Source organism: Micromonospora sp. NPDC049257 (assembly GCF_040678915.1).
GTDB classification, from domain to species: domain Bacteria; phylum Actinomycetota; class Actinomycetes; order Mycobacteriales; family Micromonosporaceae; genus Micromonospora; species Micromonospora antibiotica.
The window spans coordinates 1-114357 of the sequence record NZ_JBFAQU010000002.1 but is presented as its reverse complement, the minus strand read 5'-3'; the positions used below and the strand labels follow the sequence as shown (position 1 = coordinate 114357).

Sequence of the window (114357 nt, the reverse complement as noted above, 5' to 3'; positions counted from 1 at the left end):
CGTGCTCAACGGCACGACCTGCACCGGTGGCACCGCGCCGACCACCGCGCCCCCGACGACCGCACCGCCGACCACGCCCCCACCCACCACGCCGCCGCCGACCACCCCACCCCCGACGACACCGCCGCCGACCACGCCCCCGCCGACCGATCCGCCGGCCGGGGCCAAGCAGTTGGAGGATCTCGACCGGGGGCTGATCAGCGTCCGCTCCGGCAGCGGGAACCTGGTCTCCTGGCGGCTGCTGGGCACCGAGACCTCCGGGGTGTCGTTCAACCTCTACCGGGGCTCCACCAGGGTCAACGCCTCGCCGATCACCGGGGCCACCAACTACCTGGACAGCGGGGCGGCGGCCGGCTCGGCGTACACCGTGCGGGCGGTGGTGAACGGGGCCGAGCAGGCGGCGTCCGCGTCCGCGCTCCAGTTCGCCAACGGCTACCTGGACGTGCCGATCCAGCCGCCGGCCGGGGGCACCACCCCGAGCGGGGAGGCGTACAGCTACTCGGCCAACGACGCCAGCGTCGGTGACCTCGACGGCGACGGCGACTACGAGATCGTGCTCAAGTGGGACCCGTCCAACGCCAAGGACAACAGCCAGTCCGGCTACACCGGCAACGTCTACGTCGACGCGTACACCCTGACCGGCAGTCGGTTGTGGCGCATCGACCTGGGCCGCAACATCCGGGCGGGCGCCCACTACACCCAGTTCCAGGTGTACGACTACGACGGCGACGGCAGGGCCGAGGTGGCCATGAAGACCGCCGACGGCACCCGCTCGGGCACCGGTCAGCTGATCGGTTCGTCGTCGGCGGACTACCGCAACTCCAGCGGCTACGTGCTGTCCGGCCCGGAGTACCTGACCATGTTCAACGGGCAGACCGGTGCCATCGCCTCCACCGTCAACTACGACCCGCCGCGCGGCACCGTCTCGTCCTGGGGCGACTCGTACGGCAACCGGGTCGACCGGTTCCTCGCCGGCACCGCCTACCTGGACGGGCAGCGGCCGTCGCTGATCATGGCGCGCGGCTACTACACCCGCGCGGTGATCGCCGCCTGGGACTTCCGCAACGGCACCCTGACCAAGCGGTGGACGTTCGACTCCAACGCCTCCGGCAACTCGGCCGCCGCCGGCCAGGGCAACCACCAGCTCTCGGTGGCCGACGTGGACGCCGACGGCCGCCAGGAGATCGTGTACGGCGCGGCCACCATCGACGACAACGGCCGGCTGCTCTATTCCACCGGCAACGGCCACGGCGACGCCCTGCACGTCGGTGACCTGGACCCGGGCCGGGCCGGCCTGGAGATCTTCAAGGTCGACGAGGACGCCAGCAAGCCCAGCTCCTGGTTCGCCGACGCGCGGACCGGTCAGATCATCTGGAGGACCGCGGCCAACGGCGACAACGGTCGGGGCGTCTCGGCCGACATCTGGGCCGGCAGCCCCGGTGCCGAGTCGTGGTCGGCGGCGGTCGACGGGCTGGCCAACACCAGGGGGCAGAACATCGGCCGCAAGCCGTCGTCGATGAACTTCCTCGCCTGGTGGGACGGCGACCCGGTGCGTGAACTCCTCGACGGCACCAAGATCGACAAGTACGGCACGGGTGGCGAGACCCGGCTGCTCACCGGCAGCGACGTGGCCTCCAACAACAGCACCAAGTCCACCCCGGCGCTCTCCGGCGACATCCTGGGCGACTGGCGCGAGGAGGTGATCTGGCGCACCGGCGACAGTCGGGCGCTGCGGATCTACAGCACGCCCACGCCGACCAGCACCCGGATCTACACGCTGATGCACGACCCGCAGTACCGCGCGGCGATCGCCTGGCAGAACACCGCCTACAACCAGCCGCCGCACCCGGGCTTCTTCATCGGTGACGGCATGTCCACCCCGCCCACGCCCAACATCTACCTGCGTTGACGGTGCGGGCCCGGCGCTGGCCGGGCCCCACAAAGCAGGCACCGGGTCGCCAGCCGCGGAATCCGCTCAGCTGGCGACCCGGTGCACCACACCGCAGCACCCCCGACCCGTCCCGACCGGGAGTGCCGTACCACCACCGGTAATAAAGTTAGAGGTCGTCCGCAACGGTGGGGTGACGTCGCTATGAAGAGCGTGTTTCAGACGCTGCGGGACAGCCCGCCGACCACCTTCTCGGCCACCAGCTCGAACGAGCGCACCCGGTCGGCCACGTCGTACACCATGGTGGTGAGCATCAGCTCGTTCGCGCCGGTGCGGGCCAGCAGCTCGGTGAGCTGCCGGCGGACCGTCTCCGGTGAGCCCATCGCCTGACCGTCGCGGCGCTGCCGGACGAACTCCCGCTCGATCTCGGTGTACGGATACCGGGCGGCGTCGTCGGGGCTGGCCAGCGGCTCCGGCCGCCCTGAGCGCAGCTTGAGGAACGACAGCCCGGCGGGGCCGGACAACCACTCGGCCCGCTCGTCGGTGTCGGCGCAGACCACGTTCACCGCCACCATCGCGTACGGCTCGGTCAGCCAGCGCGACGGCCGGAAACTCTGCCGGTAGAGCTGGAGCGCGGGCAGGGTGTGCTGGGAGCTGAAGTGGTGGGCGAACGAGAACGGCAACCCGAGCAGCCCGGCGAGCTGCGCGCTGAACCCGCTGGAGCCGAGCAGCCAGACGGCGGGGGACTGGCCCAGCCCCGGGCTGGCGGTGATCGCGCCCGGGTCGTCGCCGCTGAAGTAGTTCATCAGGTCGGCCAGCTCCCGGGGGAAGCCCTCCGCCGACAGCCCCTCCATGGTCCGGCGCAGGGCCAGCGCGGTCCGCTGGTCGGTGCCGGGGGCCCGGCCGATGCCCAGGTCGATCCGGCCCGGGTGCAGCGCCTCCAGGGTGCCGAACTGTTCGGCGACCACCAGCGGCGCGTGGTTGGGCAGCATCACCCCGCCCGAGCCCAGCCGGATCGTGGTGGTGTGCGCCGCCAGGTGGGCGAGCAGCACCGCCGGTGCGGAGCTGGCGATCGCCGGCATGTTGTGGTGCTCGGCCACCCAGAACCGGCGGTAGCCCAGTTCCTCGGTCCGGCGGGCCAGCTCGGTGGTGTGCGCGAGGGCCTCGGAGGCGGTGGCCCCGGCGGCGACCGGAGCAAGATCAAGAACAGACATCGGTACGTCGATCACGACTTTCCCCAACCCGCCCCACGCCGGATATGTTCCCTGGCCGGCGCGGTCCCCCGCCCGGTCCAGGGGAGGACGGGCAGGTCGACGAGGTCGTGGGGGTCGGCATCGCGACACCGCTGTCGTCGCGGGATCATGAGCCGGGGCACCCCGGTCGACGCGGGGCCCGGGGCCTGCTCGGAGCAGGCACCCGGGTCACTGTGCGTACGTGCAGGTGGTGCCGGGAGCGGGATTCGAACCCGCAAGCCCTTTCGGGCAGAAGTGTTTGAGACTTCCGTGTATGCCGTTCCACCATCCCGGCGGGTGCTGACAACTGTACCCGACTAGGCTCTTGCGGGAGTATGGGCGGTAGCTGTGCCGAGATCGATGGTGGGGGTAGGGCTGGTGGCCGAGACGCAGACGGATGCCGAGCGCAGGCGGGTGTTGATCGCCGAGGACGAGGCGCTCATCCGACTGGACCTGGCCGAGATGCTGGTCGAGGAAGGTTACGAGGTCGTCGGTGAGGCCGGGGACGGCGAGACCGCCGTCCGGTTGGCCGAGGAACTCAAGCCCGATCTGGTCATCCTCGACATCAAGATGCCGATCATGGACGGGCTGGCGGCCGCCGAGCGGATCGCCGGCGCCCGGATCGCCCCGGTGATCATCCTGACCGCGTTCAGCCAGCGTGACCTGGTGGAACGGGCGCGCGCCGCCGGGGCGATGGCCTATCTGGTCAAGCCGTTCCAAAAGAGCGACCTGGTGCCGGCGGTGGAGATCGCCCTCTCCCGCTACTCCGAGATCGCCGCCCTGGAGTCGGAGGTGGCCGGGCTCACCGACCGGCTGGAGATCCGCAAGACGGTCGAGCGCGCCAAGGGTGCGCTGATGACGACGTACGGGATGACCGAGCCGCAGGCGTTCAAGTGGATCCAGCGCACCGCGATGGACCACCGGATGACCATGAAGGAGGTCGCCGAGCGGATCCTCGCCGAGACCGCCGGCGGCGAGATCGCCGAGCAGCCCACCGGCTAGCCGGCCGGGGCGGGGCGTCCGCCGGTTCCGGAGACCACCGTCGGTGGCTAGCATCGATGGATGGCCTCTCGGTGGAGCTTCGCGGTGCTGGTTGTGCTCGCCGCGTCGCTGGTCGCCTGTGATCCGGCGCCCACATCGACCGGTGAGCAGCCGCCGGTCCGACCGGCGTGGCAGCCGCTGACCCTGCCGCCACCACCGGGTCCGCCCGGCCGGGTGCTGCTACGCGACGCGACGGCCTGCGCGGGTCGGTGGTACGCGGTCGGCGGCGTCGCGGATGCCGACGGCGGCACCCGACCGGCCGCCTGGGCCAGCCTGGACGGTACGACCTGGGCGGTGGTGCCGATCGTCGCCGAGTCCTTCTACGGCAGGCAGAACGTGCTCTCCGCAGCCGGCTGCCGCGACGGCGCGTTGGCGGCCGTCGGTGCCAAGACCGGTGGTGCCCACGGCAATCCCCGGGTGAGCACCTGGCGGCAGGGCCCGGACGGCGCACTGGTCGAGGTGTCGGCGTCGTTCGAGACCTACGGCGGGCCCAAGGCGGTGAACGTGTCCCGCCTGGTGGGTGGCCCGCCGGGCTGGTTGATCGTCGGCAACCGCTCCAGCGGCGCGGCGGCGTGGGTGTCCCCGGACGCGGCGGACTTCGCCCTGGTGGAGGGGGCGCCGGAACTGGCCAGTGACGGAGGCGGGATCACCTGGGCCTTCGACGCCACCGCGGTGCCCGGCGGGTGGCTGGCGGTCGGCGGGGTGCTGCCGGGTGGTCGCATCGACCGTGACCCGGTCGCCTGGTCGTCGGCGGACGGCCGCAGTTGGCGGCGGACGACGCTGCCCGGGACGGACCGCTACGAGGAACTACAGCGGGTGGTCCTGACCGGCGACGCGGTGGTGGCGGTCGGGTTGCGGGGTACGGCGTTCGGCGCGTGGCGTCGCGACGACGACCGCTGGGTGGCCGTCGGCGGGTTCGCCGGTGCCGTGCCGTCGCGGGTCCCGTCGGTGGACGCCCTGGTGGCGGCGGACGGCCGGCTGGTGGCGGCGATCTCGGACGGGATATCGCGTGCGGTCTGGACGTCGGTCGACCGGGGCGGTTCCTGGCGGCGGATGGAGCTGCCCGGGCCGGTGCCGGCGGGTGTGGACGGGGACGTCGCGGTGGTGGCGGTGGGGCGGCGACTGTGGATCTTGGTCGACGACGGTGTCCGCCCGGCGGTGTGGACGGCGGAAGTGCCCGCGGACGGCGGGGTCGAGCGACGTGGTGAGGGGCCGAGGTAGAGCTCCAAGGACCAGTCAGGGGCCGACCTGTTACGGGCTCCTGGCCGATCACGCACGTCTTCGTAACGGTTTCGCAGACCACGGGCCAAGGTCTTCCCCGGTCGTATGAGTGTCGGTACGCTCCGCCATCACGAGCCGTAACGCAGGGGGCGTTCCTGCTGGGTGGGTGGTGGTGCGGGCTGTACGGTCGCCGCCCTCCCAGGATGGTCGCCTTCTGCTTTTGGAGGAGGTCAGGAAGCCGTGAGGCGTAGCTATGTACGGGCACTGGGGGCCGCCGCGCTTGCCGTGGCGATGGTCGGTGCCGCAGGTTGCCAGGACACGGGCGGCGGCGAGACCACCGCGTCCGGCGACTGTGGTGGCAAGATCGCTATCTTCGGCGCATTCACCGGTGACAACGCGGGCCTCGTCCTGCCGTCGCTGAACGGTGCGAAGCTCGCCGTTAAGCAGTTCAACGAGAAGAACTCGAACTGCAAGGTCACCTTGCAGGAGTTCGACACCCAGGGCGACCCGGCGGTGGCGACCCCGTTCGCGAACCAGATCGCCGGCGACAACTCGTTCCTCGGTGTGATCGGCGGCCACTTCTCCGGCGAGTCCGACGCCACCATGCCGATCTACCAGGCGGCCGGCCTGGCCATGGTCAGCCCTTCGGCGACCCGGGCCGACCTGACCCAGAAGGGCAACAAGTCCTTCTTCCGGGTGGTCGGCAACGACGGCACCCAGGCGGGGGCCGTGGCCACCTACCTGAAGTCGCAGAACGCGGCGAAGGTCTTCACCATCGACGACGGCAGCGCGTACGGCGCGGGCATCACCGCCGAGCTGGCCAAGAACATCGGCTCGACGCTGGCCGGCACCGACAAGATCCAGGAGAAGCAGGCGCAGTTCGACGCCACCATCTCCAAGATCAAGTCGGCGCAGGCGGACTTCGTCTTCTACGGCGGGTACACCCGCGAGGCGGCTCCGCTGGTCAAGCAGATGCGTGCGGCCGGCATCCAGGCCAAGTTCGTGGGCCCGGACGGCCTCTACGACCCGGCGTTCCCGAAGGGTGCCTCGGGCGGCGCCGAGGGCGCCATCATCACCTGCCCCTGCCTGCCGGCCGACAAGGCGGGCGGCACCTTCTCCGCCGACTACCAGAAGGAGTTCGGCCAGGCGCCCGGCTCCTACGGTGCCGAGGGCTTCGACGGTGCCCAGATCTACCTGGACGCCTTCAAGGACGGCAAGAAGACCCGGGCCGACATCCTGGCCTACGTGAAGGCGTACGACAAGCAGGGCGTCTCGAAGTACATCAAGTTCGACGACAAGGGTGACGTCGACCCGTCGAAGGTCGTCATCTGGGCCTACCAGATCAAGGGCGAGGAAATCAGCGCCCTGCAGGAGCTCAAGCTCAGCTGACGACACAGCAGGGGGTGCGGCCGGGTGCTGTTCCCGGCCGCACTCGATGCAAGGAGACCCCGTGCATTTCGATGAACTGATCGGACACCTCGGCCAGCACACCGTGGACGGCCTGTCCAAGGGTGCCATCTACGCCCTGATCGCTCTTGGCTACACCCTCGTCTATGGCGTCCTGCGCCTGATCAACTTCGCCCACTCCGAGGTTTTCATGGTCGGCACCTTCGCGGTGCTGGGCCTGTGGACCGCGTTCGGGGTAAAGAACAACCCGCCGATCGGCCAGGCGGTGCTCTTCTTGGTGCTCGGCCTCATCGCCGCAGCGATCGCGTCCGGTGGTACCGCCCTGGCGATCGAACGGATCGCCTACCGCCCCCTGCGCCGTAAGAACGCGCCACCGCTGATCTTCCTGATCACCGCGATCGGAATCTCCCTGGTGCTGGTCGAGGTCTTCGGCCTGCTCCTGCCGGACGTGGCGGGTGGCGCGTTGCCGACCCTGTTCGGTCGGGCCCGGCAGATCGTCGGTATGCCGACGATCATCCAGCAGGAGACGCTGCTCCAGATCGGCAACACCGCGATCACCAACATCCAGTTGATCGTCTTCGTGTCGGCCGTGGTGATGATGGCCCTCCTGGACTGGTTCATCAACCGCACCCGGTACGGCCGGGGCGTGCGCGCGGTGGCGCAGAACCCGGAGACCGCCGCGCTGATGGGCGTCAACCAGGAGCGTGTGATCATGTTGATCTTCATGCTCGGTGGCATCATGGCCGGTGCGGCGGCACTGCTGTGGAGCATGCGGTTCGGCTTCACCCAGAACAGCATCGGCTTCGTACTCGGTCTCAAGGCCTTCACGGCCGCGGTGCTCGGCGGCATCGGCAACCTGCGGGGCGCCCTGGTGGGTGGCCTGTTCCTCGGCATCGTCGAGGTCTACGGCGCGACGCTCTTCGCCTCCAACTGGGAGGACGTCATCGCCTTCGTGGTGCTGATCGTCGTGCTGATGTTCCGCCCGACCGGCCTGTTGGGCGAGTCGCTCGGGAGGGCCCGCGCATGATCGACAAGATTCGTTCCGCAGACCGACGACGGGTCAGCGTGCTGACTTCCGTCGGCGACCGGTTCCGGGCGCTGCCGAAGTGGCAGCAGGCTGCGGCGATCGTGGCTCTGGTGGCCTTCCTGTACTACCTGCCGTTGCTCGGCATCCCCGGCCTGACCTGGCTGCGGACCGACTCCATCGCGGGCGGCAACAACTGGGCCGGCGTGCTGTTCGTCTGCGCCATCTATGTCCTGGTCGCCATCGGCCTGAACGTGGTGGTCGGCCTGGCCGGCCTGCTCGACCTGGGCTACATCGGGTTCTTCGCCATCGGCGCCTACAGCGTCGCGCTCTTCGGCTCGGTCAACTCGCCGGTGGTCAAGTGGATCCAGCAGGAGTTCGACCTGCCGCCGACGTGGGCGGTGACCTGGGCGGTCTGCCTGCTTCTCGCCATCGTGCTCACGCTGATCTCCGGCGTGCTGCTCGGCTGGCCGACGCTGCGCCTGCGCGGTGACTACCTGGCCATCGTGACGCTGGGCTTCGGCGAGATCATCCGGATCGTGGCACGCAACGCCACCGGTCTGACCAACGGCCCGCAGGGCATCTCGGCCATCCCGGGCCCGGAGGGCCCGCCGTCGGGGGACAACAAGGTCTTCGGCCTGATCGACGCGAAGCCCTGGTACTGGCTGGCGATCACGATGGTGCTGCTGATGGTCTTCCTGGTCCGCCGGCTGGAGCACAGCCGGGTGGGCAGGGCCTGGCTGGCGGTGCGTGAGGACGAGGACGCCGCTGCGGTGATGGGGGTCTACCCGTTCAAGGCCAAGCTCTGGGCCTTCGCCATCGGCGCGGCGCTGGGCGGACTGTCCGGGTTCCTCTTCGGCAGCCGGAACGCGTTCATCGACCCGACCCAGTTCAACGCGAACCTCTCCATCCTCTTCGTCGCCATGGTCGTCGTCGGTGGATCGGGGAACATGATCGGTGTCTCGCTCGGCGCGGTGTTGCTGGCCTACCTACCGGAGCGGTTCCGGGAGGTCGCCGACTACCGGTGGCTGGCCTTCGGCCTCGCCATGGTGCTGGTGATGATCCTGCGTCCGCAGGGCCTCATCCCGAGCCGACGGCGGGCCCGTGAGTTGAAGGATCGCGCGGCGGCTGCAGAGGAGGCGCCCGCTCATGTCTGACCAGATGACCACCACGACGCCGAAGATTCCGGCCCAGCCGGGCCCGAAGCCGGTGCTGCTCGAGGTCGACGAGGTCACGCTCCGCTTCGGTGGAGTGGTGGCCCTCGACAAGATCAATTTCAAGATCTACGAGGGCGAGATCCTCGGGCTCATCGGTCCGAACGGCGCGGGCAAGACCACCAGTTTCAACGTGATGACCGGCGTCTACCGGCCCACCTCCGGGGCCGTCCGGTTCCGGGGTGAGAAGGTGACCGGCCGCAAGCCGCACCAGATCAGCCGGATGGGCATCTCCCGCACGTTCCAGAACATCCGGCTCTTCCCGGAGATGACGGCGCTGGAGAACGTCATGGTCGGGACGGACTCCCGGCACAAGACCAGCGTGCCGGGTGCGCTGTTCCGGCTGTACCGGGTCAAGCCGAAGCCGGAGGAGCTGCCGCAGGTGACCGCCACGTCCGGCATCGTACGGACCTGGCAGGAGATCCGTCGGACCTGCGCCAAGGTGTTCGGGTTGTCCCGGCACATCCTCGAGGAGCGGGCCGCCGAGGCGAAGTCGCTGGAGCTGCTGCGCTTCGTCGGCATCGCCGACCGGGCCAACGACGAGGCGCGCAACCTGCCGTACGGTTACCAGCGCCGGCTGGAGATCGCCCGGGCCCTCGCGACCGAGCCGAAGCTGATCTGTCTGGACGAGCCGGCTGCCGGCTTCAACCCGGCGGAGAAGGAGGAACTGCTCTCCCTGATCCGCAGGATCCGTGACATGGGGCTGACCGTGCTGCTGATCGAGCACGACATGCGCCTGGTCATGGGGGTCACCGACCGGATCGTGGTGCTGGAGTTCGGCCGGAAGATCGCCGAGGGTGCGCCGGCCGAAGTCAGTCGAGACCCGCGGGTGATCGCCGCGTACCTGGGGGAGCCCGCCGATGGCGCTGCTTGAGCTGGACAACGTAAGCGTGTCGTACGGCCGCATCGAGGCGCTGCACGGCATCAGCCTGACCGTCAACGAGGGCGAGGTGGTGGCACTGATCGGCGCGAACGGCGCCGGCAAGACCACCACCATGCGGGCCATCTCCGGCATCCGGACCCTGTCCCAGGGGCGGATCTCCTTCAACGGCGAGGACATCAGCAGGCTCCGGGCCGACCTGCGGGTGGTCCGGGGGCTGTGCCAGTCGCCCGAGGGCCGGCAGATCTTCCCCGGCATGACGGTGCTGGAGAACCTGGACATGGGGGCGTACACCCGGCGGGACTCCGCCGGTATCGCCGCCGACCTGGACCGGGTGATGACCCTCTTTCCCCGGCTGGCCGAGCGGCGCAAGCAGGCCGGCGGCACGCTCTCCGGCGGTGAGCAGCAGATGCTGGCCGTCGGTCGGGCGCTGATGAGCCGGCCGAAGCTGCTCCTGCTCGACGAGCCGTCGATGGGGCTGGCGCCGATGGTCATCCGACAGATCTTCGACATCATCACGGAGATCAACCAGCAGCAGGGCATCACCATCCTGTTGGTGGAGCAGAACGCCCAGCAGGCGCTCTCCCGGGCCCACCGGGGTTACGTGCTGGAGACCGGCCGGATCGTCAAGGAGGGGTCCGGTCAGGACCTGCTCACCGACCCGGCGGTCAAGGAGGCGTACCTCGGCGTGTCCTGACCGCACCAGGCACGACGAACCGGCCGGCGAGTCACTCGCCGGCCGGTTCGTCAGTGGGTACCGGGGCCGACCGCTGTCCCCAGCGTCGAGTCGGCCCGCCGGTGGGCGGATCAGTTCATGTAGCCGCGGAGGAAGTATCCCCGCTCGCCGCACCGGTCGAAGGGCACGAGGCCCACGGCGACGCCGGATCCCGTCGGCTCCGCCACGCACGACTTGGTACCGAAGGTGCAGGTGTAGGCCTCGTACTGATGGCTCGCGACCCGTGCCGCGCCCGTGCTCCGGCACTCGGCTTCCGACGAGTAGAAGCCACCATTGACCCACACCCCCGCATGTGCGGGACCTGCCATGAAGGCGACGGCCCCGGCCGTGGCCAGGACCGACATCGCAACGGTTCTCGCAACTTTCCGCATGGCTCTCCGTCGTCTCCCATCGTGATTTCGCTGTTCTTCGGCACTGTGTGTTGTCTGCCAGCTTTTCCGGAACCGATAAGCGGGCGTACGCGTCCCCGGCCTGCTCGCCACGACGGCCACCGCCGGGTCAGCTGACCGGAGGCACGCGTCGACCCGGACCGTTCGATATGCCGTTCACGTTTTCTGGAATAAGCGTTTCAGGGCATGGCGGCATCGCCCGTCCTGCGTATTTCCGCAACACGGGACGGGTGATGTCACTGAAGGTCGGGTGTGAGCCGGCCGCTATTCCTGGCGAGCCCGCGTCAGTTCATGTACCCGCGGAGCCGGTAGAAGTTCTTCTTGGCGACGTTGTCCCATTCCTTGGTGCAGGTGTACGTCTGGTACATCCCGATCAGCTTGCGACCGTCACCGACGGCCTGGCAGTCGGACAGGACCTGATAGAGCCCGCCGTCCACCCAGACCCCGGCATATGCCGGGCTTCCCACGAGCGTGACACCGGCCGCCGCGACAGCGACAGCGACGCTTAATCGTCGCGCCAGCTTTTTCATCCCCCGCTCCAATCTTTCGGTTGCTGTTCGTCAATACGATGCTGGTGTCGAAGATGCATGTCAAGCCTTGAAATCGGTGTGGAGGTGTGCGAGTCGAGGTAATCCTGTCCCCCATTCGGGCTACTGCTGGCCAGGTCGGCGTGAGGGTGACCGGTGTTCGGCGGCGAGGGACAGCGGCCGATTTCGACCGCTGACAGGGTGGTGCTCATTGCGCTGCACGGGGGTCGGCACGCTTTACGAGGGCCATCACGTTTACGGGGACCGTCGGGCTTTGCGGGGACCATCGCGTACCACGGGCAGTGGTGAACAATGGTGGATTCCTTGCCGGTCCGGTGCCGCCGGCGGTTCGCCGGGCGCACTCGCGCTCCCGGCGGAGGCGTTGTCCGATGCGCCGACCTGCGCGATCGCCACGTGCGGCGGGCCTCCTCGCGATCACCGCGTGCGGCGGGCCTCCTCGCGTGCGGCGCGGGCCGTGGTCCGGCCGCCGGACCGATCCGGAAACAGGGCGTCCTGATCCGGGAGGGGGGTGGTCGGTCGTCGCACGACCCGGTGCTGGCGCGCGAGCACTGTCGGTATCCCGTACTAGAGTCGCTGCCGTGACAGCTACGACGCCGCGCCTGCTTCTCGTCGACGGACACTCCCTGGCATACCGGGCGTTCTTCGCCCTGCCGGTGGAGAACTTCTCCACCACGACCGGGCAGCCGACCAACGCGGTCTACGGCTTCACCTCGATGCTGATCAACGTGCTCCGCGACGAGCAGCCCACCCACATCGTGGTCGCCTTCGACGTCTCCCGCCGTTCCTTCCGCACCGAGAAGTACGCGGAGTACAAGGCCGGCCGCAGCGAGACCCCGGCCGACTTCAAGGGGCAGGTCAGTCTGGTCAAGGAGGTCCTCGACGCGCTGCGCATCCCGGTCGTCGAGCGCGAGGGCTACGAGGCCGACGACGTCATCGCCACCCTGGCCTGCCAGGCCCGCGACCAGGGCATGCAGGTGCTGATCAGCACCGGCGACCGGGACGCCTTCCAGCTCGTCGGCGACACCGTGACCGTGCTCTACCCCCGCAAGGGCGTCTCCGACCTGGCCCGGATGGACCCGGCCGCGATCGAGGCGAAATACGGTGTCGGCCCGCAGCGCTACCGCGACCTGGCCGCGCTGGTCGGCGAGACCAGCGACAACCTGCCCGGCATCCCCGGCGTCGGCCCCAAGACGGCCGCCAAGTGGATCACCACCTACGGCGGGGTCGAGGGCGTGATCGCCCACGCCGACGAGATCAAGGGCAAAGCCGGCGACAGCCTGCGCGAGCGGCTCGCCGACGTGATCCGCAACTACGAGATCAACTGTCTGGTCTCCGACCTGGAGCTCCCGATCCGTCCCGAGGACGCCCGCTGGCAGGGCTGGGACCGGGAGGCCGTGCACCAGGTCTTCGACACGCTCCAGTTCCGCATCCTGCGCGACCGGCTCTACCAGTACCTGGAGGCGGTGGAGCCGGAGGCCGAGGCGGGCTTCGACCTGACCGCCGAGGTGCTCACCGCGCCCGGCGCGTTGACCGACTGGCTGGCCACGCACGCCCCGGTCGGCACCCAGGTCGGTGTGGCGGTGAAGACGCCGGCCAAGCCGAAGGAACCCCGCGAGCGTTACGAGCCGCAGCTGGAGGCGCTGGCGTTCGCGCTGGCCACCGGCCCGGCGGCGTGGCTGGACCCGACGACGCTGGCCGAGGCCGACGAGCGCGCCCTGGCCGACTGGTTGGCCGACCCGCAGCAACCGAAGGTGCTGCACGACAGCAAGCACGCCCGGCTGGCCTTCGCCGCCCGGGGCTGGGACCTGGCCGGCGTCGCCCGGGACACCGAGGTCGCCGCCTACCTGGCCCGTCCCGACCAGCGCTCCTACGACCTGACCGACCTGGCGCTGCGCTACCTGCACCGCGAGCTGCGGGTCGACGCGCCGGAGACCGGGCAGCTCACCTTCGACGGCCTCGGTGACGACGGCGAGGCCGAGCAGAACCTGATGCTGCAGGCGCGGGCCACCCTCGACCTGGCCGACGCGATCGACGCCGAGCTGTCCCGCGACGGCGAGCAGTCGGCCCGGTTGATGGCCGAGGTGGAGCTGCCCCTGTCCGAGGTGCTCGCCGCGATGCAGCGCGTCGGCATCGGTGCCGACCTGGACTACCTCCAGGAGCTGGAGGCGCACTTCGCGGGCGAGGTGAAGTCCGCCGCGCAGAGCGCGTACGCCGCCGTGGGGCGGGAGTTCAACCTGGGTTCGCCCAAGCAGCTCCAGGAGTTGCTCTTCGGGGAGCTGGGGCTGCCCAAGACCAAGAAGATCAAGACCGGCTACACCACCGACGCCGACGCGCTCCAGTGGCTGCACGCGCAGAACCCGCACCCGGTGCTGGAGCACCTGCTGCGGCACCGGGACGTGGCGAAGCTCAAGACCACCGTCGACGGCCTGCTCAAGTCGGTCGCCGACGACGGCCGCATCCACACCACGTTCAAGCAGACCGTGGCGGCCACCGGCCGGCTCTCCTCCACCGACCCGAATCTCCAGAACATCCCGATCCGCACCGAGGAGGGCCGGCGCATCCGCCGGGCCTTCGTGGTGGGCGACGGCTACCAGACGTTGCTCACCGCCGACTACAGCCAGATCGAGATGCGGATCATGGCGCACCTGTCCCTGGACGAGGCGCTGATCGAGGCGTTCAACTCCGGCCACGACTTCCACGCCGCCACCGCGTCGTCGGTCTTCACCGTCCCGGTCGGCGAGGTCACCGCCGACCAGCGCCGAAAGATCAAGGCGATGAACTACGGCCTGGCGTACGGGCTGAGCGCCTTCGGCCTGTCCCAGCAGCTCGGCATCACCGCCGAGGAAGCCCGCGGGCTGATGGACAACTACTTCGCCGGTTTCGGCGGGGTGCGTGACTACCTGCACGAGGTGGTGGCCCGGGCCCGCCAGGACGGCTACACCTCCACCGTCCTGGGCCGCCGCCGCTACCTGCCCGACCTGGTCAGCGACAACCGGCAGCGCCGGGACATGGCCGAGCGGATGGCGCTCAACGCCCCGATCCAGGGCTCGGCGGCCGACATCATCAAGGTCGCCATGCTGCGCGTCGACACCGCGCTGCGCGACGCCGGGCTGCGTTCCCGGATGCTGCTCCAGGTGCACGACGAGCTGGTCTTCGAGGTTGCCCCCGACGAGCGGGAGGCGCTGGAGGCCCTGGTCCGGCAGGAGATGGGGGCGGCCTATCCGCTGTCGGTGCCCCTGGAGGTCTCCGTCGGCGCGGGCCGGGACTGGAACAGCGCCGACCACTAGGCCGGTCGGCCACCAGGGCGGTGGCCCGTTGGGCCACGGCCTTTCGGGTCGGTGGTCGGCGACCTGACCAGGGAATTCTGACGGGGACGAGGGGGAGACATGACCACACTCCACGACCGGCCGCACACCGCGCTGCTCGTCGTCGACGTGCAGAACGGCGTCGTCGCGGGGACGCACCGGCGTGACGAGGTCGTCGGCACCGTGGGTGCACTGGTGCGGCGGGCCCGACACGAGGGGGTGCCGGTCGTCTGGGTGCAGCACTCCGACGCCGACCTCGTCCGGGGCAGCGACGACTGGCGGATCGTCCGTGAGCTGGCCCCCGGCGAGGCCGAGCCGCTGGTCGAGAAGCACTACGGCGACTCCTTCGAGGACACTGCGCTGGAGTCGGTGCTGGCCGGGCTGGGTGTCGGGCGACTCGTGGTGGCCGGTGCGCAGACCGACGCGTGTGTCCGGTCGACGCTGCACGGCGCGTTCGTCCGAGGCTACGACACCGTGCTGGTCGGCGACGCCCACACCACGCAGGACCGGACGGCGTGGGGTGCTCCACCGCCCGAGCAGGTCGTCGCGCACACCAACCTCTACTGGGCCCACCAGACGGCGCCGGGACGCACCGCCGGCACGGTCGAGGCGGAGGACGTCGACTTCGCCGCCCCGGCCTGACCTCCGCCGCCCCGGTCGGGGGCGGTCACCGCAGTGGGTCGTGGCCCCAGTTCATCAGCGACCAGCGCCACCTGGTGTCCCGGATGTCACCGGCGGGCCGCTGCGCCAGGTGCCGGTGCACGTACCCGATCACCGTGCGCATGTGCTGGTAGTCGGCAGCCGACAGTTCGGCCCGCTTGCGGCGGAGCAGGTCGACGATCCGCCGCCCGGACGAGTGGCCGACCGACTCGCCGCCGCCGGCACGTCCACCCTTGTGCCAGCCGACGTGCTTGGACTCAGCCGTCTGTAACCAGGAGGACAGCTCGCCGGGCCGCATGTTCACCGCCTCGGTGAACTCGCGGTAGGTCTGCTGCGGATCGTCGGCCCGGCTCATCGCGCACCGCCTCCAGTCGGCGGGCGACGTCGGGTGCCGTCATGGCGGATGCGGAACCTCTGCTCGGCCATGTCCGCCGCGTACCCGGGGGCGGTCCACCGAAACGACCGGTGCGGACCCGGTGCTACGTGACACCCCGGTGATCGGCAGGTGTCCGGTGGTGCCGCTCAGCCCGGCCCCGACGGCCCGGGTGACAAGGAGTCGGTCGGGAGCGGGGCGGGCAGCCGCCACCGGTCAGCTGGCGGTCGGCTTCTCGGTGACGAAGATGGCGGTGCCGGGGAAGAGCCGTCCGCGCAGCGGGCTCCACTGCCCCCAGGTCTCCCGGTGTCCGGCCGGCCACTCGGGCTCCACCAGGTCCAGCAGGCGGAAGCCGGCGTCGACCAGTTCGCGGATCCGGTCGCCGAGGGTCCGGTGCTGCTCGACGTAGCTGGCCACCCCCCGCTCGTCCTGCTCCACGTAGGGCGAGCGGTCGAAGTACGAGTGCACGGCGGTCAGGCCACCCTCGCCGGGGTCGTCCAGGAAGACCCAGCGCATCGGGTGGGTCACCGAGAAGACCCAGCGCCCCCCGGGGCGTAGCACCCGGTGCACCTCGGCCATCAGGGCGGCGGAGTCGTCGACGAACGGGATCGCGCCGAAGGCCGTGCAGGCGATGTCGAAGGACGCCCCGGCGAACGGCAGGGCCAGGGCGTCGGCCTGCACCAGCGGGACGCGTACCCCGGTGGTGCCGGCGGCGCGGGCGGCGTGCCGCAGCATTCCGGCGGAGAGGTCGAAGGCCACCGGCTCCGCCCCCTGGGTGGCCAGCCAGCGGGCGCAGGACGCCGCGCCGCAGCCGACCTCCAGCACCCGCCGCCCGGCGACCTCGCCGAGCAGCCGCGCGTCGGACTCGCGCAGCCCCTCCGGGCACCAGCGGAAGTCGACCTCGCCCAGGAACGCGCCGTGCTCGGCCTGGTAGTCGTCGGCGTCGGCGTCCCACCAGCCCCGGTTGGCCCATCGTGCCTCGGTGGCGCCCACCCGGCGTCGCAGCACCCGCTCGTCGTCGTCCACCAGCTCGTCGTCGTTCACCAGCTCACGCTAGGCCCTGCGGTGGTCTCGCCCGCCGGACCCCGCCGCGCGCGGCGTGCCGGACCGCCGTACGCTGTCGGTCCCGTGGGGTGGATGTGACGGATGAGACACCGGAGGCGCTTTTTCCCCGAAATCTCCGCTTTCGCAGCTGGCGGGTTCGCGAGGACCCGGGAGGCCTTGCACGCTGTGGTAATGCAGCGGGTAGGCTAGACGATGCGCTCGTGGATCGTGTACCTCGGCAGGGAGCAGGTGCGCGGTCGTCGGAGCACCAATGGTCTTCTCTTGACGATCGTTCGGTGTGCCCGGTGGCGGATCCGCTGGCGCGAACGGGTCACTGCGACACCACGCCTGCTGTGACAACCCATCCGACCGGAGCAACCGCCCACATGACGAGCAGCATCGAGGCCCCCTCGAGCGCCACCCGGGTCACCCACGACGATCTCGGTTCCGAGGAGGCTTTCCTCGCCGCGATCGACGAGACCATCAAGTACTTCAATGACGGCGACATTGTCGAAGGCACCGTCGTCAAGGTCGATCGGGACGAGGTCCTGCTCGACATCGGCTACAAGACCGAGGGTGTCATCCCCTCGCGGGAGTTGTCGATCAAGCACGACGTGGACCCCGCCGAGGTCGTCTCGGTCGGTGACCACATCGAGGCCCTGGTCCTCCAGAAGGAGGACAAGGAGGGGCGTCTGATCCTCTCGAAGAAGCGGGCGCAGTACGAGCGGGCCTGGGGCACGATCGAAAAGATCAAGGACGAGGACGGCGTCGTCCGCGGTTCGGTCATCGAGGTGGTCAAGGGTGGCCTCATCCTCGACATCGGGCTGCGCGGCTTCCTGCCCGCCTCCCTGGTCGAGATGCGGCGGGTGCGTGACCTGCAGCCGTACGTGGGCCGCGAGCTCGAAGCCAAGATCATCGAGCTGGACAAGAACCGCAACAACGTGGTCCTGTCCCGCCGGGCCTGGCTGGAGCAGACGCAGTCCGAGGTGCGCACCGAGTTCCTCAACAAGCTCCAGAAGGGGCAGGTCCGCAAGGGCGTCGTCTCGTCGATCGTCAACTTCGGCGCGTTCGTCGACCTGGGCGGCGTGGACGGCCTGGTGCACGTCTCCGAGCTCTCCTGGAAGCACATCGACCACCCGTCCGAGGTCGTCGAGGTGGGCCAGGAGGTCGAGGTCGAGGTCCTGGACGTCGACCTGGACCGCGAGCGGGTCTCGCTGTCGCTGAAGGCGACCCAGGAGGACCCGTGGCGGCAGTTCGCCCGCACCCACGCGATCCAGCAGATCGTGCCGGGTAAGGTCACCAAGCTGGTCCCGTTCGGCGCCTTCGTCCGGGTGGACGACGGCATCGAGGGCCTGGTCCACATCTCCGAGCTGGCCGAGCGCCACGTGGAGATCCCGGAGCAGGTCGTGCAGGTCGGCTCCGAGGTCATGGTCAAGGTCATCGACATCGACCTGGAGCGCCGCCGGATCTCGCTGTCGCTCAAGCAGGCCAACGAGGGCTTCGTCGAGGGCGAGGAGCACTTCGACCCGACCCTCTACGGCATGGCCGCGACGTACGACACCGAGGGCAACTACATCTACCCGGACGGCTTCGACCCGGAGACGGGCGAGTGGCTCGAGGGGTACGACAAGCAGCGCGAGACCTGGGAGAACCAGTACGCCGAGGCGCGTCAGCGCTGGGAGGCCCACACCAAGCAGGTGCAGACCTCCCGGGCCGCCGACGCCGAGGCCGCTGCCAACCCGGCTCCGCCCGTGGCCGCCGGTGGTGGCACCACCACCTCGACCAGCTCGTCGACCCCGAGCCGGCAGGCCGAGGAGCCGGCGGGCACCCTGGCCACCGACGAGGCGCTCGCCGCGCTGCGGGAGAAGCTCGCCGGCGGCAAGTGACCCAGGAGGCTGCCACCGGGTACCACGTCTGACGTCGTACCCGGGCCCGGGTAGCCGCTGACCAGAAGAGCCCCGCCTCCGGTCCACGTTCAGTGGACCGGAGGCGGGGCTCTTTGGCGTCGGCGTCGGATACGGCTACCCCGCTGACACCGCGTGGCGCTCCGGGTGCGAGGCGGCCCGTCGGCGGCGGTCAGGTGCCGCCGGTGCCCGGGGCGGGCTTCCCGGTGCGGTGCGCCGGCAACACGGGCCTGGTGGCGTGGTGGGAGGTGGGGGCGGGGGTGGTGTGGTGGGGCAGGGGCCGATCCGGTTGACTGGGTCGGTGCTGAGGGTGGGGTTGACCGGTGGTATCGGGTCCGGCAAGAGCGCGGTGGCGACCCGACTGGCCGAGCGGGGCGCGATCATCGTCGACTCCGACCGGATCGCCCGGGAGGTGGTCGCGCCGGGCAGTGCGGGGCTGGCCGAGATCGTGGCCGCCTTCTCCGACCGGGTGCTGACCGCCGATGGCGCACTGGACCGGGCGGCGTTGGGCGCGTTGGTCTTCGCCGACGAGGCTGCCCGCCGTCGGCTGGAGGAGATCACCCATCCCCGGGTACGGGCCCGGTCCGCCGAGCTGTCCGCTGCGGCCCCCGCCGACGCGGTGGTGGTCAACGACGTGCCGCTGCTGGTGGAGGTGGGGCTGGCACCGTCGTACCACCTGGTGGTGGTGGTGCAGACGGCCGTGGCCATCCGGTTGGCGCGGCTGGTGCGGGACCGGGGGATGACCCGGGCGGAGGCCGAGCGGCGGATCGCCGCCCAGGCCGACGACGCCCGCCGCCGGGCGGCGGCCGACGTGGTCCTCGACAACGACGGCGGTCTCGACGAGCTGCACGCCGCCGTGGACGCGCTCTGGCGGGACCGCCTGCTGCCCTACGAGCGCAACGTGCGGGAACACCGGGCGGTCCGGGAGGGGTGGGCGGTGCTGACCGAGCCCGACCCGACCTGGCCGCAGCAGTACGCCCGGCTCGCCGCCCGGATCCGGCACGCGCTCGCCCCGGCCGACCTGCGGATCGACCATGTCGGCTCGACCGCTGTGCCGGGGCTGGCCGGCCGGGACGTCATCGACGTGCAGGTGACCGTCCCGTCGCTGGCCGAGGCGGACGGCGTGTTGGCGCGGCGACTCGCCGACGCCGGATTTCCCAGGGTGCCCGACGTCCGGGGGGACGCACCCCGACCGGCAGCCGGCGACGGCGGGGCGGGCCGGGATGAGCGGCTGCACGGCGGTGCCGACCCGGGGCGGCCGGTACGGGTGCACCTGCGGGTGGCCGGATCCCCCGGCTGGCGACACGCCCTGCTGATGCGGGACCACCTGCGCGCCGATCCCGGTCAACGGGCGGCCCACCTGCTGGTGGAGCGGGAGCTGGCGGCGCCGCCCGATCCGGGGTCCACCGCCACGGGCGACCCGTGGTCCGCGGAGGAGTACCTGCGGGCGGAGGCGTGGGCGACCCGGACCGGCTGGCGTCCCTGACCGCAGCCCTCCTCCCCAGCCGGTGCGGACGGCACCGGGAATCGTGCCGTCCGCCGGATCGCGCACTCGGCAGCGTCGTGCCCGTCTGCCGGGTCAGGGCGTCGGCCGAATCGTGCCGCCGGCAGCGTCGTGGCGTCCGCCGGGTCGTGAGGCCGACGTTGCCGTGCGGTGGGGCGCGACGAGTCCCGCCGGCAGCGGCCCGGGGCTCAGGTCCAGCTGCGCCCACAGACCCCCGGTGGTGCGTAGCTCCAGCCGGTGCGGGAACCCGGTGCGGTCCAGCCAGTAGCGCAGTCGCCGGCCCTGCTGGCGTACCTCGAACACGTCCACCGGCCGGTTGGCCCGTCGGTCGCCCCGGATCCGGACGGCCGTGTCGACGCCCGGCGGGCGCCCGTCGGCCTGTAGCGCCGCGTCGACCAGCATGTCCAGTTCGTCGGCCGGCCGACCGCCGAGCCGCCAGCCGGTCCCGGCCGGCGGCGGCAACGGCGGACCGGGGGCGGCGGTGTCCGGCCCGACCGGTACATCCGCCCGGGCGAAGCCGGTCCGGTCCCGCCGCCGCAGCGTCCGACGGCCGAGGGTGTCCAGCTCGGCGACGGACAGGTAGGAGACATCGGCGGACCAGCTCAACCAGCCGCTGCCGCGCAGGTTGGCGGCGGCCCCGAGGGGGGCCGTCACGGTGACGGCGGCCCCGCTGCCGGCGCGTAGCCGGGTGGCCAGGCGGCCCAGCCGGGCGGCCTCCTCGTCGGTGAGGGCCCGGGGCAGTCCTGGCCGGCCACCGAGCGCGTCGACCGGCCACGGCGTCGGCCGGTCGACCCGGTCCAGCTCGATGGTGACCGGGGTCCCGTCGTCGAGCCGGCCCGCCCAGCGACGCAGCCGGGCGTCCCGGTCCACCCACCAGCGGGGGTCGGTGTCCCTGGCCACCGGTCGACCGGTCGGCCCGGCGGCGGGCCGACCACGGGGCCCGACCGGCGGCAGCGCCGCCTGGAGGACGTCCACCGGGTCGCCGCCGACAGTGTCCCGGCCGAGCCACCGTCCGCCGGTGCGGAGTGGTTCGGCCGGCTCGGCCCGGTCGGCGGCCAGCGCGAACAGGACGGCGAGCGCGCCGTCCAGGCGTCGCCCGGTGGGTCGGTCGCGCAGCCGCCAACGGTCGACGGGAGGCACCAGCGGCGGCCGGGCCGGGGTCACGATCGCCGTGGGGTCGCGACGGTGCACCACCACCGGGCCGGCGGCCTGCACCAGCCCCCGGTCCTGGCCGGCACCCGGACCGCCGACGGCGAGGTAGGCCAGGGGACGCGACCAGTCGACCCAGCCGACCAGGTCGGTACGGCCGGCTGCGGTGCCGACGGCCACCCGTACCCCGGCCCGGACGTCCCGGTAGGCGCTGACCCGGGCGGCTGCCAGCCGCTCGACCTCGTCGCCGGTCAGCGCGCGGGCCGGCGTGGCCGGTGCGGGCGACCAGCTGAGCAGGCCGGCCACCAGGGCGGCGGCGGAGGTGGCCGCGACCGCGCCCAGGACGAGCAGGGTGGCGCTTCGCCGCCCCGGCGTGCGGTCCTCGGGGCCGGCCGGGGCGGTCGTGCCGAGGGCGACCGGTCGGCCGGCGGTTCGGTGTCGCCGGCCGGCACGTCGTCGTCCCGGGCCGGTGCCGGGTGGGTGTCGTGGCCGGTCGGGCGAGGTCTCCACGTGGAGTTGAACGGGCCGGCCGGGGGCGGGGTGACGCCGCCGGGACGGGTGGGGTGGGCGGGCGGTGGCCGGCCGGACGGGCAGGGGCGCTCGCGGCGGCCGGTCTGCGCCAGGGGCGCGACCACGCGGGATGCGCACGCCGGTGATGTCCGGGTGCTGCGACCCCAGGTGCCGGGCGGTGGGAGCCTGTCGAGGCCCGGCCACTGCCGCGGTCGGCCGCCGCGAGCGGCCTACGGTGTCCAGGCTAGCCCTCTGAGATGTGGGCCACAATGGCAATATCGAAGGTGGTCGACTGCTGGCGACGGTCGCGGCACAGTGTCGGACCCGCGGCGTACCGTTGATGTCATGGCGCTCGACATTCCCCGGCTCGACGGTCGCTTCCAGGTCGTCAGTGACTTCCAGCCGGCCGGCGACCAGCCGGCCGCCATTGATGATCTTGAGCGTCGGGTCCGACGTGGCGACCGGAACACCGTGCTGCTCGGCGCCACCGGCACCGGCAAGAGCGCCACCACCGCCTGGCTGGTCGAGCGACTGCAACGGCCGACCCTGGTGCTCGCCCCCAACAAGACGCTCTGCGCCCAGCTGGCCAAGGAGTTCAGCGAGCTGCTCCCGCACAACTCGGTGGAGTATTTCGTCTCCTACTACGACTACTACCAGCCCGAGGCGTACATCCCGCAGACCGACACCTACATCGAGAAGGACTCCTCGATCAACGAGGAGGTCGAGCGGCTGCGACACAAGGCGACCATGTCGCTGCTCACCCGGCGCGACACGATCGTGGTGGCGACCGTCTCGGCCATCTACGGCCTGGGCACCCCCGAGGAATACCTCGACCGGGCCGTCCGGATCGCCGTCGGGCAGGAGCTGGACCGCGACCAGCTGCTACGCCGGCTGGTCGACATCCAGTACACCCGCAACGACATGGCCTTCCAACGCGGCACCTTCCGGGTCCGGGGCGACACCCTGGAGATCATCCCGGCGTACGAGGAGCTGGCGGTCCGCATCGAGCTGTTCGGTGACGAGGTGGAGAAGCTCTACTACCTCAACCCGCTCACCGGTGACGTGGTCAAGGAGGTCGACCACCTGTTGATCTTCCCGGCCACCCACTACGCGGCCGGTCCGGAGCGGATGGAACGGGCCACCCGCGACATCGAGGCCGAGCTGGGGGAGCGGCTGGCCGAGCTGGAACGGCAGGGCAAGCTGTTGGAGGCGCAGCGGCTGCGGATGCGCACCACCTACGACCTGGAGATGATGCGGCAGGTCGGGTTCTGCTCCGGCATCGAGAACTACTCCATGCACATCGACGGCCGACTGCCCGGCAGTCCCCCGCACTGCCTGCTCGACTACTTCCCGGACGACTTCCTCACCGTGGTCGACGAGTCCCACGTCACCATCCCGCAGATCGGCGGCATGTTCGAGGGCGACGCCTCCCGTAAGCGGATGCTGATCGACCACGGTTTCCGGCTGCCCAGCGCCGCCGACAACCGTCCGCTGCGCTTCGACGAGTTCCTGGAGCGGGTCGGTCAACTGGTCTACCTCTCGGCCACCCCGGGCACCTGGGAGATGGAACAGGCCCAGGGCGAGTTCGTCGAACAGGTCATCCGCCCCACCGGCCTGATCGACCCGGAGGTCGTGATCAAGCCGACCAAGGGCCAGATCGACGACCTGATGGACGAGATCAAGCTGCGGACCGAGCGGGACGAGCGGGTGCTCGTCACCACGCTGACGAAGAAGATGGCCGAGGACCTGTCCGACTACCTCCTGGAGAACGGCATCCGGGTGCGTTACCTGCACTCCGAGGTCGACACCCTGCGCCGGGTGGAGCTGCTGCGCGAGCTGCGCAAGGGCGACTACGACGTGCTGGTCGGCATCAACCTGCTCCGGGAGGGGCTCGACCTGCCCGAGGTCTCCCTGGTGGCGATCCTGGACGCCGACAAGGAGGGCTTCCTGCGCAGTGGCCGGTCGCTGATCCAGACCATCGGCCGGGCCGCCCGTAACGTCTCCGGCCAGGTGCACATGTACGCCGACAAGATCACGCCGTCGATGGCGTCGGCGATCGACGAGACCAACCGCCGCCGGGCCAAGCAGATCGCCCACAACGAGGCGCACGGGATCAGCCCCGAGCCGCTGCGCAAGAAGATCCACGACATCCTCGACGACATCTACCGTGAGGCGGAGGACACCGAGAATTCCCGGATCGGCGGGGCCGCACGTCAGCTGTCCCGGGGCAAGGCGCCGGTCAAGGAGACCCGCAGCCGCAGCCGGGCCACGGCCGGCACGCCCTCCCGGGAGGGGATGGCCCGCGCCGACCTGGCGCAGCTGATCCAGGAACTCAACGACCAGATGCTCGCCGCCGCCCGCGAGTTGCAGTTCGAGCTGGCGGCGCGGATCCGCGACGAGGTCGCCGACCTCAAGAAGGAACTGCGCGGGATGGACGCCGCCGGGGTGAAGTGACGGCCGCCCTGGTGCTGGACGAGGTGCGCGTCGGGACACCGGCCGGTGGGCTGCGCCCCCTGGTGGGCAGCTACCTGGGTTACCGGGAGAGCCGGCCGGCGCATCCGGGGGGTGTGCCGGCCGGTACGGCGTCGCCACTGGTGCGGCACGAGGCGGCCGGGGCCTTCGTGGTCCTCATCCTCGGCTGGGGCGCCCCGCTGGACGTGCTGAACCCGCGCTCGGCAGCGCACAGCGCGTACCAGGTGGACTCGTTCGTGGCCGGGCCGTACGACGGCTACTGCACGACCTCGACGGTCGGGGCCGGTGCCGGGGTGCAGTTGCTGCTCACCCCGCTGGCGGCCCGTCGGATCCTCGGAGTGCCGCTGGGGGAGTTGGCCAACCGGGCGGTGGCGGTCGACGGGCTGCCCGATCCGTGGCTCGACCGGTTACGGGTCCGGCTGGCCGAGATGTCGGACTGGCCCCGCCGGTTCGCTCTGCTCGACGCGGCGCTCGGGGCCCGACTGGCGGCCACCGATCCGGTCGAGGAGCACCTGGGCCGGGCCTGGGGTCGACTCGCCGGGTCGGGCGGCCGGATCGGCATCGGCGAGCTGGCCGACGAACTGGGCTGGAGTCGCCGGCACCTGACCGCGCGGTTCCGCCGGGAGTTGGGGCTGGGCCCGAAGACGACCGCCCGGCTGCTGCGCTTCCAACGGGCCTACGCGGCCCTGGGGCGGACGCACGCCATGCCCGCGTCGCCCGTCGGGTCGGATCGTCCCGATCCGACGGACGGCTGGGCCGAGTTGGCGGTGCGCTGGGGCTACTACGACCAGTCGCACCTGATCCGGGAGTTCCGGGAGTTCACCGGGGCGACCCCGACGGCGGTCGGCCGGCCGGGTTCCCATTCGTCCAATCCGGGCTGATCCCCGGACGGCACACTCGACGCATGACCAACATCTACCCGACCTTCCGGTATCCCGACGCCCGGGCGGCGATCGACTGGCTCTGCACGGCGTTCGGGTTCCGGGTCCACGCGGTGCACGACGGCCCGGACGGGACGGTGGCGCACGCCGAGCTGGCCCTCGGTGACGGCATCGTCATGCTCGGCACGGGCCGGGGGCGACCGGATCGGCCGGCCGACGACGACTACGCCGTCTACGTGGCGGTCGACGACCTGGACGCCCACCACGACCGGGCGCGGGCGGCCGGGGCGGAGATCGTCCGGGAACCGTTCGACACCGACTACGGTTCCCGTGACTACGCGGCCCGGGACCTCGCCGGTCACGTCTGGTCGTTCGGCACCTACCGGCCCTGACCGGACGGCCCCGAACGGCAGCCGTAGCGAACGGGGGGCTGCCGTTCGGGGCCGTCTCCGACAGCGGCGTCATCCGAATCGGGCTCAGATTATTGTTGCGGTGAGCAAGCAAAGTGTTGCCCTGGGTGATGATCCTGCGTACCCTCCCTCGTGGGGAGGCCGGGATGCCATTGTCATCGAGTCCTGTCATTCGACGCGCGAGGCTCGGCGCCGAGCTGCGCCAGTTGCGCAGACGGGAGACGCTGACGCTGGAACAGGTCTGTGCCCGGTTGGGCTGGGCCTCCACCTCCAAGTTGTCCCGCATCGAGCTGGGGCAGAGCCGGCCCGACCTGGCCGACGTACTCGATCTGCTGGACGTCTACGAGGTGCCGTCGCCGCAGCGCGAGGCACTGATCGTCATCGCCCGCGACGCGGCGACCGGGCGCGGCTGGTGGAAGGCGCTCGGCGAGATGAGCGAGCGGCAGCGCACCTACGCCGAGCTGGAGGCGGGGGCGGCGTCCATCGTGGAATACCAGCCGACGGTGCTGCCGGGCCTGCTCCAGGCGCCCGGCTACGCCCGGCTGCGGATCACCGCCGGTCGGCTGCTGCACCCGGACGTCGACGTCGAGGCCGACCTGCGGGCCCGGCTCACCCGGCAGGGGGTGTTGCGCCGCCCCGATCCGCCGCAGTACACCGCGTTGCTCGACGAGCGGGCCTGCGATCCGGCGGGTCTGCCCGCCGACGTGTGGCGTGAGCAGTTGGACCAGTTGCTGGCGTTGGCCGAGTTGCCGCACGTGACCATCCGGGTGGTGCCGAGGACGGGGGTCCCGCGTGGTGGCGCGTACCCGTTGACCGCCTTCTCGTGTTACTCGTTCCCCGACCCGGCCGACCCGCGCACGGTGATGCTGGAGGCGCTGACGACCGACGTGCGGCTGGCCTCCGACGCCGATGTCGGTCGCTACGACCGGATGACCGGCTGGCTCTCCGCCGCCGCGCTCAGCGCGGCGGAGACGGTGGAACTACTCGGTCGCAGGGCCGCCGGTCTCGCCGTCGGCCCACCCGCGGTCGCCGTCGGTGCGTCCGGCGGCGGGGGTGCCGCCCACCGTGGGGGAGAGGCGGGCGAAGCGGCCGACGGCCCCGGTACGCGGCCGGCCGGTCCGGGCTCACCCGTAGCGGTTGAAGCCACCCTCGGAGTCGATGACCTGGCCGGTGAGCCAGTCCGCCTCCCGTGAGCAGAGGAAGCGCACCAGCCGGGCCGCCTCCTGCGGGGTGCCCCAGCGCCCGCCCGGGAAGCGCGCGGCCACGGCGGCGTGTGCCTCCGGTGCGGCGTAACCGGTGTCGGTCGGCCCGGGGTTGAGGCAGTTGACGGTGATCCCCCGGGCCATCAGCAGCGGCGCGAGCTGCGTGGTGAGGTTCTCCAGGGCGGCCTTGCTGGCCGCGTAGGCCAACTCGTCGGGCATCGGGCCGAGTCGTTGGCCGCTGGAGAAGAACACCAGCCGGCCGCCGGCCCCGGCGGTGAAGGCGGTGGCGAACGCGTCGGCCAGCAGTAGACAGGCCCGGACGTTGACCAGCAGGTGCCGGTCGACCTGGGTGGCGTCCAGCTCCCCCAGCCGGGTGCTGGTGGAGTAGGCGTGCGCGGCCACCACGGCATCGAGCCGGCCGTGCCGGCGTACCGCCTCGGCGACCAGGGCCGCCGGGGTGCCCGGGTCGAGCAGGTCGGCGGTGACGTGTTCGGCGGAACCGGCCAGATCGGCCAGCAACGCCGGCACGCCGTCGGGGTCACCGCCGTAGGGCTGGGCGTCGTCGAAGTCGGGCAGGCCGGTGAGGAGCAGCCGGTGTCCGTCGGCGGCGAGGGTGCGGGCGACCGCCGCGCCGATGCCGACCCGTCGGCTCACCCCGGTCACCAGGAACACCCGTGCGGTCATGCGGGCCAGTCAACCGGAGCCGGCGCACCGGACGCCACGGATTAACACCACTGCGCCGTAACGGCCGCAACGGTCCACCGGCATAGTGGGGCACCGGCACGGTGGGGCACCGGCACGGTGGGTCGGCGCGCGACCACCGGGCCCGGCACCCCCGAACGTGTCGGGGCCGGTGGGCCGCGCGTGCGCCGCACGATAACCCGGAGGTACGACAGAACCGGCTCGAATCTGATCGACCAAGGTAAATTTCTCTACCCGCCGGGCCGCCCCGAACCGGGACCGCTCGACCGGCCACCCCGAACCGGCCACCCCGAACCGGTCGGCCCGCCGCCGGGTCGACCGCGAAACGACCTGTGGCCCGTGGGGTCGGATGGTGGTACCCGCCGGGCCGACCCGGAACGGCCGGCTCGGCTCAGGCCGGGACGTCGACGAAGTGCTCGACCCGGGGCGGTCCGGCGAAGTGTGGGCCGATCAGCGCCCGCCACCTGTCGAACGCCTCGGTGCCCCGGAAGTTCTCCTCGTGGGCCTGCACCGAGTCCCACTCGACCAGCAGCACGAAGCGGGAGGGGGACTCGATGCCCCGGGTCATCCGGACCGAGCGGCACCCTTCGGTGGCGATGATGATGGCGTGCGCCTCCGCGTAGGCGGCGGCGAAATCGTCCTCGTGTCCGGGCAGTACGTCGATGAGCGCGACCTCAAGCACCATGCTGACAGCCTGCCACGCCCTGCCGAGGCCCCACCGCGGTGGGGCCGAACCCGGCGCGGAGCAGGCGGACCGACTCCGCACCAGCCACACCTAGCCTCCTAGGAAGCCTTGCGGGGTGTGGCGTGGCACCAGCCGACCCGATCGGCCCTCACCTGCGACATCACCCCTCGACGGGCGCTGCGGGCGGTCCGCCGCAGCGGAGCGACCGGCGCGGCGACCGGGTTCGGAACGTGATGCTGCCGGCAATGCATGCCGCAGGAGATGCGCCCGTGGCCCTCGATGGTGAACAATGGCGGCCGAGGAGGGGAGTATTCCCTCGCGACGGAGTCGTCAGCACGGTCGAGCGTCACCCCCGACAATCGACCCGGCTCCGCCGGTCGGCGGCCCGTTCGCGGGTCACCGGCGGAAGAGACCTCCGTCAGTCACCAGTGTGTGCGTCGTCGCCCACCCCGCCGTCACGCGGCGTACGGTGTGCCCGACGCCGCGTGTCTGCCGGAGGAATGGATTGAACGTGTCCGGAATGGTGTGGGCGGGAACTCTCGTCGCACTGACGGCTGTGCTCCTCGTCGACCTCTTCATCATCGGTCGCCGGCCGCACGAGCCCAGCGTCCGCGAGTCGAGCCTCTGGGTCAGCTTCTACGTCGGCCTGGCGCTGCTCTTCGGGGCCGGGCTGTGGGTCACCGCGGGCGGCAACGTGGCCGGCCAGTTCTACACCGGTTGGCTGACCGAGTACAGCCTCTCGGTGGACAACCTCTTCGTCTTCGTGATCATCATGGCCCGCTTCGGGGTGCCCCGGAAATACCAGCAGAAGGTGCTGCTCGTCGGCATCGTGCTGGCCCTGGTCATGCGGGGTGGCTTCATCGCCGCCGGAGCGGCGCTGCTCGCCCAGTTCTCCTGGGTGTTCTACATCTTCGGCGCGTTCCTGATCTACACGGCGATCAACCTGGCCCGCCAGGGTGAGCCGGAGGAGGACGAGTTCAAGGAGAACGTGCTGATCCGGTGGAGCCGCAAGGCGCTGCCGATCTCACGGGACTACGACGGGGCGAAGCTCACCACCCACCAGGCCGGCCGGCGGTTGTTCACCCCGATGCTGGTGGTGATGATCGCGATCGGCACCACCGACCTGATCTTCGCGCTGGACTCGATCCCGGCGATCTTCGGGATCACCCAGGAGCCCTACCTGGTCTTCACCGCGAACGTCTTCGCGCTGATGGGTCTGCGACAGCTCTACTTCCTGGTCGGTGGGCTGCTCGACCGGCTGATCTACCTGAGCTACGGCCTGGCGGTGGTGCTCGGCTTCATCGGCGTCAAACTGGTGCTCGAGGCGCTGGCCGACAACAACCTGCCGTTCCTCAACGGTGGTGAGCCGATCGGCTGGGCCCCGCACATCCCGATCTGGTTGTCGTTGACCGTCATCCTCGGCTGCCTCGCCGTGGCGACGGTGGCGAGCCTGGTCAAGTCGTCCCGGGACCGCCGCCGCGAGCTGGTCGAGGCCCGCCGCTGACCGTCGTGACCACGATGGGCGTCACCGCACGTCGGTGACGCCCATCGCCGGTTCGAACCCCGGGTCAGACCCGGTGCGCGCCGACCAGGGTGGCGACCCGGTCGGGCGGCAGCGGCTCCGCCAGCACCCGCCGCTGCCGGTAGCAGGCGTGCAGCATCCGTGGTCCGCTGCCGTCGGTCACCAGGCCGACGTGGTGGACCCGGCGTCCGGGGCGGGCGAAGAAGTAGAGGTCGCCCGGGAGTTCCTCGCCGGCCGGCACCGGGGTGGTGGCCGCCGCCTGGTCGTCGGCATCGCGGGGCAGCGTCACGCCGAACCGCCGCCAGACCAGGTGGACCAGGCCGGAACAGTCGATCCCGTGCCCGGAGAGCCCACCCCAGACGTACGCGACGTCGCGCAGCCGGGCGGCGACGGTGAGCACCTCGTCGGCCGTCGGCGCGACGGTGGGCAGGTCGGTGACGTCCACCTCGGGCACCCACAGGGGATCGGGTCGACCGGGTGCCCGGACCGGTCGCCACCCGTCGACGGCGGGGCCCACGGGCAGGAGCCGGGTGCCGAGGACGACCCCGGGCAGGGTCACCGGGCCGTCCGGGGTGGCGCGCAGGCCGGTGCTGACGGCGTCGACGACCAACGGACCGGGCGGGTCCGCGTCGGGGGTGGCGGGGGTGAGTTGCGCGGTGGGCAGCCAGCCGGGATAGCCGCGCGGGTCACGTCGGGGGGCGGCCTGTTGCACCGCGACCACCTCGGCCCAGCCGCCGGGGCGCAGCGCGGTCACCAGGACCCGTTCACCGAGCAGCAGTTGGCTGAGCACGCAGTCGCCGACCCGTTGGGTGGCGTCCATCCCGGTGATCCAGCCGTCGGTGTCGGACGGCACCGACAGGGCCGGCCGGTCGACCGGGCGGGTCGCGCCGGGGTCGGTCCAGAGGGTGGCGACGGCCACCTGTACGAGGGCCTCGCAGCCCGGCTCCAACTCCACGTCGACCTCCGGCTCACGTGTCGGTGCCTCACCGGACGATAGGTAAGAAAAATGCGGTCATCAACTCTGGTGGTGAACTTTTGTTTCGGTCACCGAGGTGATCCCGAGCCCCGGGGCGTCCGGCAGCACCACCGTGGCGCCCTCGTACCGCAGCCCCCCGCGCACCGGTGACCGGGCCAGCCACCAGGCGGCGTCCAGGTCGGACACGGCACTGGTCGTGTACGCGGCGGCCAGGCTGGCCGCCGCCCCGACACCGACCTGGCTCTCCATCATGGACCCGACCAGGGTGCCCATGCCGTGCGCGCGGGCCAGTTCCAGCAGGGTCCGCGCCGGTCGCAGCCCACCGCACTTGGCGAGCTTGACGTTGACCAGGTCGGCGGCCCGCCGGCGGATCACCTCGACCAGGTCCCGCACCCCGAACACCGCCTCGTCGGCCAGGATCGGCACGCCCACCCGGTCGCCGACCCAGGCCATGCCGTCCAGGTCCCACCGGGCGACCGGCTGCTCGACCAGCTCCACGTCGAGCCCGGCGTCCTCGACGCCCCGGATCACCCGGACCGCCTCGCGCGGCGTCCAGCCCTGGTTGGCGTCCAACCGGATCCGCACCCCCGGGCCGACGGCCGCCCGGACCGCGCGGACCCGTGCCAGGTCGCCGGCCGCATCCGTGCCGACCTTCAGCTTGAGCACGTCGAAGCCCTCGCCCTGCCGTTGCCGGGCCGCCCTGGCCAGTTCCGCGCCGTCCCCGGCCGCCAGCGTGACGTCCGTCGGCACCCGCAGCGCCGTGCCGCCGAGCAACCGCACCAGTGGTACGCCGAGCCGCCGTGCCGCCAGGTCGTGCAGGGCCACGTCCAGCGCGCAGCGGGCCGCCTCGTTGCCGGCCACCGTCGCCGCCATCTCGGCGCAGCGGGCCAGCACGTCGTCGGCGTCCCGGCCGACCACCGCCGGGGCGAGCACGTCCCGCACGCACGCCTCCGCGCCGGCCACCGAAGCCCCGGTGACCTGCCACACCTGCGGTGCCTCCCCGTAACCGGACCGACCGTCGTCGTCGGTCACCTCCACCACCAGGGTCCGCACCGTGGTGGTCCGGCGCAGCGCGGTGACGAACGGGGTGTGCAGCGGCGCGGACAGCCGGTGGGTGCGTACCGCGGCGATCGTCATGTGCGGCACCCTATACGCACCATGTCGCCGGAAGGGGAGGCCGATGAGCGTACGGGACTGGGAGCTGGTGGGCGCACCGAACGCCCGTGACCTGGGCGGACTACCCACCACGGACGGGCGGCGGGTACGCGTGGGCCGGCTGATCCGGACCCCGGCGCTGGGGCGGTTGACCGAGGCCGACCTGACGGTGCTGGGCCGGCTCGCCCCGGCCTGCGTGGTGGACCTGCGCGACGACTCGGAGACCGCGCTCGCCCCGCCGAACCGGCTGGTCGGTGACCCCCGTCTGGTCCGGTTGCCGGTGCTCGACCCGACGCACCCCGGGTTCACCTACCTCTCGGCGGTGCTGCACGGTCACGACCTCGCCGGGTACGACGAGCTGGCCCGGCGGGGTGCGGCGGCGGCGATGGCGGAGGTCTACCGCTGGTTCGTCAGCGCCGTGGTGGCCCGGGAGGGCTTCGCCCACGCGGTACGGTTGGCGGCCGATCCGGCCCACCTGCCGTTGCTGTTCCACTGCTCGGCCGGCAAGGACCGCACCGGGTGGCTGGCGGTGGTGCTGCTCACCGCACTCGGCGTCGACGAGGCGACGGTGCGGGCCGACTACCTGCGGCACAACGACCTGACGGTGGAGTCGCGGGCGACCATGTCGGCGGCGATGCTGCGTCGCCGGCCGGAGCTGGACCCGGAGACGGCGCAGGCGGTGCTGGAGGTCCGCCCCGAGTACCTGGACGCGGGCTACGACGAGGTGCGCCGGGTGTTCGGGTCGTTCGACGCGTACCTGGTGGACGGGTTGGGGGTGACCACCGAGGTCCGCGCCGCCCTGCGGGCGCACCTGCTGGAGTGACACCGGGCTGGCCCGGGCCCAGCCGGGCCGGTCAGCCGATCGTGGCGGGCCGGGCCGTTGCGGGTCAGCCGGCCAGGTCGTGTCGGGCCGCCCAGGCCGTTGCCGAGATCTCCGCGACCAGTCGGCAGGCGTCGTCGAGGTCGTCGTCGGGGGAGGCGGCCAGGTCGGTGGTGGTGCAGACGGCGATCACGTACGCCGGGGCGTCGTCGGGCAGGACCACGCCGGCACCGTGCCGTACCCCGCGTACCCAGCCGTTCTTGTGGGCGATCCGGGTGCCGTCGGGCAGCCCGGCGGCGAGATCCTCCCGGTGCCGCTGGGCCAGCAGCACGTCCAGCATGGCGGCGCAGGCGGCCGGGGAGGCCAGCGGTCCGGGGTGTTCGGCACCGGTGGCCAGCCCGCCGAGCAGCGCCGCCAGGTCGGCCGGGGTGACCAGGTTGGTGATGCCGGCCTCCCGGGCGGCGGCGTCCTCGATGCCCCGACCGGTGACACTGTGCCGGGCCCCGGCGAGCTGCCACGCCTGGGCGACGGCGGGCAGCCCGACCCGGTCGATGATCAGGTTGGTGGCGAGGTTGCTGGACCGGGTGATCATCCGGTCGGCCAGCCAACGCGGGGTGGCCTGCCCGCCCAGCCGCTCCCAGACCGCGTCGTCGTTGTCGTAGTGCCGGGCGCAGGAGAACCGGGGCGCCCCCGGCTGGGCCGAGTCGAACTCGTCGACCACCGGCACCGGGACGTCCAGGTCGAGGGTGCCCGCCTCGGCGGCCCGGTGCAGCGCCAGCAGCACCGCGACCTTCATGGTGCTGGCCGCGTAGTGGGTGGCGTCGGGGGTACGGGTCCAGGTGGCCGGCGCGTCGAGCCGACCCACGTACGCCGAAACGGTGCCGGGCACCCGGTCCAGCCGGGCGTCGAGGTCATCCCAGGTCATGCCGTGACGGTAACGGACCGCCTGCGGGCACGGGGGCCGCCGAAGCGAGGCGACCGGTGGGCACGGCCCCCGTCGTCCGGGCGGCCCGACGGTCGAGCCCGCCCACCCCGTCCGCCTTACTCCCGGGCGGCCCGACGGTCGAGCCCGCCCTACCCGCGCCATCCCGCCGCCGTACTCCGGGCGGCCGGTTCGGCCCCGGTCTCCCGTCCCGTCGGTCGGCTCCCGGTCGGGCAGGACGGAGCCCCGGGCCGCGCGTGGCGGACCGGGGCTCCGGGGTGGTGCGGGGTGGTGCGGGGTGCTGTGGGGTGGTTCAGCCGGCGTGCTTGCGGCGGGCGGCCATCCGACCCCGCTGGGTCTGGTCCAGCACCACCTTGCGGATCCGGACGGCGACCGGGGTCACCTCGACGCACTCGTCCTCGCGGCAGAACTCCAGCGCCTGCTCCAGGGAGAGCTTGCGCGGGGGGATCAGCTTCTCGGTCTCGTCGGACGTCGAGGCCCGCATGTTGGTGAGCTTCTTCTCCTTGGTGATGTTGACGTCCATGTCGTCGGAGCGGGAGTTCTCCCCGACGATCATGCCCTCGTACACCTCGGTGGTCGGCTCGACGAAGAGCTGGCCGCGCTCCTGGAGGTTGATCATCGCGAACGGGGTGACGACGCCCGTCCGGTCGGCCACCAGCGACCCGTTGTTGCGGGTGCGCAGCTCACCGAACCACGGCTCGTACGACTCGAAGACGTGGTGCAGGATGCCGGTGCCCCGAGTGTCGGTGAGGAACTCGGTGCGGAAGCCGATCAGGCCCCGCGCCGGCACCAGCCACTCCATCCGGATCCAGCCGGTGCCGTGGTTGACCAGCTGCTCCATCCGGCCCTTGCGGGTGGCCAGGAGTTGGGTGATCGCGCCCAGGTACTCCTCCGGCGCGTCGATGGTCAACCGCTCGACCGGCTCGCAGGTCTTGCCGTCGATCTCCTTGGTGACCACCTGCGGCTTGCCGACGGTCAGCTCGTAGGACTCCCGGCGCATCTGCTCGACCAGGATCGCCAGGGCCAGCTCGCCACGGCCCTGCACCTCCCAGGCGTCCGGCCGCTCGGTGGGCAGGATCCGCAGCGACACGTTGCCGACCAGCTCCTTGTCGAGCCGGTCCTTGACCATCCGGGCGGTGACCTTGGCGCCCTTGACCCGCCCGACCAGCGGCGAGGTGTTGGTGCCGATGGTCATCGAGATGGCCGGCTCGTCCACGGTGATCAGCGGCAGCGGGATCGGGTTCTCCGCGTCGGCCAGGGTCTCACCGATCATGATCTCGGGGATGCCGGCGACGGCGATGATGTCGCCCGGCCCGGCCGAGTCGGCGGGCTTACGCTCCATGCCCTCGGTCATCAGCATCTCGGAGATGCGGACCCGTTGGGTGTTGCCGTCGGTACGGCACCAGGCCACCGTCTGGCCCTTGCTGATGGTGCCCTGACGCACCCGGCACAGCGCCAACCGACCGAGGAACGGCGAGGCGTCCAGGTTGGTGACGTGCGCCTGCAACGGGGCACCCTCGTCGTAGGAGGGCGGCGGGATGGTGTCGAGCAGGGTCCGGAACAGCGGCTCCAGGCTGGTGCTGTCGCCGGGCACCGAGCCGTCGGCGGGCTGGGTCAGCGAGGCGATGCCGTCGCGGGCGCAGGCGTAGACGATCGGGAAGTCGATCTGCTCCTCGTCGGCGTCCAGGTCGAGGAAGAGCTCGTAGGTGTCGTCCACGACCTCCTTGATCCGGGCGTCGGGCCGGTCCACCTTGTTGATCACCAGGATGATCGGCATCCGGGCCTTGAGCGCCTTGCGGAGCACGAACCGGGTCTGCGGCAGCGGGCCCTCACTGGCGTCGACCAGCAGCACCACCCCGTCGACCATGGTCAGGCCCCGCTCGACCTCACCGCCGAAGTCGGCGTGGCCGGGGGTGTCGATGATGTTGATGGTGACCGGGTCGGAGCCGTCCGCCGGCAGGTAGCGCACGCCGGTGTTCTTGGCCAGGATGGTGATGCCCTTTTCCCGTTCGAGATCCATCGAGTCCATGACGCGCTCGGTGTTCTCACCACGGGCCCCATAGGCGCCGGCCTGCCGCAACATGGCGTCGACCAGGGTCGTTTTGCCGTGGTCGACGTGGGCGATGATGGCGACATTGCGGAGGTCGGTGCGAAGCTGCATACCCTCCATACTCCTGTCTGCGGTTGCCGGGTCAGGTGTCGGGGTCACCCCCGACGCCGCCCGGAACTCGGCCGGAACTGCTGTTGCGGCCGTGCCAGCTGCGGGTCTGCCGCTCCCACCGGCATCCCGCCGGCCCCGGTGGGCCGGTCGGGCACCCGGTCGCGACGGTCACGGCGGACGAGGCCACAGTGATCGTCGGTGTCGGTGCCGGGGGGAGTCGACCCTGCTGGTCGGTCTCCTAGCGTACGCGGGCCCGGGAAGGCCCGTCTCGGCACTGCTCCCGCTGACCGGGCCGGCCGTGACCGGCACCACATCCCCGCACCTGCGCCCACCCGTCGCGCCGGCCGTGTTCGTCGCCCGTCGCCCGCGTTCGCCCACCCCCGCCGCTCGTGCCCGCGTCTGCTGTCCGCCGCGCCCCGGCCCGCCCGCGCCCGCCGCCCGTGTTCGCCCTCGAACAAGGTTGTAGTGGTGTTCGAAGCTGCGGAGGCAACTACAACCAGGATCGAGCGCGATCTTGCTCGCGCGCGCCCGGAGCGGGGACGGGAGGTGGTGCGAGGGGCCGGGAGCGAGGGCGCGGTGGGAGGTGGGGTGAGGGTCGGTAGCGAGGGAGCTGGGGTGGGAGGTGGCTGGAAATGAGGGGTGGGCGGAGGGTGGAGGTCGGTTCAGTCTCGTGGGGTGGTGGCGCCCGTGTCGGGGGCGGCTGGGTCAGGGGTGGGCGGCTGGCTCGGGGGTGATGGCCGAGTCGGGGGCGTCCCGTTGGATGCGGCCCGGCCACCAGAAGCGGTCGCCGAGCACGAACGCCAGGGCCGGCACCAGCACCGTGCGCACCAGTAGTGTGTCGAGCAGCACACCGAGGCACACGATGATCCCGATCTGGGTCAGCAGGATCAGCGGCAGCACGCCCAGGACGGCGAAGACCGCAGCGAGCAGGATGCCCGCGCTGGTGATCACCCCGCCGGTGACCCGCAGGGCGGACAGCATCCCGTCCCGGGTGCCGGTGAGACGGGCGTCCTCCCGGGCCCGGGTGACCAGGAAGATGTTGTAGTCCACGCCGAGGGCGACGAGGAACACGAAGGCCAGCAGGAGCACTCCGCTGTCCAGCGCGGGGAAGCCCAGCACGTGGTCGAAGAGCAGCCAGGCCGCGCCGAGGCTGGCGAAGAAGGACGCGATCACGGTGAGCACCAGCAGCAGCGGGGCGAGCAGGCCGCGCAGCAGCAGCACCAGCACGGCGAGGACGAGCACCAGGATGATCGGCAGGATCAGCCACAGGTCGCGGGTGTTGGCCTCGTCGGAGTCGTACGTCGCGGCGACGGTGCCCCCGACGAGCGCGCCGTCGGGCGGGTCGACGCCCTCGACGGCCGGTGGGGCGGAGTCGGGTACAGCGGCGACGGCGTCGCGCAGCGCCTCGACGGCCCGGTCGGACGCCGGGGTGCCCGGTTCGTCGGTCAGCACCACGTCGACCTGGGCCACGTTGCCGCCGGCCAGGCCGGGCCGGGCGGAGGCGACGCCGGGCACGGCGGCGGCGACCCGGGTGACCGCCGGGGCGGCGGCCGGGTTGGTGAGGACGGCCACCGGCTGGGTGGTGCCGGCGGGGAAGGCGCGGGCCAGGGTCTGGGCTCCGGCGACCGCCTCCGGCTCGACCCGGAACTGTTCGGTCTCGGACAGGCCGGTGCGGATGCCGAGGCCGCCGAGGGCGAGGCCGGCGAGCAGCAGGGTGGCGAGCGCGGCGACGGGCACCGGGCGGCGGACCACGGCCGCGCCGAGCCGGCCCCACAGCTTGCCCTCGCGGGCCGGGCCGCCGACCCTGGGCACGAACGGCCAGAACAGCCCCCGGCCGAAGATGACCAGCACGGCGGGGAGCACGAACAGCGCCGAGAGCATGGCGAACACGACCCCGGTGGCGCAGGCCACGGCGAGCGCCCGGTTGGTCTCCTGCTCGGAGAGCAGCAGGGTGAGCACGCCGAGCACGACGGTGCCGCCGCTGGCCAGGATCGGTTCGGCGGTACGGCGTACGGCGGCGCGCATGGCGGCGAACCGGTCCTCGTGGCGGCGCAGTTCCTCCCGGTAGCGGGCGATGAGCAGCAGGGCGTAGTCGGTGGCGGCGCCGAAGACCAGCACGCTGGCGATGCCGGTGACCGCGCCCTCCTGGAGGTTGATGCCGACGGCCGGGACGATGGTGTCGACGGCCCGCAGGGTGAGCTGTTCGGTGGCGGCGACGACGATCAGCGGCACGATCCACAGGAACGGGCTGCGGTAGGTGATCAGCAGCAGCAGGGCGACCACGCCGGCGGTGACCGCGAGCAGGGTGATGTCGGCGCCTTCGAAGACCTTGGTCAGGTCGGCGGTGAAGGCGGGTGCCCCGGTGACCGCGACGGTGATCCCGTCGGGGAGGCCGCCGACGGCGTCGCGTACCTGGGCCACCTCGTCGGCGACGGCCTGCTGGCCGCCGGCGGTGTCCAGTGGGACGGCGAGCAGCGCGACGGTGCCGTCCGGGGAGACCTGGGGTGGGCTGACCTGACCGCCGACGGCGAGCCGGCCCAGCGCGTCGGAGCGTCCGGTGACGGCGGCCCGGTCGGCGTCGGTCAGGGCCGCGCCGTCGTCCCGGCTGACCACGACGATGGCCGGTTGGACGTCGCGTTGCGGCAGCTGTTCCTGGAGGCGTTCCACCTGGGTCGACTGCCACTGCACGGACAGGCCGGTGGTCGAGACGGGGGCGGGGTTGTCGGGCTTGGGCAGCCCGAAGACGATCGCGCCGACGACGATCGCGGCGACCACGGTGAGCCAGGCGGCGAGCCGGCTGCGGGCGACGCGGGTGAACAGAGACATCGGAGGCCCTCTTGGTCGGTGGGGACGCCGGACGGAGAGATAGCCCGCCCTTCGAGTATCTTGATGGACGAGATTATCGGTAGCTGTTCTATGCTGCAACCGGGCGCATCGACAGGGGGCGACGGCGGGCGTGGCAGCGCACGAGATGTATCGGCGGCGGGACGATCCGCGCGGGCGGATGGTGGCCGACATCACCAACGACCTGCGGCGTTACTCGGTGGACGCGCAGCACATCGGGCACGCCTTCGCCGGCCTGCACGGGCTCAACCCGACCGACCTGCACGCCCTGATCGCCGTGATGGACGCCGAGCTGCTCGGCGACCCGATCACCCCCGGCCGGCTGGGTGAACAGCTGAATCTCTCCTCCGGGTCGGTGACCGCGCTGATCGACCGGCTGGAACGCGCCGGGCACATCCGCCGCGACCGCGACACCGCCGACCGGCGCAAGGTGTTCCTGCACTACGCCGACCGGGGGGCCGCCCTGGCGATGAGCTTCTTCGGCCCGCTCGGGCGGCGTACCGACGAGGTGATGGCCCGGTTCACCGACGACGAGCTGGCGGTCGTGCAGCGGTTCATGACCACCATGGTCGCCTCGATGCAGGAGCACCGCGACGCCATGCGGGCCGCCCGCGCCGAGCCGTCCCGCCGCCCGGTGGACTGACCGTCGTGCTGGACCGCTCGCTCGCCCGACTCGCCGCCGCCGCGCTGCGGCTGCCGGCCGCGCCCACCCACCGGGTCGACGTCACTCGGGGCGTCGTGGTCCGGGCCCGCGACGGGGCGCGGCTGCGCACCGACCACTACGCCCCCCGGCTGCCCGGTGCGCCGACCGTGCTGATCCGCACGCCGTACGGGCGGGGCGGGCCGATGCGGCTGCTCGGTCGGCTGGTCGCCGGTCGCGGTTTCCACCTGGTGATCCAGTCCTGCCGGGGCACCGACGGCTCCGACGGGCTGTTCGACCCGCTGGTGCACGAGCGCGACGACGGGCTCGACACCGTCGACTGGTTGCGTCGGCAACCCTGGTACACCGGCCGGTTCGGCATGTTCGGGGCCAGCTACCAGGGTTTCGTCCAGTGGGCGCTGGCCGCCGACGCGGGGGAGGAGTTGGCCGCGATGGTCGCGGTGGTCACCGCCTCGGCCACCCGCGACTCGACGTACGCGGGGGAATCCTTCGCCCTGGACACCGTGTTGACCTGGGCCGAGCTGCTCCAGGCGCAGACCGTACCGTGGCTGGCCCGGCAGTGGGAGCTCAAGCGCGGGCAGCCCCGGCTGGCCGCCGCCCTGGCCCACCTGCCGCTGGCCGAGGCCGACCGGGTCGCGACCGGGGTGACCGTGCCGTTCTTCCAGGAGTGGCTGCACCACCACACCCCGGACGCCGACTACTGGCGGACCCGGGTCTTCGGCGCGCGGATCGCCGAGGTGCGCGCCCCGGTGACGATGGTCAGCGGCTGGCAGGACATCTTCCTGCCAGCCCAGCTCGCCGACCACGCCGCGCTGCGGGCGGCGGGCGTGCCCACCCGGCTCACCGTCGGCCCGTGGACGCACGGCAGCCCCGGCCTGCTGGCGGAGTCGCTGCGGGAGGGGCTGGGCTGGCTCGACGCCCACCTGCACGGCCGACCCGCGCCGCCGCGCGCCCCGGTGCGGGTGCACGTCGGCGGGGACGGCGGGGGCTGGCGTGACCTCCCCGACTGGCCGCCGCCGGCCACCGTGACCCCGTGGCACCTGCACGCCGGGGGCCGGCTCGCCCCGCAGCCACCGGCCGAATCGGCCCCGGACACCATCCGGTACGACCCCACCGACCCCACCCCGTCGCTGGGCGGTCCGCTGCTGGTCGCCCAGCGGGCCGGCCCGGTCGACAACCGTTCCGTCGAGGCCCGCCCCGACGTGCTGGTCTACACCAGTGCGGTGTTGACCGACCCGGTCGAGGTGGTCGGCCCGGTCCACGCGGAGATCCACGTCCGCAGCGAACTGTCGTACCTGGACGTCTTCGTGCGGCTCTGCGACGTGGACCGGCGCGGCCGGTCCTGGAACGTCGCCGACGGTCTGGTCCGGGTGGCCCCCGGCCGGTTCCCGGTCGACCCGGACGGGGTGACCCGGGTGCCGGTGGCACTGTGGCCGGTGGCGCACCGCTTCGCCGTGGGGCACCGGCTGCGGGTGCAGGTCTCAGGCGGTGCCCATCCCCGCTACGCGCGCAATCCCGGCACCGGCGAACCACTCGGGACGGCCATCACGCTCCGCGCAGGGCTGCGGCAGATCCTGCATGATCCATCGCATCCGTCGCGGCTGGTGCTGCCCACGGTCCCAGTCAACTCCCAGCTTCGACCTATCTGAAGACAATCCCTCTGAACTGGGCTTTTCTGGCAACTGTGGATATCGTCTCTCGCAACGCCCGATGACGTGCACCAGCGGTCGGGTCCGCTCTCCCAGCGGGCACTGCCTACGCGGAGTAGCGACGTTTCCGGCCCTGGCCTGGTGCTGAAGCAGTCGGCGCCCTGGTTCCGACTGCGGAGAGGGGGACGTCATGACGACGGCTCCGGCCAATCTGCTGGCGGTCCGCCGGCTCCTGCTCGACACCATCAAGAGCCTCGACCCGGCGGCGGTGGGGATCGTCGGCGATCCGGCCCACCGGGGCGGCTACCACACCGGCTCGGACCGGGTGGTCGCCAACGACTACTCCGTGGTGGAGTCACCCCGGGACTCCGCCGGCCTCACCCTCTATGCCTCAGGGTTGGACGTGGGCACGTTCAGCGTGCGGTCCGGGGGCGCGACCCACGACCTGCGGACGTTCTCCGAGTGGTGTGTCGCCCAGTGCCGGGCGAACACGGCGGACAGCCGCGACCTGCGGGAGATCATCTATTCGCCCGACGGCAAGGTCGTGCGGCGCTGGGACCGGCTCGGCAAGCGCAGCTCCGGCGACGACTCGCACCTGTGGCACACCCACTTCAGTTTCTTCCGCGACTCGACCAAGGCCGGACGGGACCAGACCTCGCTGTTCCGGCGCTACCTGACCGGCATCGGACTACTGGAAGGACCCGACATGACACCCGAAGAGCACGCCTGGCTGGAGACCGTCCACAAGAACCTGACCGTCCTGGACGGCCGGAACCCGGTGGGTCAGATCTACACCCGGATGGCGATGGGTGAGGACCACACCAACCCCGACTTCGTCGTCCCGCACCCGAGCCTGAAGTCGCTCGGCGCGCAGGTGGCCTCGCTGCAGACCGCACTGACCGCGCTGGCCACCAAGGACTTCACCGACGAGCAAGCCATCATCACCGGCGTCCTGACCGGGCTCACCCCGGAGAAGATCGCCGCCGCCATCCCGCCCACCATCGCCAAGCAGGTCGCCGACGAGTTGGCCAAGCGGCTGGTCGCCTGACCCCCGACCCCGTGGGTACCCCGTCCGCCACGCCTCCTGTGACGGGGTACCCACGGTTGGCGACGGGCGGCCGGGGGTCACTCCCGTGCCCTGGCCCAGGTGAGGAAGCGGTCCGTCAACTCGTCGCGCCGGTCGGGGTGGAGCTGGGTGAGCTGCCGCTCGGCCTCGGTCATCAACGTGGCGAGATAGACGAGCAGGCCGGTCCGGTTGCCCCGGTACTCCACCAGCAGGCCCAGCCGGGCCGGCTGGCAGGGCCACTCCCCGCCGCAGTTGCGGCACCGCCAGAGCGGGCGCATGGCGACGTGGGGGATCACCCGACGGGCCGTCATCGGAGTCGCCACCCGGCGGCGCGGCTCCCCACCGTCGACGCCGGTCACCGGTGGGCCGCGCGCATCCGATGGGACGGCGTCCCGGCGCAGACCGGGTCGTCCGGGCCGGCAGCGACGTCGCGGGTTCTCCACCACCTGATCGGACCGGGCACGGCCTACCTCCTCGGAGACTGGAAGGGCCGCCCCCACGGGGGAGGGGGCGGCCCCGGCGGAGTCGGCCCGAGCCCTCGTCCGGCGTCGAGCAGGTCCGCATACGTGACAGTCTGCTGAGGTTGCCGTTACCGTCGGAAGGCATTCGCGTTGCACCGGAGCGGGCGTGCAGCGCCGACACCCTTCACGTACAGGAGTTGTGCAGATGGAACGTCTGCCCATGCTGGAACTGTTCGCCGGGGAGCTGCGCCGGCTGCGGACGAAGGCGGGACTGTCCCAGGAAGGGCTGGGTGACCTGGTCAACTACTCGGCCTCGCTGGTCGCCGCCGTCGAGCAGTGCCGTCGGCCGCCGCGCAAGGAGTTCGCCGAGCGCTGCGACACCGTGCTGGACACTGACGGCCTGCTGGCCCGGATCCGGGACGCCCAGATCCGGGAGAGCCTGCTGCCCTGGTTCCGCGAGTGGGTCACCATCGAGCAGGAGGCGACCGCACTCTGCTCGTTCCAGCCCTTGGTCGTGCCCGGTCTGTTCCAGACCGAGGATTACGCCCGTGCGTTGCACGAGGGGGCGAGTCAACTCATCGGCGATGAGATGGAGCAGCAGGTCGCGGCGCGACTGGCCCGGCAGGAGATCCTGACCCGAGCTAACCCTCCGCTGTTCGTGGCGGTGCTCGACCACACCGTGTTGGAACGCCCGGTCGGCGGACCGAAGGTGATGCGGGAGCAGCTTCTGCACCTGCGGGACGTCGGCAGCCGGCCGAGGGTGCACCTGCACCTGGTGCCGAAAGAGACTGGGGCCTACCCGGGGCTGAACGGTGCCTTCGTGATCGCCACGCCACCCGAGGGCGACGACATCGCCTACCTCGACAACCAGCTACAGGGGACCCTCATCGAGCGGACGGCGGACGTACAATCGCTGCGACGAAGCTGGGAGTCGGTGCGCGCAGAGGCACTGTCCCACAAGGCCACCGTAAAGCTGATCTCGGAGGCGGCAGATTCATGGACCTGACCGGCGCGATCTGGCACAAGAGCACCCGCAGCAGCGGCAACTCGGGTGACTGCGTGGAGGTGGCCGCCAACCTGCCCGGTGTCGTCGGCGTCCGCGACAGCAAGGATGAGGCGGGCCCGGTGCTCAGCTTCGCGCCGGCCGCCTGGCGGTCGTTCCTGGGCCTCGTCAAGCGGTCCTGACACCACCGCACCCCGCCCGGACGGCCGGTGGCGGCTTTCCCCGACGGGCGGCCCGTGACCGCTTCCTCGCCGGGCGGCCGTGACGGTTCCTCGCCGGGCGGCCCATGATCACTGCTTCCCTCGGCCGGGGGGCCGTGACCGCCCTCCCCGCCCTCGCCCGAACGCGTGATGTCTTCCTGCCGGACGGACGGGACCGTGCCTCCCCGCCCCGACGGCGGAGTTCGCTCGGTCCGGCGGAACGGCGGGCAGGATGCGCCGCAATGGTGCCCAGGTAGCGGTGTCACGGCGGGCGGGATAGCGCTACAACGGCCCCCTTGAGTCGATCATGGTCGTGCCGGGCCGTACCGGTGCCGTCACCGGGTGATGGTGGTCGACAGCGCTCGGTGGCGGCGGCCGAAGCCGCCGCCACCGGCACGGACCTACAGCGGGCGGACGTTCTCCGCCTGCGGGCCCTTCTGCCCCTGGGTCACATCGAACTCGACCTTCTGGGCCTCCTGCAGTTCCCGGTATCCGCTACTGGCGATCGCCGAGTAGTGGACGAAGACGTCGGGGCCGCCGCCGTCCTGCTCGATGAAGCCGAAGCCCTTTTCCGAGTTGAACCACTTGACCGTGCCGGTTGCCATGCATCTCTCCCTGTTTACAACGGGTGATCCCGCCGCTGCGGCGGATGATCGCCCTGTACTGCCCCGACAGTAACCGGCCGATCCGGTTTTTGCCGGCTGAAGTGCCGCAGGAAGTTGCGGGGAAACTCGCGGGTCAGCCCGGAATACCACTCTTCGGGCGGTCCGGTCCGGGACACTCGACCGGTGAACGGACCGAGCACCGCCGCGTTGGCCGAGCTGGAGCGGGAGATCGACGCACCGGGGGACGGGCTGGACCGGCTCCGGCTGGTGCCGACGCCGTTCGTGCCCGAGGTGCGGCTGCACCTCGCCGAGGACGCGATCGTCTGGTGGGCACGAATGGAGGCGGCGGCCGGCCGTGCCCTGCCGCCACCGTTCTGGGCCTCGGCCTGGGCCGGTGGTCAGGCGCTCGCCCGTCACCTGCTCGATCACCCCGACCTGGTCGCCGGTCGCCGGGTGCTCGACCTGGCCGCCGGCTCCGGACTGGTCGCCATCGCCGCCGCGCTCGGCGGTGCCACCCAGGTCGTCGCCAACGACGTGGACCCGTACGCGGTGGCGGCGGTGACCGTCAACGCGCGGGCCAACCGGGTACGGGTGCAGGCCCGTTCCGGTGACCTGCTCGACGACGACGGCACCCAGGCCGAGCTGCTGGTCGCCGGGGACGTCCTCTACGACCGGGAACTGGCCGAGCGGGTGCTGCCCTACCTGCGACGGGCCGCCCAGGGTGGGACGCAGGTGCTGGTCGGTGACCCGGACCGGGGCCACCTGCCGTGGGACGTGCTGGAGGTGGTGGCCAGCTATCCGGTGCCCACCACCGAGCCGTCCGTCGACTCCCCGGTCCGCCGGGTGCAGGTGCTGCGTCCCCGGTGAACCCCGCAGGCCAACCAGGGCACCCCGAGAAAATTCGGGGAGTGATCAGGGTCGCGACCCGATGCGCCGGAGCACCCCCGAGCCGTAGCGTCGGCTCGTGCTCGACGAACTGGCCCGACTCGGTGACCTGCCCACCGCTCTGCTGATGGCGGCGCTCGGGCTGGTGATGCTCGCCGACGCCGTACCGCTGCTCGGTGTGCTCGTCCCCGGCGACGTGGCGATCCTCGCGGCGGTGGGGGTGGGTCGGCCCCTCGCCGGTGTCGCGACCATGGTGGCGGTGGTCGTCGGCTGCCTCGCCGGCTGGTCGCTGAGCTTCCTCGCCGGGCGGATCTACGGGGAGCGGCTGCGGCACAGCCGGGTCGGTGGCTGGATCGGCGAGGGGCGCTGGTCGGCCGCCGAGCAACTGCTGCGCTCCGGTGGCGGGCGGATGGTGCTTGTCGCACCCTTCCTGCCGGTGTTCAACACGCTGCTGCCGCTGGCCGCCGGGGGCCTGCGGATGTCGTACCGCCGGTTCGTCACGTGTGCCGCGCTCGGCGCGGCGGCGTGGGCCGGTCTCTATCTGGCGCTGGGGGTGGCGTCACGGGCCTTGGCCGGGCTGCTGCCCGGCGATCCGCTGCTGGTCACCATGGGGGTGGGCCTGGTGCTGGCCGGTCTGGTGCTGCTGGGCACCCGACGTCGGCTACGGACGGTGACCGCCCTCGGTCAGGCCGGCTGACCGCTGCCGACCCGGTGACCGGCATCCGCCCCGGTGACCGGCGTTCGCCCGGTCACCGGGTGTGAGCCCGCCACCGGGTGCCCCGGGTCACCAGCCGCGCGCCCGCCACTGCGGCAGCGACGCCCGCTCCGCCCCGAGGGTGCTGTCGGCACCGTGCCCCGGATAGAACCAGGTGTCGTCGGGCAGCCGGTCGAACAGCTTGTGCTCGACGTCGTCGATGAGCTGGCCGAACCGCTGCGGGTCCCGGTCGGTGTTGCCGACCCCGCCGGGAAACAGCGAATCCCCGGTGAAAAGGTGCGGGGTGCCGGCCGGGTCGCGGTAGAGCAGCGCGATCGACCCCGGGGTGTGCCCCTTGACGTGGATCACCTCCAACGTCTGCTCGCCCACCGTCACGGTGTCGCCGTCGGTCAGGGCCTGCGCCGCGATCGGCAGCCCCTCGGCGTCGTCGGCGTGCACCAGGGCCTGGGCGCCGGTGGTGGCGACGACCTCCTCCAACGCCACCCAGTGGTCCATGTGCCGGTGGGTGGTGACCACCGAGGTCAGGCCGGCGTCGCCGATCAGGTCGAGCAGCCGTGGTGCCTCGTTCGCGGCGTCGATCAGGACCTGCGCCCCGGTGTCGCGGCAGCGCAGCAGGTAGGCGTTGTTGTCCATCGGGCCGACCGACAGCTTGCTGACGGTGAGTCGGTCCAGTTCCCGGACGGCGGGCGGGCCGCCGTGGGTGACGTCTCCGGTGTAGCTCATGGGCGGTCTATATCCATTCGGGTGGGGTCGGGAGGGGACCGTCCGGGGTGACGGTCAACACGTCGCCGCTGCTGCGGCCGATCAACCAGGCGACCAGTTCGGCGGCGGGGCCGGCGACCTGCGGGGCGTCCTGCGGGTCGCCCACCACCAGCTCCGGCCGGTTACCGTCGGCGGGCCGTAGCACCAGCGCCGGGGCGTCCGGCCGCTCGGCGAGCCCGCCGGCCACCTCGTGCAGCAGGTGCTGGGCGAACGCGGCCGGCCAGTCCGCCGGCCGGTAGCCGGTGCCCAGGTCGACGTGGTGCACCTCCAGCTCGCGCCACCGGCCCCAGAGCACCAGGGCGACCGGCCACGGGCCGCGTCGGGTCTGCACGGTGCCCTGCCACGCGTGCGCCGGCATCGCGGCCACCGCCTCGGTGAACCGGTCGGTGCTGCGACGCAGGTCGGCCAGCAGTTCGGCGGGCGGCCGGTCGGCACCGGCGGCGATGTCGGCGTCCCGCGCGGCGTCGCTGGCGTACATCGGGATGTTCTGCCCGGTTCGGGCGGAGGTGAGCAGGTTGACGAACCCGTCGGCGTTGCGGGCCAGGTGGGTCAGCACGTGGCCCCGGGTCCAGCCGGGCAGCAGGCTGGCAGCCGCGACGGCCGCCGCGTCGAGCCCGGCCGTGGTGTCCAGCAGACGGGCGGCGGCGTCGGTCACCGCACCGGTCAACAGCAGTGGATCCGTGGTCACGCCACGACCCTAACGGTCCGGGGAGCGTTGCGCCGCCGGGGAATTCGCTTTCGGCGCGTCGGTGCGACGCCTACCGTCGGCTACGACGCGGTACCGGGACGACGGACGGGGTGGTGATCATGCCGGTAGCAGGACGCGTGTTCGGCCACGACCAGCCCCGACCCCGGTGAGGATGACATGACCATCGATCTGACCGCTCTCGGCCTGGACGCCGAGCGGGCGGCGTACGCGCGACGGCGGCCGGACCGCCGGCCCGGCCGGGTGGCCCGGGTCGACCGGGGGGTGTGCACCGTGCTCGCCGCGGACGGACCGGTCCGGGCCAGTCTGGGCCCGGCGGTGCTGGCCGCCGCCGCCCGTGACCTGACCGCGTTGCCGTGCGCCGGTGACTGGGTGCTGCTGGCCCGCTGGCCGGACGGCCCGGTGACCGTCGACGCGGTGCTGCCCCGACGGACCGCGCTGATCCGCCGGACCGCCGGCAAGGACGCCAGCGGTCAGGTGCTCGCCGCCAACCTCGACGCCGCGGCGGTGGTCGAGCCGGTGCACCCGGAGCCGGACGCCGCCCGGATCGAACGGCTGCTCGCGCTGGCCCACGAGTCGGGGGCCACCCCGCTGGTGGTGCTCACCAAGGTCGACCTGGCCGCCGACCCGCAGGCGGTGGCCCGGCAACTCGCCGCGGTGGCCCCCGGGGTGCCGGTGCTGCCGGTCAGCGCCGAGCAGGGCACCGGCCTGGCACCGCTGCGTCCGCTGGTCGCCCCGGGGCGCACGCTGGCCCTGCTCGGCCCGTCCGGAGCGGGCAAGTCCAGCCTGGTCAACGCCCTGGTCGGGGCGGACGTCATGCCGACCCAGGCGATCCGACGCGTCGACGGCAAGGGTCGGCACACCACCACCTGGCGGGCGCTGGTCCCGGTGCCCGGTGGCGGGGCGGTGCTGGACACCCCCGGGGTCCGGGCGGTCGGCCTGCTCGACGGGCACGCCGGCCTGGACCGGGCGTTCACCGACATCGCCGAGCTGGCCACCGGCTGCCGGTACGCCGACTGCGGGCACACCGCCGAGCCGGCCTGCGCGGTGCGGGAGGCGCTGGAGAACGGGGAACTGTCGCCCCGGCGCTGGGAGAGCTGGCGTCGGCTCCAGCGAGAGGTGGCCTACGAGGGTGGCCGTCGGCAGAGCCGGCTGGCCGCCGAGCGGCGGGGCGGTTGGCGAGGGGGTCGACGCCGGCCGGCCCGGCCGACCACGCCACCGTTGCCGGGCGGCTTCTGACCGGTGCCCGGCCCGGCCGACAGCGGTCGGGTCGGTCACCGGGTCGGTGTGCCGCCGCGGTGCCGGTCCGAGCTGTGGCGCGGGCCGGGCGGTGGCTGACCTGACCGGTGTGAGCTGGGGGAATGTGGGTGTGCACGAAGTTGTCGTACCCCGGGGCTAAAGTTGCCGGGGCGTTCCTTCGCGCCCGTGAAACTGCTCAACTCACTCCGCAAACCGCTCAGATCACCCTCGTAGCGGACAGATCCGCCTCACATTCTTCTTTCGGGAGCACCCGCACCGTGGCCGACCGTCTGATCATCCGTGGCGCGCGCGAGCACAACCTGCGTGACGTCAGTCTCGACCTGCCCCGGGACGCGCTGATCGTCTTCACCGGGCTGTCCGGCTCCGGCAAGTCGAGCCTGGCCTTCGACACCATCTTCGCCGAGGGGCAGCGCCGCTACGTCGAGTCGTTGTCGTCGTACGCGCGGCAGTTCCTCGGCCAGATGGACAAGCCCGACGTCGACTTCATCGAAGGGCTGAGCCCGGCCGTCTCCATCGACCAGAAGTCCACCTCGCGCAACCCGCGCTCCACCGTCGGCACCATCACCGAGGTCTACGACTACCTGCGGCTGCTCTTCGCCCGCATCGGTGAGCCGCACTGCCCGGTCTGCGGCGAGCGGATCTCCCGGCAGAGCCCCCAGCAGATCGTCGACCGGGTGTTGACGATGGCCGAGGGGACCAGGTTCATGGTGCTCGCCCCGGTGGTCCGGGGTCGCAAGGGCGAGTACGTCGACCTCTTCGCCGAACTCCAGGCCAAGGGCTACGCCCGGGCCCGGGTCGACGGGGTGGTGCACCCGCTGACCGAGCCGCCCAAGCTCAAGAAGCAGGAGAAGCACACCATCGAGGTGGTGATCGACCGGCTCAGCGTCAAGGCGGGCGCCAAGCAGCGGCTGACCGACTCGGTGGAGGCCGCGCTCGGCCTCTCCGACGGCCTGGTGCTGCTCGACTTCGTCGACCTGGCCGAGGACGACCCGGCCCGGGAACGTCGCTACTCCGAGCACCTGGCCTGCCCCAACGACCACCCGTTGGCGATCGAGGACCTGGAACCCCGGGTCTTCTCGTTCAACGCGCCCTACGGGGCCTGCCCGGAGTGCACCGGCCTGGGCACCAAGAAGGAGGTCGACCCGGAGCTGGTCGTCCCCGACCCGGAGCGCACCCTGCGCGAGGGCGCGCTGCAACCCTGGGCGACCGGGCACAACCTGGAATACTTCCTGCGCCTGCTGGAGGCGCTCGGCGAGAGCCAGCACTTCGACGTCGACACCCCGTGGCGGGCGCTGCCGGCGCGGGCGCAAAAGACCATCCTGCACGGCTCCGACGACCAGGTGCACGTCCGCTACCGCAACAAGTTCGGCCGGGAGCGGTCCTACTACACCGGCTTCGAGGGCGTGGTGCAGTGGATCGAGCGGCGGCACACCGACACCGAGAGCGAGTGGTCGCGGGACAAGTACGAGGGCTACATGCGCGACGTGCCCTGCGCGGCCTGCGGCGGCACCCGGCTCAAGCCCGAGGTGCTGGCGGTCACCATCGCCGGCAAGAGCATCGCCGAGGTGTGCAACCTGTCGGTGGGCGAGGCGGCCGAGCTGCTCGCCGGCATCGCGCTGACCGACCGGCAGAAGATGATCGCCGAGCGGGTGCTCAAGGAGATCAACGCCCGGCTGCGGTTCCTGCTCGACGTCGGCCTGGACTACCTCTCGCTGGACCGGGCGGCCGGCACCCTGTCCGGTGGCGAGGCGCAGCGCATCCGGCTCGCCACCCAGATCGGCTCCGGCCTGGTCGGCGTGCTCTACGTGCTCGACGAGCCGTCGATCGGCCTGCACCAGCGGGACAACCACCGGCTGATCGAGACCCTGCTGCGGCTGCGCGGCCTGGGCAACACGCTGATCGTGGTCGAGCACGACGAGGACACCATCCGGGTCGCCGACTGGATCGTCGACATCGGGCCCGGCGCGGGGGAGCACGGCGGCCGGATCGTGCACAGCGGCTCGGTGCCGGAGCTGCTGGACAATCCCGAGTCGGTGACCGGGGCGTACCTGTCGGGCCGGCGGGAGATCCCGACACCGCAGCAGCGTCGACCGCAGACGCCGGAGCGGGAGCTGGTGGTGCACGGGGCGCGCGAGCACAACCTGCGCAACCTGACCGTGCCGTTCCCGCTGGGGCAGCTCATCGCGGTCACCGGGGTCTCCGGCTCGGGCAAGTCGACGCTGGTCAACGACATTCTCTATGCGGTGCTGGCCAACCAGATCAACGGCGCGCGGCTGGTGCCGGGCCGGCACACCCGGGTCTCCGGGCTGGAGCACGTCGACAAGGTGGTCGGCGTCGACCAGTCACCGATCGGCCGTACCCCGCGCTCCAACCCGGCGACCTACACCGGGGTCTGGGACCACGTCCGCAAGCTGTTCGCCGAGACCACCGAGGCCAAGGTCCGGGGGTACGGCCCCGGCCGGTTCTCGTTCAACGTCAAGGGTGGCCGCTGCGAGGCGTGCTCCGGCGACGGCACGATCAAGATCGAGATGAACTTCCTGCCGGACGTCTACGTCCCGTGCGAGGTCTGCAAGGGCGCCCGGTACAACCGGGAGACCCTGGAGGTGCACTACAAGGGCAAGACCGTCTCCGACGTGCTGGAGATGCCGATCGAGGAGGCGGCCGAGTTCTTCTCCGCCATCCCCGCCATCCACCGGCACCTGCGCACGCTCAACGACGTGGGTCTGGGTTACGTCCGGCTGGGTCAGCCCGCGCCGACGCTGTCCGGCGGTGAGGCGCAGCGGGTCAAGCTGGCCTCCGAGTTGCAGAAGCGTTCCACCGGTCGCACGGTCTACGTGCTCGACGAGCCCACCACCGGCCTGCACTTCGAGGACATCCGCAAGCTGCTGATGGTGCTGGAGGGCCTGGTCGACAAGGGCAACACGGTGATCACCATCGAGCACAACCTCGACGTGATCAAGACGGCCGACTGGCTGATCGACATGGGCCCGGAGGGCGGTCACCGGGGCGGCACGGTGCTCGCCACCGGTACCCCGGAGGAGGTCGCCGAGGTCGCCGAGAGCCACACCGGCCAGTTCCTGCGCTCGGTGCTCAAGCTCGACGGCCAGGCCCGGGGGGCGAAGGCGGCGGTGACCCGGGCGTCCCGGGCCAACGGCGCGACGCCGAAGGCGCGTACCCGCAAGGTGCCCGCCGCAGCCCGCTGACCCGGCGGGTCGACGACCGGCCCCGCCCCGGGGTCCGGCGCGGACATTCCCGGGCGGGTGGGGTGAACCGTCGGGCACAGTGGTGCGTGTGCTCCAGTGAGGCCGCGATGGTCGACGACCTGCGGCGGCAGTCGAGAGGAAGGCCGGAGATGAACGACGATCAGGTGCTGACCGGGCCCGGTACGCAGACCCGACGCGCCCTGCTGGCCGGGGCCGGTGCGGTGGGGGCCTCGGTTCTCCTGACCGCCTGCGGCGACGACTCCGGTGACGAACCGGCCACCCCGGCCACCGGTGGGCCGGCCGCGACCTCCGGCGGGTCCGGTGCCGCCGCGATCGCCAAGACCGCCGACATCCCGGTCGGCGGCGGCCAGGTCTACGCCGCGCAGGGCGTGGTGATCACCCAGCCGACGGAGGGGCAGTTCAAGGGTTTCGACCCGATCTGCACCCACCAGGGCTGCCCGGTGTCGAACGTCGACGGCGGGACGATCAACTGCACCTGCCACAACAGCAAGTTCGCCATCACCGACGGCGCGGTCAAGCAGGGGCCGGCGACCCAGCCGCTCGCCGCCAAGGAACTCAAGATCGACGGCGACCAGATCTCGCTGGCCTGACCGACACCGGCCGGCCCGGAGGACGTCCTCCGGGCCGGCCGGTCGGGTTCACTGCGGGTAGACCGCCATCTCCCAGATCGAGTAGCCGTACGTGGTGGCCCGGGTCACCCCGTGCATCCGGACGTAGCGGGCGCTCGTCGTGGGGAAGGCCGCCACGTCGGTGCCGCCGTCGCCGGCCGTGGTCGACCAGACCGTACGCCAGGTCGACCCGTCGTTGGACACCTCGATCCGGTACGACCGGGCGTACGCCGACTCCCAGGCCAGCGTCACCCGACCCACCTGGCGGGCCGACCCGAGGTCCACGGTCAGCCACTGGTCGTCCGCCCAGCTGCTCGCCCAGCGGGTGCCGAGGTCGGAGTCGACGGCCTTGGCCGCCCCGAAGAACAGCTCACTGCCGGACGCGCTGACCGGCCGGCCGGCGGCCAGGTTGGTCAGGTCGTCGCCCCGGCGGGACGGGAACGACACCACCTGCTGGAAGGTGGGCCGGTTCTGCCAGGCGGTGGTGGCGTGCTTGATCCCGCCCAGCGGCGACTGGATGATCGCGTCCGCGCACCACTGGTCACCGGCGGCGCAGCTCGCGTCGCCGGGATAGGTCTGGGCGGCCGGGGTGGCCGCCGCCGTGCGTAGCGTGTCCAGCAGCACCTGCCGGCAGCCGGCCAGGTTCCCGGCCCCGCAGTAGCTCCGGCCCAGCCCGCCGCGCACCGGGTCGCCGAGCACCGCGCGCAGGTCCTTGTCGACGTAGCCCCACCAGCCGTACTGGAAGGACGAGCCCTTGTGCGACTGGGCCTCGTTGGCCGAGGTCGGCAGGTTGGACTTGTCGCCCTGCTGGTACCCGGAGGGGGACTCGTTGATCTGGATCGCGTTGATCAACGACTGGTAGAGGTCCGGGCCCAGCTGGTCGCGGAACATCCCCCGGACCAGCAGCGGCCACCAGGCGTCGAAGGTGCGGATCGCGTCGGCGTGCCGGTAGACCTTCGACCCCTTCGCGGTCTCCACCCGCAGCGCGCCGTCCTGCCGCCACGCCTTGAGCCGGCTGATCTCGGTGGCCAGCGCGGCGTCGGCGACGGGCTGGCTCTCCAGCACCCGGATCAGCTCGTCGAGCACCTCGGCCCCGCGCAGGTCGGTCACGCCGGCCTGCTCGACCAGCGCGGTCAGCGAGCCCCGGTCGAACTTCCGGCCGGCCTGAAGGCCCGCCTTGAGCGGGCGGTCCAGCAGGTCGGCCCGGTGCACCGCGCCGAAGCTGTAGTTGCCGTCCGCGCCGCCGAAGTCCTTGGCCTGCTTGTTGTTCCAGCTGACGTAGTAGTCCTGGTTGACCGACCGGGGGTGGGCGGCCAGCGGGGCGTAGTTGGCGGTGTTCGTCGCCGGGTCGAAGCCCTGCCACTCGTAGGCCGGCTCGGCCTTCATCGGCAGGTTCGGGTTGGACCCGGCGGCCCGCACCGGGTTCAGCCCGGAGTTGAAGTACGCCGACTCGGTGGAGTTGACGTAGAACCAGTTGAACGCGTACTCGACGTTGTTGGCCGAGGCGACGAAGGCGTCCGCCGAGCCCATCTCGGCCGGGTCGTTGAACATCTGGAAGCCGATCGCCGAGTCGGCCTCGTGCCGGTAGGTGGAGCGGAGCTGGGTGAACGCGTGCGGTTTGCCGCCCACCGTGCCCCGCCAGGACACCAGGCCGAGCTTCGTGCGCCAGGCCACGAGCTTGTACGACCCCTTGGCGGTGCCGTCGGCGAGGGTCGGCGTCCACTTGTTGACGTGCGCGAGCTGCTCCATCGCCACGCACTGCCCCCGGTAGAGGTAGTGGTCGGCGGCGAGGGTGGGGGCGCTGCCGTCGGTGGTGCACAGCGGCACCGCGTAGCTGTCGGTGATGTCGTGGATCGACGAGGTGGCGCTCCACGCGTAGTCCTGCCCCCGGCCGAGCAGCACGTAGAGGTTGAGACCGGCGAACGCCGCGCCCCGGGCACTGATCCCCGGGCCCTGCAACTCCTGCACCATCAGCAGTTGCGGGGAGAAGTAGCCGGTCTGCGGGCCGAAGACCGCGACCGGGTGTCCGGTGGCCGAGTTCCCGGCCGAGACCACCGCCGCGTTGGACATGCCCCGGTGCGCCGGGCTGATGGTCAGCCCGGACAGCGCGGCGGCCAGCTCACCGGACGCGCTGGTGCCGGGGGCACGGGCCGGGGCGGCGGTGCTGCCGGCGGAGCCGGTCGGGTCGGTGAAGATCGGCTCGACCCGGGCCGAGCCGGCGTCGGGCAGTGCCACGCTCGCCGCGTCCGGGGAGGCGTCGCCGTACGGGAAGCTCTGCCCGTCGTGCAGGGTCAGCACGGTCTCCGGGTCGTTCTGGTTGCGGAACGCCGTCCACACCCTGTCGCCCTCGGTGGCGCCGTACTTGGCGCGGGCGGCGATGCGGACCAGCGCGGACTGCATCTCGGTGCCGCCCCCGCCGCCGAACAGGCCGCCCACCACGCCGGCGATGGCGATCAGGTCGGTGAGCTGGAACGGCTCCGGGCCGCCGGCGTTGGTGACCGCGTCCAGGTGGCCGGTGAGCACGTACTCGCCGGGGCAGTTGCGGGCGCCCATGCAGACGCCGATGTAGGCGTTGATGCCGGCGATGTACTCCTGCACGTCGGCGTAGAGCTGCTGGCCGCGCGGACCCTTCGTGCGCAGCGCCTCGACCTGCGCCTGGAGGTCCGCCTCGGTGTACGGCGAGTTGCGCCAGACGCTCTGCTCCAGGGCCCGGTTGCCGGGGGCGCCCCCGGCGAACGAGGTGAGGGTGCCCCGGCCGACGTGCCGTAGCAGGTCCATGGTGAACAGTCGGTCCTCGGCCCCGGCGTAGCCCGCGCCGTACATGGTGCCGCCCCGGGTGGTGCCGGTGACGTGCGGGACGCCTGTCGCCTTGTCCCGCAGGATGCGCACGTCGGAGCGGGGCGAGTAGTCGCGTTCGACCTGCCCCTGCGGCACTCCGAAGGAGGCGTCGTTGAAGAACGAGCCGATCTGTTCCTCGCGCAGCCCGGCGTAGCCGTAGACCAGGTCGGCGTAGCGGTCGAGCTGGTCGGCGGAGTGCCGGGGCAGGGTGCCGAGGGTCTGGTTGCCCAGCACCTCGACGAGGGTGGCGTTGCCGTTCTGGCCGGGTGGCAGGATGTCGCCGCACTCGCCGAGGCAGTAGTCCTCGGGGCTGAACGCGGCACGTGGCGCGGCGGCCTCGGCCGGGGCGGCGGGGGTCGCGGTGAGCAGGGCGGCGACGCTGATGCCGGCGGTCAGTCCGGCGAGCAGGCGGCGGACGGTGGGGGGACGGGGCATGGTGATCCTCCGATGAGGATGGGGATCTTTACGTGAATAACATTCGGTTACCGGATGGTAATCTCCGCTCGTCGATATCGGAAGACGTCCATCGAGCGGCTGCCGGATCTTTCCCCGGGAGTATCGAGCCGGTCGGCGCGCGTGGATAGCTTTCGATCCGGCACCCGGGCTGACGCCCGCCCCTCGCCCCACCCCGCCCGGCGCTCACCCGCCGGCCCTCCCGCCCGGACCGGTGCTCACCCGCCGGTCCCCCAACCCTGACCGGTGCTCACTGCCGGTCCCGCCCCCGACCGGCGGACACCCGCCGGTCCCGCCACTCCAGATTGGACCGTCGATGAAGGTCGTCCGTCTGCTCGCGTCCGCGACGCTGCTCGCGGCCGTGCTCACCCCGCCCGCGCCGGCCGCCGCGTCCCCGGGCACCGCCGCCGCCGCGCCCACCTCGGGGGCGTTCTCCGTGCTCACCTACAACGTCGCCGGGCTGCCCGACATCATCTCCAGCGGCGACCCGGCGACCAACACCCGGCCGATCGGCGAACGGCTCGGCGGGTACGACATCGTGCACGTCCAGGAGGACTTCAACTACCACGCCGACCTGTACGCCACCGACCAGCACCCGTACCGCACCCCGACCAGCGGGGGAGTGCCGTTCGGCAGCGGCCTCAACACGCTGTCGAACTACCCGTACAGCGACTTCGCCCGGGTGAAGTGGAACTCCTGCAACGGCACCGACTGCCTCACCCCGAAGGGCTTCACCGCCAGCCGCATCCGGCTCGCCGAGGGCGTCTTCGTCGACTTCTACAACGCCCACCCCAACGCCGGCACCACCGACGCCGACCTGGCCGCCCGCCGGTCCAACCTCAGCCAGCTCTCCGCGTACGTCGCCGCCAACTCGGCCGGCAACGCGGTGGTCCTGATGGGTGACCTGAACGTCCGCTACACCCGTACCGGAGACAACATCCGGGACCTGGTGGCGGCCAACGGCCTCACCGACGTCTGGGTGCAGCAGGAACGGGGCGGCCAGCCGCCGGCCGCCGGTGACCCCGCGCTGGTCTGCGACGAGGCCAACGTGACCGACTCCTGCGAGGTGGTCGACAAGATCCTCTACCGGGGCAACAAGCTGGTCAACCTCACCCTGAACCGCTACCACAACGAGCACGCCCGGTTCCTCACCCCGACCGGCGGGCCGCTGTCCGACCACTACCCGCACGCCGCCTGGTTCGACTGGACCCTCGCCCCGACGCTGCGGGCCAGCGATACCTGGGGCGGCCCGCACGGCACCGGCTTCACCGACGCCGACCGGGTCGGCCCGGCGGTGACCCGGGTCACCCTGCGCGGCGGCTCCCGGCTCGACGCCGTCGGCGTCGACCTCGCCGACGGCGGCCAGCTGCGCCACGGCGGCACCGGCGGGACCGAGACCGGCCTCACCCTGGCCCCCGGCGAGCGGATCACCCAGGTCACTCTGACCCAGGGCCAGAAGGACGGCCGGACCAGGATCTTCTCGGCCCGGCTCGGCACCGACCAGGGCCGCACCCTCAGCGCCGGTACGCCCACCTCGGCGACGGTCACCTTCACCGCGCCCCCGGGCGGTCGACTGGCCGGCTTCTTCGGCCGCAGCGGCACCGAGGTCGACCAGCTCGGTGTGATCTGGAGTGTCGGGGGCAACGGATAGTCTCGGTGCCGTGGCTGATCCCTCGACCTACCGCCCCGCGACCGGCACGATCCCCGAGTCCCCCGGGGTCTACCGGTTCCGCGACGGCACCGGCCGGGTGATCTACGTCGGCAAGGCCAAGAGTCTGCGCAGCAGGCTCAACTCCTACTTCGCCGACCCGTGGGGGCTGCACGAGCGCACCCGGCAGATGGTCACCACCGCCGAGTCGGTCGACTGGGTCACCGTGGGCACCGAGGTCGAGGCGCTCCAGCTCGAATACACCTGGATCAAGCAGTACGACCCCCGGTTCAACGTCCGGTACCGCGACGACAAGTCGTACCCGTACCTGGCGGTCACCCTCGACGAGGAATACCCGCGGCTGCAGGTCATGCGGGGCGCGAAGCGTAAGGGCGTGCGGTACTTCGGGCCGTACTCGCACGCCTGGGCGATCCGCGAGACGCTCGACCTGCTGCTGCGGGTCTTCCCCGCCCGCACCTGCTCCGCCGGGGTGTTCAAGCGGGCCGGGCAGGTGGGCCGGCCCTGCCTGCTCGGTTACATCGGCAAGTGCTCCGCGCCCTGCGTGGGCACCGTCTCCGCCGACGCGCACCGGGCCATCGTCGACAACTTCTGCGAGTTCATGGCCGGCCGTACCGACAGCATGGTGCGTCGCCTCGAACGCGAGATGACCGAGGCCAGCGAGCAGTTGGAGTTCGAGCGGGCGGCCCGGCTCCGCGACGACGTGGCCGCCCTGCGCCGGGCCATGGAGAAGCAGACCGTGGTGCTCGGCGACGGCACCGACGCCGACGTGGTCGCCTTCGCCGACGACCCCCTCGAAGCGTCCGTGCAGGTCTTCCACGTCCGCGACGGTCGGGTACGCGGCCAACGCGGCTGGGTGGTGGAAAAGACCGAGGAGCTGACCACCGGCGACCTGGTGCACCACTTCTGCACCCAGGTCTACGGCGGCGAGCAGGGCGAGGCGGACGTCCCCCGGGAGTTGCTCGTCCCCGAGCTGCCCGGTGACGCCGACGCGCTCGCCGACTGGCTCAGCGCCCGCCGGGGCAGCCGGGTGTCGCTGCGGGTGCCCCAGCGCGGCGACAAGAAGACCCTGCTGGAGACCGTGGGCCGCAACGCGAAGGACGCGCTGGCCCGGCACAAGCTCAAGCGGGCCGGCGACCTCACCACCCGGGGCAAGGCGCTCGACGAGATCAGCGAGGCGCTCGGCATGCGTACCTCGCCGCTGCGCATCGAGTGCTTCGACGTCTCCCAGATCCAGGGCACCGACGTGGTGGCCAGCATGGTCGTCTTCGAGGACGGGCTGCCCCGCAAGAGCGAATACCGCCGGTTCATCGTCCGGGGCGCCACCGACGACCTGTCGGCGATGTCCGAGGTGCTGCGCCGCCGCTTCGCCCGCTACCTCGACGCCCGCGCCGAGACCGGTGAGCTGGGCGAGGAGACCGCGTCCGACCCCGACCGCCCCGGCATCGACCCGACCACCGGCCGGCCACGCAAGTTCGCGTACCCGCCGCAGCTGGTGGTGGTCGACGGCGGTGCCCCGCAGGTGGCGGCGGCCGCCCAGGCGCTGGCCGAGCTGGGCATCGACGACGTGGCACTGTGTGGGCTGGCCAAGCGGCTGGAGGAGGTCTGGCTCCCCGACGACGACTACCCGGTCATCCTGCCGCGCACCTCCGAGGGGCTCTACCTGCTGCAACGCGCCCGGGACGAGGCGCACCGGTTCGCCATCACCTTCCACCGGCAGCGGCGCTCCAAGCGGATGACCGAATCAGCCCTGGACACCGTCCCCGGGCTGGGCGAGGTCCGCCGCAAGGCGTTGCTGCACCACTTCGGCTCGCTCAAGCGGCTCTCCGCCGCCACCGTGGAGGAGATCGTCGAGGTGCCCGGGGTGGGCCGGCGCACCGCCGAGGCGATCCTCGCCGCCCTCGACGGCGACCCGAAGACCACCGCCCCCACCCCGGCCGACTGACGGCGGTCAGGGCTGGTCGGCGAGGACGGTGAGGATGGACTCGCCGTACTTGGCCAGCTTGTTCTCGCCGACGCCGCTGATCCTCGACAGCTCGGCCAGCGAGGTGGGGGAGTCGGTGGCGATCTGCCGCAGCGTCGCGTCGTGGAAGATCACGTACGCGGGCACGCCCTGTTCCTTGGCGGCGGCTCCCCGCCAGGCGCGCAGCCGCTCGAACAGCGACCCGGCCGCCGGGGACAGCTCGGCGACCACGGTGGCCGCGCCGCGCGGCTTCGCCGAGCGGGCCGAGGCCACCTTCTCCGGCTCCCGGCGCATGGTGACCGTGCGGCGGCGGGCCAGCACGTCCGCGCTGGCCTCGGTGAGCGCCAGCGTGCCGTAGTCGCCCTCGACCGCCAGCAGCCCCTCGGCGAGCAGCTGCCGGACCACCCCGCGCCACTCCGCCTCGCGCAGCTCGGTGCCGATGCCGAAGGTGCTCAGCGCGTCGTGGCCGTACTGGCTGATCTTGTCGTTCTGCTTGCCGAGCAGGATGTCCACGCAGTGCCCGGCGCCGAAGCGCTGGTTGCGCTCCCGGTCGAGCCGGTAGACGGTGGACAGCAGCTTCTGCGCGGCCACCGTGCCGTCCCAGGTCTCCGGCGGGGTCAGGCAGGTGTCGCAGTTGCCGCAGTCGGCCGTGCCGGGCTGGCCGAAGTATTCGAGCAGCTGCACCCGTCGGCAGCGGACCGTCTCGCAGAGCGCCAGCATGGCGTCCAGGTGGGTGGCGAGGTTACGGCGGTGGGCCAGGTCGCCGTCGGACGTCTCGATCATCTTGCGTTGCTGCACCACGTCCTGGAGGCCGTAGGCGAGCCACGCCGTCGACGGCAGGCCGTCCCGGCCGGCCCGCCCGGTCTCCTGGTAGTAGCCCTCGACCGACTTGGGCAGGTCGAGGTGGGCCACGAAGCGGACGTCCGGCTTGTCGATGCCCATCCCGAAGGCGATCGTGGCGACCATGACCAGGCCGTCCTCGCGCAGGAAACGCTGCTGGTTGGTGGCGCGGGTGCCCGAGTCCAGGCCGGCGTGGTAGGGCAGCGCGGCGACCCCGTTGGCGACCAGGAACTCGGAAGTCTTGTCCACCGAGGCCCGGGACAGGCAGTAGACGATGCCGGCGTCGCCCGGGTGCTCGTCGCGCAGCAGGGCCAGCAACTGCTTGCGCGGCTCCTTCTTGGGCACGATCCGGTACTGGATGTTGGGCCGGTCGAAGCTGGCCACGAAGTGCTTCGCCTCGGTGAGCTGGAGCCGGGTGGCGATCTCGGCCCGGGTGGCGCTGGTGGCGGTCGCGGTCAGCGCGATCCGGGGCACCGTCGGCCACCGCTCGTGCAACATCGACAGGGCCAGGTAGTCGGGGCGGAAGTCGTGCCCCCACTGGGACACGCAGTGCGCCTCGTCGATGGCGAACAGGCCGATCCGGCCCCGGTCGAGCAGTTGCTGCACGCCCCGGGTGCCCAGCGCCTCGGGGGCCAGGTAGAGCAGATCCAGTTCCCCGGCGACGAAGGCCTGCTCGACCGTGCGCCGGGCCGCGTAGTCCTGCGTCGAGTTGAGGAAACCCGCGCGTACGCCGACCGCCGTCAGCGCGTCGACCTGGTCCTGCATGAGGGCGATCAGCGGGGAGACGACCACCGCGACGCCGTCGCGGACCAGCGCCGGGACCTGGTAACACAGTGACTTGCCGCCACCGGTGGGCATCAGCACCAGCGCGTCCCCACCGGCCACCACGTGATCGATGACTTCCTGCTGGAAGCCCCGGAAGGCGTCGTAGCCGAAGACCCGGCGGAGCACGTCGAGGGCGTCGGAGGCGCGCAACTCGGTGGGGGAGACCATCCGGGGAGTCTACGAGCCGGCCCCGACACCACCGTCCACGACGCCCCCGGACCCGCCCCGATCCGCCCCGCTTCCGGCGGCACCCTCGTCCTCAGCGGTGCCCCCGCCGGAGCCGGCGGGTGTCCGACCCGGCGGGCCCTCACCCGGTGCTGTCCCCGTCACCCCAGCAGAGGCCGCCGATGCCGGCGGCGCTGTGGAAGCCGAGACGCCGTGCGGTTGGATGGCCTGATGGCGGTACACATCGATATCGACGCACTCCGGGACGCGGCCGGGGTCGAGGTCTGCGCAGCGGCGGACAAGCTGACGGCCTCCGGCCAGCCGCCGGAGGTCCTCCCGGTCGACGGCGGAGCATCCGGGGTGGTCCACGAGGCGGGTCGGCCGCCGTACGAGGTCTGGGTGGGGGTCACGGCGGACGGCTTCACCGCCGAGTGCGACTGTGCCGCCGAGACCGACCTGTGTGCGCACGCGGTGGCCCTCACCGCCGCCGCCCTGGCCGAGGGCTTCGCGTGGTCGTCGACGGCCACCCCGCAGTTGGACCCGGCGGTCGACCCCCGGGTCGCGGAGCTGACCGTACTCGCGCGTGGGCTGCCCGCGCGCCGGCTGGCGGCGCTGGTCGCCGAGTGGGCGGCCACGGACCCGGTGTGGGAGGGCGCGCTACGGGCGCAGGCCGGCCAGCCCGCGCCCCGCACCGCCGTTGAACTGGACGGAGACTAGGACGATCGTGCCGCCACCGTCGCGGTGCGGAGGTGGTGACACTTCTCCCGTCGAGCGGTATGCCTGTCCGGCATAAATATGACGGACAGGCATACCGCTCCGCGCCAGGCAATGCTCCGGATGCCGGTCGAACGCCGAGCCGACCCCGCCGGGCGACCCGCCGTCGGGCGTGCCGGGATCGACGCCGCCCACCGGGATAGAGTCGTCGACTGACCCTGCGCGGTACGGGACCCATCGGGGCTCGCCGCCACGGAACCGGGAGTGGTGGAATGGGCGAGGCGCGGACAACCGGCGGGCACGTCGAGGGCGGCACGGCGGAGTCGGACACCACGCTGGTGGTGGTCACCGGCCTGTCCGGCGGTGGCCGCAGCACGGTGGCGCGCGCCCTGGAGAACGTCGGCTACTACGTGGTGGACAACCTGCCGCAGGCGCTGATGCTGGACATGGCCGAGCTGGCGATGAAGGCCGGCGGGGCGGCCCGGCGTACCGCGATGGTGCTGGACGTGCGGTCGCGGGCGTTCTCCACCGACCTGGCCGGGGCGATCCGGGAGCTGAAGGAGCGTGGTTTCTCGCCCCGGGTGGTCTTCGTCGACGCCGACGACGAGGTGCTGATCCGGCGGTTCGAGAGCGTGCGCCGGTCGCACCCGTTGCAGGGTGAGGGGCGGTTGGCCGACGGGATCGCCGTCGAGCGGGCCCTGCTGGAGGAGGCTCGCGACCAGGCCGATGTGATCATCGACACCAGCCACCTCAACGTCAACCAGCTCCGCCGTCGGGTCGAGGAGCTGTTCGGCGGGGAGGACGCCCGGCGGTTGCGGCTCACCGTGCTCTCGTTCGGCTTCAAGTACGGCCTGCCGCCGGACGCCGATTTCGTCCTCGACGCCCGGTTCCTGCCGAATCCGTACTGGGTGCCGGAGCTGCGGGAGCACACCGGTCGGGAGGCGGCGGTCAGCGCGTACGTGCTCGGCCAGGAGGGCGCGGACGCCTTCGTCGCCTCGTACGCCGAGCTGGTCAACGCCACCACCGCCGGTTTCGAGCGGGAGGGCAAGCGTTACCTGACGGTGGCCGTGGGCTGCACCGGCGGCAAGCACCGCAGCGTGGCGATCGCCGAGGAGCTGGCCGAGCGGCTGCGCCAGTCGGGGCTGGCCGCCAATGCGCAGCACCGGGACCTGGGGCGGGAGTGACGGTGCGGTCGGTGGTCGCCTTCGGCGGGGGGCACGGACTGTCCGCCTCGCTGCGGGCGCTGCGGCACTGCGCCGGGGAGTTGGACCTGGACATCACCGCCGTGGTCACCGTCGGCGACGACGGCGGCTCCAGCGGCCGGCTCCGGGCCGAACGCGGCGGCCTGCCCCCGGGCGACCTGCGGCAGGCACTGGTCGCGTTGGCCGGGGACCATCCGGCCACCCGACGTAGCGCCGGGCTGTTCCAGCACCGGTTCGCCGGTGCCACCCGGGACGGGCTGGCCGGTCACGCGGTGGGCAACCTGGTGCTCTGCGGCCTGATGGAGCAGCTCGGCGACCCGGTCGCCGCGCTGGCGCACGCCGGCGCGATGCTCGGCGCGGTCGGCCGGGTGCTGCCGATGTCCGCCCAGCCGGTGGACATCGAGGCCCGGGTCCGTGGCCTCGACCCGGCCCACCCCGACGAGGTACGCACGGTGCGCGGCCAGCACCAGGTGGCGGTGACCACCGGCACGGTGCAGGCGCTGCGGATCACCCCGGACGCCCCGGTGGCCTGCGCGGAGGCGGTGGCCGCGATCGGCGACGCCGACTGGTTGATCTTCGGACCGGGCAGCTGGTACACCAGCGTGCTGCCGCACCTGCTGGTGCCGGGGCTGGCCGAGGCGATCGTGACCAGCCCGGCCCGGCGGCTGGTCACCCTCAACCTGGCCGCCGAGAAGGAGACCCTGGGTCTCTCGGTGGCCGACCACCTGGCCGCCCTGCGTTGGTACCTTCCGCAGCTCACCGTCGACTACGTGGTGGCCGACTCCAAGGCGGTGGGTGACCCCGAACCGGTCGGGCGTGCGGCAGAATCGCTTGGTGCCCGGTTGGTCCTCGCCCCGGTCGCCGTCGACGACGGCACGCCCCGTCACGATCCGGCCGCCCTGGCTGCCGCACTGGTGCCTGTCCTGGGCGTCGATCGTTAAGCACGTACGTAATCACCGGCGACACGCCGGTACCGGTCCGTGAGGGGGCGCACAATGGCGATGACGGCTGCGGTCAAGGACGAGCTGAGCCGGGTCGACGTGCCCAAGCCCTGCTGCCGGCGGGCGGAGATGGCGGCGCTGCTGCGCTTCGCCGGTGGGCTGCACATCGTCTCCGGTCGGGTGGTGGTGGAGGCGGAGCTGGACACCGGGGCGGTGGCCCGCCGGCTACGCCGGGAGATCGCCGAGGTCTACGGCTATCCCAGCGAGATCCACGTGCTCGCCTCGGGTGGGCTGCGCAAGGGCAGCCACTTCATCGTCCGGGTGGTCAAGGACGGCGAGGCGCTGGCCCGGCAGACCGGCCTGCTCGACGTCCGGGGCCGGCCCGTACGCGGCCTGCCGCCGCACGTGGTGGCGGCGAACGTCTGCTGCGCGGTGGCGGCCTGGCGGGGCGCGTTCATGGCGCACGGCTCGTTGACCGAGCCGGGCCGCTCCAGTGCGTTGGAGATCACCTGCCCGGGGCCGGAGTCCGCGTTGGCCCTGGTGGGGGCGGCCCGTCGGATCGGCATCACCGCCAAGAACCGGGAGGTGCGCGGGGTGGACCGGGTGGTGGTCAAGGACGGTGACGCGATCGCCGCGCTACTCACCCGGGTCGGCGCGCACTCCAGCGTGTTGGCCTGGGAGGAGCGTCGGGTACGCCGGGAGGTGCGGGCCACGGCCAACCGGTTGGCGAACTTTGACGACGCCAACCTGCGCCGCTCGGCGCGGGCGGCGGTGGCCGCCGCCGCCCGGGTCACCCGGGCACTGGAGATCCTCGCCGACGACGCGCCGAACCATCTCACCTCGGCCGGTCAGCTGCGGCTGGAGCACCGGCAGGCGTCGCTGGAGGAGTTGGGCGCGCTGGCCGACCCGCCGTTGACCAAGGACGCGATCGCCGGGCGGATCCGCCGGCTGCTGGCGTTGGCCGACAAGCGGGCCCGTGACCTGGGCATCCCGGATACCGAAGCGGCAGTCACGCCGGACATGCTCGTGGTCTGATAGGACGGTGGGCCGCCATCCCGCGGGCGCGTGCGAGGCACGGGCCGGCGGGCGTGACGTGCCCCGGGTCGGGTGGGTGGGGCGTGCCGTGCCGTCGACCCGACGGGGTCACCACCCGCCGCAGCACGGCGGGGCACGCTCGGATAGGGTCGTCAGGTACGGCAAGGGGGCCGGCACAGGCACTCCTCGCCGTGCACGCCGCCTCAGGCGGTCAGGTCCTCCCAGACCGTGGCGGGGTGGCCGAGACGAATCGTCAACGGCCGGCTCACCGGCCGGCGCACACACCTCCGCCGGCCCGTTCTGACGTCGGCGGACCAGAACGCGAGGAGATGGGACCTGTGACCATCCGGGTTGGCATCAACGGCTTCGGCCGCATCGGCCGTAACTTCTTCCGGGCCGTGCTGGCGTCCGGCGCCGACATCGAGGTCGTCGCCGTGAACGACCTGACCGACAACGCGACGCTCGCCCACCTGCTCAAGTACGACAGCATCCTCGGTCGTCTGCCGTACGAGGTCAAGGCCACCGCCGACGAGATCACCGTCGGTGGCAAGACCATCAAGGCGTTCGCCGAGAAGGACCCGTCGAAGCTGGCGTGGGGCGACGCCGGGGCGGACGTCGTCATCGAGTCCACCGGTTTCTTCACCGACGGCACCAAGGCCAAGGCGCACATCGACGGCGGGGCCAAGAAGGTCATCATCTCCGCCCCGGCGAAGAACGAGGACGTCACGGTCGTCATGGGCGTGAACCACGACCAGTACGACCCGGCCAAGCACACCATCATCTCGAACGCGTCGTGCACCACGAACTGCCTGGCCCCGATGGCGAAGGTCCTCCAGGACACCTTCGGCATCGAGAAGGGCCTGATGACCACGATCCACGCGTACACCCAGGACCAGAACCTCCAGGACGCGCCGCACAAGGACCTGCGTCGGGCCCGTGCCGCCGCGCTGAACATCGTCCCCACCTCGACCGGTGCCGCCAAGGCGATCGGGCTGGTGCTGCCGGTGCTCAAGGGCAAGCTGGACGGTTACGCGCTGCGGGTGCCGATCCCGACCGGCTCGGCCACCGACCTGACCGTCGAGGTCGGCCGGGAGACCACCGTGGACGAGGTCAACGCCGCGATCAAGGCCGCCGCGGACGGCCCGCTCAAGGGCATCCTGGTCTACAACGAGGACCCGATCGTCTCGTCCGACATCGTCACCGACCCGGCGTCGTGCATCTTCGACGCGCCGCTGACCAAGGTCATCGGCAACCAGGTCAAGGTCGTCGGCTGGTACGACAACGAGTGGGGCTACTCCAACCGGCTCGTCGACCTGGTCAAGCTGGTGGGTTCCTCGCTGTGAGCATCCGCAACCTCGACGACCTGCTCGCCGAGGGGGTGTCAGGTCGGCGCGTGCTGGTGCGCGCCGACCTGAACGTCCCACTCGACAAGCAGACCGGGGAGATCACCGACGACGGCCGGATCCGGGCCGTCCTGCCCACCCTGGGCGCGCTCGTGCAGGCCGGGGCGAAGGTCGTGGTCTGCTCGCACCTGGGTCGCCCAAAGGGTGCCCCGGACCCGCAGTACAGCCTCCGCCCGGTTGCCGGGCGGCTCGGTGAGCTGCTCGACGCGCCTGTGCACTTCGCCACCGACACCGTCGGCGAGTCCGCCCGCAGCACCGTGGACGCGCTGGCCGACGGCCAGGTGGCCCTGCTGGAGAACCTCCGTTTCAACAAGGGGGAGACCAGCAAGGACGACACCGAGCGGGGGGCCTTCGCCGACCAGCTCGCCGCGTTCGGCGAGGCGTACGTGGACGACGCGTTCGGCGCGGTGCACCGCAAGCACGCCAGCGTCCACGACGTACCGGCCCGGCTGCCGCACGTCGCGGGCCGGCTGGTGCTGCGTGAGGTGGAGGTGCTGTCCCGGCTGGCCGGCGAGCCGGAGCGCCCGTACGTGGTGGTGCTCGGCGGTTCCAAGGTCTCCGACAAGCTGGCCGTGATCGAGGCGCTGCTGCCGAAGGTCGACCGGCTGCTCATCGGCGGCGGGATGTGCTTCACCTTCCTCAAGGCCCAGGGCCACGAGGTGGGCACCTCGCTGTTGGAGCAGGAGATGGTCGAGACCTGCGGCAACCTCCTGGCCCGCGCCGAGGGCAAGATCCTGCTCCCGGTCGACGTGGTGGCGGCCGACGCCTTCGCCCCGGACGCCGCGCACGACACGGTGCCCGCCGACGGCATCCCCAGCCACCGGCTCGGCCTGGACATCGGCCCGGAGACGGTGGCCGGTTTCACCGCCGCCCTGTCGCAGGCTAAGACGGTCTTCTGGAACGGCCCGATGGGCGTGTTCGAGATGCCGGCGTTCGCCAACGGCACCCGGGGTGTCGCCGAGGCGATCACCAAGACCGACGCGTTCACCGTGGTCGGTGGCGGTGACTCGGCGGCGGCCGTGCGGGCCCTCGGGCTGGACGAGTCGTCGTTCGGGCACATCTCCACGGGTGGCGGCGCCTCCCTGGAATACCTGGAGGGCAAGACCCTCCCCGGCATCGCGGCCCTGGAGAACTGATGGCGAGCGTCACCCGCCGGCCGCTGATGGCCGGCAACTGGAAGATGAACCTCAACCACCTCGAGGCCAACCTGCTGGTGCAGAAGCTGGCCGCGAGCCTCACCGAGCAGCAGCTCACCGCCGTCGAGACGGTGGTCCTGCCGCCCTTCACCGACCTGCGCACCGTGCAGACCGCGGTGGACGGCGACAAGCTGCTCATCGGCTACGGCGGGCAGGACCTCTCGCCGTACCAGTCCGGCGCGTACACCGGGGACATCTCCGGGGCGATGCTGGCCAAGCTGGGCTGCACCTACGTGGCGGTCGGGCACTCGGAGCGGCGGCAGTACCACTACGAGGACGACGCGATCGTCAACGCGAAGGTGGCCGCCGCGCTGGCCAACGGGCTCACCCCGATCCTCTGCATCGGTGAGGGCCTGGAGATCCGCGAGCAGCTGCGGCACGTGCCGCACTGCTGCGACCAGCTCGACGGCGCCCTGAAGGGGCTCACCGCCGAGCAGGTCACCAAGGTCGTGGTGGCCTACGAGCCGGTCTGGGCGATCGGCACCGGCAAGACGGCCACCCCCGAGGACGCCCAGGAGGTCTGCGGGGAGGTCCGCAAGCGGCTGGTCGAGACCTACGACCAGGGCACCGCGGACCAGGTCCGGATCCTCTACGGCGGCTCGGTGAAGTCGTCCAACGTCGCGTCGATCATGTCCCAGCCGGACGTGGACGGGGCGCTCGTGGGCGGGGCCAGCCTGGACGCCGAGGAGTTCGCGAAGATCTGCCGCTTCCCGGAGCACACGGGTCGCTGATCGCTCGCTATTCTTGACTCCGCCCGTCCACCGGTCGGTGCCGCCGTGCCCGATCTGTCCGGGCGAGGATCGTAACGAGAGGACTGACCCCAGCCATGCCGATCTGGTTCGCATACACGTTGATCGTGTTGCTGGTCATCACGAGCGTTCTGCTCACCATGCTCATTCTGCTGCACCGGGGTAAGGGCGGCGGGCTGTCGAGCATGTTCGGCGGCGGGGTCAGCTCCAGCCTGGCCGGCTCGTCGGTGGCCGAGAAGAACCTGGACCGCTACACCGTCCTGGTGAGCATCGTCTGGTTCGCCTGCATCATCGGGCTCGGCCTCTGGCTCCGGCTCCAGCTCAACAGCGGGTCCTGAGCGACACGATCAGGTCGTACAATCTGCGCGCGGTCCGTCACGGACCGCGCGCAGTTGTGTTTCTCCGCCACCGTCGCCCACCGCCCGCCTCAGGCGGTGGTCCCCTCCGACGACAGGAGCGAGTGTGCCCAGTGGCAACGTCATCCGCGGTTCCCGGATCGGTGGGGCGCCGGAGCGCCCCACCGAACGCTACGAGCCGGCCCCCCGTCGCGCGGTCACCTACTGGTGCCGCAACGACCACGCCACCGAGATCCGGTTGGCGTTGGACGCCGAGGAGCCGGCCGTCTGGGACTGTCCGCGCTGCGGCCTGCCCGCCGGCCAGGACGCCCAGAATCCGCCCGGACGTACCCGTCCCGAGCCCTACAAGACCCACCTGGCGTACGTGAAGGAGCGGCGTACCCCGGAGGAGGGGGAGGCGCTGCTGGCGGAGGCGTTGGCCGCGCTGCGCCGCCGACGCGGTCGGGAGTGACCGCCCCGGCGGTGACGCTGCGACCCCAAGCGACCGCCCCGGCGGTGACACCTCGACCCGGAGCGACCGCCCGGCGGTGGCGCCCGCTGCGGCCGGGTGTGACCGCCCCGGCGGTGGGGGCGTGCTGACCCGGCTCGCGGCCGGGCCGCCCGGGCTCAGCGCAGGCTGCGCAGCCGGGCCGGCACGTCGGCCGCCGCCGCCCGGTCGAGCAGCCAGAGGGTACGCGAGACGCCCTGCACCCCGGCGGCGGGCACCTGCTTCGGGCCGGCACCGGCCAAAGCCATCCCCACCGACCGCGCCTTGTCGGACCCACTGGCGACCAGCCAGACCTCCTCGGCGGTGTTGATCGCCGGCAGGGTGAGGGTGGTCCGCACCGGCGGCGGCTTCGGGCTGCCCCGTACCGCGCTGACCGGTCGGGTGTCGTGGTGCACCGGGTGCTCGGGGAAGACCGACGCCACGTGCCCGTCCTCGCCGACGCCCAGCATCAGCACGTCGAAGTGCGGCAGTGCCGCGTGACCGGGCCGGGCCGCCCGCGCCAACTCCTCGGCGTACGCGGCGGCACCGGCCTCCGGGTCGTCGCCGGTGGGGCCGTCGGTGGCCGGCATCGGGTGCACCCGGGCCGGGTCCAGCGGCACCAGGTCCAGCAGCGCGGCCCGGGCCTGCGTCTCGTTGCGGTCCGGGTCGCCGGCCGGCAGGAAGCGCTCGTCGCCCCACCAGACATCCACCCGGGACCAGTCGACGGCGTCGTGGGCGGGCAGGGTGAGCACCGCCCGGTGCACCGCCGCGGCGATCCGCCCGCCCGTCAACACGATCGACGCCGCACCCCGCTCCGCCTGCGCGTCGAGCAGCTTCACCACCAGCCGGGCCGCCACCGCCTGCGCCAGCAGGTCGGCGTCGGCGTGGACCGCGACACTCGCCTCACTCATCTTGGCCTTCTTTTCCTGACCGCTCGGCGCGGTCCTGCTCGTGGGGGGCGGGGACCGGTCGGCCCGCCGGGTGCCGGTGTCACCGGAGGTCTCGTCGTCGTGCGGGCCGCCGGTCGACTCCGGCGACGGGCGGGAGAGGACACCCGCCCACCCGGGAACGGACCCCGGCTGCCCCTAACGGCCGGTGGGCGGCCCCGCAGGACCGCCCACCGGCACATGCTCAGGATGTCGTGCTGGTGTCGGCGTGCGCGCTCACGCCCGCCTCCGCCCGGCGCGCGGTGGCCGGGTCCTTCCAGACGTGCACCCGCTGGGGCGGACGCTGCTCCAGGCCGGACAGGCCGGCCGCCGTGCCCAACGCCTCGGCGTACACCTGGTCGGCGTCGAGCCGGCGCAGCTCCTCGGCCAGCTCGTCACCGAGCGGGCGACGCACCAGCGGCAGCACCCGGTCGTCCTGGCCGGTACGCCGGAACGTCGCCAGGCTGTCGTCCCGGGTCAACGTCAACTCGTCGCCGTTGGCGCAGCGCAGCTGCACCTGACGCATCCTCGGGTGGTCGTCGGTGTGCTGCCACTGCGGTTGGATGCCGAGCCGGGCGGCCAGCCACCCCTGCATCAGCGCCGCCGTCGGGTCCCGGCGGGGGGCCACCACCGTCGCCTCGGTGACCCGCGCCTCGGTGGTGTCGAACGCCCCGGCGACCAGGGTGCGCCACGGGGTGATCCGGGTCCACGCCAGGTCGGTGTCGCCGGGGGCGTAGTCCCGAGCCCGTTCCCGCAGCGCCTCGACCGGGTCGACGGCCTGCGCGCAGTCGGTGATCCGCCGGTCGGCGACCACCCCGAGGAAGTCGGTGGCGATCTCCGCCGGTGGTTCGCCGTGCCACCAGGTGACCACCGGTACGTCCGGCACCAGCAGCGGCATCACCACCGACTCGGCGTGCAGGGCCAGCCGGCCGTACATCCGGGTCACCACCGCCTCGCAAGGGCCCAGCCGGCCGCCGACCACGATCTCGGCGTCCAACCGGTTGCGTTCCCGCTCCACGTCGGCGCGTACGACGACGAGCAGCCGGCACGGGTGGGCGGCGGCGGCGATGGTGGCCGCCGCCTCGGCTTCCCGGACCCGCTTCTCGTCGACCACGACGATCAGGGTGAGCGCCATCCCGCTGGCCACCCCGCCCGCGCTGCGCCGCTCGGCGGCGAGCGCCTTGACCACCTCGTTGCCGGTGGTGTCCCACAGCCCGATCAATGGAGCCTCCTGGTTCGCTCGCTCTGCTCGCTCACGCTCTCCGCCAAGCCCGGCCCTCGCGGGCCAGCATCTCGTCGGCGGCCCGGGGACCCCACTCGCCGGACCGGTAGGGCTCCGGCTTGGTGCCCTCCCAGGCGTGCTCCAGCGGGTCCACCACCGCCCAGCTCTGCTCCACCTCGGAGGCGTCGGGGAAGAGTGTCCGGTCGCCGATCAGCACGTCCAGCACGAGCCGCTCGTACGCCTCGGGGCTGGACTCGGTGAACGCCTCGCCGTACTGGAAGTCCATCGCGATGTCGCGGACCTCCATGGTGGTGCCGGGCACCTTCGAGCCGAACTTGAGCACCACGCCCTCGTCCGGCTGCACCCGGATGACCAGCTGGTTGTTGCCCAGCGACTCCATGTCGGCCGTGTTGAACGGCAGGTGCGGGGCCTTCTTGAACATGATGGCCACCTCGGTGACCCGCCGGGGCAGCCGCTTGCCGGCCCGGATGTAGAACGGCACCCCGGCCCAGCGGCGGTTCTGGATGCCCAACTCGACGGCGACGTACGTCTCGGTGGTCGAGTGCGCCGGGACGCCCTCCTCGTCGAGGTAGCCGACGGCCCGTTCGCCACCCACCCAACCGGGCAGGTACTGACCGCGCACGGTGCCCCGGGACACGTCCTTCGGCAGGGTGATCGCCTTGAGCACCTTGAGCTTCTCGGCCCGGATCTCGTCGGCGTCGAAGCTGGTGGGCTCCTCCATGGCGACCAGGGCGAGCAGCTGGAGCAGGTGGTTCTGGAGCACGTCGCGGGCGGTGCCGACCGAGTCGTAGAAGCCGGCCCGGGTGCCGATGCCGACGTCCTCGGCCATGGTGATCTGCACCGAGTCGACGTACTTGGAGTTCCACAGCGGCTCGAACAGGTTGTTGGCGAACCGCAGGGCGAGGATGTTCTGGACCGTCTCCTTGCCCAGGTAGTGGTCGATCCGGAAGACGTCCTGCCGGGTGAACACGTCGTCGACCAGGTCGTTGAGTTCCTTGGCCGAGGGCAGGTCGTTGCCGAACGGCTTCTCCACCACCACCCGCCGCCAGCCGCCGCACTTGTCGTTGTCGGCCATGCCGGTGCGGGCCAGCTGCTTGAGCACCACCGGGAAGGCCGTCGGGGGGATGGAGAAGTAGAACGCGGCGTTGCCGTGGATGCCGTGGCTGTCGCGCAGCTGGTTCAGCGTCGAGGCGAGCTTGTCGAAAGCGGCGTCGTCGTCGAACGAGCCACCGACGAACTTGATGTTGCCGGCCAGCCGGCCCCACACCTCCTCCCGCCACGGTGTCCGGGCGTGCTTCTTCGCCGACTCGTGGGCCAGTGCCTCGAAGTCGCCGTCGCCCCAGTCCCGGCGGGCGAAGCCCAGCACCACGAAACCGGGCGGCAGCAGCCCCCGGTTGGCCAGGTCGTAAACCGCCGGCAGCAGCTTCTTGCGCGCCAGGTCACCGGTCACCCCGAAGATCACCAGGGCGCACGGCTCCGGGATCCGGGGGAGCCTTCGGTCCTGCGCGTCGCGCAGCGGATTCACGCCGTCTCCTCGCTCCGTCTGGTCCATGTCGTCCATCGTCACGCCCGCCATTGTCCGATCGCGTCCAGCCGGGCCGGTGCGGCCGGCCTGTCGGCCGGGGGCCGGCGCAGCATCGGCCGGCCCCGGTCGGATGGTGCCACCGGGATGCCCCGCGCGTACAGGGCAGCCGGTACGGCGGCGGGCGCGGTCGTCGCGACCGCGTCCGCCCCGTTCACCGCGCGACCGGCGGCGGCATCGGCCGCGCCGGTCGACAGGTCACTCACGTCGCCACCGGTGCTGCGGTGACGACGGCGTGGCACGTCGCGGGGCCGGGCCCCGCGACGCCGGCGACGCCGTCGGTCACGCGTTGCCCCCGGCCCGCTGGGCCGCCTCGGCGTTGCCCTTGGCGGCCTCGTTCGGCGTGCCGGTGCCCTGCGCCGCCGCGCTCAGCGACTTGCGGACACCTTCGAGCAGCTCACCCCAGCTGGCCTCGAACTTCTCCACGCCCTCCCGTTCCAGGGTGGCGATCACGTCGGCCATGTCGACGCCGACGGCGGCCAGGTCGGCGAAGACCTTCCGGGCGGCCTCGTACGCGCCGGTGATGGTGTCGCCCCGGGTCTCCCCGTGCTCGGCGTACGCCGTCACGACCGACTCGGGCATGGTGTTGACGGTGCCCGGCGCGATCAGCTCCTCGACGTAGATCACGTCGCGGTAGTCCGGGTTCTTGGTCGAGGTCGACGCCCACAGCGGGCGCTGCGGGTGGGCGCCCGCATCGGCCAGGGCCTGCCACCGGTCGGAGGAGAAGACCTCGGTGTAGCGCTCGTAGGCGAGCTGGGCGTTGGCGACGGCGGCCTTGCCGCGCAGCGCCTTGGCCTCCTCGGAACCGATCTTGTCGAGCTGCTTGTCGATCTCGGAGTCGACCCGGGAGACGAAGAACGAGGCCACCGAGCCGATGCCGGACAGGTCGTGGCCGTTGGCCTTGGCCTGCTCCAGGCCGGTGAGGAACGCCTCCATCACCGCGGAGTAGCGGTCCAGCCCGAAGATCAGCGTCACGTTGACGCTGATCCCCTCGGCCAGGGTGGCGGTGATCGCCGCCAGCCCCGCCTCGGTCGCCGGGATCTTGATGAACAGGTTCGGCCGGTCCACCAGCCACCACAGCGCCTTGGCCTCGGCGACCGTCTTGTCGGTGTCGTGGGCGACCCGGGGGTCGACCTCGATGGAGACCCGCCCGTCGACGCCGTCGCTGCCGTCGTACGACGGGCGCATCACGTCGCACGCCCAGCGCACGTCGTAGGTGGTGAGCATCCGGACGGCCTCTTCGACCTCGATGCCCCGGGTGGCGAGGTCCTTGAGCTGCCAGTTGTACTCGTCGGCGTCGCTCAACGCCTTGGCGAAGATCGTCGGGTTGGTGGTCACCCCGGCCACGTGCTTCTCGCGGCGGAGCTGGTCCAGCCCGCCGGAGCTCAGTCGTACCCGGGAAAGGTCGTCGAGCCAGACCGCCACTCCGGCGGCGCTCAGTTCCTTCAGTCGGTCCGTCATGCCGTGCACGCTCCCCTCAACTGCCGGTCGTGAAACCGGTGATGTCGCCCACCCGCGCCAGCGACGCGTGTGCCGCCGCGACGATCCGGTCGGGGGTGAACCCGAACTGCTCGAACAGCACCGTGTGCGGCGCGCTTGCTCCGTAGTGCTCCAGGCTGACGCTCTCGCCCAGGTCACCGACGACACCCCGCCAGGACATCCCGATCCCGGCCTCCACGCTCACCCGGGCCTTGACCCCGCGCGGCAGCACCGACTCCCGGTACGCCTCGTCCTGCTCGTAGAACCACTCCTGGCAGGGCATCGACACCACTCGGGTCGGGGTGCCGTCGGCCTCCAGCCGCTCCCGGGCGGTGAGGCAGAGCTGCACCTCGGAGCCGGTGCCCACGATGATCACCTGCGGCTTGCCGGTGGACGCCTCGGCCAGCACGTACCCGCCCTTGGCGGTGCCCTCGGCGCCGGCGTACTGCTCCCGGTCCAGGGTCGGCAGCGGCTGCCGGCTCAGCGCCAGCGCGGTCGGCCGGTCGGTGTGCTCCAGCGCCTGCCGCCAGGCCCAGGCGGTCTCGTTGGCGTCGGCCGGGCGGACCACGTCCAGGCCCGGGATGGCGCGCAGTGCGGTCAGGTGCTCCACCGGCTGGTGGGTCGGCCCGTCCTCGCCGAGGCCGATCGAGTCGTGCGTCCAGACGTACGTCACCGGCAGCTTCATCAGGGCGGCGAGCCGCACCGACGGGCGCATGTAGTCGCTGAAGACCAGGAAGGTGCCGCCGTACGGGCGGGTGCCGCCGTGCAGCGCGATGCCGTTGAGGATCGCGCCCATGGCGTGCTCACGGATGCCGAAGTGCAGCGTGCGGCCGTACTCGTGGCCGGGGAAGTCCTTGGTGGCGTGGGCGGCCGGGATGAACGACGGCTCGCCCTTCATGGTGGTGTTGTTGCTCTCCGCCAGGTCGGCCGAGCCGCCCCACAGCTCCGGCAGCACCGGGGCGAGCGCCTCCAGCACCTTGCCGGACGCGGCCCGGGTGGCCACGCCCTTGGCGTCGGCGGGGAAGGTCGGCAGCGCGTCCGTCCAGCCCTGCGGCAGCACCCGGCCGGCGATCCGGTCGTAGAGCGCCCTGCGCTCCGGGTTGGCCTGCGCCCAGCCGTCGAACTCGCCGGTCCACGCCTGCTCGGCCTCGGTGCCCCGGGTCAGCACCCCACGGGCGTGGGCGAGCACGTCCTCGTCGACCTGGAAGCTCTGCTGCGGGTCGAAACCGAGGATCTCCTTGGTGGCCTTCACCTCGTCGGCGCCGAGCGCCGAACCGTGGATCTTGCCGGTGTTCTTCTTGTTGGGCGCGGGCCAGCCGATGATGGTGCGCAGCGCGATGAACGAGGGACGGCCGGTCTCGGCCTTCGCCGCCAGCAGCGCCTGGTAGAGCGCCTCGACGTCCTCGTGGTAGTCGCCCTGGTCGGCGTCGCCGGCCCGCCAGTCGACGGTCTGCACGTGCCAGCCGTACGCCGCGTAGCGCGCCGCCACGTCCTCGCTCTTGGCGATGCGGGTGTCGTCCTCGATGGAGATCTCGTTGTCGTCGTAGATCAGCGTGAGGTTGCCCAGCTGCTGGTGCCCGGCCAGCGCGCTCGCCTCGTGGCTGATGCCCTCCTCGATGTCGCCGTCGGAGGCGATGCACCAGATCTGGTGGTCGAAGACGGACTGCCCCGGCTCGCTCTCCGGGTCGAACAGGCCACGCTCGCGGCGGGCCGCCATCGCCATCCCGACCGCGTTGCCCAGGCCCTGCCCGAGCGGGCCGGTGGTGGTCTCGACACCGGGGGTGTGCCCGTGCTCCGGGTGACCCGGGGTGAGCGAGCCCCACTGCCGCAGCGACTTCAGGTCGTCCAGGCTCAGCGGGTAGCCGGAGAGGAAGAGCTGGATGTAGAGCGTGAGGCTGGAGTGCCCGGCGGACAGCACGAACCGGTCCCGGCCGGGCCAGTTCGGGTCGGCCGGATTGTGCCGCATCACCCGGTTGAACAGCAGGTACGCCGCGGGCGCGAGGCTCATCGCGGTGCCAGGGTGGCCGTTGCCGGATTTCTCCACGGCATCCATGGCCAGGACGCGGACGGTGTCGACGGCCCGGCGGTCGAGGTCGGTCCAGTTGAGTGCGGGTCGGTTGGCAGCCACTATGGTTGTGCTCCTCGGCAGATGGGCGGAACCCTCAGTGGTGACCCTATCGAGCGGGTCTAAACGTCCGCCCGGGGATCTCAGCAGGCAGTTACGTATGGGCGGGCCGGATCGTTCGGTCACCCGTCAGGTGTGACGGCCCGCACCGTTGTCGGGTCGCCCGGGCAGCGAAAACGACGACGCGTAGTGTGTGGTGCGGTGTGTGGGCCCCGACGGGGCCCCGCCGAACCGACTTCCCCTGCCGATGCCGGAAGGTGGCAATCCGTGAGCATGATCACCGAGCGCCCCGTCAGCAACCCTGCCGGGCAGCCGCCGGTGCGCACGGTGGCCGGGGAGCCGGCGTCCCGGCGGCGGGACGTGCGCGCGGTGCTGTCGGCGTACGTGACGCTGACCAAGCCGCGCATCGTGGAGCTGCTGCTGGTGACCACGGTGCCGGCGATGATGCTCGCCGACGGTGGCCTGCCGTCGCTGTGGCTGATGGCGGTGGTGCTGGTCGGTGGTTCGCTCGCCGCCGGTGCGGCGAGCGTGCTCAACTGCTACATCGACCGGGACATCGACCAGTTGATGCGCCGGACCAAGCGGCGTCCCCTGCCGGCGCACACCGTCTCGCCCCGCAGCGCCCTGGTCTTCGGGCTGGTGCTGGCGGCGGTGTCGGTCGCCCTGATGGCGACGTTCACCAACCTGCTGGCCGCGGCGTTGACGTTGGCCGCGATCGCCTACTACGACCTGGTCTACACCCTCTGGCTCAAGCGCACCACGACGGCGAACACGTTCTGGGGCGGGGCGTGCGGGGCGGCGCCGGTGCTGATCGGCTGGGCCGCGGTGACCGGGTCGTTGGCACCGGCGGCCTGGGTGCTGTTCGCGGTGGTCTTCTTCTGGCAGATGCCGCACTTCTACCCGCTGGCGATGAAATACAAGGACGACTATGCCCGCGCCGGCATCCCGATGCTGCCCGTGGTGGCTTCGGCCCGGCGGGTCAACGCCGAGATCCTGATCTTCGCCTGGTTGACCGTGGCGACCTCGCTGGCGCTGTGGCCGCTGGGCATGAGCGCGATCTACGGGGTGCCGACCGCCCTGGTGGGTGCGGTCTTCCTGGTCGAGGCGCACAAGCTCTGCCGGCGGGTGACCCGGGGCGAGCCGGTCAAGCCGATGCGCCTGTTCCACTGGTCGACCACGTACCTGACCATCGTCTTCGCCGCGGTGGCCCTCGACGCGCTGCTCTGACGCGGCACAGGAGCGTCTGGCAGTGGGCGCCGGCTGAGGACGGCACGGTCCTGCGCGGGGTGGACGTCTACCGGGTACGCGACGGCCGCATCGCCGCCAAGGACGTCTACGGCAAGCTCACCGTCGATGTCGAGCGGCCACGTTGATCCGCGCTCCCGTCGACCGGACAGCCCACGGACGCCGGCGGACTGCACTGTCTGCATCTGGACAGATTATGGCGATCCAGGCGAGTCGTTACGCCCGTATTTATCCGACATGCCTGGTCAATCGGCCCAGCGGTTCCGATAAACCCTCGGGTAATTGGTATCACAAATAGTTCATGATTCTCGCGCGTAGGGGTGCAAGTCTGCTTAGGCTTCGCGCATGGCAGAAGGTTCCGATACGACGCTGACGGCTGAACAGACCGCCGAGCCGGCCCCCACCGGGCTGGTCTCGGGCATCAAGTCCTTCGCCGCCGGACACGGCGGCGCGAAGGCGGTCATCGAGTACGTCGGCAAGCGTGGCGCGCGGATCGTCCTGGTCGGCGCTGACGGTGCGTGGGGCGACCAGTTCGCCGAGGACACCGTGACCGCCCGGGAGGCGTGCGCGCAGGCGGGGGTCACCGTCGAGAACGCCTGGGAGCGTGAGCTGATGGACCAGATGCGGCCGAGCAACGACCTGTGGCGGTCGATGGCCCGACGCACGATGGCCCGCTGACCCGGTCGGCCCGTTGACCGACGACACCGTGACCCACCACCAGTCGACCCGGGGGAAACCCCGGGTCGCTCTCGTCACCTGCGCCCGCTTCGCCGATCTCTACCCCGACGACCGGCTCGTGCTCGCCCCGCTGGCGGCACGGGACGTCACCGTCGAGGCCGCCGTCTGGGACGACCCCCGGGTCGACTGGGGGAGCTACGACCTGGTCGTGCTCCGTTCGCCCTGGGACTACGCCCCACGCCGCGACGAGTTCGTCACCTGGGCCCGTACGGTGCCGACCCTGGCCAACCCTGCCGACGTGGTCGAGTGGAACACCGACAAGCGCTACCTCGGTGAGCTCGCCGCAGCCGGGGTGCCCACCGTGCCGACCTCCTGGGTCGCGCCGGGTGACGCCTGGGTCCCGCCTCCACCGCCCGGCGAGTACGTGGTCAAGCCGACGGTCAGCGCCGGCAGCCAGGACGCCGGCCGGTACGACGCGGCCGACCCGGGACACGGGGACCTGGCCGTCGCACACCTCCGTCGGTTGTCGTCGGCCGGCCGGGTCGCCATGGTCCAGCCCTACCTGGACGCGGTGGACACCGCCGGTGAGACCGCCCTGCTCTTCGTGGCCGGCCCGGACGGCCTGACGTTCAGCCACGCCATCCGCAAGGGCGCCATGCTCGACGGCCCCGACCTGGGCGTCGAGGGGCTCTTCCGGCCGGAGGAGATCAGCCCGCGCAACCCCACCGACGCCCAGTTGGCCGTCGCCGCGCGGGTGCTGGCGGAGGTCCCGGGCGGCCCGCAGCGGCTGCTCTATGCCCGGGTGGACCTGCTTCCCGGCCCGGACGGCGAACCCGTGCTGATCGAGCTGGAGCTGACCGAGCCCTCGCTGTTCCTCGGTCACGCCGACGGTGCGCCCGAGCGCCTCGCCGACGCGGTGCTCACCCACCTCACCCGCCGCAGCTGACCTCCCCCACCCGCCCCGCCCCGCGCCCACCCGCCCCGCGCCACCCAGCCCCGCGCCCGCCCGCCCGCGCCGTCGGGCCGGGTGCGGCCGGCTACTTCCAGGTTGTAGTGGCCTTCTGCGGCGGTGAGGCCACTACAACCTGGTTCGAGTGCGATCTCGGCACCAGGACCGGCGAGTGTGGCAGGGCCCGCGAGTGTGGCAGGGCCCGCGAGTGCACCAGGACCGCGAGTGCGGCAGGGGCCGCAGGCGGTCAGACGGTGGCGGGCAACCGGTCCTCGGTCAGGGGTCGTGCGGGACCGGCCGGCAGCGGGTCGGCCGTGGCCGGACGGCGCTGCCGGGTCGACCAGAGCATCGCCAGGGTGGCCAGCAGCACCAGGCAGGAGCCGAGCATGTGCGCGGCGACCAGCACGCCCGGCAGGTGGGTGAAGTACTGCACGAAACCGATCAGGCCCTGCCCCAGTTCCACCGCGACCAGCACCAGGGCGGCGCGGGCCGGGCCGGCCGCGCCGACCGCCCGCAACGCCAGGACCAGCGCGACGGAGAGCCCGATCAGCAGGAACACCCCGTCGGCGTGCACCTGGGAGATCGTCTCGGGGTCCAGCCCGTTGCGGGCCGCCCCGTGGTCGCCGGCGTGCGGGCCGCTGCCGGTCACCCAGGTCCCGACGACCAGCACCGCGACGCTGACGGCGGTGGTGAGCCGGGCGAGGGTACGCAGCGGCCGGGGCACCACCGGCTCCGCCGGCCCGTCGGGGTCGACGATCCGTCGCCAGAGGGCGTACGCGGCGGCGATGACCGCCATCGAGGCGAGGAAGTGCAGTCCGACCACCCACGGGTTGAGGTTGGTCAGCACGGTGATCCCGCCGATCACGGCCTGCGCGGGGATGCCGAGGAACACCGCCACCGCCAACCCGGTCAGCCCGGGGCGTCGGGGCCGCTGGGCCAGCACGGCCAGCAGGGTGGCCAGCGCGATCGCCCCGACGGCGAAGGTGAGCAGCCGGTTGCCGAACTCGATCACCCCATGCACGCCCATCTCGGTGGTGGTGGTGTACGACGCGTCGGTGCACCGGGGCCAGGTCGGGCAGCCGAGCCCCGACGCGGTGAGCCGGACGGCCCCGCCGGTCACCACGATGGCCACGTTTGCCACGATCGAGGCGTACGCGAGGCGGCGCAGCAGGGTGGTCGAGACCGGGTGGCGGTCGAGCAGGCGGGCCAGCACGGCGGGGACCGGGAACCGGACGGATCGCTTCACGCCGCGAATCCTACGCACCGTAGTTGATCCCGATCGGGTGACTCCGGCACCCCGGTGGGCGGAATCACCGGGATCGGGTTTGCGAGCGCCCGCCGAATTACGTAACGTTGGCGTTGTGAAAAACATGGCGGCGCTCTCCGGGCACCCGCCGACGACCGGGTCGGTCGTCGGCGTCGGAGCGCGGTCCCGTCGTGCCGGGCGACCCGCCGGGCCGGGTGCCGGTCACCCCGCCCCGGTGGAGTCGACCCCGGCCGCCCCCACCGATCTTTCCACCCGGGACCGGGTGACCCAGCTCCTGCTGGAGCAGGGGGCGACCACCGCCGGCCAGCTCGGCTCGGCGCTCGGCCTCAGCCCCGCCGCGATCCGCCGACACCTCGACGCGATGCTCGCCGACGGTGACGTGGTGGCCCGTGAGCAGACCGTGCGGGGCAGTCGGGGCCGGGGCCGACCGGCGAAGGTCTTCCTGCTCACCGACGCGGCCCGGGTGCGCTGCGGCACCCACCACTACGACAACATGGCCACCGCGGCGTTGCGCTGGATCGCCCGCAGCGGCGGCTCCGACGCGGTCGAGGCTTTCGCCGCCGACCAGGTCGCCGCGCTGGAGGCCCGCTGCCGGGCCGCCATGGAGGATGCCGGCGACGATCCGCTCGCCCGGTCCGAGGCACTCGCGGGGGCGCTCACCGCCGAGGGCTACGCTGCCAACGCGTCCACGATCGCCTCCGGCGGGCAGCTCTGCCAGCACCACTGCCCGGTGGCGCACGTGGCCGCCGAGTTTCCCCAGCTGTGCGAGGCCGAGACGGCGGTCATCTCCCGTCTGGTCGGCACCCACGTGCAGCGCCTGGCCACCATCGCGCATGGCGACGGGGTGTGCACCACGCACATTCCGGCCCAGCTGCGCGCCCCAGTCCGGTAACACCGTCACCACTGTGAGGACAGATAGATGACCGAGCAGATCGTCCAGCCCCTGACCCAGGAAGAGCAGCTCGCCGCCCTCGGTCGCTACGAGTACGGCTGGTCCGACTCCGACGTCGCCGGGGCGGCCGCGCAGCGCGGCATCAACGAAGCGGTGGTGCGGGACATCTCGGCGAAGAAGAACGAGCCGGCCTGGATGCTCGACCTGCGGCTCAAGGGCCTGCGGCTGTTCGGCCGCAAGCCGATGCCGTCCTGGGGTGCCGACCTCACCGGGATCGACTTCGACAACATCAAGTACTTCGTGCGGTCCACCGAGAAGCAGGCCACCAGCTGGGAGGACCTGCCGGAGGACATCAAGAACACCTACGACCGGCTGGGCATCCCCGAGGCGGAGAAGCAGCGGCTGGTCGCCGGGGTCGCGGCGCAGTACGAGTCCGAGGTGGTCTACCACAAGATCCGCGAGGACCTGGAGGAGCAGGGTGTCCTCTTCCTGGACACCGACACCGCCCTCAAGGAGCACGAGGACGTCTTCAAGGAGTACTTCGGCACGGTGATCCCGGTCGGCGACAACAAGTTCGCCGCGCTGAACACCTCCGTGTGGTCCGGTGGCTCGTTCATCTACGTGCCGAAGGGCGTGCACGTGGAGATCCCGCTCCAGGCGTACTTCCGGATCAACACCGAGAACATGGGCCAGTTCGAGCGGACGCTGATCATCGTCGACGAGGGCGCGTACGTGCACTACGTCGAGGGTTGCACCGCGCCGCTCTACTCGTCCGACTCGCTGCACAGCGCGGTCGTCGAGATCATCGTCAAGAAGAACGCGCGCTGCCGCTACACGACCATCCAGAACTGGTCGAACAACGTCTACAACCTGGTCACCAAGCGGGCCGTCTGCCACGAGGGCGCGACCATGGAGTGGGTCGACGGCAACATCGGCTCCAAGGTCACCATGAAGTACCCGGCGGTCTACATGACCGGCGAGCACGCCAAGGGCGAGGTGCTCTCGGTGGCGATGGCCGGCGAGGGTCAGCACCAGGACGCCGGGGCCAAGATGGTGCACGCCGCGCCGCACACCAGCAGCACCATCGTGTCGAAGTCGATCGCCCGGGGCGGTGGCCGTACCTCGTACCGGGGCCTGGTGCAGGTGCTGGAGGGCTCGCACCACAGCCGCAGCACGGTCAAGTGCGACGCGCTGCTGGTCGACACCATCTCCCGCTCGGACACCTACCCCTACGTCGACATCCGCGAGGACGACGTGTCGATGGGGCACGAGGCGACCGTCTCCAAGATCAGCGACGACCAGCTCTTCTACCTGATGAGCCGGGGCCTGAGCGAGGACGAGGCGATGGCGATGATCGTGCGGGGCTTCATCGAGCCGATCGCCAAGGAACTCCCGATGGAGTACGCCCTGGAGCTCAACCGCCTGATCGAACTCCAGATGGAGGGCGCGGTCGGCTGACGCCGCCCACCCTCCGCCCAATGACACCGTCGTCACGGACAGACAGACCAAGGAAGAGATGACTACCCAGGCTTCCGCGCCGCCCAGCACCAAGTCGCAGGCGCTCCGCTCGTACGACGTCGCCGACTTCCCGGCCCTGACCGGCCTGGAGGAGGAGTGGCGTTTCACCCCGCTCAAGCGGCTGCGTGGGCTGACCGACGGGGCGCAGGCCGCCACCGGTGCGGTCCGCCACGAGTACGCCGACCTGCCGGCCGGCGTCACCGTCGGGCGGATCGGCCGGGACGACCCCCGGGTGGGCAGCGTGCTCACCCCGGTCGACCGGGTCAGCGCGCTGGCGTACGGCGGTGCCGGTGCGGCGTTGCTGGTCGAGGTCGCGGCCGACGCGGTGGTCGACGCGCCGGTGACCCTGCGGGTGGTCGGGGACGACGCCGCCGGGCTGGCCTTCGGGCACACGTTCGTCGACGTGGGCCGGTTCGCCGAGGCGGTGCTGGTGCTGGAACACGTCGGCGCGGCGACGCTCGCCGACAACGTCGAGGTGGCGGTGGCCGACGGGGCGAAGCTGACCCTGGTCACGGTGGCCGACTGGGCCGCCGACGCGGTGCAGGCGCAGCACCTGAAGATCCGGCTCGGCCGGGACGCCAAGGTGTCGCACATCCAGGTCAGCCTGGGTGGCGACCTGGTCCGCCAGTACACCACGGTCGAGTACACCGGCCGCGGCGGCGAGGCCGAGCTGTACGGCGTCTACTTCGCCGACGGCGGCCAGCACCTGGAGCACCGCCAGCTCGTCGACCACAACGTGCCGGACTGCCGCAGTCACGTCGGCTACCGGGGCGCGTTGCAGGGCGACGAGGCGCACACCGTCTGGGTGGGCGACGTGTTGATCCGGGCCGAGGCGACCGGCACCGACACGTACGAGATCAACCGGAACCTGCTGCTCTCCGACGGTGCGCGGGCGGACTCCGTACCCAATCTGGAGATCGAGACCGGCGAGATCGCCGGGGCGGGCCACGCCAGCGCGACCGGCCGGTTCGACGACGAGCAGTTGTTCTACCTGATGGCCCGGGGTATCCCGGCGGACGAGGCCCGCCGCCTGGTGGTGCGGGGCTTCTTCGCCGAGGTGATCAACAAGATTCCGGTCGAGTCGCTGCGTGAGCGGCTGGGGGACGCCATCGAGGCCCGGCTCTCCCGGTCCGGGGCCTGACATGATCCGGATCTGCGCGACCGAGGACGTGCCGAAGGGCACCGTGATCAGCGCCGACGTGGACGGCCTCCAGGTCGCCGTCGTGCACGGCACCGACGGCGAGTTCTACGCGGTGCACGACGAGTGCTCGCACGCCTCGGTGGCCCTGTCCGAGGGTGAGGTCGAGGGCTGCACGCTGGAATGCTGGCTGCACGGTTCCCGGTTCGACCTGCGCACGGGTGAGCCCTCCGGGCTGCCCGCCACCGAACCCGTCCCCGTCTACGCCGTCGAGGTCCGCGACGGCGACATCTACCTTCCCGTGGGCGCCGACGGCCGCCCGACGCCGAGCAATGGAGTGACCCGATAATGAGCACCCTGGAGATCCGCGACCTGAAGGTGTCGGTCAAGCTGCCCGAGGGTGAGCTCAAGCCGATCCTGTCCGGCGTCGACCTGACCGTCCGGTCGGGGGAGACCCACGCGATCATGGGCCCGAACGGCTCCGGCAAGTCGACGCTTGCCTACTCGATCGCCGGCCACCCCAAGTACGAGATCACCGGCGGCTCGGTGACCCTCGACGGTGTCGACGTGCTGGAGATGACCGTCGACGAGCGGGCCCGTGCCGGCCTCTTCCTGGCCATGCAGTACCCGGTCGAGGTGCCCGGCGTCTCGGTGGCGAACTTCCTGCGCACCGCCAAGACCGCCATCGACGGCGAGGCCCCGAAGCTGCGTACCTGGGGTGGCGAGCTGCGCGGCGCGATGGAGAAGCTCCAGATGGACCCGGCGTTCGCCCAGCGTAACGTCAACGAGGGTTTCTCCGGCGGCGAGAAGAAGCGGCACGAGATCGTGCAGCTGGAGCTGCTCAAGCCCAAGATCGCCATCCTCGACGAGACCGACTCCGGCCTCGACGTGGACGCGCTGCGGGTGGTCAGCGAGGGAGTCAACCGGGTCCGCGACACCGGCGACACCGGCCTGCTGCTGATCACCCACTACACCCGCATCCTGCGCTACATCAAGCCCGACTTCGTGCACGTGTTCGTGGCCGGTCGGATCGTCGAGCAGGGTGGCCCGGAGCTGGCCGACAAGCTCGAGGAAGAGGGCTACGAGCGGTACGTCGCCGGAGCCGGCACGGCGCGGGCCTGAACACCACGGAACGGGGCGCTGAGATGACCACCATCGCCATCCCGGACGGGATGCCGCAGTACGACGACGTGCCGCGCTTCGACGTGGCCGCGGTGCGCGCCGACTTCCCGATCCTCGACCGGGAGGTCAACGGGCACCGGCTGGTCTATCTCGACAGCGCCAACACCTCGCACAAACCCCGCCAGGTGCTCGACGTGCTCGCCGGGCACTACGCGATGCACAACGCCAACGTGTCGCGTTCGGTGCACACCCTGGGCACCGAGGCGACCGAGGCGTACGAGGGGGCACGGGCGAAGATCGCCGCGTTCGTCAACGCGCCGAGCGTGGACGAGGTGGTGTTCACCAAGAACTCCACCGAGGCGATCAACATCGTGGCGTACGCCTTCTCCAACGCCTCGCTGCGCGCCGACGCCGACGAGCGGTTCCGGCTCGGCCCCGGCGACGAGATCGTGATCTCCGAGATGGAGCACCACTCGAACATCGTCCCGTGGCAGTTGCTGGCCGAGCGGACCGGCGCGACCCTACGCTGGTTCCCGGTCACCGACAGCGGCCGGCTGGACGAGTCGGGGCTGGCGGACCTGGTCACCGAGCGGACGAAGATCGTCGCGCTGGTGCACACCTCCAACATCCTCGGCACGGTCAACGCCACCGCCCGGATCACCGAACGGGTCCGCCAGGTGGGTGCGTTGCTGCTGCTCGACTGCTCGCAGTCGGTGCCGCACCAGCCGATCGACGTGGTCGACCTGGACGCCGACTTCATCGTGTTCACCGGGCACAAGATGTGCGGGCCGACCGGCATCGGCGTGCTGTGGGGCCGGGGCGAGCTGCTCGCCGCGATGCCCCCGGTGATGGGCGGCGGCTCGATGATCGAGACGGTGTCGATGGCCCGGTCGACGTTCGCCGCGCCGCCGGCCCGGTTCGAGGCGGGCACCCCGCCGATCGCCGAGGCCGTCGCGCTCGGCGCGGCGGTCGACTACCTCACCGGCGTCGGGATGCGGGCGATCCAGTGGCACGAGAAGGAGCTGACCGCGTACGCGCTGGACGCCCTCGCCACCGTGCCGGGGTTGAGGATCTTCGGCCCGACGGTGCCGGTCGGCCGGGGTGGCACCATCTCGTTCGCGCTCGGCGACGTGCACCCGCACGACGTCGGGCAGGTCCTCGACTCGCTCGGCGTGCAGGTGCGGGTGGGTCACCACTGCGCCAAGCCGGTCTGCACCCGGTTCGGGGTGCCGGCGATGACCCGGGCCTCGTTCTACCTGTACACCACCACGGAGGAGATCGACGCCCTGGTGTCGGGTCTCGCACAGGTGCGGAGGATCTTCGACTGATGCAGCTGGAGCAGCTCTACCAGGAGATCATCCTGGACCACTACAAGCGTCCGCAGGGGCGCGGTCTGCGTGACGCCGACGACCCCGACGCCGAGGTGGCCGAGGCGCACCACGTCAACCCGACCTGCGGCGACGAGGTCACCGTACGGGTGGCCGCCGTCGACGACATCGTGGTGGACATCTCGTACGACGGGGCCGGTTGTTCGATCAGCCAGGCGTCGGCGAGCGTGTTGTACGACCGGCTGTCCGGCCGGTGCGCGGAGGAGATCGCCGCCGTGCACGCCGGATTCGTGGAGTTGATGTCCGGCCGTGGCCAGGTCACGCCGGACGAGGAACTACTCGGTGACGGGGTGGCGTTCGCGGGGGTCGCCCGCTACCCGGCCCGGGTCAAGTGCGCGTTGTTGCCGTGGATGGCGTTCAAGGACGCCGCGGCACGCGCGGGGGTGGGCGTGAGCCCGACGGAGGTTGAGGCATGAGCGAGAACACGGCTACCGCGGCGACGCCGCAGACCGGCGACGCCGGCACCACGACCGGCGCGGTGACGCCGCCGGCCACCGACGGTGTCGCCGCCGCGACTCCGGCCGCCGACGCCGTGAACGGTGCCACCGGGACGGCGGGTGTCGACGCGTCGTCCGGTGCCGACGGGACCCCGGCCGGCGACGGGACGGCGGACGCCGCCGGTTCGGCCGGTGGCCGGGCGGCCCTGGCCGACATCGAGGAGGCGATGAAGGACGTCGTCGACCCCGAACTCGGCATCAACGTGGTCGACCTCGGCCTGGTGTACGGCGTGCACGTGGACGACCAGAACGTCGCCACCCTGGACATGACGTTGACCTCGGCGGCCTGCCCGCTCACCGACGTGATCGAGGACCAGGCCCGGCAGGCGCTGACCACCGGCCCCGGCGGGGGACTGGTGGACGACATCCGGATCAACTGGGTCTGGCTGCCGCCGTGGGGCCCGGACAAGATCACCGATGAGGGGCGGGACCAGCTCCGCTCGCTCGGTTTCAACGTCTGACCCCTGGTCGACCTCGCGGGCACGGCACCCCTGACCGGGTGCCGTGCCCGCGTCTTTCCAGCCGGACCGACCCACCCGCCGGGGGTGCTCACCGCAGTGGGTGTCCAGGTCCGCCGGCCGTCGCACCGTCGCCGCCGACGAGTCGACCACCCCGGTCGTTCCCCGTTTTTGTGGCAATTCGGTGGCCTGGTGGCGGGTGGCGGCCGATGATGGGCCGGTGATCGAGGCGTACCCGAAGCAGAGCCCTGTCCGGGCGGCCACCGCCGCGCGTCGACAGCGGGCCCGTCCGGGGTGCGGATCGGCCCGTCCCCGATCGTCGTGACCGCCGCCTTCCTGGCCGGGTTGGTGGCCGGCTACGGCGTCGCCGTGCCGGTCGGCGCGATCGCGGTGCTCATCCTCGGGCTCAGTGCCCGAACCTCCTTCCGGGTCGGTGCGGCCGCCGCGCTCGGTGTCGCCACGGCGGACGGGCTCTACGCCGCCGTGGCGGTGCTCGGCGGCGCGGCGGTGGCCGCCGTGGTCGCCCCGGTCGCCGGTCCGCTGCGGGTGGTGGCGGCGGTGGTGCTGCTGGCGCTCGCCGTGCACGGAGGCTGGCGGGCCTGGCGTCCCCGGCCCGCGTCGGGTGGCCCGGGGGCGGGCCGGGGGATCGACACCGCGGGGCGGGCGTTCGCCGGGGTGCTGGCACTGACCCTGCTCAACCCGGCCACCGTCGTGTACTTCACGGCGCTGGTCCTCGGCCGTGCCGACGCGGCGCGGGCGGCACCGGCAGCGGCGGCGCTGTTCGTCCTCGGTGCCTTCGTCGCCTCGGCGAGTTGGCAGTTGCTGATCGCCGGGGGCGGCACCCTGGTCGGCCGGGTGCTGGCCGGCCCGCGTGGCCGGCTGGTGACCGGGCTCCTCTCCAGCCTCATCATCGCCGCACTCGCCGTCGCCGTGCTGGTCGTGCGGTGAGCCGTCCGTCGGTCCGGTCGGTCGTGCGGTGGGCCGCCCGTCGGGCGGTCGGCCCGGCTGGTCGTGCGGTGGGCCGGCCGTCGGACCGGCTCGGGTGGGCCACCGGTCGGTCGGCACGGCGTGTGCCGTCGTCCGCCCGCCGTGGGTCAGGTGGGGTAGGAGCGGAACGCCGCCGTGCCGTACGGTCGGGTGATGAGCAGCCGACCCGCAGCCGGTGGCGGCCGGTGGGTCGAGGTCGATCCGACCCGGGTCGGGCGCTGGGCCGAGGGCTTCGCCGACCGGCACGGCCCGCCCGTCGTCTCCCCGCAGGGGTACGGGCTGCTGCTCACCGCCTCCGACGGCGCGACCGCCGAGCTGCACCTGCCGCCGGGTGCCCCGACCGTCGGCGACGCAGCGCAGGCGGTCCCGCCCCGACGCGTCGACGACGTGCCGCAGTTCGTCAGCGTCGCCACCGCGCCCCGCCGGCTCGGGCTGCTGCTCGCCCGCAAGGGCGCGGTGGCGGTCGGTGTGGCGTCCGGTGCGGAGTTGCTGGTCTCCAAGGTGGACACCCGCTACGTGCAGGGTCGTACCGCCGCCGGGGGCTGGTCCCAGCAGCGGTTCGCCCGGCGGCGGGACAACCAGGCGAAGGCGGCCCTGGGCGACGCGGCGGAACTGGCCGTACGCCTGCTGCTGCCGGCGGCGGCGACGCTGGCGGCGCTGGTCTGCGGGGGCGACCGCCGGGCCGTCGACACGGTCCTGGCCGACCGGCGGCTGGCCCCGCTCGCCGCGCTGCGTGCCGACCGGCTGCTCGACGTGCCCGAACCCCGGCACGCGGTGCTGGTCGGCGCGGTCGCCGCCGCCCGCGCCGTGCACATCCTGGTCCGCGATCCGGCCTGAGCGGGGCGGCACGACGACGGCGGCCGGGGGGCGTACGCCCCTCCGACCGCCGCGACGGTGCCGATGCGGTGCCCGGTCAGAGGCTGCCGCCGAAGGTGTCGCAGGACTTCGGGTCACCGGTGGTGTAGCCCTTGGTGAACCACTGCTTGCGCTGCTCGGAGGAGCCGTGGGTGAATTCCTCCGGGTTCACCGGGCGGTTGGCCCGCTTGGAGATGGCGTCGTCGCCGATCTTCTCGGCGGTGTCGATCGCCTGCGCGATGTCCTGCTCGGTGATGCTCTTGAAGATCTTCTGGCCCTGCTCGTCGGCGGTGCCGGTGGCGTTCTTGGCCCAGGCCCCGGCGTAGCAGTCGGCCTGGAGCTCCAACTTGACCGAGAGCGCGTTGGCGCTGCCCGGGTCCCGCTGCTGCTGGCGGCGCATCTGCGCCTCGGTGCCGAGCAGGTCCTGCACGTGGTGGCCGTACTCGTGGGCCAGCACGTACGGCTGGGCGAACTCACCCTCGGCACCGAGCTGGTCGGCGAGGGTCTGGTAGAAGGTCAGGTCGATGTAGACCAGGTCGTCGGCCGGGCAGTAGAACGGCCCGACGCCGGAGTCGGCCTGACCGCAGCCGGTGTTGACGCCCTGGCTGAAGAAGACCGTCTTGGACGGCTGGTACTGCTGGCCGAACCGCTCCGGCAACGCGGTACGCCAGTACGCCTGGATCGAGTTGACGTAGAGGGTGTTGCGGCAGTCCAGCTGCTTGAGCGCGTCGTCGGCGGAGCACTTCTGCGTAAGCGACGTGTTGTCGCCCGACTCGGCGCCGCCGCCGTTCATGGCGTTCAGGCCGAATCCACCACCCACCAGGGCCACCAGCACGGCGATGATGAGCCCGACGATGCCGCCGCGTCCACCCCCGCCGGGGATCGGGATGCCCATCCCGCCACCCCCGCCGGATCCCCGCCGGTCGTCCACCTGGCCGGTGTCGACCCGCGCGTTCTCGTTCAGCTCCATGTTGACCCCGATCACCGATTCGTCACGTCTGAGGGTTGCGGTACCGGACCGGGTCCGGACGGCGTTTCCGGTACCCGATGATCTTGCCCGGTAATCCGGGCGGCGCGTGTCGGGCCGCCCGGTACACTTGTCGGGTGCTGCGCTGCGAAGGCTGAATCGCCCCGCGCCGACGGGAACCACCGCCCGCCGGCGCTTTCGCGTGCCCTGAGTCAGCCCTTCCAGACCCCCGAGAGCGAGTACCGGAAATGATCAGTGTCACCGGCCTGGAACTGCGCGCCGGTTCCCGGATCCTACTGTCCGACACCACCCTGCGGGTACAGCCCGGTGACCGGATCGGACTGGTCGGCCGCAACGGCGCCGGCAAGACCACCACCCTCAAGGTCCTCGCCGGCGAGGGGCAGCCCTACGGTGGGCAGATCGACAGGCGCAGCGCCATCGGCTACCTGCCGCAGGACCCGCGTACCGGCGACCTGGAGGTCACCGGCCGGGACCGGGTGCTCTCCGCCCGTGGGCTGGACGTGCTGATGGCCCAGATGAAGGAGATCGAGCAGCGGCTCGCCGACGGCGTCGACGACAAGCTGGTCCGCCGCTACGGCGCCCTGGAGGACCAGTTCGCCTCGCTGGGCGGGTACGCCGCCGAGGCCGAGGCCGCCCGGATCTGCGCCAACCTGGGGCTGCCCGACCGGGCGCTGGCCCAGACCATCGGCACCCTCTCCGGCGGTCAGCGTCGCCGGATCGAGCTGGCCCGGATCCTGTTCCGCGACGCCGGGGAGAACGGCGGCGGCATCCTGCTGCTCGACGAGCCCACCAACCACCTCGACGCCGACTCGATCACCTGGCTGCGCGGTTTCCTCGCCAACCACAAGGGCGGGCTGATCGTGATCTCCCACGACGGTTCGCTGCTGGAGTCGGTGGTCAACAAGGTCTGGTTCCTCGACGCCACCCGTTCCGTGGTCGACGTCTACAACCTGGGCTGGAAGGCGTACCTGGAGGCCCGGGAGACCGACGAGCGGCGGCGTCGCCGGGAGCGGGTCAACGCCGAGAAGAAGGCCGGCGCGTTGATGGCGCAGGCCGACAAGATGCGCGCCAAGGCCACCAAGACCGTCGCCGCGCAGAACATGGCCCGCCGGGCCGAGAAGCTGATCTCCGGCCTGGAGGAGGTACGGGTCTCCGACAAGGTGGCGAAGGTCCGGTTCCCCAACCCCGCGCCGTGCGGCAAGACCCCGCTGACCGCGACCGGCCTGTCCAAGTCGTACGGCTCGCTGGAGATCTTCACCGACGTGAACGTCGCGGTGGACCGGGGTTCCCGGGTGGCGATCCTCGGGCTCAACGGTGCCGGCAAGACCACCCTGCTGCGGATGCTCGGCGGCCTGCTCCCGCCGGACACCGGCGAGGTGCACGCCGGGCACGGCCTGCGGCTGGGCTACTACGCCCAGGAGCACGAGACGCTGGACGTGGAACGCACGGTGCTGGAGAACATGCGGGCGGCGGCGATCGAGCAGTCCGACACCGACCTGCGCAAGATCCTCGGTGCCTTCCTGTTCTCCGGCGAGGACGTCAACAAGCCCGCCGGGGTGCTCTCCGGTGGCGAGAAGACCCGGCTCGCCCTGTCGACCCTGGTCTGCTCCGGCGCGAACGTGCTGCTGCTGGACGAGCCGACGAACAACCTCGACCCGGTCAGCCGTGAGCAGGTGCTCGACGCCATCGCCAACTACCCCGGCGCGATCGTGCTGGTCACCCACGACCCGGGCGCGGTGCTCGCGCTCAAGCCCGACCGGGCCATCCTGCTCCCCGACGGCGACGAGGACGCCTGGAGCGACGACCTGCTGGAACTGGTCGAGCTGGCCTGACCCGGCCACGACCCCGCCCGCGACGGCCGGCGGGGTCGGCTGCCGCGGCCAACGACCGGTGCTCAGTGGCCCCTGCCCCACCGGCCCGTGACCGGCCCGGCCGGTGGTCAGCGGCCCATGCTCGGCGGTCCGGCCGGTGGTCAGCGGCCTACGCCCGGCGGCTCGACGGTCCGGCCGGTGGTCGCCGGCCTACGCTCGGCGGCGCGGCGGCGGCGGCCCGGCCGGTGGTCAGCGGGCGAGGTCGACCAGCCGGCCGAGGACACCCGAGCCGACCAGGATCACCAGGCCGATGGCGACGAAGACGACCGGGACCAGCCAGTGCCCGGCCCGGCCGACCAGGCGGACCACCCGGGGATGCCCACCGAGCAGCGCGGCGGCACCGCACCAGGCGGCGACCAGCACGGCGAAGACCAGCAGGTAGACCAGCCCGGTGGCCGGGTCGAGGGAGCGGAACACCGGGACGTAGACGGCGATGTTGTCCGCGCCGTTGGCGATCGTCACCCCGGCGACGCCGAGCAGGCCGCCCACCACGGCCGGCGGGGTGTCGTCGTCGGTGCGGGCCAGCAGCGCCCGGACGCCGAGCGTGATCGGCAGCAGCCCGAGCAGGCCGGTCCACGGGTCGGGCACCACCAGCAGGCCGGCGGCGACGACCAGAGCCGCCGTGACGAGGGCGGCGATGCCCAGGTACTGCCCGGTCACGATCTGCCACGGGCGGGGTCGTCCGGTGCTCCGGGCGGCCACGAAGAGTACGGTCAACACCACGATGTCGTCGAGGTTGGTGGCCGCGAAGACGGCCCCCGCTCCGCTCACGCTGCCCAACAGGTCGGTCACGACCGGCAGGCTACGGGCCTCCCACGGGCGCGACCGCAGCGCGGTCTCCGCCGTGGATCGTCCGGAGCGTCACTCTATCGGGTTGGCGACACTGCATAGCGTGTCGGTTGGCGTGGAGTTGATATCTGGCGCATGATCGTTCGAGACGGTCTAATAGGTGGGACCGTATCGAACCGCACAGTCTGGGACGTGAGGAATCAACATGGCAGCCACTGGCACAGCCACCAGCACTGAGAAGGGTCGCCGGATCGTCGGAGCCGAGCGTCAGACGCTCGCCAAGGACCTGGTAAAGCGGTACACCGGCGGCGAGAGCATTCGCGCGCTCGCCGCTTCGACCGGGCGATCCTACGGGTTCATCCACCGCGTGCTCACCGAGTCCGGTGTGCAGCTGCGACAGCGCGGCGGCGCCCGGCGTCGCAAGAAGGCGTGACCCGCCTACCAGCGTCGTCCGTCAGCACGCCCCGGGCGGCCCGGTGACCGCCGAGACGACCGGGGTGCTACTGCACTGCGACGGGCCGGTCGCGACGGTCACGTTGTGCCGGCCCGACGTGCTCAATGCCCAGACCCCGGCGATGTGGCGCGCGATGAGCGACTTCTCCCGGGACCTGCCCGGCGACGTGCGCGTCGTCGTGGTACGCGGTCAGGGGCGGTCGTTCTCCGCCGGCCTCGACCTGTCGGTGGCCGGTGCCCAGGGTCCGGGCTCCTTCGCGGAGCTGTCCACCCTGCCCGAGCAGGAGTGCGCCGACCGGATCGCCGACTACCAGCAGGGCTTCACCTGGCTGCACCGACCGGACGTGATCTCGGTGGCGGCCGTGCAGGGTCATGCCATCGGCGCGGGCTTCCAACTCGCGCTCGCCTGCGACCTGCGGGTGCTCGCCGAGGACGCGAAGCTGTCGATGGCCGAGGTCACCCTCGGCCTGGTCCCCGACCTGGCCGGCACCAAGCGGCTGGTCGAGCTGGTCGGCTACGCCCGTGCCCTGGAGCTGTGCGCCACCGGCCGGCGGATGGACGCCGTCGAGGCCGACCGGATCGGGCTGGCCAACCTGGTGGTGCCGCCCGCCGAGCTGGACGCGGCCGTCCGGGACCTCACCGCCGGCCTGCTCGCCGGCAACCGGGACGCGGTTGTCGAGATCAAGGCGCTGCTCGCCGGTGCCGCCGGCCGTTCCCACCCCGAACAGCAGCGGGCCGAGCGCGAGGCACAGACCCGCCGGCTGCGCGATCTCGCCGGCCGCGGCGAATAGCCCACCCGCCGGGGGCGGGAACCGCGGCTACTCTGCCCGGAGCGAACAGCAGGGACTGCCCGGGAAGACCCGGGTTGCCGCCGAGGTTGTCGTAGGCGTCAGGAGAATCGACCCGACGGTGCGCGCTGCCCACGACGCGGAGGTGACCCATGAACCCGATGGCGGGCGGCAACATGGCCGGCTGGAGCATGCTCCGGTCGATCCGGCACGGTGACGACGTCTCCACGCACCGGCTAACCCGGGGCACCGCGAGAAGGATCATGGCGTTCGCCCACCCCTACCGGCGGGACATCGTCGTCTTCCTGGTGACCGTGGTCATCGCCGCCGTGATCGGGGTGGCCACCCCGGTGCTGGCCGGCCACGTGATCAACGCGATCAGCGGGGGTGGCCCCGAGGCGGGTGCGGTCGTCGTCCGGCTCGCCCTGATCATCGGCGCGCTGGCCGTCGCCGACGCGCTGTTCTCCCTGGTCCAGCGGTGGTATTCGGCGCGTATCGGCGAGGGCATCATCCTCGACCTGCGCACCCGGGTCTACGACCACGTGCAGCGGATGCCGTTGCAGTTCTTCACCCGGACCCAGACCGGTGCGTTGGTCAGCCGGCTCAACAACGACGTGATGGGCGCCCAACGGGCGTTCACCTCCACCCTGTCGGGGGTGGTCAGCAACGTCATCCAGTTGGTGCTCACCGCCGGGGTGATGTTCACCCTCTCCTGGCAGATCACCCTGCTGTCGCTGGTCCTGTTGCCGATCTTCGTGGTGCCGGCGCGGCGGGTCGGCCGGCGGTTGGCCGAGATCACCCGGGAGTCGTACGACCTCGACGCCAAGATGAACGCCACCATGACCGAGCGGTTCGGGGTGGCGGGCGCGCTGCTGGTCAAGCTGTTCGGCACGCCTGAGGTGGAGGCGGGCCGATTCGCCGCGCGGGCCGAACGGGTCCGCGACATCGGCATCCAGTCGGCGATGTACTCACGCACCTTCTTCGTGGCGATGCTGCTGGTCGCGTCGCTGGCCCAGGCGCTCACCTACGGGCTCGGCGGCTGGCTGGCGGTCACCGGGGCGGTCAGCGCGGGCACCGTGGTCACCCTCGCCCTGCTGCTCACCCGCCTCTACGGTCCGTTGACCGCGCTGTCCAACGTCCGGGTCGACGTGATGAGCGCCCTGGTCTCCTTCGACCGGGTCTTCGAGGTGCTCGACCTGCGCCCCGGCATCGAGGAGAAGCCCGACGCGGTGCCGGTCCCCCGGGGCGCCGGCCGGGTCGAGTTCCGCGATGTCCGGTTCCGCTACCCGGCTGCCGCCGACGTCTCGCTGGCTTCGCTGGAGGAGGTCGCCACCCTCGACCGGACGGCCAACGAGCCGGTGCTCAAGGGCGTCTCGTTCCGCGTCGAGCCGGGGCAGATGGTGGCGTTGGTCGGGCCGTCCGGGGCCGGCAAGTCCACGCTGTCCATGCTGATCTCACGGATCTACGACGTCACCGACGGCGCGGTGCGGGTCGGCGGGGTCGACGTCCGGGACGCCACCCTCGCCTCGCTGCGCGACGAGATCGGTGTGGTCACCCAGGACTCCCACCTGTTCCACGAGACGATCGCCGAGAACCTGCGGTACGCCAAGCCGGGCGCCACGGACGACGAGATCTGGGCGGCGCTGGCCGGTGCGCAGGTGGCCGACCTGGTCCGGGCCCTGCCCGACGGGCTGGAGACGACCGTCGGCGAGCGCGGCTACCGCTTCTCCGGCGGCGAGAAGCAACGCATCGCCATCGCCCGGCTCCTGCTCAAGGCCCCGTCGATCGTGATCCTGGACGAGGCCACCGCCCATCTCGACTCGGAGAGTGAGGCGGCGGTGCAGCGGGCCCTGTCCGTGGCGTTGGCTGGGCGTACCGCGCTGGTGATCGCGCACCGGCTCTCCACCGTCCGTGACGCCGACCAGATCCTGGTCCTCGACGGCGGCCGGATCGTGGAGCGGGGCCGCCACGAGGAACTGGTCGCGGTCGGTGGGCTCTACGCCGAGCTGTACCGCACCCAGTTCGCCGTCGTCGACTCGCCTGCCCCGTACGCCGAGGCGGACCAGCCTGAGCCGATCATCACCACCGTGCCGATGGGCACCTACGTCGCGCAGGAGGCGCTGCCCCCGGCCGTGGCCAACTGACGGGACCCCGTCCCGCAAGCGACCAGCGTGGTGACCCGGCTGGTGTTCTGCGGACCGGGGTCGGGGCACACCTCGGCTGCGTGCTGCCGCCAGTGAAACGAGGTCAGGCCAGGGGGAGCGGGCCCTGGCCTGGTCTCGCATTCCGAGGCGCTCCCCACGCCGGGTGCCGACGACACGTCCCACCGGCCGTCGGCACGACTCACAGGCTGCCGGCGCGGCGGCTGCCCGAGGCGGCGATCGTCAATTCGGTGCCTGTTCCGTCATCAGGTGCGACGGTAACTCAGAAGTACACCGTTTTGGTCTTCGTGTACGTGGTGTACTGGCTGCCCGGGTAGAAGGTGGAACCGGACACACTGACCTGGACGTTGGTGAATCCGTAACTGGAGACGAGATCGCCGGTGAAGGTCTCGCAGTTCTGGTAGTAGACGGTGTGGGTGGCCGTGGCGGTTCCGCCCTGGATGGTGACGCTGGCGCTCGGGTAGGTGCTCTGCCCGCACAGTGTCACCGAGTAGCTTGCCTGGGTGCTGCCTGTCGTCCCGGTGACGGTCCCGGTGGCGGTGCCGAGGGAATGGGTGTTGTTGTAGCCACCCTTGACCGAGACGTTGATCGATGACGTGCCCGCCTGGGCGCTGACCGCGGGGAACATGGCCACCGCGGTCGCCCCGGCGGCGCCTGCGGCGAGCAGGCGGATGAAGCGGGAAGAGCGGACTTGAGGCATAACTGCTCCTGATCTGCTGGAGAATTGCGTTAACGACGTGTGACCGATTGCGGACCCAATGTTAGACCAAGGTGAAGTCGAAAGCACGTTCGAAATAAATCTTCGTCAATAGGGTAGTGAGTCGGGTGCGCAATTTATTGCCTCAATGTCACCCTTTACCCGACACATCGTGAACGCGCCACCCCACGGACAGCGTGAGCCGGCACGCGGAGTGGACTGCTGGCCGTTCCCCGCCAGACGTCCCGGTGGTTCGCGGCGGTGTTCATGCGGTACGGGAAGGGGTCCATCTCGCCAGGGTGGTCACGCCGACCGGTCAGCCGGCGGGTGGCCGGCGATGACGGCGCGCAGCTCGCCGAAGGCGGCCCCCAGGGTCTGCGGGGTGAAGTGGGCGTTCAGGCCGCTGGGGTTGGGCAGCACCCAGAGCCGCGCACCGGCCAGCGGTTGCGGCTGCGGGCCGAAACCGGCCTTCGGCCGGGCGAACCCGATCCGGTAGGCGGTCACCCCGACCACGGCGACCCAGGTCGGCCGGTACCGGGCCACCTTGTCGGTCAGCGTCCGCGCGCCCGCCACCAGCTCCGCCGGAGTCAGTTCGTCCGCCCGGGCGCTGGCCCGCGCCACCATGTTGGTGATGCCCAGGCCGTACCCGGGCAGGGTGTCCTGCTCACTGGGGTGCAGTTGGCGCGGGGTGAAGCCGCCCCGGTGCAGGGCCGGCCAGAACCGGTTGCCCGGCCGGGCGAAGTGCCACCCGGTGGCCGCCGACCACAGGCCCGGGTTGATCCCGACGAAGAGCACCGTCAGCCCGGGGCCGATCACGTCCGGGATGGTGCGGTCCGCCGCCGCTGCCAGCTCCGCCCGGTCCGGTCGCCGTACCTCCGGCGTGCCCGGCCGGTCCTGCCGCCGTACCTCCGGCGTGCCTGGCTGGTCCGGTCGCCGTACCTCCGGCGTGCCTGGCTGGTCCGGTCGCCGTACCTGCGACGCGCCCGGCCGGGTCAGGCCGGCGGAGGGCCCGACCGGGTCGGACATCGCGTCGACGGTCGTGGACGGGCGCTCGGCAGGGGCCGGGGAGGGCCGCCCGCCGGCACCCCGACGACGGGCCGGTTCGGGGGTCGCGACGGCGGGAGGCGGTTCGGGGGCGGTGCGGCCCGGTTCGGCGGCCGGGGCTGGTTCGGGGGCGGCGGCGGGGCTGGTCGAACGGCGTCGCGGGGTCACAGGCTGCGCAGCGCGCCGCCGTCGACGGGCACGCTGACCCCGGTGACATAGCCGGCGGCGGGGGAGAGCAGGAAGGCCGCCACCCGCCCGAACTCGGCCGGATCGCCGATGCGGCGCAGCGGGATGCCGGCCTCCGCAGCGGCACGGGCCGCCGCGTCGTCGCCGAGCAGCTCCCGGTTGCGGTCGGTCAGGAAGCGCCCGGGCAGCAGGCCCAGCACCCGTACCCCGCGTGGGCCGTACTCGTCGGACAGGTCCTTGGCCACGCCGGCCAGGCCGGGCCGCAGGCCGTTGGAGATGCCGAGGCCGGTGATCGGCGTCCGGGCCGAGGTGGACAGCACCATACCGATCGCGCCACCGTCGGTGAGCGCGGCGGCCACCGTCCGGGCCGTCCGGACGGTGCCCAGGAAGACCGTCTCGAAGGACTCCCGCCACTGTGCGTCGCTGACCTGCGCGGCGGTGCCCGGGGGCGGCCCACCGACCGAGACGAGCGCCCCGTCGAGGCGGCCGAAGTGTTCTCCGGCGGCGATCACCAGCCGCTCGGGCAGGCTCGGGTCGGCCAGGTCGGCGACGAGACCGATCGCGTGGTCCGGCCCACCGAGTCGGTCGACCGCCCCGGCGATCCGCTCCGGCGTGCGGGCCGACAGGACCACCCGTGCTCCGTCCGCGACCAGGCACTGCGCGGTCGCGAAGCCGAGCCCCCGGGAAGCGCCGGTCAACACGTACACCCGATCGGTGAGTCCGAGATCCATGCCACCGATCCTGCCGCATCCGGCGGTGGGTGGCGCGGCGGGCCGGGGAGGCGAGCCGGTGGTCAGCGGCGGGCCGGTCGGAGCAGGCGTACCCGGCCGGCGATCTGGAGGGCGACGGCGTCGCCGCTGCGGGCCAGGGCCGGCAACCGGCGGCGGCGGGGCGGGTGCCGCCCGTCGTAGCGGTGGGTGGCCTCGCGGGCGGCCAGCTCCTGCGCGCCGAGCGGGGGGAGGGCGTCCCGGTCGCGCAGCCCACGTGCGAGGTCCCAACCGTCGCGCAGCGACCCGACGGTGGGTCGGCCGGACGCCCAGTCGGCGAAGGTGGCCGGCCAGGTGTCCCCGAGGCCGGCGGCGAGCAGCGGCCAGTGGCGGGCGACCTCGCCGGCCCGCTTGCGCAGCAGCGCCCGCCGGGCGGCGTCGACCCGGTCGGTGGCGAAGCCTGCGGGCAGCGGGGCCCCCGCGACCAGGGCGGCGACCAGCGCGGCCTGTCGGGCGGCCAGCCCCACCGGTCCGGTGGCACCGGGCGGCGGGGCCGACTCGACGGGGTGCGTCGGGCTCATGTGACGACCGGGTGGCCGGCAGCGGTGGCGAGGGCGTCCAGCTCGGCCCGCAGCACGTCGGCGGGTGGGTAGTGGCCGTCGCGTTCGAGCAGCAGGGCCGGCGGTCGGCGGCCGGCACAGAGCGCGCCGACCAGCTCCAACACCTCGGTGGGCACCGGATCGGTGTGCGTGTCGTGGTAGAGCCCGCCGTGCTCGGCCCCACCGGCCACGTGTACGTAGGCGATCCGGTCCAGCGGCAGCCGGTCCAGCAGGGCCTGCGGGTCCTCGCCCCGGTTGCGGGCGTTGGCGTACACGTTTGCCACGTCGAGCAGCAGCTCCGCGTCGGTGGCGTCGAGGATCTCGGTGAGGAAGTCCGCCTCGTCCAGCTCGTCGTCGGGCCAGTCGAACAGCGCGGCGATCGGCTCCAACGCCAAGGGCACCGGCAGCTCCGCCCGGGCCCGGCGGACGTTCGCCACCACCGCCGCCACCGCCTCCCGGGTGCGCGGCAACGGCAACAGGTGCCCGGCCTCCAGGCCGCCGGCCCGGACGAACGCGATGTGCTCGCTGACCAGTGGCGCGTCGACCAGCTCGGCCACCCGGGCCAGGTGCGTCACCCGGGCCGGGTCGACCGGGTCCGCGCCGCCGAGGGAGAGCCGCACCCCGTGCGGTACGACGGTCACGCCGCGCTCCCGCAGCCCGGCCAGCCCGGCCGGCAGGGGGTTGCCCGGGCTGAGCGACTCCGCTACCACCTCGACGAAGCGCAGCCCGGGCAGCTCGGCGACGAAGCCGGCGATCTCCGACCGCCAGCCGATGCCCACCCCCTGCGGCCCGGTCATCCGCCGCACCCGCCACCGCCGCCGCATCCTCCTCCGCCGCCGCAGGAGCTGCCGCCACCGCCCGACGAGCCGCTGTCGCCCGACGAGGTGCTGCCGCCGCACGTGACACCCGTGGAACCGGTGTAGCCGCTGCCGCTGCTGGCGTTCAACGCCTGCCGCTGGATCTCCGCCTGCGCGGCGAAGCCGGGGTCGAGCGCGTAGAGGGAGACGGTGCCGAACAGGGCCACCCCCATCGCTGCGCCGGCCGGACCGTAGGTCGCGTAGGCCGGGGCGGCGTCGGGGGCGAGGTGGTGGTTGCTGCTGCGCAGGCGACTCATCATCACGTTCGCCGTCCTGGTCCGCCGGGGCGTACGGGCCACCAGGGCGAACGCCACTGCGAGTCCGGCCAGGGCGAGCAGTAGCCAGCCGACCGGCCGGCCGTTGAACAGGCCGGCGACCAGCCGCACCACACCCAGGGCCAGGAGCACCAGCAGCAGGTTCCGTCCGCGCCGCAGGGCCCGTACCCCGTCGGCGTCGATCAGCAGGCCGCGCTGCTCCAACCCCTGCCGCAGCTCCTCCAGGGCGCGGGTCACCCCGGCGTTGCCGCGCAGCTCGCGGGTGGCGACCGACCGGCGGGCGGCGTGCCGGATCGCGTGGTCGAGCGGAGTGAGCCCGCTGGGTGTCGACCCGGCGGCGACCAACCGGCCGTTCGATGTGACGTCGATCGCGCCGGCGCCGCGCAGCCCACCCAGCGCCGCCCAGATGGCGAGCTGGTCGCCACCGTTGAGGTAGGCCACCTGCTGGGGTCCGAGCTGGTCCGTGGTGACCGTGTCGGGGCCGGCGGTCGTGCGGCGGCGGTGCAGCAGCGTGCCGACCACGGCGACGACGGCCACCAGCAGGTAGAGCTTCAGGAAGAGCGGCCCGGGGATGCCCCAGGTGTCGCCCTGTGCGGCAAGCGTGTTCATGAGCTGCTCCTGTCGCGCGAGGGGGTCGCGGCCTCATTGTGGAGCAGCCCCGCCACGCCGGCACCGGGGCGGTGGGCGAGTTACCGAGCCGAGATCCGGGCTGCCGGCCCGGGTGGGTCAGTGCCGGCGGACGGCCTCCTCGACCAGGTCGAGCACCGGCCCCAGGTCACCGGCGGGCCGGCCCATCGCCAGGTGCAGCACCAGCCCGTCGTACGCCAGCTCCAGGAACTGGGCCAGCACGTCGATGTCGATGTCCTCGCGGAGCACCCCGGCGTCGCGTTGCCGGGCGAGCCGGTCCCGGGTCGCCTCGGCGATGGCGGCGGAGCGTTCCGCCCACCGGCGCGCGAAGGCCGGGTCGGTCCGCAGCCGCCGGGACACCTCCAGTTGGCTGCCCAGCCAGCCGGTGGTGTCGGGGGAGACCGCGCGGGCGAGCAGGTCCCGCATCACCTGGACGAGGCCGTGGCGGGCCACCGTGGAGACCATCACGGCGGCGTCGTCCTCGGCGACGGCGAGGAAGAGTGAGTCCTTGTCGCGGAAGTGGTGGAAGATCGCGCCCCGGGACAAGCCGGTCGCCTCCTCCAGCCGGCGCACGGTGGCACCCTCGTAGCCGTGCCGGGCGAAACAGGCCCGGGCCGCGCCCAGGATCTCCTGCCGGCGCGCGTCGAGCTGGTCCTGACTTACTCTGGGCACGGGTCGATCGTCGCAGGTGACCCTCCGCAAGGCAAACCGTACGTACGGCTTGCTATCGGGTCGTCACCTCGTCCTGCCGAACGCCCGTCCGGTTAGGATCGGCCGGTGCCGACAGCCCCGGTCACCTCCCCCTACCCGCCCACCGCCCCCATCCGGCCCCGGCAGCCCGACGGTCGCCGGCGGGCGGTTCGACCCTGTCGGCGGCGGTCCTTCCTCCCGTAAGGTGCCTCAGTGCCGTTGCTCCTGCTCGACCTGGACAACACCCTGCTCGACCGGGCCGGGCCGTTCCGCGCCTGGGCCGAGGGTTTCCTGGCCGAGATCGGCGCCCCGGCCACCGACATCGACTGGCTGCTGTCCATCGACGCCGACGGCCTCACCGACCGGTGGGACATCGCCGACGCCATCCGGGACCGCTACGCGCTGCGCATCCCCTCCATCGACCTGGTCGAGGAGCTGCACGACGGGGTGGTCGGCTACACCCGGCTGGACCCGCTGGTCGCCTGCGCGCTGCGGATCGCCGACGACGCCGGGTGGCTGCCGGTGGTGGTCACCAACGGCTCGGTCCGGCTGGAAGACGCCAAGATCAGGCAGACCGGCCTCGACCGCTACGTCGCCGACTGGGTGATCTCCGAGGAAGCCGGGGTGAGCAAGCCCAACCCCCGGATCTTCGCGCTGGCCGCCCAACGGGCCCGGTTGCCGCTGCGTGGCGCGTGGGTGGTGGGCGACAGCCCGGAGGCGGACATCGGCGGGGCCGCCGCGGTCGGCCTGCCCAGCGTCTGGCTGCACCGGGGGCGCAGCTGGACCGACGGGCGGTTCGCCCCCACCCGTACCGTCGACTCGTTGATCGCGGCGGTCTCGGTGGTGCTCGCCGGGGGGTAATCCGGTTGTGCGCCGGGCGGGGTATCGGTCAGCATGGGCCCGCGCGGGAGCGCGCAGCCGGGCGGGGCCCGGTCGAGGAGAGGAGGTCGGTCATGGCCGTCTTTGCAGGGTCGTACCACCTGCCCTCACCAGCCTCGACCAAGGGATCACCAGCACCGTGCGCGAACACGACCTCCCGGCGCCGCAGCGCCGTGGCCGCGGCAGAAGCCGCTTCGACGACGACGAGACACCCTTCCTGACGTACGGCCGGCAGCCGGCCGGCACCGCACCCGAGGACGAGCCCGAGCCCGAGCCCGAGGACCACTGGTCCTCCTGGGACGAGGCCGTGCACGGTCCGGAACCGCACCCGCCGTGGCTCGTCACCGAGCTGGCCGCCCGGGACACCGAACTCGGTGTGCTCAAGACCGGCAAGGAGGCGGACGTGCACCTCGTCCGCCGGGCGGTGCCCGACACCGACCGGTCCTGCCTGCTGGCCGTCAAGCGGTACCGCGACGCCCAGCACCGGCTCTTCCACCGCGACGCCGGCTACCTGGAGGGACGCCGGGTGCGCCGGTCCCGGGAGAACCGGGCGATGGCCGGCCGGACGGCGTTCGGCCGGCAGATGATCGCCGGGCAGTGGGCGGCGGCCGAGTTCGCCGCGCTGTCCCGGCTCTGGGAGATCGGTGCGGAATCCGGGCGGATCGCCGTGCCGTACCCGGTGCAGCTGCTCGGCACCGAGCTGATGCTGGAGTTCGTCGGCGACCCCGACGAGGGGACCGCCGCACCCCGGCTGGCCCAGGTACGCCCCGACCCGGCCCCGCTGCGCTCCCTCTGGGAGCAACTGGTGGACGCCCTGGTGGTGCTGGCCCGGGCCGGCTACGCCCACGGCGACCTGTCGCCGTACAACCTGCTGGTGCACGCCGGGCGGCTCGTCATGATCGACCTGCCGCAGGTGGTCGACGTGGTGGCCAACCCGCAGGGACCGGAGTTCCTGGCCCGCGACGTGCGGGTGGTGGCGACCTGGTTCACCGCCCGGGGGCTGCCCGCCGCCGACACCGACCCGGCCGCCCTCACCGAGCTGCTGCTGCGCGAGGCGGGGGTGCGCTGAACGGGTGACGTCCCGGACGGCAACCGGCCGTCCGGGACGTCGGGGCGTCACTGGAGGTAACGCTCGACCTCCGACACCGGTCGGGCCCCCTGGGCCTCCGGGTCGCCGTGGGCCTCCCGGGCCGCCCGGCGGCGGCGCAGCAGGTCCCAGCACTGGTCCAGCGACTCCTCCAGCGCGCGCAGGTGTTCCTTGGCCTCGTCGTCGGTGCCGGATTCGTGGTCCTGGGCGGCCGAGCGGAGCCGGTGCTCCTCGTCGACCAGTTCCGAGATCCGATGCAGGATGGTCTTGTCGTCCATGCCCCTGAGCCTGGCACAGCAGGGTCGCCCGCGCCCGTGTTCGGGGCCGGCCGGTCCGCCGGCGGCCAGACCGGCCGTGGCCCGCGCCGGGTGGTCGCCGGGTCGGCTGCCTCCGGGGGTGCCGGCACCATCCACGGTGGTCACCATCGCCCCAGGACCTGCGGCACCGGCCCCGCCTCCATGATCAGCATGGCTTGAGCGATGGTGGTGCCGACTGCTAGCGTGCGCCGGGTTCAGGTGTGCCGTGACGCGTCGGGCGTCCGGTGGCCACGGTCCGGCCCGGGGGCGGTGTGATGGGTTCCGGCAGCACGCGTCTGCGTACCAAGATCGTGGCCCTGCTCACCTCCCTCGTCGCGCTCTGGTCCTTCGCCGCGTGGGTGACCGTCGGTGACGGCTTCAACCTGCTCTGGGTGCAGACCCTCAACAGCCGGGTGGCCGACCCCGGGGAGTCGCTGCTCACCGCGCTCCAGGAGGAGCGGCGGCTCGCCAACGCCTACCTGGGTGAACGGGCCCAGCGGCAACTCGATGCGTTGAGCACCCAGTGGCAGCGCACCGACCAGGTGGCGGACGAGTTCGGCACCTCGGTGGGCAGTTGGCAGGCCGAGCTGGCCACCGGCGAGGACACCCGCCGCCGGGTCGACGAGGTGCTGACCGGCCTGAGTGGCCTGACCGGCATCCGGGAGTCGGTGCGCGACGCCGAGATGACCCGGGCCGAGGCGTCCGCCGCGTACACCGGGGTCCTCGCCGGGGTGCTGCGGATGTACGGCTCGCTGGGGCAGCTCGACGACACGCGGATCGCCGCGGAGAGCGAGACCCTGGTCGACCTCTACCAGGTGCGGGAGCTGATCTCCCAACAGGATGCCCTGATCACCGGCGTGCTCGCGGCCGGCCGGATGACCGGCGACGAGTACGCCCGCTTCACCCAACTGGTCGGCGCCCAGCGCTACCAGACGGCGGAGGCGGTCGCCGAGCTGTCCCCGGCCGACCGGGTCCGCTACGACCAGCTCGCCGGCTCGGACGCGGTGGCCCGGTTCCGGCTGCTGGAGGACCGGGTGATCCAGCAGGCCCGGTCGGGCACCACCCTGCCGCTGACCGAGCAGGAGTGGCAGTCGACCGTTGGGCCGGCGATGCAGGCGCAGGTGGACTTCGGGGTGAGCGTCGGCGACGCGCTCATCGACCGGGCCACCCCGGTCGCGGTGGGCGTCATCGTCCGGCTGGTGCTCGCCGCCGGCCTCGGCCTGATCGCCGTGATCGCCTCGATCGTGGTGTCGATCAGCACCGCCCGGCACCTGGTCCGGCAGCTGGCCCGGCTGCGCGACGCCGCGCTGCGGCTGGCCCACGAACAGCTGCCCGGAGTGGTGGACCGCCTCGGCCACGGCGAGGACGTCGACGTGGCCCGCGAGGCCCCGCCGCTGGACTTCGGCGACGACGAGATCGGTCAGCTGGGCCGAGCCTTCAACGCCGTCCAGGAGACCGCCATCCGCACGGCGGTCGAGCAGGCCGAGCTGCGCCGCAACGTCCGGGGGGTGTTCCTCAGCCTGGCCCGGCGGACCCAGGCGCTGGTGCACCGCCAGCTCACCCTGCTCGACGCGATGGAACGGCGCGAACACGACGCCGGGGAACTGGAGGACCTGTTCCGGGTCGACCATCTGGCCACCCGGATGCGGCGCAACGCGGAGAACCTCATCGTGCTCTCCGGCGCCACCCCGGGTCGGGCGTGGCGACGCAACGTGCCGATGGTGGACGTGGTGCGCGGCGCGGTCGCCGAGGTCGAGGACTACACCCGGGTGGACGTGCTGCCGCTCGGCCCGGTCGCGCTCGCCGGCCGGGCGGTCGGTGACGTGATCCACCTGCTCGCCGAGCTGATCGAGAACGGCCTGTCCTTCTCCCCGCCGAACACCACCGTCGAGGTGCGGGGTCACCTGGTGACCGCCGGGTTCGCCATCGAGATCGAGGATCGTGGTCTGGGTCTGACCGGTGAGGAACTGCTCGCCGCCAACCGCCGCATCGTGGACCGGTCCGAGTTGAACCTGGCCGACGCCGCCCGCCTCGGGCTGTACGTGGTGAGCCGGCTGACCGAGCGGCACGGGGTGAAGGTGCAGCTCAAGGAGTCCGCCTACGGGGGGACCACCGCCGTGGTGCTGATCCCGGCGGAGCTGGTCGTGCCGGGGGACCCGAGCCCGTCCGGCGCGCTTCCGGTGGTCGCCCGACGCCCGGCCACCGCCGAGGCCACACCGGCGGCCGACGCGGGGCCCCCGGTGAGCCCGAGGGCCGTACCGCCGTCGGACGCGGTGACCCCGGCGGGCCTGCCGGCCCGGTCCCGTAAGCGACGCCCGGCGCAGGACGCGCTGCACGCGCCGACCGTCCCGACCGGTCTGCCGGTGACCGTCGCCCGACCGTCCACCCCGACCGTCGCGGTGGCCGGGGACGCACGGACGGCGGACGCCGACGCCGACCCGCCGTCGCCTACTGTGGAGGGGCCGGTGACCGACGCGGGCCTGCCGGTGCGGGTACGACAGGCGAACCTGGCGCCCGAGCTGCGGGACCCCCCGACCGGTGGGGAGACCGGGGCCGGTGCTGCGGTCCGGCGCGCACCCGAGCAGGTGCGCCAGATGATGAGCGCCTACCAGTCGGGCACCCGACGCGGCCGGACCGACGCGGCCCGGCTGTCGGAGGGCACCCGCAGCGGTGACCGGTCGGACGACGCAGACCGCCCGGCCACCTGACGGCGTCGCGACGGACGCGACGTCCACGGGGTCACGGCAACCGAGCACGGCGGAACCGCCGGGGAAGAGGACGACGAGTGGGGCAGACGACGGCATCCGGTGCCGACCTGACGTGGTTGCTGGACGATCTGGTCGGCCGGGTGAAGCAGGCCGAGCACGCCGTCGCGCTCTCCACCGACGGCCTGCTGATGGCCGCGTCCGAGGGGATGGGCCGCGACGACGGGGAACACCTCGCCGCGATGGCCGCCGGCATCCAGAGCCTGGCCCGGGGCGCCGGCAAACGGTTCGGCGGCGGGCAGGTCCAGCAGACCATCATCGAGATGGAGTCCTCGTTCCTGTTCGTCACCGCGGCCGGGCCGAACGCGTGCCTGGCGGTGCTCGCCGGCACCGACGCCGACGTCGGCCTGATCGCGTACGAGATGGCGATGCTGGTCGCCCGGGTGGGTAAGTACGTGGCGTCCCCGGCCCGGGGTGTCGACCAGTCGTCCGGTGGGAGCTGACCGCGATGGCCGCCGACGGCGACCCCGCGGACGAGCAGTGGGTCGACGACCACGCGGGCCCGGTGGTCCGCCCGTACGCGGTCACCCGGGGCAGGGCCCGCCCGGTGGCCGGCTCGTTCGACCTGATCTCGCTGGTCACGGCGACCCGGACGAACGCGGTCGAGGAGGCCGGGCTGGGGCCCGAACACGTGGCGATAGTGGCGCTGACCCAGCGCATGCAGTCGGTGGCCGAGGTCGCGGCCCGACTGGACCTGCCGGTGGGCACCGTACGGGTGCTCCTCGGTGACCTGGTGGCACGGGACCTGGTCCGGGTACAGGAACCCCGGGAGCCGGCCGGTGTCAACGACGAGAGCATCTACGAGGCGGTGATCAATGGACTACGGGCGCTCTGAACGTCCGGCGGGGGCACGGGTGCTGCCCACCGCGCTCAAGGTTCTGGTGGCGGGTGGGTTCGGGGCCGGCAAGACGACACTGGTCGGTGCGGTGAGTGAGAGCCGTCCGCTGCGTACCGAGGAGGTGCTGACCGAGACCGGCATCGGGGTCGACGACCTGTCCGGGGTGGAACGTAAGAGCACCACCACGGTGGCGATGGACTTCGGCCGGATCACCATCAGCGACGACCTGGTGCTCTACGTGTTCGGCACCCCCGGTCAGGACCGCTTCTGGTTCCTGTGGGACGAGTTGGCGGTGGGTGCGCTCGGCGCGGTGGTGCTGGCCGACACCCGCCGGTTGGCCGACTGCTTCCCCTCGATCGACTACTTCGAGGGGCGGGGCACCCCGTTCGTGGTGGCGGTGAACTGTTTCGAGGGGGCCCGGCGGTTCGGCCTCGACGAGGTGCGTACGGCGTTGGACCTGGACCCGGAGGTGCCGCTGCTGCTCTGCGACGCCCGGCAGCGGGAGTCCAGCCGCAACGTGCTGATCACCCTGCTGGAGCACGCCATGAAGACCCGGAACTCCCGGCGGCGCGCGGTCGGCGGCCGCTGACGACGGTCGCGACCCGACGCCACCCGTCGACGGGAACGGGCCCCCTCCACGCTGGAGAGGGCCCGTTTCGTACGCCGACGTCAGCTGGCGATCATGCGGCGCAGCACGTACTGGAGGATGCCCCCGTGGCGGTAGTAGTCCGCCTCGCCGGGGGTGTCGATCCGGACCACCGCGTCGAACTCCACGCCGGTGTCGGTGCTGACCCGCACCGTACGCGGGGTGTCGCCGTCGTTGAGCGCGGTGACGCCGGTGATGGAGAAGGTCTCCGTGCCGGTGAGACCGAGCGACTCGGCGGTGGTGTCCACCGGGAACTGCAACGGCAGCACGCCCATGCCGATCAGGTTGGACCGGTGGATGCGCTCGTAGGACTCGGCGATGACCGCCCGGACGCCGAGCAGCATGGTGCCCTTGGCTGCCCAGTCCCGGGACGAACCGGAGCCGTACTCCTTGCCGGCCAGGATGACCAGCGGGACGCCGGCGGCCTGGTAGGCGGTGGAGGCGTCGTAGATGGAGGTCTGCTCACCGGTCAGGTGGTTGACGGTGAAGCCGCCCTCCACACCGGGGACCAGCTGGTTACGCAGCCGGATGTTGGCGAAGGTGCCCCGGATCATCACCTCGTGGTTGCCCCGGCGGGAGCCGTACGAGTTGAACTCGTGGCGCGGCACGCCGTGCTCGGCGAGGTAGCTGCCGGCGGGGGAGTCGGCCTTGATCGCGCCGGCCGGGGAGATGTGGTCGGTGGTCACCGAGTCACCCAGCTTGGCCAGCACCCGGGCGTCGGCGATGTCGACGACCGGGCTCGGCTCCTGCTGCATCCCCTCGAAGTACGGGGGCTTACGGACGTAGGTGGAGTCGTCGGCCCAGGCGAACGTGTCGCCGGTCGGGGTGGGCAGCGACTGCCACCGCTCGTCACCGGCGAACACGTCGGCGTAGGCGGCGCTGAACCCGGTCGCGCCGATCGCCTGGGCGATGACGTCCTGGATCTCGGCGCTGTTGGGCCAGATGTCGCGCAGGTAGACCGGGTTGCCCTCGGTGTCCTCGCCGAGCGGCTCGTTGGCCAGGTCGATGTCCATCGTGCCGGCCAGCGCGTACGCCACCACCAGCGGCGGGGACGCCAGGTAGTTCATCTTGACGTCCGGGTTGATCCGGCCCTCGAAGTTCCGGTTGCCCGACAGCACCGACACGACGGCCAGGTCGCCCTCGTTGACGGCGGCGGAGACCTCCTCCGGCAGCGGGCCGGAGTTGCCGATGCAGGTGGTGCAGCCGTAGCCGACCAGGTTGAAGCCGAGCTTGTCCAGGTAGGGCGTGAGGCCGGCCCGCTCGTAGTAGTCCATGACGACCTTGGAGCCGGGTGCCAGGGTGGTCTTGACCCACGGCTTGCGGCTCAGGCCCTTGTCGACGGCGTTGCGGGCCAGCAGGGCGGCACCGATCATCACCTGCGGGTTGGACGTGTTGGTGCAGGAGGTGATCGCGGCGATGACCACCGCGCCGTGGTCCAGCTCGTACTCCACCCCGTCGCTGCCGGTGACCCGGACCGGGTTGCTGGCCCGGCCCCCGGCGCCGACGGCGGCGGTCTCCAGGTCGCGCGGCTCGTCGGCGGGGTCGCTGAAGTCGTTGGCGGGCGGGTCGCTGGCCGGGAACGACTCGGCGCTGGCCTCGTCGGCCGGGCCGTTCGCGCCCCGGGGGAGCTGCTCGCGGGCGACGCCGGGCTTGAGGTCGCGCTCACCGGCGGAGTCGTCGGCGACGTAGTCGGTCAGCGCCGAGCGGAACAGCGTCTTGGCGACCCCGAGCGGCACCCGGTCCTGCGGGCGCTTGGGCCCGGCCAGGGACGGCTCGATCGTGCCCAGGTCCAGCTCCAGGCGCTCGGAGTACTCCGGCTCGTGGTCCGGGTCGTGCCAGAGACCCTGCTCCTTGGCGTACGCCTCGACGAGCGCCACCTGGGAGGCGTCGCGGCCGGTCAGTTCCAGGTAGCGGACGGTCTCGGCGTCGATCGGGAAGATCGCGACGGTGGAGCCGTACTCGGGGGACATGTTGCCGATGGTGGCCCGGTTGGCCAGCGGCACGGCGCTGACGCCGGGGCCGTAGAACTCGACGAACTTGCCGACGACGCCGTGCTTACGCAGCATCTCGGTGATGGTGAGCACCAGGTCGGTGGCGGTGGTGCCGGCCGGCATCTCGCCGTGCAGTTTGAAGCCGACGACCCGGGGGATCAGCATGCTGACCGGCTGGCCGAGCATCGCGGCCTCGGCCTCGATGCCGCCGACGCCCCAGCCCAGCACGCCCAGGCCGTTGACCATGGTGGTGTGCGAGTCGGTGCCGACCACGGTGTCCGGGTACGCCTGCATGACTCCAGACGCCTCTGCGCGCGCCATGATCGTGCGGGCCAGGTACTCGATGTTGACCTGGTGCACGATGCCGGTGCCCGGGGGGACGACCTTGAACTCGTTGAACGCGCTCTGGCCCCAGCGCAGGAACTGGTAGCGCTCCCTGTTGCGCTCGTACTCCAGCTCGACGTTGCGGGCGAAGGCGTCCTCGCGGCCGAACAGGTCGGCGATGACCGAGTGGTCGATGACCAGCTCGGCCGGGGCCAGCGGGTTGACCTTGGTGGCGTCGCCGCCCAGCTCGCGGACGGCCTCACGCATGGTGGCCAGGTCGACCACGCAGGGCACGCCGGTGAAGTCCTGCATCAGCACCCGCGCCGGGGTGAACTGGATCTCCACGCTCGGGTCGGCGGTGGGGTCCCACGCGCCGAGCTGGGAGATGTGGTCGGCGGTGATGTTCGCGCCGTCCTCGGTCCGCAGCAGGTTCTCCAGCAGGATCTTCAAGCTGTAGGGCAGCCTGTCGTGCCCCGGCACCTGGCCGATCCTGAAAATCTCGTAGCTCGCGTCTCCGACGCGTAGCTGGGTCTTCGCACCGAAGGTGTCGAGGCTCGCCACGTCGTACTCCTTCACACCAGCGACCGTGAGTAGTCCTGAGCAGTCTGTCGCACCAGGCGGAGGGCCGCCCAGGTTAGGTAACACTTACTGCCGATTCGTCGTCTTCCAACAAAACCGTACGTCCGTCTTGCTATTCACGCAACCTCGTGCCAGGGTTCGGGACGAGGAGGTGCCACCATGATCCATCATGTGCTGCTCGCCTGCCCGCCCGGTGCCGAGGACTCGTCCCGGGCCTTCTACGTGGGCATCCTCGGCCTGACCGAGAAACCCAAACCCCCGACCCTCGCCGCCCGTGGCGGCTGCTGGTTCACCGGGTACGACGTTGAACTGCACCTCGGCGTCGAGAACGACTTCCGGCCCGCCCGCAAGGCGCACCCGGCGCTGCTGCGCCCCGACCTCGACGCCCTCGCCGACCGGCTGGCCCGCGCCGGCCACCCGGTCACCTGGGGTGACGACGACGAGCTGCCCGGGATGCGCCGCTTCCACACCGCCGACCCGCACGGCAACCGGCTGGAGTTCGTCGCCCCGCTGCCCGACCGGACGACCCGGCCGGCGGCCCCCGGTCGCTGAGCGCCACCGTGTCGGACCCGGCCGCTACGGTGTGCCGATGGTGTCGGTCAAGCAGGTCCAGGTCACCTTCGACTGCGCGGAGCCCGAACGGGTCGCCCGCTTCTGGTGCGAGGCGCTCGGTTACGTCGTCCCGCCACCGCCGCCGGGGTTCGCCGACTGGGGCGCGTTCGACAGGTCCCTGCCGCCCGAGCGGCAGGGCTCCGCGTTCGCCTGCGTCGACCCCACCGGTGCGGGCCCGCGACTGTTCTTCCAGCGCGTGCCCGAGGGCAAGGTGGTCAAGAACCGGCTGCACCTCGACGTGCGGATCGGCCCCGGCCTGGTCGGTGAGCAGCGGTTGGCCGCGCTGGAGGCGGAGTGCGCCCGGCTGGTCGCCCTCGGCGCGACCCGGGTACGCCTGCTGCCCGCCGGCGGCTACGACGAGTCGTGCCTGGTGATGCAGGACGTCGAGGGCAACGAGTTCTGCCTCGACTGAGCCACCGCGGCCGCGCCGCACTATCGTTTCCGCGTGCACATCCGTTTCGACGTCCCCGCCGACCCCGCCTACCCGGGTCGGGTGGCCGCCGCGCTCGGCAGCGTCCGGCTGCGCCGGTTCACCCTCATCGGCGTGGCGCTGGCGGCGGCCGGGGCGGTCGGCCTGCTCGTCTCCCGGGGTGGCCGGCTCTCGTCGCTGTGGCTGGTGCTGCTCGTGGGCGGGCTGCTGTCGATGCTCTACGCGCCCTGGGTGCGCTGGCGGGCCCGACGCCGCTCCGACGACTACGCGGTCGAGGGCGGCTACGACATCACCGACGACAACATCATGATGCGCAGCGGCTCGGAGTCCGGCGGCATCGCCTGGGACGGGGTGGCCCGGGTGCGGGAGGCCGGCGACTTCTGGATCGTGTACGTCGGCCGGATGCCGGCGACGGTGATCCCCCGCTGGCTGATGCCCGCCGAGGACGCCGCGACGTTGCACAGCTTCATGACCGCCCGGGGCCTGCTCGAACCCCGCTGACCGCACCGTGTTCCCGGGGGCCCGCCCTACCCGCCCGGCGCGGGTAGGGTTCGAGGTCGGGTCGGAAGGGGTGCCGTAGTGGTCGACGTTCAGCACTGGCTCGTAGCACTTCCCCCGGGGGTGGTCTACCTGATCGTCGCCGGGGTGATCGGCGTCGAGAGCATGGGTGTCCCGTTGCCGGGCGAGATCGTGCTGGTCAGCTCCGCCCTGCTGGCCGCGACCGGGGTGGTCGAGCCGCACTGGGTCGCCACCGCCGCGGCGTTCGGCGCGATCGTCGGCGACTCCGTCGGCTATGCGGTGGGTCGCCGGGGCGGCCGTCCGCTGCTGGCCCGGCTGGGCCGGCGCTTCCCGAAACACCTGGGCCCCGCACAACTCGCCCGAGCCGAGCAGAGCTTCGCCCGGCACGGCGTCTGGGCGGTGTTCTTCGGCCGGTTCGTCGCCCTGCTGCGCATCCTGGCCGGGCCGCTGGCCGGCGCGCTGCACGTGCCGTACCGGCGGTTCCTGGTGGCCAACGCGGCCGGCGGCCTGGTCTGGGCCTTCGGCACCACCTACCTGCTCTACACCCTGGGCCGGGCGGCCGAGCACTGGCTCAAGGACATCTCCTGGGCCGGCCTGGTCCTGGCCGTACTCGGCGGGGTGGCCAGCACCTGGTGGCTGCGCCGCCGAGCCCGCCGCCTGGAGTCGACGACGACCACCGACGAGGCCGAACCGGTGGCGGCCGGCACCGACCGCTGAGCTGCAACCGGGCGCGGGAGCCGGCCGTACCGACGACGATCGGGCCGCCCCCGGGTGGGGGGCGGCCCGATCGGTGTCCGAGGTCAGGACGAGTAGCGGGTCAGGAGGTGTAGCCGCGGGTGGCGATCCAGTCGGCGAGGTTGTCGACGCTCATCCGGTAGGACGCGGTGTTC

Annotated in this window: 101 protein-coding genes, 1 tRNA gene and 2 pseudogenes (1 of these 104 only partly in view); 66 read left to right on the top strand and 38 right to left on the bottom strand. The window is 72.2% G+C overall.

The annotated features are described in order from the left end of the window. On the top strand, positions 1-1909 hold the 3' portion of the coding sequence (locus AB0K25_RS04460) for a cellulose binding domain-containing protein (RefSeq protein ID WP_357536902.1). The gene continues 392 nt to the left of window position 1, outside the view; only the last 1909 of its 2301 coding nucleotides appear in the window; the start codon falls outside the window, past its left edge; it ends in the stop codon at positions 1907-1909. A gap of 197 nt (positions 1910-2106) precedes the next feature. On the opposite strand, the gene AB0K25_RS04455 is transcribed toward AB0K25_RS04460, so the two are convergent. Both AB0K25_RS04455 and AB0K25_RS04450 read right to left on the bottom strand, forming a co-directional pair. Beyond that, the gene (locus tag AB0K25_RS04455) at positions 2107-3117 is read right to left on the bottom strand and encodes an LLM class flavin-dependent oxidoreductase (protein WP_363818405.1); all 1011 of its coding nucleotides are present in this window, start codon (positions 3115-3117) and stop codon (positions 2107-2109) included. A 212-nt stretch (positions 3118-3329) separates the two neighbouring features. Then, positions 3330-3415: transfer RNA gene (locus AB0K25_RS04450), tRNA-Leu, on the bottom strand. A gap of 83 nt (positions 3416-3498) precedes the next feature. Here AB0K25_RS04450 and AB0K25_RS04445 point away from each other — a divergent pair. From AB0K25_RS04445 to AB0K25_RS04415, 7 genes are all read left to right on the top strand, one after another. Next, the gene (locus tag AB0K25_RS04445; RefSeq protein WP_208569243.1) at positions 3499-4122 is read left to right on the top strand and encodes a response regulator; all 624 of its coding nucleotides are present in this window, start codon (positions 3499-3501) and stop codon (positions 4120-4122) included. Between the two features lie 60 nt (positions 4123-4182). Further along, positions 4183-5382 (top strand): hypothetical protein, encoded by a 1200-nt coding sequence (locus tag AB0K25_RS04440; RefSeq protein ID WP_219463808.1) that lies wholly within the window; start codon positions 4183-4185, stop codon positions 5380-5382. 240 nt (positions 5383-5622) lie between these two features. Further along, a complete protein-coding gene (locus tag AB0K25_RS04435) occupies positions 5623-6771 on the top strand; it encodes a branched-chain amino acid ABC transporter substrate-binding protein (protein WP_219463806.1) in 1149 nt (382 codons plus the stop codon). Positions 6772-6832: 61 nt separating this feature from the next. Continuing rightward, complete coding sequence (locus tag AB0K25_RS04430; RefSeq protein ID WP_208569240.1) at positions 6833-7816, top strand: branched-chain amino acid ABC transporter permease; 984 nt, start codon at positions 6833-6835, stop codon at positions 7814-7816. Next, positions 7813-8970, top strand: a complete 1158-nt coding sequence (locus tag AB0K25_RS04425; protein ID WP_219463798.1) for a branched-chain amino acid ABC transporter permease — start codon at positions 7813-7815, stop codon at positions 8968-8970. Before AB0K25_RS04430 ends, AB0K25_RS04425 begins: the two co-directional genes overlap by 4 nt. Continuing rightward, positions 8963-9901, top strand: a complete 939-nt coding sequence (locus AB0K25_RS04420) for an ABC transporter ATP-binding protein (RefSeq protein WP_219463796.1) — start codon at positions 8963-8965, stop codon at positions 9899-9901. Before AB0K25_RS04425 ends, AB0K25_RS04420 begins: the two co-directional genes overlap by 8 nt. After that, entirely contained in the window at positions 9888-10604 is a 717-nt protein-coding gene (locus tag AB0K25_RS04415; protein ID WP_219463794.1) for an ABC transporter ATP-binding protein, read from the top strand. The genes AB0K25_RS04420 and AB0K25_RS04415 overlap by 14 nt, the downstream gene beginning before the upstream one ends. Before the next feature lie 110 nt (positions 10605-10714). Here AB0K25_RS04415 and AB0K25_RS04410 read toward each other — a convergent pair whose 3' ends face one another. Continuing rightward, a complete protein-coding gene (locus tag AB0K25_RS04410) occupies positions 10715-10987 on the bottom strand; it encodes a hypothetical protein (RefSeq protein ID WP_219463792.1) in 273 nt (90 codons plus the stop codon). 329 nt (positions 10988-11316) lie between these two features. After that, positions 11317-11499, bottom strand: a complete 183-nt coding sequence (locus AB0K25_RS04405; protein WP_219463790.1) for a hypothetical protein — start codon at positions 11497-11499, stop codon at positions 11317-11319. 659 nt (positions 11500-12158) lie between these two features. Between AB0K25_RS04405 and polA the strand changes: the two genes are divergently transcribed. Next, entirely contained in the window at positions 12159-14867 is a 2709-nt protein-coding gene (gene polA / locus AB0K25_RS04400) for a DNA polymerase I (RefSeq protein ID WP_219463787.1), read from the top strand. A 99-nt stretch (positions 14868-14966) separates the two neighbouring features. Continuing rightward, positions 14967-15527 (top strand): isochorismatase family protein, encoded by a 561-nt coding sequence (locus tag AB0K25_RS04395; RefSeq protein ID WP_357536894.1) that lies wholly within the window; start codon positions 14967-14969, stop codon positions 15525-15527. 25 nt (positions 15528-15552) lie between these two features. Here the strand turns inward: AB0K25_RS04395 and AB0K25_RS04390 are convergent, their stop codons facing one another. Together AB0K25_RS04390 and AB0K25_RS04385 are read right to left on the bottom strand one after the other, a co-directional pair. Further along, the gene (locus AB0K25_RS04390) at positions 15553-15900 is read right to left on the bottom strand and encodes a DUF3140 domain-containing protein (protein WP_208569232.1); all 348 of its coding nucleotides are present in this window, start codon (positions 15898-15900) and stop codon (positions 15553-15555) included. 234 nt (positions 15901-16134) lie between these two features. After that, positions 16135-16944 carry a class I SAM-dependent methyltransferase gene (locus AB0K25_RS04385; RefSeq protein WP_219470211.1) on the bottom strand — a complete coding sequence of 270 codons (810 nt, stop codon included), beginning with the start codon at positions 16942-16944 and terminating at the stop codon, positions 16135-16137. Between the two features lie 404 nt (positions 16945-17348). On the opposite strand from AB0K25_RS04385, the gene rpsA reads away from it, so the two are divergent. Together rpsA and coaE are read left to right on the top strand one after the other, a co-directional pair. Then, positions 17349-18848 carry a 30S ribosomal protein S1 gene (rpsA, locus tag AB0K25_RS04380; protein WP_208569231.1) on the top strand — a complete coding sequence of 500 codons (1500 nt, stop codon included), beginning with the start codon at positions 17349-17351 and terminating at the stop codon, positions 18846-18848. Between the two features lie 319 nt (positions 18849-19167). Further along, on the top strand, positions 19168-20352 hold the full coding sequence (gene coaE / locus AB0K25_RS04375) for a dephospho-CoA kinase (RefSeq protein ID WP_219463785.1): 1185 nt from the start codon (positions 19168-19170) through the stop codon (positions 20350-20352). A gap of 93 nt (positions 20353-20445) precedes the next feature. Here the strand turns inward: coaE and AB0K25_RS04370 are convergent, their stop codons facing one another. Beyond that, a complete protein-coding gene (locus AB0K25_RS04370) occupies positions 20446-22029 on the bottom strand; it encodes a hypothetical protein (protein WP_357536891.1) in 1584 nt (527 codons plus the stop codon). 345 nt (positions 22030-22374) lie between these two features. On the opposite strand from AB0K25_RS04370, the gene uvrB reads away from it, so the two are divergent. From uvrB to AB0K25_RS04350, 4 genes and pseudogenes are all read left to right on the top strand, one after another. Next, the gene (gene uvrB, locus AB0K25_RS04365; protein ID WP_208569228.1) at positions 22375-24483 is read left to right on the top strand and encodes an excinuclease ABC subunit UvrB; all 2109 of its coding nucleotides are present in this window, start codon (positions 22375-22377) and stop codon (positions 24481-24483) included. Then, positions 24480-25382, top strand: a complete 903-nt coding sequence (locus tag AB0K25_RS04360; RefSeq protein ID WP_363818394.1) for a helix-turn-helix domain-containing protein — start codon at positions 24480-24482, stop codon at positions 25380-25382. The genes uvrB and AB0K25_RS04360 overlap by 4 nt, the downstream gene beginning before the upstream one ends. Positions 25383-25405: 23 nt before the next feature. Further along, on the top strand, positions 25406-25774 hold the full coding sequence (locus AB0K25_RS04355) for a VOC family protein (protein ID WP_219463782.1): 369 nt from the start codon (positions 25406-25408) through the stop codon (positions 25772-25774). 164 nt (positions 25775-25938) lie between these two features. After that, positions 25939-26784, top strand: a pseudogene (locus AB0K25_RS04350) (helix-turn-helix transcriptional regulator); the annotation flags it as partial. Between the two features lie 132 nt (positions 26785-26916). Here the strand turns inward: AB0K25_RS04350 and AB0K25_RS04345 are convergent. Both AB0K25_RS04345 and AB0K25_RS04340 read right to left on the bottom strand, forming a co-directional pair. After that, the gene (locus tag AB0K25_RS04345; protein WP_363818391.1) at positions 26917-27678 is read right to left on the bottom strand and encodes an SDR family oxidoreductase; all 762 of its coding nucleotides are present in this window, start codon (positions 27676-27678) and stop codon (positions 26917-26919) included. Positions 27679-28087: 409 nt separating this feature from the next. Then, positions 28088-28381, bottom strand: coding sequence for an antibiotic biosynthesis monooxygenase (locus AB0K25_RS04340; RefSeq protein WP_208569225.1), 294 nt, complete (start codon positions 28379-28381; stop codon positions 28088-28090). Positions 28382-28886: 505 nt separating this feature from the next. Here AB0K25_RS04340 and AB0K25_RS04335 point away from each other — a divergent pair. Next, entirely contained in the window at positions 28887-29885 is a 999-nt protein-coding gene (locus AB0K25_RS04335) for a TerC family protein (protein WP_219463777.1), read from the top strand. Positions 29886-29949: 64 nt separating this feature from the next. On the opposite strand, the gene AB0K25_RS04330 is transcribed toward AB0K25_RS04335, so the two are convergent. Next, positions 29950-30858, bottom strand: coding sequence for a C40 family peptidase (locus tag AB0K25_RS04330; RefSeq protein ID WP_219463775.1), 909 nt, complete (start codon positions 30856-30858; stop codon positions 29950-29952). Between the two features lie 60 nt (positions 30859-30918). After that, positions 30919-32016, bottom strand: coding sequence for a dipeptide epimerase (locus tag AB0K25_RS04325; RefSeq protein ID WP_363818386.1), 1098 nt, complete (start codon positions 32014-32016; stop codon positions 30919-30921). Between the two features lie 43 nt (positions 32017-32059). Between AB0K25_RS04325 and AB0K25_RS04320 the strand changes: the two genes are divergently transcribed. Beyond that, on the top strand, positions 32060-32857 hold the full coding sequence (locus AB0K25_RS04320; protein ID WP_363818383.1) for a tyrosine-protein phosphatase: 798 nt from the start codon (positions 32060-32062) through the stop codon (positions 32855-32857). 64 nt (positions 32858-32921) lie between these two features. On the opposite strand, the gene AB0K25_RS04315 is transcribed toward AB0K25_RS04320, so the two are convergent. The 3 genes from AB0K25_RS04315 to AB0K25_RS04305 all read right to left on the bottom strand — a co-directional run bounded on the left by AB0K25_RS04315 (position 32922) and on the right by AB0K25_RS04305 (position 38784). Then, positions 32922-33779: a serine hydrolase gene (locus AB0K25_RS04315; protein WP_357013867.1), complete on the bottom strand. Its 858-nt coding sequence runs from the start codon at positions 33777-33779 to the stop codon at positions 32922-32924. A 310-nt stretch (positions 33780-34089) separates the two neighbouring features. Beyond that, positions 34090-35958, bottom strand: coding sequence for a translational GTPase TypA (typA, locus tag AB0K25_RS04310; protein ID WP_357013864.1), 1869 nt, complete (start codon positions 35956-35958; stop codon positions 34090-34092). Between the two features lie 705 nt (positions 35959-36663). Then, positions 36664-38784: an efflux RND transporter permease subunit gene (locus AB0K25_RS04305; protein WP_357536880.1), complete on the bottom strand. Its 2121-nt coding sequence runs from the start codon at positions 38782-38784 to the stop codon at positions 36664-36666. A 145-nt stretch (positions 38785-38929) separates the two neighbouring features. Between AB0K25_RS04305 and AB0K25_RS04300 the strand changes: the two genes are divergently transcribed. The 3 genes from AB0K25_RS04300 (at position 38930) to AB0K25_RS04290 (ending at position 42160) form a co-directional block, all read left to right on the top strand. After that, a complete protein-coding gene (locus tag AB0K25_RS04300) occupies positions 38930-39445 on the top strand; it encodes a MarR family transcriptional regulator (protein ID WP_363818379.1) in 516 nt (171 codons plus the stop codon). An 8-nt stretch (positions 39446-39453) separates the two neighbouring features. Then, on the top strand, positions 39454-41112 hold the full coding sequence (locus AB0K25_RS04295; RefSeq protein WP_363818825.1) for a CocE/NonD family hydrolase: 1659 nt from the start codon (positions 39454-39456) through the stop codon (positions 41110-41112). 190 nt (positions 41113-41302) lie between these two features. Then, the gene (locus AB0K25_RS04290) at positions 41303-42160 is read left to right on the top strand and encodes a hypothetical protein (protein ID WP_219463763.1); all 858 of its coding nucleotides are present in this window, start codon (positions 41303-41305) and stop codon (positions 42158-42160) included. Positions 42161-42237: 77 nt separating this feature from the next. Here the strand turns inward: AB0K25_RS04290 and AB0K25_RS04285 are convergent, their stop codons facing one another. Then, the gene (locus AB0K25_RS04285; protein ID WP_219463760.1) at positions 42238-42489 is read right to left on the bottom strand and encodes a flavin reductase; all 252 of its coding nucleotides are present in this window, start codon (positions 42487-42489) and stop codon (positions 42238-42240) included. 355 nt (positions 42490-42844) lie between these two features. Here AB0K25_RS04285 and AB0K25_RS04280 point away from each other — a divergent pair, with 355 nt between their 5' ends. Both AB0K25_RS04280 and AB0K25_RS04275 read left to right on the top strand, forming a co-directional pair. After that, positions 42845-43645, top strand: a complete 801-nt coding sequence (locus tag AB0K25_RS04280; protein WP_363818374.1) for a helix-turn-helix transcriptional regulator — start codon at positions 42845-42847, stop codon at positions 43643-43645. Further along, positions 43636-43824 carry a DUF397 domain-containing protein gene (locus tag AB0K25_RS04275; RefSeq protein WP_363818371.1) on the top strand — a complete coding sequence of 63 codons (189 nt, stop codon included), beginning with the start codon at positions 43636-43638 and terminating at the stop codon, positions 43822-43824. The genes AB0K25_RS04280 and AB0K25_RS04275 overlap by 10 nt, the downstream gene beginning before the upstream one ends. Before the next feature lie 419 nt (positions 43825-44243). On the opposite strand, the gene AB0K25_RS04270 is transcribed toward AB0K25_RS04275, so the two are convergent. Further along, positions 44244-44447, bottom strand: a complete 204-nt coding sequence (locus AB0K25_RS04270) for a cold-shock protein (RefSeq protein ID WP_091237353.1) — start codon at positions 44445-44447, stop codon at positions 44244-44246. A gap of 228 nt (positions 44448-44675) precedes the next feature. Between AB0K25_RS04270 and AB0K25_RS04265 the strand changes: the two genes are divergently transcribed. Together AB0K25_RS04265 and AB0K25_RS04260 are read left to right on the top strand one after the other, a co-directional pair. Further along, on the top strand, positions 44676-45314 hold the full coding sequence (locus tag AB0K25_RS04265; protein ID WP_357536983.1) for a 50S ribosomal protein L11 methyltransferase: 639 nt from the start codon (positions 44676-44678) through the stop codon (positions 45312-45314). A 97-nt stretch (positions 45315-45411) separates the two neighbouring features. Next, positions 45412-46029 carry a VTT domain-containing protein gene (locus AB0K25_RS04260; protein ID WP_208569215.1) on the top strand — a complete coding sequence of 206 codons (618 nt, stop codon included), beginning with the start codon at positions 45412-45414 and terminating at the stop codon, positions 46027-46029. An 87-nt stretch (positions 46030-46116) separates the two neighbouring features. Here the strand turns inward: AB0K25_RS04260 and AB0K25_RS04255 are convergent, their stop codons facing one another. Further along, entirely contained in the window at positions 46117-46770 is a 654-nt protein-coding gene (locus AB0K25_RS04255) for an MBL fold metallo-hydrolase (RefSeq protein WP_357536870.1), read from the bottom strand. A 7-nt stretch (positions 46771-46777) separates the two neighbouring features. After that, positions 46778-47497, bottom strand: a complete 720-nt coding sequence (locus tag AB0K25_RS04250) for a maleylpyruvate isomerase family mycothiol-dependent enzyme (RefSeq protein ID WP_357536868.1) — start codon at positions 47495-47497, stop codon at positions 46778-46780. 177 nt (positions 47498-47674) lie between these two features. Between AB0K25_RS04250 and rsgA the strand changes: the two genes are divergently transcribed. The 3 genes from rsgA (at position 47675) to AB0K25_RS04235 (ending at position 52589) form a co-directional block, all read left to right on the top strand. Then, the gene (rsgA, locus tag AB0K25_RS04245; protein WP_357536866.1) at positions 47675-48754 is read left to right on the top strand and encodes a ribosome small subunit-dependent GTPase A; all 1080 of its coding nucleotides are present in this window, start codon (positions 47675-47677) and stop codon (positions 48752-48754) included. 278 nt (positions 48755-49032) lie between these two features. After that, positions 49033-51978: an excinuclease ABC subunit UvrA gene (gene uvrA, locus AB0K25_RS04240; protein WP_357536864.1), complete on the top strand. Its 2946-nt coding sequence runs from the start codon at positions 49033-49035 to the stop codon at positions 51976-51978. Between the two features lie 149 nt (positions 51979-52127). Further along, positions 52128-52589, top strand: a complete 462-nt coding sequence (locus AB0K25_RS04235) for a Rieske (2Fe-2S) protein (RefSeq protein WP_363818364.1) — start codon at positions 52128-52130, stop codon at positions 52587-52589. 48 nt (positions 52590-52637) lie between these two features. Here AB0K25_RS04235 and AB0K25_RS04230 read toward each other — a convergent pair whose 3' ends face one another. Further along, positions 52638-55880 carry a penicillin acylase family protein gene (locus tag AB0K25_RS04230; RefSeq protein WP_219463741.1) on the bottom strand — a complete coding sequence of 1081 codons (3243 nt, stop codon included), beginning with the start codon at positions 55878-55880 and terminating at the stop codon, positions 52638-52640. 334 nt (positions 55881-56214) lie between these two features. On the opposite strand from AB0K25_RS04230, the gene AB0K25_RS04225 reads away from it, so the two are divergent. Then, positions 56215-57549, top strand: coding sequence for an endonuclease/exonuclease/phosphatase family protein (locus AB0K25_RS04225; protein ID WP_219463739.1), 1335 nt, complete (start codon positions 56215-56217; stop codon positions 57547-57549). A gap of 10 nt (positions 57550-57559) precedes the next feature. After that, the gene (gene uvrC / locus AB0K25_RS04220) at positions 57560-59509 is read left to right on the top strand and encodes an excinuclease ABC subunit UvrC (protein ID WP_363818360.1); all 1950 of its coding nucleotides are present in this window, start codon (positions 57560-57562) and stop codon (positions 59507-59509) included. 6 nt (positions 59510-59515) lie between these two features. Here the strand turns inward: uvrC and recQ are convergent, their stop codons facing one another. Continuing rightward, positions 59516-61360 carry a DNA helicase RecQ gene (gene recQ, locus AB0K25_RS04215; RefSeq protein ID WP_363818357.1) on the bottom strand — a complete coding sequence of 615 codons (1845 nt, stop codon included), beginning with the start codon at positions 61358-61360 and terminating at the stop codon, positions 59516-59518. 228 nt (positions 61361-61588) lie between these two features. Between recQ and AB0K25_RS04210 the strand changes: the two genes are divergently transcribed. The 9 genes from AB0K25_RS04210 to AB0K25_RS04170 all read left to right on the top strand — a co-directional run bounded on the left by AB0K25_RS04210 (position 61589) and on the right by AB0K25_RS04170 (position 69404). Beyond that, a complete protein-coding gene (locus AB0K25_RS04210) occupies positions 61589-62074 on the top strand; it encodes a hypothetical protein (protein ID WP_219463734.1) in 486 nt (161 codons plus the stop codon). Positions 62075-62343: 269 nt separating this feature from the next. Next, positions 62344-63255 (top strand): RNase adapter RapZ, encoded by a 912-nt coding sequence (gene rapZ, locus AB0K25_RS04205; RefSeq protein ID WP_208569204.1) that lies wholly within the window; start codon positions 62344-62346, stop codon positions 63253-63255. Beyond that, positions 63252-64214, top strand: coding sequence for a uridine diphosphate-N-acetylglucosamine-binding protein YvcK (yvcK, locus tag AB0K25_RS04200; RefSeq protein ID WP_357536860.1), 963 nt, complete (start codon positions 63252-63254; stop codon positions 64212-64214). Before rapZ ends, yvcK begins: the two co-directional genes overlap by 4 nt. Positions 64215-64268: 54 nt before the next feature. Next, positions 64269-65249, top strand: a complete 981-nt coding sequence (gene whiA, locus AB0K25_RS04195; protein ID WP_091237335.1) for a DNA-binding protein WhiA — start codon at positions 64269-64271, stop codon at positions 65247-65249. A gap of 338 nt (positions 65250-65587) precedes the next feature. Continuing rightward, positions 65588-66592: a type I glyceraldehyde-3-phosphate dehydrogenase gene (gene gap, locus AB0K25_RS04190; protein WP_363818352.1), complete on the top strand. Its 1005-nt coding sequence runs from the start codon at positions 65588-65590 to the stop codon at positions 66590-66592. Continuing rightward, on the top strand, positions 66589-67788 hold the full coding sequence (locus tag AB0K25_RS04185) for a phosphoglycerate kinase (RefSeq protein WP_219463730.1): 1200 nt from the start codon (positions 66589-66591) through the stop codon (positions 67786-67788). Before gap ends, AB0K25_RS04185 begins: the two co-directional genes overlap by 4 nt. Next, the gene (gene tpiA / locus AB0K25_RS04180) at positions 67788-68579 is read left to right on the top strand and encodes a triose-phosphate isomerase (RefSeq protein WP_208569200.1); all 792 of its coding nucleotides are present in this window, start codon (positions 67788-67790) and stop codon (positions 68577-68579) included. The genes AB0K25_RS04185 and tpiA overlap by 1 nt, the downstream gene beginning before the upstream one ends. Positions 68580-68674: 95 nt before the next feature. Next, positions 68675-68935 carry a preprotein translocase subunit SecG gene (gene secG / locus AB0K25_RS04175; protein ID WP_204959149.1) on the top strand — a complete coding sequence of 87 codons (261 nt, stop codon included), beginning with the start codon at positions 68675-68677 and terminating at the stop codon, positions 68933-68935. A 124-nt stretch (positions 68936-69059) separates the two neighbouring features. Next, positions 69060-69404, top strand: a complete 345-nt coding sequence (locus tag AB0K25_RS04170; protein WP_208569199.1) for an RNA polymerase-binding protein RbpA — start codon at positions 69060-69062, stop codon at positions 69402-69404. Positions 69405-69559: 155 nt separating this feature from the next. Here the strand turns inward: AB0K25_RS04170 and pgl are convergent, their stop codons facing one another. The 6 genes from pgl to tkt form a co-directional block, all read right to left on the bottom strand. Then, the gene (pgl, locus tag AB0K25_RS04165; protein WP_363818346.1) at positions 69560-70330 is read right to left on the bottom strand and encodes a 6-phosphogluconolactonase; all 771 of its coding nucleotides are present in this window, start codon (positions 70328-70330) and stop codon (positions 69560-69562) included. A 220-nt stretch (positions 70331-70550) separates the two neighbouring features. Continuing rightward, positions 70551-71567 (bottom strand): glucose-6-phosphate dehydrogenase assembly protein OpcA, encoded by a 1017-nt coding sequence (locus AB0K25_RS04160; protein ID WP_219463728.1) that lies wholly within the window; start codon positions 71565-71567, stop codon positions 70551-70553. A 31-nt stretch (positions 71568-71598) separates the two neighbouring features. After that, positions 71599-73149, bottom strand: coding sequence for a glucose-6-phosphate dehydrogenase (gene zwf / locus AB0K25_RS04155; RefSeq protein ID WP_208569265.1), 1551 nt, complete (start codon positions 73147-73149; stop codon positions 71599-71601). Positions 73150-73151: 2 nt separating this feature from the next. Further along, entirely contained in the window at positions 73152-73376 is a 225-nt protein-coding gene (locus tag AB0K25_RS04150; protein WP_208569196.1) for a hypothetical protein, read from the bottom strand. Positions 73377-73452: 76 nt separating this feature from the next. Continuing rightward, complete coding sequence (gene tal / locus AB0K25_RS04145) at positions 73453-74631, bottom strand: transaldolase (protein ID WP_357536854.1); 1179 nt, start codon at positions 74629-74631, stop codon at positions 73453-73455. Positions 74632-74647: 16 nt separating this feature from the next. Beyond that, complete coding sequence (gene tkt, locus AB0K25_RS04140) at positions 74648-76777, bottom strand: transketolase (protein ID WP_357536852.1); 2130 nt, start codon at positions 76775-76777, stop codon at positions 74648-74650. A gap of 264 nt (positions 76778-77041) precedes the next feature. Here tkt and AB0K25_RS04135 point away from each other — a divergent pair, with 264 nt between their 5' ends. The 3 genes from AB0K25_RS04135 (at position 77042) to AB0K25_RS04125 (ending at position 79643) form a co-directional block, all read left to right on the top strand. Then, positions 77042-78001, top strand: a complete 960-nt coding sequence (locus AB0K25_RS04135; RefSeq protein ID WP_219463724.1) for a heme o synthase — start codon at positions 77042-77044, stop codon at positions 77999-78001. A 363-nt stretch (positions 78002-78364) separates the two neighbouring features. Continuing rightward, positions 78365-78697 carry a hypothetical protein gene (locus AB0K25_RS04130; protein WP_208569192.1) on the top strand — a complete coding sequence of 111 codons (333 nt, stop codon included), beginning with the start codon at positions 78365-78367 and terminating at the stop codon, positions 78695-78697. A 13-nt stretch (positions 78698-78710) separates the two neighbouring features. Then, the gene (locus tag AB0K25_RS04125) at positions 78711-79643 is read left to right on the top strand and encodes a hypothetical protein (RefSeq protein ID WP_363818340.1); all 933 of its coding nucleotides are present in this window, start codon (positions 78711-78713) and stop codon (positions 79641-79643) included. Between the two features lie 250 nt (positions 79644-79893). Here AB0K25_RS04125 and AB0K25_RS04120 read toward each other — a convergent pair whose 3' ends face one another. Continuing rightward, complete coding sequence (locus tag AB0K25_RS04120) at positions 79894-80847, bottom strand: COX15/CtaA family protein (protein WP_219470204.1); 954 nt, start codon at positions 80845-80847, stop codon at positions 79894-79896. 160 nt (positions 80848-81007) lie between these two features. Here AB0K25_RS04120 and AB0K25_RS04115 point away from each other — a divergent pair. From AB0K25_RS04115 to AB0K25_RS04070, 10 genes and pseudogenes are all read left to right on the top strand, one after another. Then, positions 81008-81836: pseudogene (locus AB0K25_RS04115) on the top strand (ArsR family transcriptional regulator). After that, positions 81833-83263, top strand: a complete 1431-nt coding sequence (sufB, locus tag AB0K25_RS04110) for a Fe-S cluster assembly protein SufB (protein WP_208569190.1) — start codon at positions 81833-81835, stop codon at positions 83261-83263. Before AB0K25_RS04115 ends, sufB begins: the two are co-directional and overlap by 4 nt. 58 nt (positions 83264-83321) lie before the next feature. Further along, a complete protein-coding gene (gene sufD, locus AB0K25_RS04105; protein WP_219463720.1) occupies positions 83322-84464 on the top strand; it encodes a Fe-S cluster assembly protein SufD in 1143 nt (380 codons plus the stop codon). Between the two features lies 1 nt (position 84465). Next, positions 84466-84810, top strand: coding sequence for a non-heme iron oxygenase ferredoxin subunit (locus tag AB0K25_RS04100; protein WP_208569188.1), 345 nt, complete (start codon positions 84466-84468; stop codon positions 84808-84810). After that, on the top strand, positions 84810-85583 hold the full coding sequence (sufC, locus tag AB0K25_RS04095) for a Fe-S cluster assembly ATPase SufC (RefSeq protein WP_208569187.1): 774 nt from the start codon (positions 84810-84812) through the stop codon (positions 85581-85583). The genes AB0K25_RS04100 and sufC overlap by 1 nt, the downstream gene beginning before the upstream one ends. Before the next feature lie 23 nt (positions 85584-85606). Then, positions 85607-86911: a cysteine desulfurase gene (locus AB0K25_RS04090; RefSeq protein WP_219463717.1), complete on the top strand. Its 1305-nt coding sequence runs from the start codon at positions 85607-85609 to the stop codon at positions 86909-86911. Continuing rightward, entirely contained in the window at positions 86911-87387 is a 477-nt protein-coding gene (gene sufU, locus AB0K25_RS04085; protein WP_208569185.1) for a Fe-S cluster assembly sulfur transfer protein SufU, read from the top strand. Before AB0K25_RS04090 ends, sufU begins: the two co-directional genes overlap by 1 nt. A gap of 116 nt (positions 87388-87503) precedes the next feature. After that, entirely contained in the window at positions 87504-87929 is a 426-nt protein-coding gene (locus AB0K25_RS04080; protein WP_307799603.1) for a metal-sulfur cluster assembly factor, read from the top strand. Between the two features lie 318 nt (positions 87930-88247). Continuing rightward, positions 88248-88874, top strand: coding sequence for a LysE family transporter (locus tag AB0K25_RS04075; protein WP_219463715.1), 627 nt, complete (start codon positions 88248-88250; stop codon positions 88872-88874). 192 nt (positions 88875-89066) lie between these two features. Next, complete coding sequence (locus AB0K25_RS04070) at positions 89067-89750, top strand: acVLRF1 family peptidyl-tRNA hydrolase (protein ID WP_219463714.1); 684 nt, start codon at positions 89067-89069, stop codon at positions 89748-89750. Between the two features lie 76 nt (positions 89751-89826). Here the strand turns inward: AB0K25_RS04070 and AB0K25_RS04065 are convergent, their stop codons facing one another. Continuing rightward, the gene (locus AB0K25_RS04065) at positions 89827-90738 is read right to left on the bottom strand and encodes a neutral zinc metallopeptidase (RefSeq protein WP_219463712.1); all 912 of its coding nucleotides are present in this window, start codon (positions 90736-90738) and stop codon (positions 89827-89829) included. Between the two features lie 245 nt (positions 90739-90983). Between AB0K25_RS04065 and AB0K25_RS04060 the strand changes: the two genes are divergently transcribed. Further along, positions 90984-92588: an ABC-F family ATP-binding cassette domain-containing protein gene (locus tag AB0K25_RS04060; protein ID WP_219463710.1), complete on the top strand. Its 1605-nt coding sequence runs from the start codon at positions 90984-90986 to the stop codon at positions 92586-92588. Between the two features lie 228 nt (positions 92589-92816). Here AB0K25_RS04060 and AB0K25_RS04055 read toward each other — a convergent pair whose 3' ends face one another. Continuing rightward, positions 92817-93419, bottom strand: coding sequence for a cadmium resistance transporter (locus tag AB0K25_RS04055; RefSeq protein ID WP_363818332.1), 603 nt, complete (start codon positions 93417-93419; stop codon positions 92817-92819). A 202-nt stretch (positions 93420-93621) separates the two neighbouring features. Here AB0K25_RS04055 and AB0K25_RS04050 point away from each other — a divergent pair, with 202 nt between their 5' ends. The 3 genes from AB0K25_RS04050 to AB0K25_RS04040 all read left to right on the top strand — a co-directional run bounded on the left by AB0K25_RS04050 (position 93622) and on the right by AB0K25_RS04040 (position 96801). Beyond that, complete coding sequence (locus AB0K25_RS04050) at positions 93622-93849, top strand: helix-turn-helix domain-containing protein (RefSeq protein WP_007072022.1); 228 nt, start codon at positions 93622-93624, stop codon at positions 93847-93849. Between the two features lie 43 nt (positions 93850-93892). Next, positions 93893-94660 (top strand): enoyl-CoA hydratase/isomerase family protein, encoded by a 768-nt coding sequence (locus AB0K25_RS04045; RefSeq protein ID WP_208569179.1) that lies wholly within the window; start codon positions 93893-93895, stop codon positions 94658-94660. A 158-nt stretch (positions 94661-94818) separates the two neighbouring features. Beyond that, entirely contained in the window at positions 94819-96801 is a 1983-nt protein-coding gene (locus AB0K25_RS04040; protein WP_363818819.1) for an ABC transporter ATP-binding protein, read from the top strand. A gap of 280 nt (positions 96802-97081) precedes the next feature. On the opposite strand, the gene AB0K25_RS04035 is transcribed toward AB0K25_RS04040, so the two are convergent. The 7 genes from AB0K25_RS04035 to AB0K25_RS04005 form a co-directional block, all read right to left on the bottom strand. Next, complete coding sequence (locus AB0K25_RS04035) at positions 97082-97519, bottom strand: hypothetical protein (RefSeq protein WP_363818329.1); 438 nt, start codon at positions 97517-97519, stop codon at positions 97082-97084. 300 nt (positions 97520-97819) lie between these two features. Further along, the gene (gene mug / locus AB0K25_RS04030; RefSeq protein ID WP_219463705.1) at positions 97820-98542 is read right to left on the bottom strand and encodes a G/U mismatch-specific DNA glycosylase; all 723 of its coding nucleotides are present in this window, start codon (positions 98540-98542) and stop codon (positions 97820-97822) included. 182 nt (positions 98543-98724) lie between these two features. Next, entirely contained in the window at positions 98725-99477 is a 753-nt protein-coding gene (locus AB0K25_RS04025) for an SDR family oxidoreductase (RefSeq protein WP_219463703.1), read from the bottom strand. A 62-nt stretch (positions 99478-99539) separates the two neighbouring features. Beyond that, positions 99540-100034, bottom strand: coding sequence for a hypothetical protein (locus AB0K25_RS04020; protein WP_219463702.1), 495 nt, complete (start codon positions 100032-100034; stop codon positions 99540-99542). Next, positions 100031-100849, bottom strand: a complete 819-nt coding sequence (locus tag AB0K25_RS04015) for a DUF692 domain-containing protein (protein ID WP_219463699.1) — start codon at positions 100847-100849, stop codon at positions 100031-100033. Before AB0K25_RS04015 ends, AB0K25_RS04020 begins: the two co-directional genes overlap by 4 nt. Then, on the bottom strand, positions 100846-101793 hold the full coding sequence (locus tag AB0K25_RS04010; RefSeq protein WP_363818324.1) for a TIGR04222 domain-containing membrane protein: 948 nt from the start codon (positions 101791-101793) through the stop codon (positions 100846-100848). The genes AB0K25_RS04015 and AB0K25_RS04010 overlap by 4 nt, the downstream gene beginning before the upstream one ends. Before the next feature lie 117 nt (positions 101794-101910). Further along, positions 101911-102483 (bottom strand): TetR/AcrR family transcriptional regulator, encoded by a 573-nt coding sequence (locus tag AB0K25_RS04005; protein ID WP_208569172.1) that lies wholly within the window; start codon positions 102481-102483, stop codon positions 101911-101913. A 231-nt stretch (positions 102484-102714) separates the two neighbouring features. Here AB0K25_RS04005 and AB0K25_RS04000 point away from each other — a divergent pair, with 231 nt between their 5' ends. Together AB0K25_RS04000 and AB0K25_RS03995 are read left to right on the top strand one after the other, a co-directional pair. Beyond that, positions 102715-103362 carry an HAD-IA family hydrolase gene (locus AB0K25_RS04000; protein WP_219463695.1) on the top strand — a complete coding sequence of 216 codons (648 nt, stop codon included), beginning with the start codon at positions 102715-102717 and terminating at the stop codon, positions 103360-103362. A 157-nt stretch (positions 103363-103519) separates the two neighbouring features. Beyond that, positions 103520-104449, top strand: a complete 930-nt coding sequence (locus tag AB0K25_RS03995; protein WP_363818321.1) for an RIO1 family regulatory kinase/ATPase — start codon at positions 103520-103522, stop codon at positions 104447-104449. 47 nt (positions 104450-104496) lie between these two features. Here the strand turns inward: AB0K25_RS03995 and AB0K25_RS03990 are convergent, their stop codons facing one another. Then, positions 104497-104745: a DUF2630 family protein gene (locus AB0K25_RS03990; RefSeq protein ID WP_208569169.1), complete on the bottom strand. Its 249-nt coding sequence runs from the start codon at positions 104743-104745 to the stop codon at positions 104497-104499. A 293-nt stretch (positions 104746-105038) separates the two neighbouring features. Here AB0K25_RS03990 and AB0K25_RS03985 point away from each other — a divergent pair, with 293 nt between their 5' ends. From AB0K25_RS03985 to AB0K25_RS03970, 4 genes are all read left to right on the top strand, one after another. Then, positions 105039-107471 carry a nitrate- and nitrite sensing domain-containing protein gene (locus AB0K25_RS03985; protein ID WP_363818317.1) on the top strand — a complete coding sequence of 811 codons (2433 nt, stop codon included), beginning with the start codon at positions 105039-105041 and terminating at the stop codon, positions 107469-107471. A gap of 77 nt (positions 107472-107548) precedes the next feature. Next, complete coding sequence (locus AB0K25_RS03980; RefSeq protein ID WP_208569167.1) at positions 107549-107971, top strand: roadblock/LC7 domain-containing protein; 423 nt, start codon at positions 107549-107551, stop codon at positions 107969-107971. A 5-nt stretch (positions 107972-107976) separates the two neighbouring features. Beyond that, the gene (locus AB0K25_RS03975) at positions 107977-108363 is read left to right on the top strand and encodes a DUF742 domain-containing protein (RefSeq protein ID WP_208569166.1); all 387 of its coding nucleotides are present in this window, start codon (positions 107977-107979) and stop codon (positions 108361-108363) included. Then, the gene (locus tag AB0K25_RS03970; protein WP_208569165.1) at positions 108344-108955 is read left to right on the top strand and encodes an ATP/GTP-binding protein; all 612 of its coding nucleotides are present in this window, start codon (positions 108344-108346) and stop codon (positions 108953-108955) included. Before AB0K25_RS03975 ends, AB0K25_RS03970 begins: the two co-directional genes overlap by 20 nt. Positions 108956-109035: 80 nt before the next feature. On the opposite strand, the gene AB0K25_RS03965 is transcribed toward AB0K25_RS03970, so the two are convergent. Then, positions 109036-111903, bottom strand: a complete 2868-nt coding sequence (locus AB0K25_RS03965) for an aconitate hydratase (RefSeq protein ID WP_219463691.1) — start codon at positions 111901-111903, stop codon at positions 109036-109038. A 162-nt stretch (positions 111904-112065) separates the two neighbouring features. On the opposite strand from AB0K25_RS03965, the gene AB0K25_RS03960 reads away from it, so the two are divergent. From AB0K25_RS03960 to AB0K25_RS03945, 4 genes are all read left to right on the top strand, one after another. Further along, entirely contained in the window at positions 112066-112458 is a 393-nt protein-coding gene (locus tag AB0K25_RS03960; protein ID WP_363818312.1) for a VOC family protein, read from the top strand. 37 nt (positions 112459-112495) lie between these two features. Then, a complete protein-coding gene (locus AB0K25_RS03955) occupies positions 112496-112930 on the top strand; it encodes a VOC family protein (RefSeq protein WP_219470198.1) in 435 nt (144 codons plus the stop codon). 33 nt (positions 112931-112963) lie between these two features. Further along, the gene (locus AB0K25_RS03950; RefSeq protein WP_219463689.1) at positions 112964-113449 is read left to right on the top strand and encodes a YcxB family protein; all 486 of its coding nucleotides are present in this window, start codon (positions 112964-112966) and stop codon (positions 113447-113449) included. 78 nt (positions 113450-113527) lie between these two features. Continuing rightward, the gene (locus AB0K25_RS03945; RefSeq protein WP_208569160.1) at positions 113528-114184 is read left to right on the top strand and encodes a DedA family protein; all 657 of its coding nucleotides are present in this window, start codon (positions 113528-113530) and stop codon (positions 114182-114184) included. Positions 114185-114357: the final 173 nt, after the last annotated feature.

Excerpts from the sequence above, each read along its gene's own strand:
- AB0K25_RS04440 (WP_219463808.1), top strand. The coding sequence starts at position 4,183 with ATGGCCTCTCGGTGGAGCTTCGCGGTGCTGGTTGTGCTCGCCGCGTCG.
- AB0K25_RS04425 (WP_219463798.1), top strand. The coding sequence starts at position 7,813 with ATGATCGACAAGATTCGTTCCGCAGACCGACGACGGGTCAGCGTGCTG.
- AB0K25_RS04420 (WP_219463796.1), top strand. The coding sequence starts at position 8,963 with ATGTCTGACCAGATGACCACCACGACGCCGAAGATTCCGGCCCAGCCG.
- AB0K25_RS04415 (WP_219463794.1), top strand. The coding sequence starts at position 9,888 with ATGGCGCTGCTTGAGCTGGACAACGTAAGCGTGTCGTACGGCCGCATC.
- AB0K25_RS04410 (WP_219463792.1), bottom strand. The coding sequence starts at position 10,987 with ATGTCGGTCCTGGCCACGGCCGGGGCCGTCGCCTTCATGGCAGGTCCC.
- AB0K25_RS04395 (WP_357536894.1), top strand. The coding sequence starts at position 14,967 with ATGACCACACTCCACGACCGGCCGCACACCGCGCTGCTCGTCGTCGAC.
- AB0K25_RS04390 (WP_208569232.1), bottom strand. The coding sequence starts at position 15,900 with ATGAGCCGGGCCGACGATCCGCAGCAGACCTACCGCGAGTTCACCGAG.
- rpsA (WP_208569231.1), top strand. The coding sequence starts at position 17,349 with ATGACGAGCAGCATCGAGGCCCCCTCGAGCGCCACCCGGGTCACCCAC.
- uvrB (WP_208569228.1), top strand. The coding sequence starts at position 22,375 with ATGGCGCTCGACATTCCCCGGCTCGACGGTCGCTTCCAGGTCGTCAGT.
- AB0K25_RS04355 (WP_219463782.1), top strand. The coding sequence starts at position 25,406 with ATGACCAACATCTACCCGACCTTCCGGTATCCCGACGCCCGGGCGGCG.
- AB0K25_RS04345 (WP_363818391.1), bottom strand. The coding sequence starts at position 27,678 with ATGACCGCACGGGTGTTCCTGGTGACCGGGGTGAGCCGACGGGTCGGC.
- AB0K25_RS04340 (WP_208569225.1), bottom strand. The coding sequence starts at position 28,381 with ATGGTGCTTGAGGTCGCGCTCATCGACGTACTGCCCGGACACGAGGAC.
- AB0K25_RS04325 (WP_363818386.1), bottom strand. The coding sequence starts at position 32,016 with ATGACGATCGCCGCGGTACGCACCCACCGGCTGTCCGCGCCGCTGCAC.
- AB0K25_RS04320 (WP_363818383.1), top strand. The coding sequence starts at position 32,060 with ATGAGCGTACGGGACTGGGAGCTGGTGGGCGCACCGAACGCCCGTGAC.
- AB0K25_RS04315 (WP_357013867.1), bottom strand. The coding sequence starts at position 33,779 with ATGACCTGGGATGACCTCGACGCCCGGCTGGACCGGGTGCCCGGCACC.
- typA (WP_357013864.1), bottom strand. The coding sequence starts at position 35,958 with ATGCAGCTTCGCACCGACCTCCGCAATGTCGCCATCATCGCCCACGTC.
- AB0K25_RS04305 (WP_357536880.1), bottom strand. The coding sequence starts at position 38,784 with ATGTCTCTGTTCACCCGCGTCGCCCGCAGCCGGCTCGCCGCCTGGCTC.
- AB0K25_RS04300 (WP_363818379.1), top strand. The coding sequence starts at position 38,930 with ATGTATCGGCGGCGGGACGATCCGCGCGGGCGGATGGTGGCCGACATC.
- AB0K25_RS04290 (WP_219463763.1), top strand. The coding sequence starts at position 41,303 with ATGACGACGGCTCCGGCCAATCTGCTGGCGGTCCGCCGGCTCCTGCTC.
- AB0K25_RS04285 (WP_219463760.1), bottom strand. The coding sequence starts at position 42,489 with ATGACGGCCCGTCGGGTGATCCCCCACGTCGCCATGCGCCCGCTCTGG.
- AB0K25_RS04280 (WP_363818374.1), top strand. The coding sequence starts at position 42,845 with ATGGAACGTCTGCCCATGCTGGAACTGTTCGCCGGGGAGCTGCGCCGG.
- AB0K25_RS04275 (WP_363818371.1), top strand. The coding sequence starts at position 43,636 with ATGGACCTGACCGGCGCGATCTGGCACAAGAGCACCCGCAGCAGCGGC.
- AB0K25_RS04270 (WP_091237353.1), bottom strand. The coding sequence starts at position 44,447 with ATGGCAACCGGCACGGTCAAGTGGTTCAACTCGGAAAAGGGCTTCGGC.
- AB0K25_RS04255 (WP_357536870.1), bottom strand. The coding sequence starts at position 46,770 with ATGAGCTACACCGGAGACGTCACCCACGGCGGCCCGCCCGCCGTCCGG.
- rsgA (WP_357536866.1), top strand. The coding sequence starts at position 47,675 with ATGACCATCGATCTGACCGCTCTCGGCCTGGACGCCGAGCGGGCGGCG.
- AB0K25_RS04235 (WP_363818364.1), top strand. The coding sequence starts at position 52,128 with ATGAACGACGATCAGGTGCTGACCGGGCCCGGTACGCAGACCCGACGC.
- AB0K25_RS04230 (WP_219463741.1), bottom strand. The coding sequence starts at position 55,880 with ATGCCCCGTCCCCCCACCGTCCGCCGCCTGCTCGCCGGACTGACCGCC.
- AB0K25_RS04225 (WP_219463739.1), top strand. The coding sequence starts at position 56,215 with ATGAAGGTCGTCCGTCTGCTCGCGTCCGCGACGCTGCTCGCGGCCGTG.
- recQ (WP_363818357.1), bottom strand. The coding sequence starts at position 61,360 with ATGGTCTCCCCCACCGAGTTGCGCGCCTCCGACGCCCTCGACGTGCTC.
- AB0K25_RS04210 (WP_219463734.1), top strand. The coding sequence starts at position 61,589 with ATGGCGGTACACATCGATATCGACGCACTCCGGGACGCGGCCGGGGTC.
- rapZ (WP_208569204.1), top strand. The coding sequence starts at position 62,344 with ATGGGCGAGGCGCGGACAACCGGCGGGCACGTCGAGGGCGGCACGGCG.
- whiA (WP_091237335.1), top strand. The coding sequence starts at position 64,269 with ATGGCGATGACGGCTGCGGTCAAGGACGAGCTGAGCCGGGTCGACGTG.
- tpiA (WP_208569200.1), top strand. The coding sequence starts at position 67,788 with ATGGCGAGCGTCACCCGCCGGCCGCTGATGGCCGGCAACTGGAAGATG.
- secG (WP_204959149.1), top strand. The coding sequence starts at position 68,675 with ATGCCGATCTGGTTCGCATACACGTTGATCGTGTTGCTGGTCATCACG.
- pgl (WP_363818346.1), bottom strand. The coding sequence starts at position 70,330 with ATGAGTGAGGCGAGTGTCGCGGTCCACGCCGACGCCGACCTGCTGGCG.
- zwf (WP_208569265.1), bottom strand. The coding sequence starts at position 73,149 with ATGGACGACATGGACCAGACGGAGCGAGGAGACGGCGTGAATCCGCTG.
- tal (WP_357536854.1), bottom strand. The coding sequence starts at position 74,631 with ATGACGGACCGACTGAAGGAACTGAGCGCCGCCGGAGTGGCGGTCTGG.
- AB0K25_RS04130 (WP_208569192.1), top strand. The coding sequence starts at position 78,365 with ATGGCAGAAGGTTCCGATACGACGCTGACGGCTGAACAGACCGCCGAG.
- sufB (WP_208569190.1), top strand. The coding sequence starts at position 81,833 with ATGACCGAGCAGATCGTCCAGCCCCTGACCCAGGAAGAGCAGCTCGCC.
- sufD (WP_219463720.1), top strand. The coding sequence starts at position 83,322 with ATGACTACCCAGGCTTCCGCGCCGCCCAGCACCAAGTCGCAGGCGCTC.
- AB0K25_RS04100 (WP_208569188.1), top strand. The coding sequence starts at position 84,466 with ATGATCCGGATCTGCGCGACCGAGGACGTGCCGAAGGGCACCGTGATC.
- sufC (WP_208569187.1), top strand. The coding sequence starts at position 84,810 with ATGAGCACCCTGGAGATCCGCGACCTGAAGGTGTCGGTCAAGCTGCCC.
- AB0K25_RS04090 (WP_219463717.1), top strand. The coding sequence starts at position 85,607 with ATGACCACCATCGCCATCCCGGACGGGATGCCGCAGTACGACGACGTG.
- sufU (WP_208569185.1), top strand. The coding sequence starts at position 86,911 with ATGCAGCTGGAGCAGCTCTACCAGGAGATCATCCTGGACCACTACAAG.
- AB0K25_RS04070 (WP_219463714.1), top strand. The coding sequence starts at position 89,067 with ATGAGCAGCCGACCCGCAGCCGGTGGCGGCCGGTGGGTCGAGGTCGAT.
- AB0K25_RS04065 (WP_219463712.1), bottom strand. The coding sequence starts at position 90,738 with ATGGAGCTGAACGAGAACGCGCGGGTCGACACCGGCCAGGTGGACGAC.
- AB0K25_RS04060 (WP_219463710.1), top strand. The coding sequence starts at position 90,984 with ATGATCAGTGTCACCGGCCTGGAACTGCGCGCCGGTTCCCGGATCCTA.
- AB0K25_RS04050 (WP_007072022.1), top strand. The coding sequence starts at position 93,622 with ATGGCAGCCACTGGCACAGCCACCAGCACTGAGAAGGGTCGCCGGATC.
- AB0K25_RS04040 (WP_363818819.1), top strand. The coding sequence starts at position 94,819 with ATGGCGGGCGGCAACATGGCCGGCTGGAGCATGCTCCGGTCGATCCGG.
- AB0K25_RS04035 (WP_363818329.1), bottom strand. The coding sequence starts at position 97,519 with ATGCCTCAAGTCCGCTCTTCCCGCTTCATCCGCCTGCTCGCCGCAGGC.
- mug (WP_219463705.1), bottom strand. The coding sequence starts at position 98,542 with ATGTCCGACCCGGTCGGGCCCTCCGCCGGCCTGACCCGGCCGGGCGCG.
- AB0K25_RS04025 (WP_219463703.1), bottom strand. The coding sequence starts at position 99,477 with ATGGATCTCGGACTCACCGATCGGGTGTACGTGTTGACCGGCGCTTCC.
- AB0K25_RS04020 (WP_219463702.1), bottom strand. The coding sequence starts at position 100,034 with ATGAGCCCGACGCACCCCGTCGAGTCGGCCCCGCCGCCCGGTGCCACC.
- AB0K25_RS04015 (WP_219463699.1), bottom strand. The coding sequence starts at position 100,849 with ATGACCGGGCCGCAGGGGGTGGGCATCGGCTGGCGGTCGGAGATCGCC.
- AB0K25_RS04010 (WP_363818324.1), bottom strand. The coding sequence starts at position 101,793 with ATGAACACGCTTGCCGCACAGGGCGACACCTGGGGCATCCCCGGGCCG.
- AB0K25_RS03990 (WP_208569169.1), bottom strand. The coding sequence starts at position 104,745 with ATGGACGACAAGACCATCCTGCATCGGATCTCGGAACTGGTCGACGAG.
- AB0K25_RS03985 (WP_363818317.1), top strand. The coding sequence starts at position 105,039 with ATGGGTTCCGGCAGCACGCGTCTGCGTACCAAGATCGTGGCCCTGCTC.
- AB0K25_RS03975 (WP_208569166.1), top strand. The coding sequence starts at position 107,977 with ATGGCCGCCGACGGCGACCCCGCGGACGAGCAGTGGGTCGACGACCAC.
- AB0K25_RS03970 (WP_208569165.1), top strand. The coding sequence starts at position 108,344 with ATGGACTACGGGCGCTCTGAACGTCCGGCGGGGGCACGGGTGCTGCCC.
- AB0K25_RS03960 (WP_363818312.1), top strand. The coding sequence starts at position 112,066 with ATGATCCATCATGTGCTGCTCGCCTGCCCGCCCGGTGCCGAGGACTCG.
- AB0K25_RS03955 (WP_219470198.1), top strand. The coding sequence starts at position 112,496 with ATGGTGTCGGTCAAGCAGGTCCAGGTCACCTTCGACTGCGCGGAGCCC.